Below are 115,343 nucleotides of genomic sequence, written 5' to 3' on the forward strand. Positions count from 1 at the left end.
CCCATCTCGAACTCAGCAGTGAAACGATTCAGCGCCGATGATAGTGTGAGGCTTCCTCATGCGAAAGTAGGACATCGCCAGGGTTTTAATTAAGAGAAATAGAAAAGCAAAAAAGCACAATTTCTCGATAGTATTTTACATAGTGTAAAAGCAAATATGCTGGCGTAGCTCAGTTGGTAGAGCAACTGACTTGTAATCAGTAGGTCCCGGGTTCGATTCCTGGTGCCAGCACCATCTAAATAAAAAATGTGTCAACACAAATTTGTGTTGACAATCTAATCATCTTAAAAGACAATAACGTTCTTTTTGGAGGGGTTCCCGAGCGGTCAAAGGGATCAGACTGTAAATCTGACGGCTCAGCCTTCGAAGGTTCGAATCCTTCCCCCTCCACCAGTTATAAGAGGATTAAAGCGGGTGTAGTTCAATGGTAGAACTTCAGCCTTCCAAGCTGATAGCGTGGGTTCGATTCCCATCACCCGCTCCAAATGTAGTGTAATGTTTGTTTGCTTGCGTAAGTATGATTGTGAGCAAATATGCTTTGCCCACATAGCTCAGGCGGTAGAGCACTTCCTTGGTAAGGAAGAGGTCGTTGGTTCGAGTCCAGTTGTGGGCACCATGTAATATAATTTGAAAACGGGGAGACTTTGCGATGGCGAAGGAAAAATTTGAACGTAAGAAGCCACACGTTAATGTGGGAACCATCGGTCACGTAGATCATGGTAAGACAACATTAACAGCTGCGATTACAACGATTATGGCAAAGAAATTTGGAGGTACAGCGAAAGCGTACGATCAAATTGATGCGGCTCCAGAAGAAAGAGAGCGTGGAATTACGATATCAACAGCACACGTTGAATATGAATCAGCGAATAGACACTACGCACACGTTGATTGCCCTGGACATGCGGACTATGTTAAGAACATGATTACAGGTGCAGCGCAAATGGATGGAGCGATATTAGTAGTATCAGCTGCAGATGGTCCAATGCCACAAACTAGAGAACATATTCTATTGTCACGCCAAGTAGGTGTACCGTACATTGTTGTGTTCATGAACAAAGCGGACATGGTAGATGATCCAGAACTATTAGAATTAGTAGAAATGGAAGTACGTGATTTATTAAGCAGCTACGATTTCCCTGGTGATGATATACCGATTATAGTTGGTTCAGCATTAAAAGCGCTCGAAGGTGAAGACAGTGACATTGGAGTGAAAGCCATTGAGAAATTGGTTGAGACAATGGACTCTTATATCCCTGAACCAGTTAGAAACATTGATAAGGCATTCTTGTTACCGATTGAAGACGTATTCTCAATCTCTGGACGGGGAACAGTAGTTACTGGACGAGTCGAGAGTGGAATCGTAAAAGTTGGTGAAGAAGTAGAAATTGTAGGAATTAGAGACACCCAAAAGACGACCTGTACTGGTGTTGAGATGTTCCGAAAACTTCTTGATGAAGGAAGAGCGGGAGATAACGTAGGTGTGTTACTACGTGGTACAAAGAGAGACGAAGTTGAGCGTGGTCAAGTATTAGCTAAGCCAGGCACAATTAAGCCACATACAAAGTTTGAAGCTGAAGTATATGTGTTGTCTAAAGACGAAGGTGGAAGACATACACCATTCTTTAATGGTTACAGACCACAGTTTTATTTTAGAACAACAGACGTAACAGGTACTTGTGACTTACCAGCTGGAGTAGAGATGGTAATGCCAGGTGATAACGTACAATTAACAGTAAACTTGCATGCACCAATCGCGATGGATGAAGGCTTACGTTTTGCCATTAGAGAAGGCGGACGTACAGTAGGTGCCGGTGTTGTTGCTAAAATAATCGAGTAAATATTATGAGTAATAATCAAAATATTAAAATAAGACTTAAATCGTTTGATCATCGCTTGATTGACTTATCAACTCGAGAGATCGTCGATACAGCAAAGAGAACAGGTGCACAAATACGTGGCCCTATACCTTTGCCTATACGTAAAGAAAAGTTCACTATATTGACTTCTCCTCATGTTAATAAAGACGCAAGAGATCAATATGAGTTACGAACTCACAAACGCCTGGTCGTAATTGTTCATCCAACAGAAAAAACTGTTGATGCCTTGATGAAATTGGATTTGGCTGCCGGGGTTGATGTTCAGATAAGCCTAGATGATTAATATTTAGGTCAAGGATACTAAAGAGGTATTACAATGAAGATCGGTTTATTAGGCCGTAAAATCGGTATGACACGAGTGTTTACACCAGAGGGAAAATCAGTTCCTGTATCAGTTATTGAAGTAGAACCTAATCGCGTGTCACAGTTAAAAACAGCAGATACTGATGGTTATACTGCAATTCAATTAACAGGTGGAAGTAAAAAATCCAGTAAGGTTAACAAACCCTTAACTGGACATTTTGCAAAAGCTGAAATTGAAGCAGGAGACATGCAGGTTGAGTTTCATGTTGAAACAATTGACAGTTTTCAATTAGGACAAGTTATAGCAATTTCCGATGTGTTCACAGCAGGACAATATGTAGACGTTGCTGGAATAACTAAAGGTAAAGGTTTCGCAGGAACCGTTAAGAGATATAACTTCAGAACACAAGATGCTACTCATGGTAACTCAAGATCGCATCGTGTGCCTGGGTCAATAGGTCAAAACCAAACTCCAGGTCGTGTATTCAAAGGGAAGAAGATGGCAGGGCATATGGGTAATGTCCGATGCACCACACAGAATCTTGAATTAGTTCGAGTTGATTCTGAGCGAAATTTACTTCTAATTAAAGGCGCTATTCCTGGAGCTCCCGGAGCAAGAGTTGAAATAAAGCCTGCAGTTAAAAAGCAAGCAAGGGGTGAGTGATGGAAGCTTCTATGATTGATAAAAAATCAAAACTACAATTGAGTGATGAGGTTTTTGGATATACATATAATGAGGGGTTAATCCATCAAGCTGTTGTCACTTTTATGAATAATGCAAGAAGTGGTAATAGCGCCCAAAAAACTCGTGCTGAAGTTAGAGGTGGAGGCAAAAAACCATGGAACCAAAAAGGAACTGGTAGAGCAAGAGCTGGAACAATCAGAAGTCCTATTTGGAGAACCGGTGGAGTAACATTCGCATCTAAAAAGAGAGATTATTCACAAAAAATTAATAAAAAAATGTACAAACGCGCATTACGTAGTATAATCTCCGAACTTTTACGTTCTGGTAATTTGCTAATAGTGAGCAAATTTCAGTGCGACACTCATAAAACGAAAGATTTTATCAGTAAAATGAATCAGCTCGAGATCAAAAACGCGCTGATTATTATGAGTGAAGTAGGTGAAAATGAGTATTTAAGCTCTAGAAATCTGATTGATTTCGATATCTGTGATGTAACAACTATTGATCCTGTAACTTTACTACGATTTGAAAAGGTTGTTGTTACAGAAGAGGCAATTAAAAAAATTGAGGAACAGTTACAATGAATGCTGAGAGATTGATGATGGTTCTTAGAGAACCACATACTTCTGAAAAGGCAACTGTAATGGCAGATAAATTTAAACAGTTCACTTTCAAAGTACTAAAATGCGCTACCAAAAATGAAGTTAAAATGGCTGTAGAGCATATTTTTAATGTAAAAGTAAAGAGCGTATCGATAGTTAATGCAAAAGGTAAATCAAAGCGCTTTAAGCAAACAAGTGGAAAACGTAGTGACTGGAAAAAAGCTTATGTTTCACTTTTTGCTGATCAGGATATTGATTTTACGGTTAGTGAATAAGGCAGATAAAGATGGCATTATTAAAATCAAAACCGACGTCCCCAGGTAGAAGAGGGGAACTTCGTGTAGTTCATCAAAATATACATAAGGGAAAGCCACATGCTGCATTAGTTGAAAAGCTAAATAAGACAGGTGGTAGAAACAATCAAGGCCGTATTACTGTTAGACACATCGGTGGTGGGCAGCGTCAAAAATACAGACTGATTGATTTTAAACGTAATAAAGATGGGATTGTTGGGCGAGTTGAACGTCTAGAGTATGATCCTAACAGAACAGCACTTATTGCTCTAATATCGTATGCAGATGGAGAAAAGAGGTATATTATTGCTCCTTCAAATTTGGAGGTTGGTGCAAGTGTTGTAAGTGGTGCAGATTCACCAATAAGTGTTGGAAATTGCCTACCACTAAAAAACATACCAGTTGGTACAACAATCCACTGCGTTGAAATGAAAGCAGGAAAAGGTGCTCAATTACTACGTAGTGCGGGATGTGGCGGACAGCTAGTCGCTAAAGAGGGCATTTATGCTACGCTAAGATTACGCTCAGGTGAAATGCGTAAAATTCATATTCTTTGTCGAGCTGTAATTGGTGAAGTTAGTAACAGTGAACACAGCTTGAGAGCACTTGGAAAAGCAGGGGCTAAGCGATGGAGAGGTATAAGGCCAACTGTGCGTGGTGTTGCAATGAACCCAGTAGATCATCCACATGGTGGAGGAGAAGGGCGTACATCTGGTGGACGTCATCCTGTATCACCGTGGGGCTTACCTACTAAAGGATACAAGACAAGAAGTAACAAGCGTACTGACAAATTTATTGTCAGAGGACGTAAGAAGAAATAATTAAACAAGAGGATATCAAGTGGCTCGTTCTATTAGAAAAGGTCCATTTATTGACCAACATTTGATCAGCAAAGTGCAAGCTGCAATCGAATCAAAATCAAAAAAACCAATTAAAACTTGGTCTAGACGTTCAACAATCGTTCCTGAAATGATTGATTTAACAATTGCTGTTCATAATGGCAAGGATCATGTTCCTGTGTTTATAACAGACAATATGGTTGGTCATAAGTTAGGTGAGTTTGCCATGACTCGTACATTCAAAGGCCATTCTGGTGACAGAAAGGCTAAAGGCAAGTAAGAGGATATTATGGAAGTAACAGCTAGATTAAAAGGCGCTCCTTTATCCGCTCAAAAGGGTAGATTAGTAGCCGATATGATACGCAATATGAGTGTATCTGGTGCACTTGATGTCCTCAAGTTCACACCAAAAAAGGGTGCACAATTGATGCTAAAATTACTGGAATCAGCTATTGCAAACGCTGAAAACAATAATGGAGCTGATATTGATGATCTAAAAGTTGGTATGGTATGTGTTGATGAAGCAATGACATTAAAACGTATTAGTCCCAGAGCTAAGGGCCGAGCGAACAGAATATGTAAGCGAACCTGCCATATTACTATTAAAGTATCTGATGAGGAATAGCCATGGGTCAAAAAGTTAATCCAATAGGCATACGTCTTGGAATAGTAAAAGATTGGAATTCTAAGTGGTTTGCTGGAAAAAGATATGCTGAATTTTTAATACAGGACATAAAGTTACGTCGTGAGTTGAAAAGTAAGCTAATGGCTGCGGCAGTTAGCAAGATTTTAATCGAAAGACCTGCTAACAATGCGGTTGTTACCATACTTTCTGCTAGACCTGGTGTGATTATCGGAAAGAAGGGGGGTGGTATAGAAACCCTTAGAAAGGAAATTTCTGATAAACTTGGTGTTCCAGTTCATTTAAATATTGAAGAGGTTAAAAAACCAGAACTAGATTCTACCTTAGTAGCTGAAGGTATAGCTCAACAGTTAGAACAACGTGTAATGTTCCGTAGAGCAATGAAAAGAGCGGTTACATCTGCACTTAAAGCCGGCGCAAAAGGTATTAAAATTTGTGTTAGCGGTCGTTTAGGTGGTGCTGAGATTGCTCGTAGCGAATGGTATAGAGAGGGAAGAGTTCCTTTACATACTTTTAGGGCAGATATTGATTATGGTACTGCTGAATCAAAAACAACCTACGGAATTATTGGTGTTAAAGTTTGGATCTTCAAAGGTGAAGTCTTACCTCAAAAGAAAAGATCAACTGAAAGCGCCTAGTGTGTGAGGATTAATAATCATGTTACAACCAAAGCGTACTAAATACCGAAAACAAATGAAAGGTCGAAATAGAGGGCTAGCGCTACGTGGTAGCAAAATTAGTTTCGGTGAGTTTGGTCTAAAAGCTCTTGAGCGTGGTCGCTTGACTGCAAGGCAGATCGAGGCAGCTCGTAGAGCAATGACTAGGCATATAAAAAGAGGCGGTAAAATTTGGATTAGAGTTTTCCCAGATAAGCCAATTACTCAAAAGCCACTGGAAGTAAGACAAGGTAAGGGTAAAGGTAGTGTTGAATATTGGGTTGCTCAAATTCAACCAGGTAAAGTACTTTTTGAAATGGAAGGTGTAAGCAAAGAATTGGCAATGGAAGCTTTTAATCTTGCTAAAGCAAAACTACCATTCAAAGTGATTTTTGAAGAACGGACGGTTATGTAATGAAAAAGATTGATGAATTCCGAAATATGACTGTGGATGAATTGCAAAATGAATTGCTTGTATTGCGTAAAGAGCAATTTAATTTACGTATGAAGAAAGCAAGTGGCTCACTAGATAAAACACATCTCATTACTATGGTGCGTAAATCAGTGGCAAAAGTTAAAACAATTTTGACTGAAAAGGCAGGTAAGTGACATGTCAACTAATAGTGAATCGAATGCCAGAACAATGATAGGCAAAGTAGTTAGTGACAAGATGGATAAGACCATTGTTGTGATGATTGAGCGAAAAGTGAAGCATCCAAAATACGGCAAAATTTTGAAACGAAGAAGTAAGCTACATGCACACGATGAAAATGAAGTTTGTCAAATTGGAAATATAGTGAAAATTCGTGAATCACGACCACTTTCTAAAACAAAATCATGGGTGTTGGTAGAAGTAATATCATAGGTATTATTAATTATACTTTTAAAACCCTAAAAGGCCTGATATAATCAGCAACCTTTTTCTGGTCGAATTTAGTGCTGGAGAAAAAAATGATCCAAATGCAGACAGTGCTCGAAGTTGCTGATAATAGCGGGGCACGAAAAGTAATGTGTATTAAAGTACTTGGTGGATCACACAGACGTTATGCACGTGTTGGTGATGTGATTAAAGTAAGTATTAAAGATGCTATACCACGAAGTAAAGTTAAAAAGGGCGCTGTAATGAAAGCTGTCGTTGTTAGAACGGCACAAGGTGTAAGAAGAGATGATGGTTCATTGATCCGTTTTGATGACAATGCTGCGGTATTGCTAAATAACCAAAATGAACCAATTGGTACACGTATATTTGGCCCAGTTACACGCGAGCTAAGAGAGAAATTTATGAAAATTATTTCTCTAGCTGCAGAAGTATTGTAAGAAGGATTAACTATGAAACGTATTAGAACAGGTGATGATGTAATAATTATTGCCGGGAAAAGTAAAGGTCATAGAGGAAAAGTATTAAGAGTTATCGATGAGAAGGTTGTCGTTGAAGGTGGAAATTTAATTAAAAAACACATGAAACCTAACCCTCATAAGCCTGAAAACAAAGGCGGAATCATTTCGCGCGAGGCTCCAATACATGTGTCCAACGTGGCTCATTTTAATCCAATTACTAAAAAGGCTGATAAAGTTGGCTTTAAGTTAATAGATAGTAATGGGGTAAGCACAAAGGTTAGATATTATAAATCTAACAATGAAATTATTGACCGCGTTTAGTTAGGTGAATGAAATGGCGAGACTTAAAGAGTTTTACAAGAAAGATGTCGTCAATATGATGATGAAGCGCTTTAACTATAAAAGCGTTATGGAAGTGCCTAAGATATTAAAAATTACATTAAACATGGGTGTTGGTGAAGCTGTTGGTGATAAGAAGATAATGAATCACGCAGTTGAAGACATGACTCTTATTGCAGGTCAAAAGCCTGTAGTAACGAAAGCTAGAACATCTATAGCAGGTTTTAAAATTCGTGAAGGCTGGCCGATCGGATGTAAAGTTACACTAAGACGAGAGCGCATGTATGAGTTTCTAGACCGTTTAATATCCATTACGTTACCGCGCGTAAGAGATTTTCGTGGTTTGAATCCAAAGTCATTCGATGGGACTGGTAATTATAGCATGGGAATTCATGAGCAAATCGTGTTTCCTGAGATTGACTATGATAAGACCGATGGAATTAGAGGTTTAGACATTTGTATTACCACTAGTGCTAAGACAAACGAAGAAGCCAAAGCGTTATTAGAAGCGTTTAATCTTCCTCTAAAAGATAAAGATAGAAAATAAAAGGGTGATATTGTGGCAAAAAAATCAATGCTGATGCGAGAATTAAAGCGTGCAAAACTGGTGGAAAAACACAGGAAGCGCAGATCTGAATTAAAAGAGTTGATTAAATCATCTAATGATTTTCAAGTAATAATGGATGCTCAAGCAAAACTAGCTAAATTGCCTATTAATTCAAATCCAGTACGTCATAGTACACGATGCCAGCAATGTGGTAGGCCACATGCAGTATATAGAAAATTTCAGTTATGTAGGATTTGTTTAAGGCAACAGCTGATGTTTGGTAATGTACCTGGCGGTAGAAAATCAAGCTGGTAAAATATTAAGATTGGAGAATAATTGTGAGTATGCATGATCCAGTTGCTGATATGTTGACAAGAATTCGAAATGGTCAACAAGCTAAACATCAGCAAGTAACATTAGTATCTTCTAAATTAAAAGAAGAAATAGCAAGAGTGTTAAAGGAAGAAGGTTATATTGAAGATTTCATGGTAGAAACTTTACCTAATAACCTAAAATCAATAACTCTAAAGCTGAAATATTATCATGGTAGACCAGTTATAGAATTGATAAAAAGAATTAGTCGTCCTGGCTTGCGTGTCTATAAATCATATAGAGATTTATCATCAATTCCAGGCTTTGGTGTGGCTATACTATCTACTTCTAAAGGTATAATGACTCATATATCCGCAAAACTTAAAGGTGTTGGTGGCGAAGTCATTTGTGAAGTGGCTTAATACTTGCGAGGAAAATTATGTCTAGAGTAGCAAAAGCCCCAATAACTCATGCAGCGAATGTTGAAGTTACTTTTGCTGATGGAACAGTTAATGTAAAAGGGCCAAAAGGTACACTAACTCAGAAAATTAATAAGTTAGTTAAAATCAGTAAGAGTAAAGAAGGTAATAAACTGGAATTCTCTCCTGCTTCAAATGACCCTAAAGCTTGGGCACAAGCTGGAACTGCCAGAGCAATAATCAACAATATGATACATGGTGTTACAGAAGGTTTCACTGTAGCCCTTGAGTTGGTTGGAGTTGGTTATAGAGCACAAGGTAAAGATAAGTCTATTACCTTATCATTAGGGTATTCGCACCCTATTGAATATGTTATGCCAAAAGGAGTTAGTGTTGAGACTCCATCAAACACATCAATCATTTTGAAGGGTGTTGATAAACAAATTTTGGGACAAGTAGCCTCTGAGATCAGAGCATTTAGGCCACCAGAACCCTATAAAGGTAAAGGTGTTAAATATGCTGGTGAGCAAATTGCAAGAAAAGAAGCTAAGAAGAAATAAGGCGTAAATTATGAATAAGCATAGTGCACGAAAAAGACGTGGTCTAAAGACAAAAGCGATGATCAGAAAATCAGGTCACCTTAGGCTCGTCGTACACAGAAGTGGTATAAATATTTATTCACAAATCATAAAGCAATGTGATTTGGGTGATAAAGTTTTAGTTGTTTCTTCAACTCTTGATAAAGAACTTAAAGCTAATCTTTCAGGAAAGAATAAAGTCGAACAGGCAAACTTAGTAGGAGAGCTTTTAGCTAAGAGAGCAAAGGCTGAAGGGATTACTAAGGTTGCATTTGATCGAGCTGGTTATAAATATCATGGCCGGGTTAAGGCGCTTGCAGAAGGTGCTCGTGAAGCCGGTTTAGAATTTTAAGGAACAATTATGTCAATTGAAGAACTACCCAAGTCAGATGGGTATCAAGAAAAATTGGTATCTGTTACCCGTACAGCCAAGGTAGTAAAAGGTGGTCGAGTTTTTGGCTTTGCTGTATTAGTAGTTGTGGGTGATGGAAAAGGGAAAGTTGGATTTGGTAGAGGAAAAGCTAGAGAAGTTCCAATTGCTATTCAGAAAGCAATGGATCAAGCTAAGAAGAATATGGTTTATATTCCGCTATCCGGAACTACAATCCATCATGAGATTAGCTGGAACTACGGTGCTTCTAAAGTATTTATGAAACCTGCAAGTGATGGTACAGGCATTATCGCAGGTGGAGCTATGCGTGCAGTTCTAGAGGTACTTGGCGTCCAGAATATACTCGCTAAAAGCATTGGATCCACAAACCCAAGTAATATCGTTCGTGCAACAATTGGTGCATTAACGAACATTGGTACTCCAGATTATGTTGCAGCAAAGCGCGGCAAAACTGTCGAAGAAGTAATGGCGGGCTAATAATGAAAAATAAAATCAAAATTACATTAGTAAAAAGTGTTATTGGCAGAAAACCAAAGCACCGAGATATTATAAAACAATTAGGACTAGGAAAAACAAATTCAAGTGTAGTGCATAATGATAATCCAGCAATTCGAGGATTAGTTAATGCAGTAAACTATCTGGTTCTAGTTGAGGAGTGTGCATAATGAATTTAAATTCTCTGTCTCCAGATCCAGGTTCAAGACCAGCTAAAAGACGTGTTGGTAGAGGTATAGGATCTGGTTTAGGAAAAACATGTGGAAAGGGACATAAAGGTCAAAAATCAAGAGCTGGTGGATACCATAAGATCAACTTTGAAGGTGGACAAATGCCAATTCAAAGAAGATTACCAAAAATGGGCTTTAAATCACGAGTTGGAAGAACAGTAGACCAAGTGTGTTTGAGTGAACTAGCTAACTTGAGTGATGATGTTATTGATCTAGGAGCTTTAAGACGTGCCGGGCTTATAAATAGCGCCATTAAGGATGTCAAAATAATTCTTTCAGGCGAACTCACTAAACCTGTCAAATTAAAAGGATTAAGAGTTACAAAAGGTGCTCGTGCAGCTATTGAAGGTCTAGGCGGTAGTATCGAAGAGTGACTATGAAAAACCAACAGAATAATGGAAGTCAGGCACGAGGCGGTCTTGCAGAGCTTAAGTCAAGGTTGCTGTTTGTTGTACTTGGAATTTTAGTATATCGGTTAGGAGCACATATACCTGTTCCTGGGCTTGATCCAACTAAATTAGCTAATTTTTTCAATGAACAACAAAATACCATATTTGGTTTGTTTAACATGTTCTCAGGTGGAGCCTTATCAAGGGTTACTGTATTTGCAATAGGTATTATGCCTTATATTTCTGCTTCTATCATTATTCAACTTTTTTCAGTTGTATCACCAAAATTAGAACAACTTAAAAAAGAAGGTGAATCAGGACGTAGAAAGATAAATCAGTATACTCGATACCTTACGCTGCTATTGTCTATATTTCAGTCCTTGGGTATGGCGAGATGGTTAGCGGGGCAACAAATTGCAATGCAAGGTGATTTTACTTTCTACTTTACTGCTGTTGTTACATTGGTAACTGGAACGATGTTCTTAATGTGGCTAGGAGAACAAATTACTGAAAAAGGTGTCGGTAATGGAATATCTTTAATTATCTTTTCAGGTATTGTATCAAGCATGCCGAATGCTATAGCATCAGTATTGCAGCAAGTTAAAGAAGGTCAAATGCAAGCTTTAACAGTTGTAGTTATAGCTGCTGTTGTCGTTGTAGTTACCGGTTTTGTAGTGTTTATGGAACGAGCCCAAAGAAGAATCAGGGTTAACTATGCACAGCGAACGCAAGGTCGTAAGGTATATGCTGCACAAACCAGCCATTTACCATTAAAGATAAATATGTCTGGTGTTATACCGCCAATTTTCGCATCAAGCATCATTTTGTTGCCAGCAACATTAGCACAGTTCTTTTCACATACGAAAGGAATGGGTTGGCTGGCAGATGTTGGCATGGCTCTGTCACCTGGGCAACCTTTATACTTAATTGTATATGCCGTGGCTATATTATTCTTTGCATTCTTTTACGCTGCGCTAGTATTTAATCCGAAAGATACTGCCGAGAATTTAAAGAAATCAGGGGCCTATATACCAGGTATTAGACCAGGTGAACAGACAACAAAGTATATCGATTCAGTGATGACTAGATTAACACTCGTTGGATCAATATATTTAGTATTGGTTTGTTTACTACCACAAATATTGATGTATACATGGCATGTTCCTTTTTATTTCGGTGGAACATCTTTACTAATTATCGTTGTTGTTATCATGGATTTTGTAGCGCAGATACAAGCCCACTTAATGACGCAGCAATACGATTCATTACTAAAAAAAGCTAATTTTAAAGGTACAAAATTACCTGGACTACTATGATTTATCGGAGTTAAGAATGAAAGTAAGAGCATCAGTAAAGCGCATATGTCGCAATTGTAAAATAATAAAAAGAAGTGGCACTATACGTGTGATATGTAAAGATGCCAGACATAAGCAGAAGCAAGGTTAAACACTGCTTGATTTTATCTTATTTTAATAGTATTCTTCTGTCCCTTTCGACAGAACAAAATAAAGTTCGGAGAAGCTAATGGCTCGAATAGCGGGAGTAAACATACCTGATCACAAGCATGTAGTGATTGCCTTAACGTCCATATATGGGATAGGTAAAACAACATCGTTGAATCTGTGTAAAGCAACAAATATAGATCCAGCATCAAAAGTATCTCAGTTGTCTGAAGCACAGCTGGAACAATTAAGAACTGAAATTGCCAAAATTACAGTTGAGGGTGATCTACGTCGCGTAGTTACTATGAACATCAAGAGACTTATGGATCTTGGATGTTATAGAGGTTTAAGACATAGAAGAGGATTACCATTGCGTGGTCAACGTACAAAGACAAACGCACGTACAAGAAAGGGCCGTAGAAAAGGCACTAGTAGTTGATTTTATCTAGGAAATTATAACGATGGCTATAACAAAATCAAAGCAACAAAAAACACGTAAAAAGGCTAAACGAGTTGTAACTGATGGTATTGTACATGTTCATGCATCATTTAATAATACCATAGTAACGTTTACCGATAGACAGGGTAACGCATTGTGCTGGGCTACTTCAGGTGGTTCTGGATTTAGAGGTTCCAGAAAAAGCACACCATATGCAGCACAAGTAGCAACTGAACGTGCGGCATTAGTTGCAAAGGAATATGGAATGAAATCTGTAGCTGTTTTTGTTCATGGTCCTGGTCCAGGTAGAGAATCAACTATACGTGAATTGATAACACAAGATTTCAAAATTGTAGAAATAACCGATGTTACAGGCATACCACATAATGGTTGCAAGCCACCTAAAAAACGTCGTGTATAAGGTTCAGGAGTAATTAATGGCTAGATATCTAGGTCCAAAGTGTAAATTATCACGTCGTGAAGGTACTGATTTATTTTTAAAAAGCGGCGTAAGAGATCATAAATCAAAGTGCAAAGCTGAAAAGTTGCCAGGTCAACATGGTGATAAAAAGCCACGTTTAAATGATTATGGTATTCAGCTTAGAGAAAAGCAGAAAATCAGAAGATTGTATGGTATTCTTGAAAAGCAATTTAGAAATTACTACAAAAAAGCTTCTCGATTATCAGGATCTACAGGTGAAAACCTAATGTCCCTTTTGGAAAGAAGACTTGATAATGTCGTTTATAGAATGGGATTTGCAAGTACTCGTGCTGAAGCAAGACAGTTAGTGGCTCATAAAGCCATATTAGTTAATGATAGGATTGCTAATATACCATCATTGCTAGTAAGTCCCGGAGACACTATCTCTATAAGAGAACGTGCAAAAAACCAAGGTCGTATTCAAGCAGCATTAGCTCTTTCTGAACAAAGAGCCCCATGTGATTGGATAACTGTAGATAATGCATCCTTCAAGGGCACGTTTACTACTGCACCTAAGTTGTCTGATTTGTCATCATATTACAACGTAAACTTAGTGGTAGAACTTTACTCTAAGTAAGCTCGGAGAAATAGCTGAATGTATACTGAAATCAATGATATGTTAACGCCCAAAGTTCTTAAGGTTCAAGCTGAATCACCCTATAAAGCTCGAATTGTATTAGAGCCATTGGAGCGGGGTTTTGGTCACACCCTCGGCAATGCTTTGAGACGTATATTATTGTCATCCATGCCTGGTAGTGCAATTACAGAAGCATCTATAGACGGTGTATTGCATGAATACAGCACAATTGAGGGTGTACAAGAGGATGTTGTTGATATACTGCTTAATCTTAAGCTGGTAGCAATGAAGTTGACTGTAGGTAATGAAGCACTAGTGACGCTGAATAAAAGTGGTCCTTGCCAAGTTACTGCAGGAGACATTCAATTGACGCATGGTCAAGAAATTATAAATCCTGAGTTAGTTATAGCGAATCTGAATGAAAAAGGTAAATTGAATATGACTCTTAAAGTTGAAAGAGGCGTAGGATTTTACAGCACTGACTCGTTTATTCACCATGACGATGAAATTGAAAAGAAATCTGTTGGTAAATTGAAAATTGATAATAGTTTCTCTCCTGTTAAAAAGGTTGCCTATTTTGTTGATAGTGCTCGTGTGGAAAATCGTACAGACCTAGATAAACTTACACTTGAATTAGAAACGAATGGAACAATTGATGCAGAGGAAGCCATTAGAATATCTGCCAGTATTCTACAAAGACAGTTACATGCATTTGTTGATCTGAAGTTTGAAGAATCAAGAACAGATAACAAGGAAAGGAATGATTTTGATCCTGTTTTGTTACGATCTGTTGATGATTTGGAGTTAACTGTACGATCTGCTAATTGTTTAAAGGCAGAAAATATACATTATATTGGCGATTTAGTGCAACGAACTGAAAATGAATTGCTAAAGACACCTAATCTTGGAAAAAAATCATTGACTGAGATTAAGGATGTATTAGCATCACGTTCTTTATCGCTAGGTATGAAACTTGAGAATTGGCCGCCAGCTAGTCTAGGCGAGTAATATTTAGGAGTCTTTGTTATGCGACACCGTAATTCAGGCCGTAGTTTTAGCCGAACAAGCAGTCATCGTAAAGCTATGTTTTCTAACATGTGCTGCTCTCTGATTGAACATGAATTAATTAAAACTACTTTACCTAAGGCAAAAGATTTGCGTCGATATATTGAACCGTTGATTACTGTGGGTAAAACTGACTCAGTAGCATCACGACGACGCGCGTTTAATATATTGCGTTCTAAATCAGCAGTAGGTAAGCTATTTTCTGATTTAGGCCCACGTTTTGCAAGTAGACAAGGTGGATATTTGCGTATAATTAAGTGTGGTTACAGAGAAGGTGATAATGCACCTATGGCTATCATTGAACTAATGGATAGACCTGTTTCAGCCGTTGATTCAGAAGAGTAGTTATCTGTAAATAGTAGGATAAACAAGCCCGCTTCAAGCGGGCTTTTTTATTGACTAAAAGGGAATATCATCATCGAGACCATCAAAGGCATTTGTAGTAGCACTAGCCGCTGTTGGTTGACTTCTTGGCGCTGATGAGGTCGTGCTATGGTAGGCTTCGCCTTGTGCCTGTGGCATATCTTCGTAGGCAGTCATGGAACCACTACCCGTACGGCTATCTAGCATTTGAATATCAGATGCTACAATTTCAGTTGTATATCGATCTTGACCCTGTTGGTCTTGCCATTTCCTTGTTCTTAAACTTCCCTCGATATAAAGCTTAGAGCCCTTACGAACATATTCTCCAACGATTTCACCAAGTCGATTAAAGCAGACTATGCGGTGCCATTCGGTTCTATCTTGTTTTTCACCAGTGTTCTTGTCTTTCCAAGATTCGCTTGTTGCTAAAGATATAGTCGCAACAGCACTTCCGTTTGGTAGATAACGAACTTCTGGGTCGACCCCAACGTTACCTATCAGTATTACTTTGTTAATTCCTCTTGCCATTTATTCTATTCTCCTTTGTGCGAAAGTTAGTAGGCTATTATACTTAAATCTACTTATGATTAATACTTTTCGACGTCGTGTTGAATTGCTCAAACACCTTTTCTGCGCTTCCTGGAGTATAGGCCTCATTGTCCACTAAGAGATGTAGAGCATGTTCATTAGAAACAAGCTTTGCTTCTTGAACGCCAGGTAGTAATAACAGCTGTTTCTGTAAATCATGGAAGTCATCGATAGAGTTGCGATAGTCAATTATAATCATGCAGCGGTAGGCAGTAGGGTTCATTAAAAATGAAACAAAAAGCCAGATTATTCCAAAAAGCATATTGATTGTAAAAATGGCTTGATGGCCATGCCATTGGTAAAGAATACCAGCCAACGCTCCCCCAAAAAAAATTCCTAGAAACTGGCTAGTGGAGTATATTCCCATAGCAGTTCCTTTGTTTTGTCTGTTAGCTTGTTTTGAAACAAGGGATGGTAGAGATGCCTCCAATACGTTAAACGCAATAAAATATACAAACATGAGTGCACATAGGCTGTACCAATCTTGACAGGTTAAAGCTAATAATCCTTGTGAAATTGCAGTGAAAAGGACTGCTAGAATAAACACCATTTTCAGGTGATGCTTCTTTTCAGAAAGAATTATGAATGGGATCATTAGAATAAAAGAAAAAAGCATTAGCGGTAGATAAAAATGCCATTGTTGAGTCAAATGCCCCAACTGAATTTGATCATTGAGAAGCATAGGTATCGCAAAAAAGGTAGAGGTAAGGATAAAGTGTTGGGTGAAAATACCATAATTAAGTTTTTGTAAATGACTGTTTTTAAGGACTGGTCTAACTAAAGAAATGTTCGTTTCGGTATCATCATGAAAGACTATTTCTTTGGGGTTGGGTATTACTAAGCAGATAAGAAAAATACCTGAAGTTGCCATAATGATAGTCAGCCAAAAAATACCGGCTAGACCATAAAAAGAAGTGATTATGGGACTTATTACCATCGCCAAGCTGAACGAAATTCCAATAGAAACACCAACAACTGCCATAGCTCTAGTACGCTGATTATCAGGGGTTAAATCAGCAAGAAGAGCTATCAAAACACTGCCTATTGCTCCTGCTCCTTGAAGGGTCCTCGCGAGTATCATGCCGTAAATGGAATCTGTTATAGCACCGACGAGACTTCCTATAATAAACAAGAATAATCCCAGGAGTAGAATAGGTTTCCTTCCGTATTTATCAGAAAGCATTCCAAAGGGGATTTGTAATAATCCTTGAGCTAAACCGTAACCACCTAACGCAAATCCAATTAAAGTAGAGGTTGCGCCGTTAAGGGTTGCAGCATAAACCGAGAAAACAGGTATTAATAAAAAAAGCCCCATAAGGCGGAAAGAAAAAATAGTAGCAATTGGAAATACTGTTTTAAGCCAGGAGTGATTCATTCATCTACTTATAGTTACGGTTAAATTGGTGTTGATGGTACAAAGTTAGTGCTTTAGAGACAAGAATTATATTAAATTTATGCAACAATGCCCAGTTGAAATCATTAAGGATAATTTTAATTGACAGCACCTAATAATATAGGTAGTTTGGTGCCATTTTATACTATTGGGATTTCCATATGACTGGAGTAACTTTTTCAGGAAAGGTAGCGTTAATAACTGGTGGTGCCAGAGGTATTGGTAAGGCAACAGCATTAAAATTAGCTAATGCAGGCTGTGATATTGCTGTAGTGTATTACAATAGTTCTGATGAGGCTCAAGCTCTTGTTGCTGAAATACAAGGTTTAGGTAGGAAAGCAATCGCGCTTCAAGCTGACGTAGCTGATCACCAGTCGATAAAGGACATGTTTGTTCAGTTCAAACAGCATTTTAACCACTTGGATTTTTTGGTTAGTAATGCAGCTAGTGGCGTATTAAAGCCTGCATTAAAGATGTCAACTAAACATTGGCGATGGTGTTTAGAAACGAACGCGCTGGCATTGAATCATCTAGTAAGCGAGGGACATGAACTAATGCCCAAGGGAAGTCGAGTCATCGCTTTATCTAGCTTGGGCGCATCTAGAGCCATACCTAACTATGCATTTATAGGTGCATCAAAAGCCGCTCTAGAAGCATTGGTACGATCATTAAGTCTGGAGTTGGCTCCTTTGGGTATTACAGTAAATACAGTTTCTGCGGGTGTTGTAGATACTGATGCGTTGAAACATTTCCCTAATAGAGAGCAATTACTGGATGAATATCAAGCACATGCTTTAGCAGACAGGCCACTAACTCCCAACGATGTAGCAAATGCGATTTACTTATTATGCTTGCCTGAAGCCGGCATGATTAATGCGCATACTTTGTTTGTGGATGCGGGTTATAGCCAGGTAGGTTAATAGTCTACCTCAGGAATTACGAAAAATACCCAATCTCATCGTTTAAAGTCGTTTTAATTCGGTTTTTGAGTTAATCTAAAATCACTCATTAAAACCATTTTGCCTTGACCTTATGGTTTTTCGTAAGTCCTGTAGATGCTTAAACTATTTTTTATGTTATAATTTTAAGCTTTGCAAGCGTAGCAGCTTTTGAGGAAAAATAATGAATGTTAATGAAGTATACCCTAAGGTTAGTGAAATTATTGCTGATGTACTAGTGATTGATCAGGACGATGTAACTGTAGATAAAAGTTTAATAATGGATTTGGGGGCAGAGTCCATTGATTTCCTTGATTTGGTTTTTCAGCTAGAAAAAGAATTTAAAATTAAAATACCACGTGGCCAATTAGAAAAAAATGCTCGTGGTGATCTCGCTGAAGATGAGTTTGAAAAGGGCGGTGCTTTAACTGAACGTGGTTTGGCTGCCTTGAAAAGCTATTTGAGTGAGGTACCTGCAGAACGATTTAAGACAAACATGAAAGTTAATGAAATTCCTATGCTATTTACTGTTGAAACCTTTTGTAAACTTGTTGTATCAGCGTTACAAGAGCAGCAAGCGGTGGAAGCGCTAGCCTAATGCGTTTTTTATTGGTTGACCGAATTGTTGAGTTGTTACCAGGTGCATGGGTCAAAGGTATAAAACACGTTACTTGGGATGATGCCTATCTTAGTACAGATGATCAAGATAGGCCTTGCTTTATATCATCCTTTATAGGTGAAGCGTTAGGTCAGTTAGCTGCATGGAATGTCATGCAAAAAAATGAGTTTACTGCAAGACCAGTGGCTGGAGTTGTCGCCAAAGCGAGTTTACGTAGACCCGCCTATATTGGTGAGACTATTCTCTTAGAATCTTATATAGACTCTATGGATGAGACTGCTGTTCAATATCATAGTGTAGCTCGGGTTGGAACAGAAGAGGTCTTTACCATCGAAGGAGCACTAGGCCCCTTGCTTCCCATGTCTAATTTTATTGGTTCAGACGAAATACGGCAGCAGTTTTCTGAAATTTATCGACCTGGTGATTGGCAAAGTATTACAACAGCAAATGTAGATTGCTTACAAAATATTGAGCAAGACGCAAAATTTATATCAAATCACATGCATTTTGATCGAATTATTCATAGTGATTCGGGTGTCAGTTTAATTGCAGAAAAAAAAGTCAATAGAGCCGCGACGTATTTTCCTGATCATTTTCCTAAAAAACCGGTTCTCCCATTGACTGTTTTACTTGAGTGCAAGCTAAACCTGGCCAAAGAGTTTATAAAAAGAGCGGATTATGACACGGAATATCAAGTGCTCGAATTGCGTAAGATTAAAATGAGTGATTTTGTTCAACCAGGTGATGTTGTGGTGTCGCAAATTACCGTAAAACAAAAATCATCAGATGAGCTGATTTTAAATTTTCGCAGTGAGGTTGAAGGCAAGCGAGTCTGTGTTGTAGATGTAGTATTTATACCCAAGGGCTAATGAAATGATGAAGCGACGTGTTGCTATTACAGGCTTAGGAGCAGTTTCTCCGCTAGGAAACGATGTTGTTAGTACCTGGAATAATTTAATGGCAGGGCATTCAGGCATAGATAACATAAAGCAGTTTGATGCCAGTGCTTTTCCAACTTATATTGCAGCAGAAGTTAAAAATTTTGTTCCACACCCAAGCTTACAGGGGAAACATACGCGCTTTGCCATGTCGTTCACACATTATGCCTTAGAGGCTGCAAGACAAGCATTTGAAGACGCGAATATAATACCAACTGATCAAACAGCAGGCCAGTGGGGTGTTGTTACTGGAAGCGGAATGATGACTTCGGAGTTTGAGTATTTACAACGTTTTCAGCAATGCGCAGCTGTAGCGGGTGATATTGACTGGCAGAAACTTCAAGCATCTTCAAGGGATTTTTATCAACTAGTTGATTTTGGTAAAACCACATCAAACTCAGGTTTATCCATGCTTATTCAACAATTTGGTATTACTGGTTATGCAAGCTCCGTTCATACAGCGTGTGCCTCAGGTGGGCAGGCTTTAGGGTTGGCTTTGCAAGTCCTAAGAAGAGGCGAGGTTGATTACATGCTAGCAGGTGGCTTTGATTCAATGATTAATCCACTAGGACTCTCTAGCTTTTGTCTTTTAGGTGCTTTGTCTACCTATAATGAAACTCCCAATACTGCAAGCCGGCCTTTTGATCTGACTCGAAATGGTTTTGTACTCGGTGAAGGAGCAGCGTTTTTAATCTTAGAGGATTGGGATAAAGCAAAAGCACGAGGCGCTCGTATTTATGCTGAGCTTGCTGGAGAAGGTAATTCTTTAAGTTCTTATAGAATTACTGATTCCCATCCTAATGGTGATGGAGCAATACAAGCTATTGAAAGAGCGCTTTCCGATGCTGGAGTTCAACCAAGAGATGTGGACTACATTAATGCTCATGGAACTTCTACGAAGATGAATGATCTTAGTGAAACAAATGCTATAAAGGCTGTTTTTTCTGAAAGAATAGCGAATTTACCTGTTAGCTCAACAAAGAGCCAAACTGGACATTTGATTGCGGCAGCAGGGGCACTTGAAGCTGTGCTTTCGGTAAAATCGATAGAACAAGGACAAATACCTAAAACGGCTAATTTAACCACTCCTGATCCCGAATGTGACTTAGACTATGTGATTGATGGACCGAGGGAAAAATCATTAGGTGTAGTGGTATCGAATTCCTTTGGTTTTGGTGGGTCAAATAGTTGCTTGCTATTTAAGCATCCTGAATTTCAGGGAGCAAGGTCATGAATAGAGAAAACAGAGTATTCATAACGGGGCGAAGTGCCTTATCGGCTTCTGGAGCAACTGCAGATGAAACCTGGAATGCAATACTTTCTGGCCATTCTGGCATTGACAAGATTGAATCCCTTGAATCAGCCGAATGGGCTTATTGTTTAGGCGGCGAATTGAAGGATTTTCAACCAGCTAAACTGTTGCCTGATAGAAAATTGATAAAGGTTATTTCACGCCATGATGTAATGGGCATTAATGCTGCTGTTCAAGCCGTTGAGCAAAGTAGAATGATCAACTACCGAGATAATCTTGCAGCAGCTGATGAATTTAATGAGCAAACTGCAATTTATGTTGGGTCACCCGGAAATAAATATTTTCAACAGTATGATTTTTTACAATTAATTAGTAAAACTCAAGGTGACATGCGTACTTTTGCACAACAATTATTTGATGAAGTGCATCCCATGTGGTTGTTAAGAATATTGCCAAACAATGTGCTAGCATATACCGGGATTACGTACGGATTTAAAGGACCTAATCATAATGTGACGAATCATGCTGTAGGTGGAACTCAGGCCTTACTAGAAGCGTATCATGCTATAAAATCTGGACAGGCAGAGAGGGCCATCGTCGTGGCGTATGATATAGCAACTGAACCACAAGCATTTTTTTATTACGAAAAATTAGGCGTATTGAGTAATCGACATCTTAAACCTTTTGATGAACAACATGATGGTACTATTCTAGCTGAAGGCGCTGCTGCAATAGTCTTAGAAAGTGAATCCAGTGTTATGGCAAGAGAAGCAACGTGCTATGGTGAAATTGTTGGAGGTTTATCCGCTACTGAATCATCAGGTCTGTTTTCCATAGAATCAGATGGCAAGCATTTGACGCAATTGCTGGAGCAGGCATTGAATATGGCTCTAATAAAGCCTGAAGATATTGGTCTTGTAGTTGCTCATGGCAATGGGAATACTAAGTCAGATATCAGTGAAGCCCATGCAATTAACTCAATCTTTTCAGGATATAAAACGCCAACCACAGCTTTTAAATGGTCCATGGGACATACTGTATGTGCTTCTGGTGTATTAGATGCAGTGCTCACTAGTTATGCACTAAATGCGAATTGCTCACCTGGGATAGCCAATCTTGAAAAAGTTGCATCAAGTTGTGAGGGCTTATCGGTAAGCAGTGATCATCAAGACTTAAAAGGTAAACAGTATGCCGTGATGATCAACAGGGGATTTGCTAGCATGAATGCTTGTTTGGTGATTAAATCCTGTGATTAACTTGAATGAGCAAATTGATCAATTACCTGTTAGTATTGCAGGACGTTTACTCTATCGTTTACTGCCCTATAGAAAAAAGTTGATTCGCGCGAATATAACTCAAGTTTATGGTGATAAGCTAAATGAAACTCAGAAAACGCACTTAATTAAGTCGTATTATTCCCATTTAGCTAAATCTCTGAAAGAAGCAATACAGCTTCGTTTTATGAGTGAACATCAGCTTAGAAATTGTGTGGAAGTTGTTGGTCATGAGAATATGCTGGCAGTTGTGGCTCAACAAAAGGGTGTATTAGTTGTTACCGGACATTTTGGCAATTGGGAATTCGCGCCGCTGGGCGGTGTAATGAATTTTAAAGAATTTAAAGGCCAATTTCATTTTATAAGAAGAACCCTACGTTTTAAACCCATAGAAAAAATCTTATTCAAACGCTACTATCAATCGGGCTTGAATGTCATACCTAAAAAAAACTCATTAGAACAAGTGTGTCTTGCTTTAGAGAAAAATCATGCTGTTATATTTGTTTTGGACCAGCATGCCTCTTTGGTTAATCGCGATGGAATTGCCGTAGAGTTTTTTGGGAAAAAGGCTGGGACTTATAGAAGTTTAGCAACTTTGTCACGGCATACAGGGATTCCAGTTATACCTGCAGCAAGTTATCGATTACCAAATGGAAAGCATGTTTTGGAGTTTCATGACCCAATTCCATGGAAGGATTATGAAAGTACTCAAGAATCACTTTACCAAAACACGCTAGCTTATAACCAAGCACTTGAGAAGATCATTCTTGCTCATCCTGAGCAGTGGAATTGGATGCATAAACGTTGGAAGTTAGCCTAGAACAATTAGGAGGATTTTCGCGCTTTTCTTTTTCTCTCATCTCTTAAGTGTTTTAGTACAACAAATAGAGCATTAATTTGTTCTTCATTAATGAATACTAAAACCATTGCATCTTTATCTGTTCTTAATATCTCATAATTAACATTGATCGCAAAATTATTAATATGTATTTCAATAACTCCTGCTGATGGTAAATGAACGCTCTTTTTTATAACAAGAGCGCCATTGGAAGAGATTTCTATAACATCAAGGGCTACATGTGAGATGAATGCACGCATTTCTCCATTATTTTTCATTCTGAAATATAGCCTTTTTTCTTCCATATCTACTTCAATTTTATGTGGTTTAACTTTAATTTTGGTGTATTACTGTGATCCCGTCAAGTAAGCAATTATTAGTTATATAGAGGAGCTATTTTATTCTTACTGAACATGAAGATAATTCCTTCGCAATTGAACTTGTTTCAATGTATGAACTTGCGCGAGTATAAAATCTAGAAAGTTTACCCAGAGCCGAGGTAACTGTTTCTGATAGCAAATTAGCTGTTTGATTGAGAAGGGTTTCAGGCGCTGGTTTTTTAACGGAGGGATTAGTGATAACTGGTATTTGTTGTGGCATAGGGCAGTTAAGCTCCTTTTTAAATTCATTTAAAAACATTGAGCTATCGGGAAATTCTCCAGCAAGTTGTTGCGCATCATCGCTTTTATTCTGAGCTAATTTAATTTCTATCAAGCGCAGGGAGTTAAGTTCAAATAAACCCTGATGGGTATTAAGCCAAGCGCTGATTTCTGAATTACTCTCCGATAAAACCAACAGTGACTTATACAACTGTTGTATCTCTTGACGAATAGATTCTTCATTTTTAGTACTCGCCTTCAATGCAAATACCCTATATGATTTTATTAACGCATCTAGGTTTTCAACAGAGCAATCAGATTTGATTTCTTTCAGAATGCCGATTATATCTGCTTGCATGACATCATGTATTGCAGTAGTATTGATGCGCGATTCTGTGTTTTTTTGCACAAGGTTAGCATCTACATTGTCTGTTGCAACAACATACATCGGTGGATTCGGGTAGAAAAAGCCGGTCCAACCATAGTACCAACACCGTTTAAAGCGTCTAAATAGGCGATCAAAGAAACCTGTTTCCTCACTGAATTTAATTTCCAATGTTGCTTCCTTTTGTGCTTGTTTGACCATGTCACATACTTCTTTATGAAGATCTGGATTGAGCTTTTTAAGGGCTAACTCACAAAGATTAACTACGTGGTTGTAATTTTCAACGCCTCCTTGTTGACCATACTGATGAATGGTTTGTTTTGCATTGTGGAGGATTAAGAAATAGGCGATTTGCTCATCAAAAAGTTCAGGGAAATTTAAAAATGCACTATAGATAGTATCTCTAATGGGTTGCGACAGCTCATTACGAGTAATTAGAATAACAATATGATGTAGCGATTGCCTACGAGTCTCAGTAGCTCCTTCTTGGAGGCAATAGTTCAAGTAATCAGTAATCAACTTGTCGAGGTGTTTTGTTTCACCTTTAAAATGCATAATGAAATAATCAAGTGAGGTAATCGTTTTTTTCCTCTGTACCAACTCTGCAACTAGAGGATGTTCTTTAATGTCAGTGGGGATAAGTTCAAGGACATTGTCTGTCGTCGTATCAGTAGCCGAATAAAGAAAACCTAATACACCGGTGTTTTGTTCTTGAGGTTTATTTTTATCTTCAGGGGCGATAGGTTGAATCCTTTGTATAAGGCATTGAGGATTAAGAGCGTTCTCCTCATAGAATAAGCTAATATCACCACTTTCAGCATTTGCTCTAAGGTAATAATTAATGAACAGAGAGATATAGCTATTGATTCGTTTAAATTGCTCGAACTGGCTTAAGCAAATGATTAATTGGATTGTATTTTTGGAAAATGGGCACTTTGAATTTAATAAATTGAATGCATGCAGTGTGATAAACTCAACCATGGATTTGCTTTGGTGACCTTGCATAAAGAGGCGCAGAGCGTGGACTAAAATTCTATCATTGGTGTATTTAAGTTTAGCCAAATGAGCGGGTTGATATAACTGGATATGCTGGAGCATTTTGCTACTAAGAGAATCACGAATCGGTTGCTCTAAAGAGTTCAATTCCGATAGGACTAACGGACTTGCTATTCTCATTAAATGAGCAAGAACAAGATGTGCATTTGGCATGAAATAATAATGTCTAAGCCAATATGAAATGATGTTAGGATGGGGGTTTCTTCCAAGTAGCGCACTTATCTGTTGTTCTGAAAGTAGGTGAAAATGAGGAATTGAGAAAAGAATACTTGTGGCTGCTTCCGGTTCTAGCACTCCAATGCGTTGGGTGGTAAGAGTACTAGGTTGTATCTGATGAACAAAAGTATTCAACCTGGAAGGGATATGTTGATTATTATTTTTAATGGCGTCAAGTATTGAGGGGCCCTTAAGATTTGTTAAATAGTCCTCTTGACTTAACAAATAAATGATTAATAACGATTTGACTTGCTTATCTTCTGCAAGCTGTATGATTTCAAGAACTTGTCGGTGAGAAAATTGACTTACTACCATAGCCTCTATGAATCTATTTTGATTCTCGTCATTGGTATTAATTTCCTTAATGTAGTCGGAATTATTGATCGCGATTTTTAAAAGTTCAAAATTTAAGGGGGAATTTCCTTTCATGCGACGCTCCAGCCATTTGAATGACGTTAATTTTATGATGTAGGGTAAAAGCGTTGCATCATCTGGTGAAAGTAATAAACATTGAGTGCTAAACCAATGCTTTTGGTTTGCTGTTAAAGAGGTTTCTTGAGTTACCGCTATTTTTATTGTCCTCGCTAATTGTCCGTGGGAATGTAATATCTGTAATCGCGTAGCTAATTCTGGAGGAGGTAACTGGGAATCATTGTAGGCACTTAATAGACTAATAAATTGCTGAATGAGTTCCGTAGGATTATCCAGTGATGGCGGGCTGCCTTTAGAATCAGTCATTGGCTCCTCCTTGACCTTAGCTCTATCAAAAGACCTTTTTAAACGTTAGGTTCGAATTCGAATTCGCTTATTAAATTCCAGTGTGTCTTGAGATTAAGTTTCTTGTTGTTCTGTTAATTCCATTTAATGGATACGGTCAGAATAACTGACTGAAAAAAAAATTCAATAGGTGATTTAAAAGTGGTAAATAGGTTATGGAAGCATTTTTCCTTCATAAACGAAGGCAGCAGGGCCGGTAAGAATTATATCTCCATCAATTTTGGGCCAACTGACCTGCAAATCACCTCCGAGTAAAGATATGGAGATTAGATCTGCAAGATTATAAAAAAGTCGGCCAATCGCAGCAGCTGCTACAGCACCACTACCACAAGCAATAGTTTCCCCGCAGCCGCGCTCATACACCCTTAGCTTGATATGATGTTCATTCAAAATTTGCATGAACTCAACATTCGTTTGCTCTGGAAATAGAGGGTGCAAACAGATCTGCTTTCCTAATGCGTGGACAGGTGCCTGATCGACATCTGGAACTGCTAACACTGCATGAGGATTCCCTACACCAATTGAATGAAAGTTAACAATCTGCTCATCGTTGAGGCGAAGGGAGTATTGGTCTAATTGTGTAGGCACATTTAAAGGAATTTGAGCCGGAGATAGTTTTGGTTTACCCATGTTAACACTGACAGAATCATCAGCGTTTATTACCAATTCCATATGAGTGGTTTTTGTTGCAACGGTCAGTTTATTTTTATTGGTAAGTCCATAATGTTTTGCGAATAATGCAATGCACCTGGCTCCATTTCCACATTGTCCAACTTCTTGTCCATCGGCATTAAAAATTCGATATTGAAAATCGATATTTTCATTTTGGCTAGGTTCAATCAGTAAACATTGATCAAAGCCAATTCCTGTACTGCGATTTGCCATTTTTGCAATTTGAAGTGGATTGAGTTTGATCTGTTGATGGATAGCGTCGATGACTATGAAGTCATTCCCTAAGCCATGCATTTTAGTAAAGTGTATCGTCATTTAGTTGCTCATCATTTAGAAGTTGTGCCAGTGATTTTGGAGGTATCTGGTAAGTACAATGGCCCCTTTTGACCACAAGCAGATACACATAGAGACACTAGACATACTATAAAAATGAATTGGGGGAATTTCATCTAATTAAATTATAGGGTGTTTTATCAGAGATTATATTTAAACTGCCCATTGAATTCCATTTTTTTTCTATATTTTGTCTTCTAAACTTGCGCAGTTCTTTCTCATTGAGGATAATTTCAATTTTAGTTGGAGAATCTCTTTTGACCATTTATACGAAAGAACCTCAAGTAAAAGCACAGGCCTGCATTATCTGGATGCATGGATTGGGTGCTGATGCTTCAGACATGATGGGATTGGCTGATCAATTAAATGATCAGGATTTAGGTATAAAGCATGTATTTCTAGATGCTCCTTTAAGATCAGTAACCTTGAATAACGGTATGATTATGCCTGCTTGGTACGATATTATTGGTTTAGATTTAATCCATCGTGAGGATAAGGAAGGAATTGAAGAGTCTGCTGCTATGATAAGAAGCGTTCTTGATTCACAATTACAAAGTGAATTCACATCCCAACAACTATTTTTAGCAGGTTTTTCTCAAGGAGGAGCTATGGCTTTGCATACTGCTCTGAATTATGAGGGTAGTCTTGGTGGAATTATTGCACTATCAGCTTATATCCCTCTGGCTAATCATATAATTCCAAGTTTAGATGGCAGCACGCCAATTTTTATGGGTGCAGGCCAATACGATCCTTTAGTATTACCAAAATGGACACAGCAGAGTAAAAATTGGTTATTGTCTCAAGGATTTAAAGAGATTTCTTATCATGAATATCCTATGGAGCATTCAGTGTGTTTCGAAGAACTAAAAGACCTTGGCTTATGGTTGAATCAACAAATACAAGGAGCTTATTAATGCCTATAGTGAAACGATCGCGAACGGTTTCCTTTACCTGTGAGCAAATGTATCGTTTGGTGAATGAAGTAGAGAATTACGCGGAGTTCTTACCTTATTGTACTGAAAGTAAAGTGAATCATCGAGATGCAGATGAAGTGCAGGCTACTTTAGTTATTGGAGCAGCAGGCATGAGTAAGTCTTTTACCACACGTAACCGATTGCAAGTCAATAAAATGATTGAAATTCGACTTGTAGATGGTCCATTCAGTCATCTTGAGGGATTTTGGAGATTCGACGAAGTGAAAAAAGGTTGTCAAATTTCATTCGATTTGGAGTTTGAGTTTAAAGGAAAAATATTTTCAATGCTGCTAGGCCCTGTTTTTGATCAAGTGACTGATAAGATGGTTGATGCATTTTGTGAAAGAGCCGAGGCAGTGTATGGTTCAAGTTGAGTTGATTTATGTTCCTGGATCGGGTTCGACGGTCCATATGCGGCTGGATTTAAAGGATGGAGCTACCGTTGAGCAAGCTCTCAACCAATCGAATATATACAGCATTTGTCCAGAAACAAATGGTTTAGCTATCGGTATTTATGGCAAATTGGTCTCAAATGAGACCACATTAAAGGAAGGAGACCGGATAGAGCTTTATCGGTCTTTAATCCTCGATCCAAAGGACAAGCGCCGGAAAGTCGCTCAAGTCAAATTGAAAACTAAGCTCGCGAATAAAAAGCGGGATTGACAGAGCGACTACGTTTCTTTTATGGCTTATGCTCAATTTTTGCCAACGAATTATTGGAGAAATACAGAACTACCTTTCGTTTTTCTATAGCTCCTTGACCTCTTCGCCAAGTGTAAGCGTAGTCCCACCGATTGTTATTAAACATAGGACTTAATAAGCTTGTCCCCATTAATAGGGCAACATCATTTTTACTCATTCCAACTTTCAGTCGATTAATTTTTGACTGAGGGAGCAGATTGCCTTGTTGAGTTATTCGTCTTGACAAATCAATGGAAGAGCATTGAGTCAATCCTAAGGTTAATATCACACACATGAAAAGGGTTATTAGTCGCATTTTTTTGCCTACCATGAAAAATTTCGCCATAATAGCATGTCATTTGTTGAAAGGCACCTGTCATCAAGTTGAATTCATTAGTGTAAAGGAGCTCGTGTGGAAGAAAGTCAGCAGCTAAAAGACGCTGGATTGAAAATTACAGTACCTCGATTAAAAGTATTACAAATTTTAGAGCAGTCTCGTCATCATCACTTGAGCGCTGAAGGAGTTTATAAAGCGTTGTTAGAATCAGGGGAAGATGTTGGTTTGGCTACTGTATATCGAGTATTAACTCAATTTGAAGCTGCAGGATTGGTTGCACGTCATAATTTTGAAGGGGGATACTCTGTATTCGAGTTGTCTCAAGGCGAACATCATGATCACTTGGTTTGCGTTAAATGCGGACGAGTTGAAGAATTTTGTGATGAAGAAATTGAAAAAAGACAAAAAATTATTGCCGAACGTGCCCACTTTAAAATGACGGATCATGCTTTGAATATCTATGGTATTTGCCCTAAATGTGCGTGAGTTTGGTTTTGAGTGAGTTCTGAAGTATACAAAAGTCAGGGAGAGATATGGATTTCGATTACATCATTATTGGAGGCGGAAGTGCAGGATGCCTTTTGGCCGCTCGATTAAGCGAAAACCCTGAGAATACTGTATTGTTGTTAGAGTCTGGAGGAAGCAATCAATCTCTATTTATTCAGATACCATTCTTTACTGTGTTTACCATGCCTTTTTGTTTAAAAAATTGGCATTACTACACTGAACCACAACCTGGACTGAATAATAGAAGAGGTTATCAGCCTAGAGGCAAAGTGCTCGGAGGTTCTAGTGGCATCAATGCGATGATTTATATTCGAGGCCAGAAGGAGGATTATGATGAATGGGAAAAATCGACTTCTTCTGATTGGAGTTATAACGCGGTATTGCCTCTGTTTAAACGGTTTGAAAACAATGCGACGATAAACAGTGCATTTCATGGGTATCAAGGGGAGTTGGCTGTCAATGATTTGATTAGTCCCAACCCGGCGTCACAAGTTTTTATTGATGCTGCTGTGGCTTGTGGCTATAGGAGAAATACTGATTTTAATGGAGCCGAGCAGTCGGGAGTTGGTTTTTATCAAGTTACACAAAAGTCTGGAAAAAGACATTCTTCTGCAGATGCTTTTCTGCAATCCATTTTATCCAAACCAAATTTAACCGTTTTATTGAAAGCCCATGCCATGAAGTTAATGTTTAATCATAAACATTGTTCCGGTGTCCGAGTTAGGCACCAGGGAAAACACGTCGAATTTACCGCTAAGAAGAAAGTGATATTAACCGCGGGGGCAATAAATACTCCTCAGCTCCTTTTACTTTCAGGTGTTGGTTCAAAAGAACAGTTGGATAAGTTTGGTATAGCTTGTGTTCATGAATTGCCTGGTGTAGGGGAGAATCTTCATGATCATCCTGATTATGTGCATGTGTACAAATCCAAAAACGCTGAGTTATTAGGCTTCAATCCTTCAGGAATCATTGACATCATTAAAGGCTTAAGGGAATACAGGCGATTTAAATCAGGAATAATCACTTCAAATTTTGCGGAGGCGGGGGGCTTTCTCTCTAGTGATAATCATGTATCCAGACCAGATATCCAATTGCATTTTGTTCCGGGAGTTGTAGACAATCACTGCCATAAATTTCACTTTTTTAAAGGGATGTCTTTGCATTGTTGCGTATTAAGACCTAAGAGCAGAGGGCAAATTAGCTTGAAATCTGCAAACCCATTCCATGCACCAGCAATTCATCCGAATTTTCTTGATCATGAATACGACGTCAATACGATGATTAAAGCGTATCAAATGAGTCAAGAAATTATGGAACATCCTTTATTCGCTTCTTATGGCGCTAAGCCTCTCTATCCCGCCAAATCAGAGGAGGAAATACTTCATCTCATTCGACAACGTACCGATACTGTTTATCATCCTGTTGGTAGCTGCCGAATGGGCAAGGATGAAATGGCCGTAGTTGATCCTAAACTCAATGTTTATGGTGTTGAAGGGTTAATGATAGCAGACGCATCAATCATGCCGGCCGTCATCTCTGGGAATACGAATGCTCCTACGATGATGATAGCAGAGCAAGCAGCTAAGTTTATTTTGGAAAAGGGCTAGAGTTTGTTAATTATTCATTCCAAGGCCTACGTCACGTGGCCAATGTCATAAAGTAAAATTAGTAGCCTGTATTAATCTGGGTTAATACAGGCTACTAATTTAACAGAACTGTGGTGCTTTTCATAAATCCTAATAAGTATTAATTAATCTAAATTAATAGCGTAGGAATAAGTGCCAAATCCATCATAGGTGGTATTGATATAACGCATTCCATTACAAGACGCACTAACCACTGGATGCATCATCAATGGTCCATCTTTGATATCTAGAACGCACCAATGATCATTGTCATAGGCGACAGTTACATGGGCATATCCAGCGCGGCAGTCAAACCCGTCTCTGATAACAAAACTACGAGGTCCTACGAGTTGTAATATCACGTCAGAATCATTAAAACCACTAACAATGTACACTCCTGGATGGGTTGTATCGCTTAGGTGAAAATAGTCTTTATATCCGCAATACGATTCTTTAGCATGAGCATTCATGAACATCATACTAGCAGCAATGACAGCTATCCATTTTTTCATTTGTGTACACCTTTTTTATTGTAATGAGATGCCGATTATAGGGAATGATTGATGATAAAACAACCATTCATTGCCTTTCCTTGATGAAGGTAAAAGCTCCCTTTTTGACTTGCATGAGATAGGGGGTTTTAAATTTAATATTGTTGCCATATCCATCAAAAAGGTAAGTGGAAACCAATCCACGATAGGCATGGTTGTGAAAATAATCAGCAATATCAGAGGTGGCCAGTGATTTTTTTGATGTGGCCGCATTAGCAACCAATAAAATCGAATCATAGCCTAATATCGAAAATTGATCGGGTTCCGATTTGTATTTTTTTAAATAGGCTTCCCTGAATGCAGCTAAGCGTGAATTTTTAAAATAATCCAGCTGAGCGAATGCAACTGCCACTAATCCCTCAGAGTGTTTGCCGCAAAGTTTAATGATTTCGTCATTAGCAAAAGTATCACCAGAAATAATTGGAACATCGATAGGGGCTTCACGGATCTGGTTTAGGATATAAGCACCTTCAGGTAAAGTCCCTATCAGCAAGATGGAGTCAAACTCATAATGTTGGTTCCAAAAATCAAATAAATCGGTGTAGTTTCCAGATTGCTCGTAGTAACTTCGCCGATCAACTATATTAATCCCTAAGCTAGTTGCTCTTTTCTCGAAGTTATTCGCTAAATCTAAGCCATACTCTGTTCTTGGATAAAATACGATTGCCTTTTTATAACCATGATTGACAAAATAGCTGGCTAGACTTCTTCCAATTTCTGTATTTTTGGGGATCATACGAAATATATAATTGCGCTTATTTTCAGTGATGGAGTCACTCGTCGCTGTCGGAGTTATCATTAAGATTTGATTTCGCTCATAGATGCTTGATACCGGTAGAGTCACATCAGAAGACACATGCCCAATTACTGCAATTAGATTAGGTTCTCGCGTAAGCGATTCAGCAACGACCATTCCTTCATTCACATCATCATTTGTTTTGATATGCTTTAAAACAATGTGCCGTCCTAGCAATCCACCTTTGCTATTTAGCTCTTCAACGGCTAAATCTGCTCCGCGAATTAGATTTGCATTACTTTCATTAGGAACTTTAAGTTCTATGATAGCAATTTGGACATTTTTTGATTCATGAAACCAATTGCAAGAAGACAACATTATCAAGGCACAGGCTATAAAAAATCTGGATTTCATCAATACTCCCTAGAGAATTTGTCTTAATGCCATTTTATGGAATACTCCCTTGCGGGCCATTAACTCATGATAATCGCCTACTTCTTCTATTTGGCCATTCACTAAAACAATAATCTTGTCCGCATCAATTATCGTGCTTAAACGATGAGCAACAACAATTCTGGTTGCATTAATTTGAGAAAGACTATCGGTGACTATTTGTTGCGTTTCATTGTCTAATGCACTGGTTGCTTCATCAAAAAACAACAACTGTGGGCGATTTACAAGAGCTCGAGCAATGATTAGACGTTGCTTTTGTCCACCAGACAATCCCCCAGTCCCTTCTGAAATCATTGTATGCATTCCCATTGGCATTCGTTTAATGTCTTTGTCAAACCCAGCTAGTTTTGCAGCAGTCCACGCATCGTCTAAAGTAAGTGGAGCGCTGCCAATAATGTTTTCAAAAATACTTCCAGGAAAAATAGAGGAGTTTTGTAAGACTACGCCTATTTGGCGACGAACCATGTTGATGTCCAGATCGATAAGGGACTGATCTTCAAAAAAGATACTACCAGATAGTGGGTTTTCAAATTGTAACAATAGGCGAAATAGAGTCGACTTACCGCTTCCAGAGGGACCTACAATAGCAACAAATTGACCTTCTTCAATTTTAAACGAAACGTCCTTTAAAATCAGAGGGCCACTTGTATCGTATTTAAAAAATAGATGATCGACCTCAATGTTCCCTTTGATTTTCCCAGGATCCTTTTTTACCGTTTGAACTTCTGGCATAGAATTTAAGATTGGCTTTATTCGCTCGTAGGTAGGTATTAAATTCAATAAGGAACTTAATGACCCAGTCATTTTCATGGAAATTGCAAGTAAACTACCAAAAGCAGCATTAAATGCTAAAAAACCACCGAGGCCCATTTTACTCTCATAAATCAATGGGGCAGCAAAAATGAAAATGATAATGGATGATAGAATTGGGACTACACTTTGCAAGCAAGAAAGCGCACTAAACCAAAGACTAGATCGAAACAGAGTTTTTCTATATTTTACAAATAGATTAGACCAATTATCAAATACATAACTTTGACTGGCTGTGGTCATGATTTTTTGAATGCCGCTGATGTATTCTGCTAACATCGAAGACAGATCTCCAAGCAAGCTTGAGGAAACTCTCGAAATTTTGATTTCTTGTTTGAGAATATAGAACATCAAAGCTGCGGTGAATAACATAATCGCTAAACTCACCAAAGCCAGAATAGAGCTGTAGTAAAACAGTAGTAAAAAGTAAAATAAGAGATAGGTCGAGTCAAAAATTGATTTAGCAGCCACACCAAATAGCTGATTCACAATGAGCTGAAACCCTGAAGCCCTATTTAATAAATCTCCTGCGCCATACTGTTGAAAAAATGAGATAGGCAATTTGATTACCCGATCCCACAAACCAGATACCCCTGAGTTATCAATGAAGGCCATTATTCTTGAAAGGGTATAGCTTCTTGCTACCTCAAATAAAAACAAACCAAAACCAAACGCAATTAATCCCAGTAGCAACTGGGATAATAAAGAATAGGACGAACTTGGAATGACTTCGCTGAATATTTGTCCTGTTGCCCATGGTGTAAACAGCCCAAGGAAACCTGTAATGACTGAAATGGTTAATACAAGCTTTAGTTCCGTTTTATGAGTAAACAAGGACCAACGCATGATGTCTATTAAATTCATGGGTCGATTTGGCAAGCTTCTATAAACAGACAGGGCAAAAGGGGATAAGGTTTGTGCAATGTTACTATCTACAGTTGTTTTAGAACCATTTTTTAAATTGATTATTTGATACCCTAATTTTTTATCAAATTTTAAGAGTACCGCTTGATTGGATTCCTCTAAAAAACCTATCAATAAGCCATGTGGGTTACTCCACCATTCACCAGCCAGAACAACCTGACGTTTAGGAATTTGTGAGTTATTTAAGAGATAATCTACTTTAGCTCGGTCATTCAATAAGGAGGGCATCTCTTGTGGGATGAGCAAATGAATTCCCAAGAGTTTACAGATGTATTGGCAACAGGCTATTGAAGTGCTTGACTGCTCTTCGAATTGAAAATCAGTATCGTCCTTCGTATAAAAATTACTAATTTCCTGTAAGGCATGGTTAAGTGAAGTGGATCGCTCAAATATTCCTCGGTTAAATTGTTGGTTTTCTATCCGCTCTCTTTCTTTAATTTCATTGATTATGACACTCAATAGTTCGTGGTTAAATGAAAGAATAGCAGGCGTGATTTGAGTTTTATGCAGAACTTGTTCAAAAGAGTATACCTCTACTTCAAAACTCTCTTCAGATGAAATCCATGTGTTAGTATCTATAGGTAGGATTGAATCCGTCCTAATAGGATTTCCAAGGTACTTTAGACTTCCTTGATGGAGTCGGAGCCAGACTATCTCTTGGGTTTCATTGGTATAAGCAATATTAGCTTGCAATGCATGAGTCCCTTCCTTGGGCATTGGTTCGATCATTCCTGGTTTTGAATATCCATAGATTGATTTGCTCAACAGAGAAATCCAAGCATTAATTCCTTTTATAAGATCATCCTTAATCTCATTATTTTGAAGAGCTAATTCCAGAGTCCTCAAGGATATTTGAATTAGCTGTGCATTTGGACTGCATTTGGCATGAAAAATCCATCGCGACTCTTTTTCTAATGATGGTTTTGAAAATATAAAATGTCCTCTGTTTAAACTGCACAATGGTTTTAAGGATGTGTTTCTGAGTGTATCGACTGTTTCGGTTAAAAATAGGTCAACTGTGCCTTCAACAACATAAAAGCAACATGGCGTGGTTTCATCATTGAGATCAGTCTCATCAATTTTAGCAATGGATTTTCCTTTTTTATGCAAAAATTGTTCTAAGTTGGTTTTTGTCACGATTGAGGTTCCATGCTGACCAATTTACTGTATGTCCCTCCACATTTAATTAATTCAGCGTGCGTTCCACGCTCAACAATCTCACCACGATCCAATACGATAATTTCATCGCTATCGCGTATTGTGCTTAATCGGTGGGCAATCATAATGCAGGTACATCCTCGATGTCGTATGTTGTTTAAAATCGATTCCTCTGTCACTGGATCGAGGGCGCTTGTTGCTTCGTCCATCACTAGAATCCTAGGGTTTTTAGCTAAAGCTCTAGCAATTTCTATGCGCTGACGTTGGCCACCACTGAAGTTAGCACCGCGCTCACTCACTTCTCCATCATAGTCACCTTCTCTTTGGGTGATGATGTCATGTACACAGGCATCTTTAGCAGCCTGGATAATGTCCTGCTTACTAATTGTAGTATCCCACATGGAAATATTTTCCGTTATGCTGCCACTAAATAGTCGGATTTCTTGATCCACAAGTGCAACTGAACCTACGTACTCCTCCATTGGAATTTCATCAATTGATTCATTGTCTAATTGTATAGAACCTTCCCAGGGGTTATAAAGGCGACAAATTAATTTGGCAATCGTTGACTTACCTGATCCTGAACCACCAACTAGAGCAATCCGTTGCCCTGGTTTAACTTCTAATGAAAAATCATGAATCAGCGGCTTTTGCGTGACATTATACCCAAACGAAAGGTTATTGATGGTTAAATACCCTTCTCGTTTAAGACGATTTGATTCGGTTTGAGGCATTGTTGGTTTTAGACGGCTAGGCGCTTTCATCACGTCGTCCACTTTAGCCATATCACCCGTCAGCTCTTGAATTGCTGAAGTAATTGTTACCAAATCCATGATGGGGTTTAAAAATCCATAAGCCAGACTTTGGAACGCAATCAAGACGCCTATTGTAATCTGTCCGGAAATAATTAGATAACTTCCTAATCCCAAAATAATGGCTGTATTGAGGCTATTAAACAACATGGGCATTGAACCAAAGTAAGTTGTTTTATCAGCCAGTTCCTGCTTAGCATTCACAATTTTAACTTGGATACCCAGTAATTTATTAAAAAAGTCATGCTCTCTGCCAGACGCTTTAAGCGTTTCTATACTATCAATGCCATTGTATGCGGTGCCTTCAAATTGACCTCGTGTAATACCAATTTGTAAGCTTTTATCTCGTCTTACACGCAATATCCTCTTTATGATTATAAAATTAAGTGCTGCGATGATTACTGTAACGCCGGTAAGGATGGGGGAAAAAATGATCATTAGCATCAGATAAAAAAAGGCAACGAAGATGTTTAAAAAGGTTCTTGAAACATGATTCGAAATCGCTTGAGCGACTTTGCTGTTCAACAATATGCGATTGCTTAAATCACCCGCAGTTCGTTGAGAAAAAAAGGAAAAGGGTAAATGCAGGATATGCCAAAAATAACTTGCTGAGTCCCTTAAATCCAGTTTTGATTCAAAACGGGACAAATAATAGTTTTGCATCCAAATTAAAACACAGTTTCCGACAGCTACGAAGGACAGGCCTATTACAATTGGCTTTAACCAATTGTGCATTCCTCCAATTAAAAAATTATCGATGTATATTTTAGTAAACGTAGGTATCAATAATCCAGGGATTACCAATAGAATTCCTATCAATAATAGAAATAAAACGGAATCATAATTGTTGGTCATCCGCTTTTTTAATGCACTGATTATGCTTGGTGGAGAACCTTGCTTAATGAAGTTTGTTGTGGGTTCAAAGGTCAAAACCACACCTGTGTATGCTTGATCAAATTCGTCCAATGTCACCGTTCGCGGACCTGTCCCTGGATCATTCAAATAAACGAGGTTATTCGAAAAACCCTCAACAACCAAAAAATGATTAAAATTCCAAAACACGATAAAAGGCAATTTAATGTCGTTTAATTGCTCCAACTCATAGCAAAACCCTTGGGCATTTAATCCATAATTTGTTGCTGCTATCACTATACTTGATGCTTTTGAACCATCTCTTGAAACACCACAATCTAAGCGTAATTGTTCTAAACTGACATAACAGCCATAATAAGCTAAGACAATCCCTAAAGCAGCAGCACCACATTCTACAGCCTCCATCTGAATGACTGTTGGTGTGCGTACGCGTTGAGTTCTTTTAGCCCATGTTTGGTTGGTCGTTTCAGTCATTTTAGTCTATCCCCACCGTTTTTTTCAAAAAGGGCAATACAAAACTGATGGGGGAGCGCTTCATTAATATGAGTGTTCCACTGCAGAGTGTTCCACTGTTAATTCTAACTGGAGGGCCAGCAGATGATGTCCATTTGTAGCCACTGATTGTTTGGGTGCTGGGCTCAAGATCTATGATGACTTTGTATTTCGGTCCAGTTTCAGTCAATTTTTTAACTAATTCTTCATCTCCTAGCTCATTAACCATGGATTCTATGGTCAGAGGGTATTTAGAAATGGAAGTTACTTTTCCAACCATACTGCCAAACTCCTCCACTTTGACAATATTAGGGATGACCATCGCGTCCATTCCTTTCATGATCTTTTTTCCATCGGTGAAGTTTACGTACAAAATGGCTTCAAGATCTTTAATATTTTTTCCAGTCAATTCCAAGCTAATGATCTTGGTGCCCACGCTGACAAGTTGGTCATTGTTGACTTTGACTTCAATCACTTTTCCAGAGTATGGCGTTACTACTCTGCTCTGTCTAACTAGGTTTCCATGCAAGGTATATAATCTATCGTTTAACTGATCTATTTTATTTTTAGCATCAGTCCGTTGTATTTTTAAATTATCGAGCTCAGCGATTTTAGCCTGAAGCATGCTGCTGGTCTCAAGAACTTTATCTTTAGTTAATAAGCCCTTATCAAATAGAATCTGTCTGTTCTGCAATCGCTCTTTTAAATTGGCAATTGTAAAGTTTGCTTGCTCTTGCAATAAATCAAAGTGTTTTAGTTGGTTATCGTAGTTTACTTTTTCATCGTTGATTTGGTTATTTAAGATATAGATATCATTGAGAATTTCTGGGATGAGAATGCGTGCTACAACATCGCCACGATCAACGTTACTTCCAGGCCTTACAGCGACATCGCTAATGGTGCCATTCACCGTTGAATAGACATTCAAGACACCGCCGGATCGAAGCAGTACTCCTTCAGCATTAATTTTTACTGCGATCTCACCGAAGATACCCCATAAAATGATTGCAAATGCCAAAGCAATGATGAGGCTGAGTACTAGCCATGCTTTGTTGCTCACTACTTGTATGAGTTGATCCAGTTTGTCTGGTGAGCTTAGACGTTCTAGCGCAACCTTTCGAAATGTTTCCTTTTTCTTAACTTCCATCGCTGTCCTAGCTAATTGGCTTTAGATTAATCCGGCAATGCATGTGGTCATGACAAATAAATAAGCCTTGCTCATAATAGAGTTGGGCTAGTGCTTGGGAGTATCCACTTTCCGCTCTTATCTTGTCTAATTGTGATTGCACTAATAAGTCTTTTATTCGTAAGGTATCAATGAGAGAAGCCTCTCCAAGCTTTAGTTTTATGATCTCATTGTTAAGTGTTTCACTGTAATTTCCAATAGCATTTTTACTATACGTGGTCTGATATCCAAATAATTTAACACTATTGAAGGCGGTGATTAAGCTAATCTTAATCGTTCGCAATAAATTATTGTAGTTAATTTTACTCTGTGCATAAACGGCTGATTGGGACATTAAATTTCCCCGTGCAGTGTTGTTTTCAATTGGAAAAGAATACGTTAAACCAACAGAGGCTACAGGCCCTTTTGTGTTTTCTGACAAAGAGCGTGTTGTTTCTGTTCCTTCGTATAAGCCGCGATAACCCACAGAAGCATTGCCATTAAATTGAGGATCCAAGTTTACTCTCTGTACTTTCAATAAGGTAAAATTAGATTTCATCGTCATAAAAGCAGCTTTTAAATCATTTCGATAAAGCATCATATTCTTAAAAAATTGGGCTAAAGCTCCTTGGGTAAAGTTCATGCTTCGCATCTTTGCAAAATTTGTACTGGGTGGTGGAAGCAGATTGATTGCTTCGGTCTTTATCCCCATTAAAGTGGCTAGGCGTTGTTTGTTTATAAAATATTGTTCCCGAAACGTGTAATAGAGCGCTAGACGACCTTCGTAGTTGGCTTTAGCGAGTGTTAAATCACTCTGAGTTTGCTCACCTCTTTTAACCATTTCTTTGATAACCTGGACTAATTGCTTGTCTTGTGCAACGGCTTTAGCCACAACATTAAAACTCTGATAGCTTTCTTCATAGGCCCAGTAGGCTATAATTGAACTCAATGCTTGTTTGCTGATTGTATGAGCATAGGTATATCGCTCAGCCAAATAATTCAAGTAATCTGCTTTTGCGGTTAAGCCAATGGCTGAACCCTGTAGAAATGGGACATTTAAGGTAAAATTGATAAACGATCGGTTCTCGATGGGGACGTTCAATGCCTTGTTCATATTCGTTTGTTGTCTTGTCATATTGACTGAGGTACCTACATTTATCCCATTATAGTAGGTTTTATTGAGTCCAATATTAAACTGACCGCTATCCGTGTTGAGTGAGGTGATTCCTGGGATGGTTTCCTGAGACAGTCCTAGAGGGTTGTATGCCTGTAAAGGATTGTAATCTTGTAATGCACTGATATCCCAGTTAAAAATCGTATCAAATAAACCAAATTCAGTTAAAAAATTGCCAAGAACAACGGCTTGTTGTTCTTCTTCGATTAAAATTTCAGGGGATAATAACAACGTAGATTCGAGAACCTGCCTCAAGGTTAACGTGCGTGTGCTTTTGGGGTGGTTTTTAGAAGGGGTTTGACTTATTGCTGTATCTGGGGCAATTAGAAGCACTATTGCGACATAAATACTGAATAATATTGAAACCGGTCTAATAGTAAGCCCTTTTTTGGGGGCATATAAGCGCATAAAAATCCCTTTCTATTAATTAACATCCTAGAATATCCTCATGCTCTAAGATATTTAAAGGGATAACGTTTATCGTTTCTCCCAGGCTTCAGAGGTGTTATTAAAGGCTTTGAGTTAGCTTTTGAAGTTTCTTAGCTTTAAAGCAACTAGTATCAACGTTGAAGGATAATGGAATTATAATTAGTATTTATAGCAAGCTCAAGTATTGGTTTTACTGGTTCTCTCGCAAAACTATTTTTTGGGTCAGGAACTGAGTTATTTGGGGCGAGATTATGACCCTAGCCCATAGAGCTGTTCAAAAATAGTCTGATTTTCCGATTCAGCATCGCTGATCGTTCCCTTGTAAAAGGACTGAGTCTACTCTGGAAATTATTTTTTTTGCGACAAAACCCGTTGGATAAGAGTGTTTTATCAGATGCTAAAGAGTATGCTATTCATGTTTTTATTATGGTACAACGCCTATAGGATATGAGTGGCGGAGTTGGAACGTTGGGCATCACTTCGTTTCAGCCCAACCCGTATTTGTTATTTCATTATCTGGGTGCATGTATCCAGCATGCAAGATGAAATCATTTCCAAATCATTTTCATCCGTATTTGAAAGTAGTTGTTTACAATTAAATAATGCGAATGCTGCTGTAAGGTGCCATGCGCAATGGAAGAAACTACCATATTTATCCAAATCCTTCCTTCCAACCCACTGATCCAATACACCAAAGATAAAAGTTGCTATGCCAAAAATTAGAGTACTAGGGTATTGGCTTAATAATTGATAATTTGAAAGTACGTTTATGAATGTAGAAACTGCAGCAATTTTATCGAGTTCATTCAACCGCCTTAACGGAATGGCATGACTTAATGTAGAAAATAGAGCTATGGATACTATCAAATAATCCTGATAATAAATTCCTACTGCAAAAAAACCAATATTGGTTAAAGTACAAAAATATTCTGCAATGTAATCAGAATGAATGTAATGTTTTTCGCACATAGAAGATTTATTTTTATATTCGCTTAAATAGATCAGTGCCTTATAGACTTTTGAATGACTTGGCATTTTGTCGATGACCAACAAGATATTATTTATGTTTTCTCCGCTAATATTCAGTTTTTCAAGATTAGTTGAGAGAATATCTCGATCATTACTGTCATGGTTTAATTTAGTTTCTAAAGAATTAGGCGGGTTTTTTAAGTTGCAACTTTCTAGAAGATGCCTTCCATTCTCTGCTAATTTAGAATCATGATCTAACCCATACTCTTTATAAATTGCATGAATGAAAGTTTCATATTGGTCATGATCCTGTTTATTATCATAAGGGTAAAAAGGATGTCTTGAGTTTTTAAGTTTTAGCAAATACACATCATTTTTTCCACGTTGATGTAGATTTTTAGCAATATTTTCAGTGCTTTTGGAGTCAACGGTTCTATCTAATTCAGAAGTAATAAATATAACCGGTACATTTTCTGGAAAGTTATCCAGCATACTAAGTGGTGAGTCAGATTCATCTTTATAACCAAACAATCCATAGCGGGTGAGGAAATTAGCCGAGCGCCGCATGCTTGATACAGCAATATCTGACATTACACCTTTACCAAGGTAATGGTTTGCCATATTTTTTATGACATTTTCCATTGAATCAATTGCCCCTTCCAATATGACTAATTTAACTTCAGGGTATTTATATTTAGCAAAAGCACAAAATGTGGCTGCTGTACCGCGGGATACGCCATATAAAACTAAACCATCATTTTTCATTTGGTTTTTCCAGCTTAAGTATTTTCTATGATGTGATTCAATATCAGATTCTTGGCCATATGAGATTTGTGAAGGGTTGGGTGAATGATAGTACACTGACCCAGAGTTTCGGTTCATGGAGGGAATTGTATTTACACCCGTAAAATAATTTTTAGACCATGAAATAGATGTATATAGCCATTTCATTGGATTAATATAATCATAATAGGTAGAGAAGGGGTGTAAATTTACATCTGCAATTTCAGGTCCAAGATGTACATTATAAATAACGTTGAGAGGCTTCAAACCATTTATCCCAACACCCCACATCCATTCACCAGTAGTTGCATGAATTCGTTTCCCGCCAGTGTAGTGTACAACTTGGGATTGTGTGCAATTAGCACCTTGGTAAAAGATGGTATCAAAGGGCTTGTATCTTTCTGTTTTTTCAAACATAACGGCACTCCGTTTTGTAATGATTTCTAATCACAACAAGTTATTAAATCATGTCCAAAGGACACAAACGAAATAATCAGGATTTTTGTTTGGCAGCTGTGCAAACGAGTTAGAATATTCTGAATTCAAACCAGGTTGTTGTTGGCTGTTTTAGAGACAAAAATTAAGGAAAGAAAAAATCTGGAATAATTTTATGACTTGGGTACCGAGTTGGCTTTAGTCTGCCTATATTGAGGTTGTTGTGAATGTAATTACTCATTTTGACTACTTGGTTTATGACAACCAGGACACTCTATCAAATAAGGTTTACCACAGCTATTAAGTCTTACCGAAAGCTCAGAAATTTCATGCAAGAAGCCACTTTCAATTATAATGAATCAATAGTAACCCAAACTAATAGAAAATGGCTTTATTCGATCTATTTTACCATCTAAAAAAGTTTTTAATCGCTCTTCCGACGGATCTTATTATCTGGCCAGCAGTAACTCCACCTGCTACTGAATCAAGATCATCCATTGATAACTTATCAGACACTAAAAATGGGTAGACATTTGCTGGTAACTGGTCAATCTCACTTTCATTTTTAATGATTTTGAAATCAACCCCGGGCTTTGTAATCACCCCTGCTTTGTGAATAGCTTCAGTTGGATTCTTTAGAAATAGTTCGTGATCTATTTGACTAAAACATTTCATTGCATCCTGTTCTGCCATATCTACATAATCTGATAATCGGTAATCAGACAGTTTTCTTTGAGCGCCCATGTTCTACTCCTATTAAGATAACTTACGCAAGCTAACCGCTTAATTAATTGTAGTACAGTATTTCAATATGATCCAAAATTGATTTGTTTGAGCTTAATTTGTCAAGTTCAATGGAAATTATAGGTATTGAGGTGGTTGAACACAGAAAATAAGTGACAGTTTTAATGAACTAAAACTGTTTGTGAGGTCATCTTATCCTGTTCGGGCTTTGCTTCTTCTGGTTTTGAACGTTTAGCTTTTGTTGAAGAAAAGAAACCAAAGTACGATGGGGTTTCAGTGGTAGGGGGCTTAACACTTTCTTTGAGATTATTGAGTAAGGCTTTTCGTTCTGGAGTATAGAACAATAGTTCTAGTAATTTAAAGAAAAGTTGTTTAATTTGCGCAAAGCTAAAAGCTTCTTTGGAGTCTGTATGTAACATGACTCGTTCAAAACTTGGATCTTTAACAACGTGATCAGCGATTTTGTCAATGCGTTGTTTAACCGTTAGCGTTGTGTCTTTGCAGATCGTCTCAAGCGCGTTAATACGCTTAGTTTTCGTCTCTAGAGTTTCATTGCTTTCAAAAACATCACCGCCATTGTCAATGGCTTTTTGGGATTTGTCAAAATAAGTCCTGAATTGACCAAGGACTCCCTCAATCTTATCTAGACGCTCAAATTGAGCGAAATGCATGTTTTTGAATAGTTTGGTTTTTTCATGAAGTAATTTTTTTACAGTGACGTTAATGTTTTCTGCTGTTTTAGAGTTTTGTACAATCTCATTTTTAAACGTTAACAGATAGGTACGTAGATTTGTATTAAACTCTTTATAAGTGTATTGCAAACCAATGTGTTGGTTACATATTATCTCTAGTTGATCATTAAATACCTCAACAGTGTAATCTTCAACAAACTGAATATTTTCTTGTTCCTGGGTTTTTTGCAGTTGCTCCAAGTATTCCTGCTTTTCTTTGGCTGTAGCAAACTTCATCGCATAAGTGTTTTTTAGCCCGAGGTAGTGGTGATAACTTGAATTCACTAAATCGTGTATATTGCAAAGTTGTGGATCATATTCTTCGAGGTTTGCATTGAGTAATTGGTCTAATTCTTTGTTGTAGATTGGGTCGCCCTTTGCCTGTGGAAGCTTAGATTGTAAGCCATGCAGCTTATACATGGCTTTTTTATATTCTTCAATGATTTCTTGTTCTGTAACTCTTTCTAAAATTGTAGGGACTATGGATGATTTTGCATCAAAATTTGCCTTGTATTTTCGGAGGAGTTCATGAAGTTTGATAATGTGTTTGTAACTGTTATCGAGATCTTTTGAATGTCTAGTAGCAAGTTCCATTTGCTTTTGGGCTTTCTTTATCCTCGTATGAATGGGTGTCATGTCGCAAATCATTTGAATATGAACTTTAGAAGGGAGTCTTAGAGGATGCAGCAAGCCTTTGTAATACTCATCAGTAATTTTTTTCAAAGGTCCTGAAATAAGTCCTGGTTTTAAGCATAGCCTGTTTTCCCACGCATCGGCTTCTAATAGCATAGGTGTAAAGATCTTTTCGTGGAATTGATCCAAGTTATTCATCATTGTGTCATGAGCGGTGCTTAAAAACTCATGCAATTTCTTGTTCATTTCTTGATAGAGAGAGAACATAGCTGGTGATTGCAGGAAAAGCTTGAAGTAGGAATCAGAACTTTTAATGATATTTTCTATCGTAATATTTGCTTTTTTTGCTCTAACATGAAGATTTTCCAGCTCGTCTGTTGTGAGGTAATTGTCATTTCTAAGACTTCTTATGTGCTTTGGTAATATATAAAAGGCATTAAGAGTATACCAGAGAGCGTTATTTTCAACTTCTAGTCCTTGATACTCAATCTCAGTAGGTGCTACTTGATAAGAGTAAGTTTGCTCTTGTGCAGTCGCAATAATCCACTGAATACGTTCTATAATATCTGAACCAATAAGCTTAAAATGGGGATCTTGGCTTAGCTTTATAACCAAGTGCTTTATTTCATTGATATGATCATAAGCTTGTAATAAATGGTATACATAGCGAGTCTCTGTACTCTTGTTGTTCAATTTTTCGAGTTCAGAAATTATTTTCTCAATGTGGTACAGGCTATTCCATATTCGTTTGAACGCCACTACTTGCGACGCTTGAGACAGATCTTTATCCTTATCCATTAATTCTGGATACGGAATCCCTTTGGGTAGCTCTGGTAATTGAATATCACTTAGTGATAGAGCTCCTTGCGGATTCAAATCGGGAAGTCTAAGTTCGGCTCTCATTGTATGATTAAACAAGAGTGAAGCACGAGTTAACTCTTTGCGAAGATCATGGACCATTTTTGAGTAACGAGTGTGCTTGATGACAAAATGAGCTCTGTTTTCAGTATTTACCTCAAGTTTTAGTATTGCAGCGTCATTTTCCTTTTTAAACTTATCATCGGCAATTCTTAAGTATTTATTATTGGATCGCGCCCATGACAGATCGATGTTAGTGAAGTAAACTTGAAAATGTTTGTCTAATTGCTCAAATAAATTGATTACAGGAGCTTTTAGAGCTTCTTGATCATTATTTAGTGCCCGCACAAATTGTTTATCAAATGAAAGTACATCATTTTTAAGATCGGGGTGAACACCATTGATGAAGTAGGGCTGAAATGCATTGTATAAGCGCTTACATTTTTCACGAGTGCCTTCATTCATCCTACTTAAATTTAGGGTAGTAACTTTAGTGTCACCTATTGGTGCTGAAAAAGGCTTTATAAGAGTTATAAATTCAAAGTATGCTTCTCTAGCAACCACGAATTTATTATGTTTATTTTTATACCATTGATGCAATTCAAGGGCTTGATTGGATGTTAAATCTTCAGGATTAGCAAGGACATTGCTTCCATTTTCCAGCTTGAACTTAAGCTGGGATTGAGTAATATCTTCTTTTGATAAGGCAGTAGCTTCATCGATGGTAAAGACATTGGTGGTCGCATTGTACGGGAACAGGGTAAGTTCTGTTTGTCTGTGGACAGAATGAAGCAAATCCTCGTTTAATTGAATATGGAATAGCTGTGTTTCTCTTTTTTTAGTGATTAGATCTTGCAATGTAGAACGCTTAGCCAACACAAAACTAACATGATCATCTGGTTTTTGACCCCTTAGCCAGCGGTAGGGTCTCCCCAAATAGGAGCGGGTCGATTCTCCATTGAGAAAGGTCTTAACTAGTAGCTCATTAAAATCCACATCCACTTCCTGCATGTACGGACTTAATAATTTGTAATGGCTTATCAGTTGTTCTTTTATTCCATTGGGCAAATCATGGATAGCCAGTTTTGAGTATCGTGCATCACTCAATAGATTAAAAAATTCATCAAAAGCAGCTTGAACCTTTTGTATTTTAAACAAAGCTTTATAAGCAACATCAATACGCTTATAAGTATTTTCAAGTCTTAACTCTAGGAATCGCGAGTCTTCTATACTTAAGAGCTCTTCCCCCTTTTCCTGAAAATTAACTGGTTTAGACGCATAATGGATTAACCAGGCATACAAGGGTTTGATCTGTTTCATTAAAGGAATTGAAAAAGTGCCAGGTTGCAGCATGGCATTCACTTCAATTTTATCCACTAATCCAAATAACGTGGGTAAATGTACGTATTTAAGTTGGGCTAATCTATCACGAATGAGATCTTGAGAGGATTTGCTAAAGTGACCCATCTGCTCTAGAGCGCTCGTGGACAAGGTAATTATATTACGAATGATGTGAATATAATTTAATACTTTTAATGAAACAAATAAGCCATTTCCCCTTAAATTTTCTATGTCATTCAAAAGCTTAAGAGCGGCTGTTTGTATCTCTTCTAATTTTGCATTATTTAGTGTCGGCTCTTTTTCTTTAATTTGTGTAGAGTATTTTTCAATGATCGAGGTAAACTCTTGGATGTAGCCAGGTAATAAAGCACTGAATTTAGTAAGTACTTCATAATTCCAATCATTGGGGTCAGGCTGCATCTGATCAAGTACAATGCCGGACACTTCGCCAACGGTATAAGCTATAGGATAGGTTTTTAGAGAGTCAACAATTTCTTTCGTATCTTTCGAATAAGTGCTTGCAAAGGCTTTTAATTTTGTGAATGCAGGGAGGAATAGCGCCAGTTCATCTTTAAATATATCTTGAATATCCACATCTAAATGAGTGATTAGATAACTTGCTTGGTAGGCTTGATGTATAGTGTGTCCATAAACTAGTTTTAAATTATCGTAGGATTTGGCCAGGTTTCTGATGTCTAGTTTCTCAAGATCCAAAAAGGCTAATCTTGCGTAATAAAGCGCATTGATTAATTTTTTAATTTGGGAAACGTTCTCTGGGTCTAGTTCAAAATTAGTAAAGGGCACCCCTTCCTTATTCATTTTTTCTAGGTATGGGGCTAATCTTGGATTAAAATGTTTACTCTTTAAGGTTTCAAGTACTTTAGTATGAATAGTCGCTATCAGAGCAGAAAATTGGTTTTCTTTAAATGATTCTATAAGTTCTATGTATTCTGAAATCATTATTGTACCAATGTTTTATTATCGCAAGAGTATATTCAAAGATCCTTAAGCGAATATTAACACATTATTTTTAATAAGCTAACTGTTAATTTTTTTTTAAAGATGAGTTTAGATTGTTCTTTAAGCTAGGGTTTTAATTTTGAATTATTTTTACGGATAACTCTAGAGTGAACTGTGCGACTTCTTCAGGTTTCTGTGGGTAGTTTGTGTAGGCATGAATATGAATGGGTTTGTTCACGCGTTCACCAGACTGTGTGGCGTCGACCAGCATTTGTTTGACCTGGTCTCCTTCATTACACACAAAATACACGTTAGACTCGGGCCTTTTAAGAAATTGCGCTTGAAAAGATTTGAAGGCGAGCATTACATTGCTCTTATTTTGATCGGCATGATAGAACGCATGCAGGCCACCGGCTAAATCTGCTCCAACAGATAATGCGCCAAAATACATCGAGTTGAGGTGGTTACGGCTTCTTCTGTTTAATCGAATCTTTACAACAAGCTCTTTATCGTTCAGTTTAATTATTTTAGGTCTTAAATAGCCAATCATGGCTACTTTAAAATGGCCAAAATACCATAAAAAGAATTTAAAGCGCTTTAAAGGACTCATCCCTTTTCCTTTGTTTTTAAATGGCTTATGATTTTTTTTACTCCGGAGACAGTTGTAACGCGCTTAATGATATAAGCAACAGATTCTGCGTTTTGAACTTGGCCCGTTAGGGTAACCACTCCATTGGTTGTTTCCGCATTAATTCCCACTAATGGAATTGACTCATCATCCAGTACTTTTGCCTTTAGAACAGCTGTTTCAACTTCAGCGGTGATTAGAGCATCTGTAAATACGGTGTTAACCTGTTTGATGTGTAAATTATTGGCATTAACTGACTGCACTCCTCTGGTATGTTTAGCGATTCTTAAAGCATCTATAAATGCATTTTGGTCTGAAACATAACCTTTTAAAGTAACAACTCCTTTACTGGTTGAAATCGAAACTTTGAGAGGATTAAGATTTTTATTCTCTGTGAATTTTGCAGTGATTTTGGTAGTAATATAAGTATCACTTACTTCCTGCTCAATGTGTTTGAGTTCATTTGCATGCAAGCCACCTAAATGCAATAACGAAGCAACTATCATAAAACACATGAAACGGTTTAACATTCGTATTCCTCTCATCTAACGTAAGAATATTGAAACAGAATTTTTCAAGAGAGTATAGATCCATAGACCTCGGCGTGATAAATCTGCCCCCTTATGGCTGAAATTTCTCTTCAGGAAACTTGAAAAAACAGCGAATTAATGACATTCATTCAAACAGGCACCGGAATATTTGTTTAATTTTTGTTAGAGAGCTATACTCGATGTTTTTTATTTCAAACACCTCATCCCATGCAAAAAATCAGCATTCGTGGTGCTCGCACGCACAATCTTAAAAATTTGGACATTGAGCTACCAAGAGATAAATTAATTGTTATCACGGGATTATCTGGGTCAGGGAAGTCCTCGTTAGCTTTTGATACCTTATATGCTGAAGGGCAAAGACGTTATGTAGAGTCCTTATCCGCCTATGCTAGGCAGTTTTTGTCAATGATGGAAAAACCGGATGTCGACTCTATAGAGGGATTATCACCGGCAATTTCAATTGAACAAAAAGCCACTTCACATAATCCTCGATCGACAGTTGGAACGATCACAGAGATTTATGATTATTTGCGATTACTGTTTGCTCGAGTTGGTGAGCCTCGTTGTCCAGAACATCAAGTAAGTTTGCATGCTCAAACGATAAGCCAAATGGTTGATCAAGTACTTGCTTTACCAGAAGACAGTAAAGCGATGATTTTAGCGCCCGTAGTTCGTGAGCGAAAGGGGGAACACTTGCAGTTGTTGCAACACCTTCAGTCTCAAGGATATGTCCGGGCGCGAATAGACGGGGAGATCTATGAGCTAGACTCTCCTCCAAAATTAGGCTTACGTACCAAACATACTATAGAGGTGGTAGTTGATCGCTTTAAAGTGCGCTCCGATTTGGCGACTCGTTTAAGCGAGTCCTTTGAAAATGCACTTCATTTAGCGGAAGGAATTGTGATCGTAGCTTCTATGGATGATGGTTTCGAAGAAATGTTGTTCTCATCAAAATTTGCTTGCCCTGAGTGTGGCTACAGTTTAAGTGAGTTAGAGCCTAGATTGTTCTCCTTTAATAATCCTGTTGGGGCTTGTCCGTCTTGTGATGGTTTGGGCGTGGATCAATTTTTTGATCCAGAGAAGGTCGTTCATGAGCCTTGTGCCAGCGTTGCGGATGGTGCAATCCGCGGTTGGGATAAAAAAACAACGTATTATTTTAGTATGCTGGAGTCGTTAGCTCGTCATTATGGTTTTGATACTAAAACAGCCTTTTGTGATCTTCCAGACGAAGTGCGTCAGGTTATTTTATACGGTAGTCAAGGAGAGATGGTTGAATTTAACTACCATAGGCCAAATGGTGGTTATATGGTTAAGCGTCACAGCTTTGAAGGCGTTATTCCCAATATGCAGCGTAGATATCGAGAATCAGATTCTGGAATGGTCAGAGAAGAGCTCGCAAAATATTTATCATCACGTCCTTGCCAAGAATGCAGTGGAGCAAGGCTAAGAGAAGAAGCACGGAATGTGTTTGTAGAAAACAAAAATTTACCAGAGATTAGCAGTTATTCTATAGAACAGGCCTATGATTTTTTTAATCAATTGAAGTTAACGGGATACAGAGGGGAAATTGCCGCAAAAATCAACAAAGAAATTGTTGAGCGATTAGGATTCCTAGTGAATGTTGGTTTAGATTATTTGTCTTTAGCACGAAGTGCGGAAACGTTGTCAGGTGGAGAGGCCCAAAGAATACGATTGGCCAGTCAAATTGGTTCTGGATTGGTTGGAGTTATGTATATTCTGGATGAACCTTCCATTGGATTACACCAAAGGGATAATGATCGATTGCTTGCTACATTGGTGCACTTGCGCAATCAAGGCAATACAGTGATTGTCGTTGAACATGACGAAGACGCTATTCGCAGTGCGGATTTTGTTTTGGATATTGGTCCAGGCGCAGGGGTCCATGGTGGGCAAATCGTTGCAAGTGGAACTCCTTATGAAGTGATGGAAAACAAGGACTCCTTGACTGGACAATATTTATCTGGAGTCCAAAGCATCGAAATTCCCACTTCTCGAATTCCAGTAAACCCAGAGCGCATGATTCATTTGCAAGGAGTAAACTGTAACAATCTATCTAACGTGGATGTCAGTATTCCTTTAGGGTTATTCACTTGTATTACTGGCGTGTCAGGTTCAGGGAAATCGAGTTTAATTAACGATACCTTGTTTCCAATTGCTGCGAATACTTTAAATAGAGCTAATTTATTCACACCAGGCGCAATTAAACATCTTTCAGGTTTACACCTATGTGATAAGGTTATTGATATTGATCAAAGCCCGATTGGCCGTACTCCTAGATCGAATCCAGCAACGTATACCGGTTTATTTACTCATATCAGGGATCTCTTTTCAGGGACACCTGAATCCAGAGCTAGAGGTTATCAACCTGGACGATTCAGCTTTAATGTAAAAGGTGGTCGATGCGAGGCCTGTCAAGGTGATGGTTTAATTAAGGTGGAGATGCATTTTCTACCTGATATTTATGTTTCATGTGATGTGTGCACGGGTAAACGTTACAATCGTGAAACCTTGGAAATTCAATATAAGGGCAAGACAATCCATGAGGTATTAGAGCTAACTGTTGAGGATGCCTGTGAGTTTTTCTCAGCAATTCCAGTCATTGCTAGAAAATGTCAAACCTTAATGGATGTCGGTTTGTCTTATATTAAATTAGGTCAAAGTGCTACAACCCTCTCTGGGGGTGAAGCTCAGCGCATTAAACTGGCCAGAGAACTTTCAAAGCGAGATACAGGAAACACGCTCTATATTCTTGATGAACCTACCACGGGTCTGCATTTTCACGATACCAAACAATTATTGAAGGTGTTAAATCGTCTCCGAGATCAAGGGAACACGATTATAATCATCGAACACAATCTTGATGTCATTAAAACAGCAGATTGGATCATTGATCTTGGGCCTGAAGGGGGGAGCAAGGGAGGAACGATTATTGCTACGGGTACTCCTGAAATGGTGGCTCAGCATCCTGGATCTTTTACAGGCCAGTTTTTGAAATCAATTTTGACAAAATCGTGTAGTATTACTGGTTAACCTCATTGAAAAAACTTCCACTCCCTTACGGCCGCAGCTCAGATTAGTTTTGTATTAACAGAGCCGCGACTGTGTGGGAGCGGACTTGTTTAAACCCCTCTGTTAATTTTTATATTTTAGGTCTATAAATAGGATAGGGATTTCAATAGGAAAATAACATGAAAACATTTCTAATAGCTGTTTTAGTGATTATTGTATTGGTTTTTATATGGGCAATTGGAATTTACAATACCCTAATAGGGTTAATTGAGGCTATTAATAACAATAAGAAGCAAATAGATATTCAATTGGACAGACGATTTAAAGTGTTTGAATCGCTCATTGAATCAGTAAAAAAGTACATGGATTATGAAAAGACGACATTAAAAGACGTTGTTGCACTCCGTAATCAAGCTCAGGTGGCTAAAGAAGCTGGTGATGAAAAAGGTCGAATAGCAGCTGAGAATGGTATTTCACAAATTGCCTCTAATTTAAATCTAGTTTTTGAGCAATATCCAGACCTAAAAGCAAACCAAAATGTATTGCAACTGCAGGAAGAAATTGTAAACACTGAAAATAAATTAGCGTATGCTAAACAAGCCTACAATGATGGAATTGAACGTTATAATGCTAAGAAAAAATCGTTTTTTGAAGCCATGGTGGTCTCAGCATTTCCTGATGCTTTGAACAAAGATTTTATCTATTGGGGACTTCCAGAAGAACAAATTCAAGCCAAAGAAGACTATACCGTTAAACTCTGAGATTAAATCATGAGTATCAAAGATTTCCACGCCACCGCAGGGGATTGGCGTGGACAATTAAAACTGAATGAACGCAGAACGCGAAGAGTCATCTATTTGTTTTTTGGGATCTATCTATTAGTAGGGTTGATCGTTGATGCGGTTGTGCTTGAGGGCATGTATCCACAAGCATCGCTGGAGTCTATTATTAGAGCTCTACTTACCTTAAAAGTGGTCCCCTATGCCACTTTGCTGATGCTGGCTATAGCTGCAATTTCCTTGCTTGTTACTTATTCTTTGTACGATCGAATTATGTTGCTTGGAACAGAGTATCATGAGGTAACCCCTTCTACTGCTCAATCATTACAAGAAAAACAATTATACAACGTGGTCGAAGAAATGAAGGTTGCTGCTGGACTCCAATACATGCCTAAGGTATTTATAATTGAAGCCAATTATATGAATGCTTTTGCCAGTGGTTATAGTGAAAAATCAGCTATGGTTGCTATTACTCGAGGGCTTCTTGAGAAATTGGATAGAGCTGAGCTTCAAGCCGTGATGGCTCATGAGTTAAGTCATGTCAGACATCATGACATCAAACTCACTTTAATGGTTGCTGTATTAAGCAACATTTTATTGATAGTGATAGATATTTTATTTTACTCAATGCTTTATAAACGCGATAGAAAGGGAGATAACCGCCTATTGATGGTGATCATCATTTTGAGGTACGTTCTCCCTATTATTACGGTTCTCTTGGCTTTATTTTTAAGCAGGACTAGAGAGTTCATGGCTGATGCTGGAAGCGTTGAGCTTATGAGGGACAATGAGCCTATGGCGAGAGCTTTAATGAAAATAAGTCAAGATCATGCTGAACATGCTGATGAGTATTCGAAAGCATATGGGGAAACTCCTCATGAGCAAGTTAGACAAGCATCCTATTTGTTTGACCCCTCAGCAATTGACCCAGTAAAATCTTTGAGCAGCGCGTTTTCTACCCACCCAAGTCTGGATCAGAGAATGGAAGCATTAGGTTTTAAGCGTAAGGCCTAATTTATTCTCGAAGCCCAACCCCACGTTTTAATAAAATCATATTGATGACAGTCAGCACGACGAGCATTGCAATAATAATGGTCATGGCTAACCCCATGCTTACTTCTTCTTGATCGATCATCGTATGACGCAATGCATTGACCATGTACAAGATGGGATTAAATAGAGAGATGTATTTCCAAACCCCAGGCAGCATATTGACGCTATAAAATACTCCCCCCAAGTAAGTTAAAGGGGTTAGTACGAAAGTAGGGATTATCATAATGTCATCAAAATTTCGGGCAACCATAGCATTCGTAAAGCCTGCCAGTGAAAAAATCGCTGCTACCAACAATACGACTAATAGTGTCATAGGGAGATGATCAAATTGAATCTCCAGGAAAAAGGAGGAAATTATAAACACGAGTACCGCTACAATTAAACCACGTAATACCCCTCCTAGAACATAGCCTAACAACAGCATCCCATCATGCATGGGGCTGACTAACATTTCCTCAATGCTTTTTTGGAATCTTACGCTATAAAGTGAACTGGATACATTGCCATAGGAGTTAATGATCACAGACATCATAATCAATCCTGGTGCTATGAACATGGAATAGGTAACCCCATGAATATCCCCGATGCGGCTTCCAATTAGGCTTCCGAATATCAAGAAGTATAGGGTAGTGGTTATAACGGGAGGTAGGAAGACTTGGCTTGCAATGCGAAACATTCGCACTAATTCCCGTCGAACTAAAGTGTATAAAGCAATAAGCTGTATTTTAGTGGTCATTTTTGATGAGATCCAAAAAGAGTTCTTCTAAGCGATTGGTTTTATTCCGCATGCTGTGGACTTGAATGCCATGTTTATTTAATTCAGAGAACACTTCATTCAAAGACACTTTGTTATCAACTTTTAACTCAAAACTTGTTGGGTCAATAGAGGTCGCCTGAAACTGGGTGAATTCAGGAAGTGTGTCTATCGGTGATGAGGCATTAAAAATAAACGTTTGGTGCCTTAATGTTTGCAATAACGATTTCATGGATGTATTTTTGATGATATTGCCTTTATCAATGATAGCAATGTTTTTACAGAGTTGTTCTGCTTCTTCCAGATAGTGTGTAGTTAAAATTATCGTAGTCCCTTCTGCATTGGTTTGGGTTAAAAAGTCCCACATGCTTCTGCGAATTTCTATGTCCACTCCTGCAGTTGGTTCATCAAGAATAAGTACTTTCGGTTGATGTATTAATGCCCGGGCAATCATGAGCCTGCGCTTCATTCCACCTGATAAATGGCGGACTATGGAGTGTCTTTTTTCCCACAGGCCTAATTGCTCTATCAGCAATTCAGCTCTGGGAAGAGCGTTTTTTCGACTGATCCCATAATATCCAGCCTGGTTTAGTAAAATCTGCTCGCAATTTTCAAAAATATTCAAATTAATTTCTTGAGGAACCAGTCCCAAGCAGGCTTTGGCTTGACTTGTTTCTTTTTCTAAATCAAATCCATAAATCTTAATTTGTCCTGAGGATTTATGAATTAAATCAGTGATTAAGCCTATGGTAGTTGATTTTCCAGCACCATTTGCTCCTAACAGAGCAAAAAAATCCCCAGTTTGGACTTTTAAATCAATCCCTTTTAGAGCCTCAACACCATTGGAGTATGTTTTGGATAATTGTTCAATGTCTAAGGCATACATTATCATCTAATAGTTCTAATCTGAATTTGTATATGATATTGCTAATTCTTTTGGAGTGCTAGCAGGGAAATGCACTAAATAAGGGAAAAAATGCTTAATCACCACTGTCTCTTTTAACGAAAATGATTACCAAGAGTCAAAACTAGCAGAGTCCGATTGATTTATTTCATCGTCAGTCTCGCTCTCCTCAAAGGAACTTCTCATTTTCGTCGACGGTTGAATGATCATTCTTCTTGATTCCATTGCTTGCTGTATGACTAACAAGATAGAGGGAGGGCCTGAGTTAAATCGTGATTTTTTTTTTCTCCTTCTGCAACAAATCGTTCATCTTGAGGTTTCTTGGCTTGTGGTTTTAATTTCTTCTCTTGTTGACTCTTTATTGCTTCTTGTAGCTCACTGAAGAAGCTTTTCTCTGATAAAACTCTTAAAGATTGTTTAGGGAGAGGTGGCATTTCAGGGGGAGTAGGAGGAGGCGGGGTGGTGTTTTGTAGCTTCGACGATTCACCATGAGAGTTTAACTCGGTGGTATGAACCACTGCACTATTTGTTGAAGTGGATACAGTGATTGAAATTTCTGCTTTGGTACTAGCATTCAAAGTATGTTCTGTTTTTACTCTTTGTAGCTCTTGGCTTGGTGAAGTTGGAATGGATTTTTCAACCGGTGTGTTCCCCACCTCTTTGGTTTGAAAAATAGATTGTGGTATTGGTTTTTGTTTGGTGACATCCGTTAGCATTTTTAGCAAGTTGCTTAGAGTAGAAAGTTGAGTTTCTGCCGAAACTATCTGTGGGTGCAATGAAGTAAATAAACGTTGAGAATCGATCTGATCCTTCAAAATATAATTCTCGCTTTTGAGAGCGGTATTTTCTTTTTGCAGTTCTTCAACTTGTCTTTTTAACATTTCGATCTCGCTGCGTGACGATTTTTGCTCAAGCTCTCTTATTTGTTTATTTGTTGAAAGGGCTGTTTCTAAATCTTCAATCATACTTGCAGATAATTTTTCACTTGGGTTTACTTTCAGCTGTGTAAGTCCTCTCTCTAGAGGAGCAAATAGTTTAGTGGACTCATTATATACTTTTATAAAGTCTATCCAGCATACCAGTAGGTAAGGGTTTGTTTGGGTTTTCAGCAAGATGGTATTACTGAGGTATTCTATAATGCTTGCATCATTGAAAGAGGATCTGTTGCCATTCACTAACTCAAGAATGTCAATTAGTTTTCCACAAACAATACCGTGGTTAAATTCTTTTGTCCAATGGTAAAAAGCAGTTTTTCCATTTTGTTTATAGGCTTCAATAAAGTCACTATAATGCTTAATAAATTGATCGCTGATAGCCACTTGCTATTCTCCTACTCCTTGGAACCATTGTGTTTCATTTAATAACAACCCCAATTAAAACTCAATAAGTTTGAGCTTATTTTTTCAATATTAGCCTGTCATTAGTTATTGGACTTTTACTATACTGTGGACGGATTATCAGAGCGAGTTTTCATCCATGTCGTTATGCTGTAACGTGTTTTTAAAGTTGGATTTACTTCATGAGGTAATTCACTATTGAAGCAAATCAATCGGTTTCCAATGGGTAGAACATTTCGTAGAAGATTGTTTTCTTTGTCATACAGTTTTAACTCGCCTTGGTACTCCTCTAACCAGTCATCATTAAGATAATACACACAAGAGATCTTTCGCGATTTGGTTGTTGCAAACTGATCGACATGGCGTTTATAAAAGGAACCTGGGGCGTACACTGCAAAATGCATCTCTAGCTCAGTAAGCCCTAAATAAAGGCTCTCATTCAATAATTGAGCTAATTGGGAAAGTTGATCAATGTAATGGTGGACCTCTACAGAACAGGATTCAGCGTCGATCCACATAATACTATCAGTGCGGATATCTACGTTGTGATGAGTTTGTGATTGCCTACCTATTTTAGCTTTTCTAAACTGATTTTGTTGATTCTTTTCTTGGACATAGGTGCGTAGAGCTTGATAAATTTCAGGGTCTAGAAAATTGTCTATAATGTGAAAGCCTTGATAACAGAGCTCTTCAATTATTACATCGGTTTTAAGCAACGTCCATTACCTTAAGTCTATAGAAGGTTTGTTGTGCAAATTTTACAATAACTTGATGATGATGAAAACCTTTGTTATGCCTTCGGTTACACCAAGGCTATGGGTTAAATCGATTTAAAGGACGGAGATAGTGGGTGGAGCAAGGGGTCGTCCCCATTCTTTTTACCTTAGTTTTTCTGAGACTGAGTGACATTTTCTAAAAGCATTTGATGTGCTTTCCATTCCGGCATAAAGCGACTCATTAAATCATAAAATCGCTTGTTGTGACTTGCCTCTAATAAATGCACCATTTCATGAACGAGGACATATTCAAGACAAACCAAGGGCTTGTGAATTAATTTAAGACTTAGCCAAATTCTTTTATCCCTAGTATTGCAACTGCCCCAACGAGTTTTCATTTGCCTTATACCCCATTGAGCTACTTCTACACTCAATACGGGCTCCCATTTTTGAATGAGTTTAGGAAGTAGATTGCTCATTTCCCTTTTATACCAATTATTAAAAGCGGTGTTGATTTGGAGAGATGAAGCACCAGGTTTTGTGTAGAAGAAAATTAAATGGTCTTTGATTTGAATAACAGAAGGTCCTTCATGCTCTTCAATAATTAATAAAAACGATTGACCAAGAAACTGAATGGTTGAACCCGTAGTTAGAACTGAATCTAAATGATAATCTCGTGAGCGAATAAGCTCTTGTTTTTTCCTGATCCAGATCATTTTATCTTGCAATAATTGATGAATTAAGCGTTCAGGATATCGCAATGGAACACTCAATTTTACTTGGCCACTGGGAGGATAAATGCGTAAATTTACATTTTTAATGGATTTACGAATGATCTCCACAGAAAGATCGTCAATGGTGATGAACATTGAATCAACGTACCTCACCTACACAAGGACTATCGATGTATTCATCATTAACATTTAGAGTCATGTTCACGCTCGCTCGTTGATAGCGGGCTAGAATATCATATTGCTGCTTGGTGATATAGCCATAAGAATCTCCACAACGGACTAGAGATGTAGCATAGGTAACTGGTTTTTTTTGCAAATGGAGATCACAATCCCAGCGGAATTTTGTTAAATCACAATCAGCCATTGCAACGTTTAAAGGTAATAGGAACAAGAACAAACCATTGAGTAATTTATTATTGTTTTTCATAAAAGTCCCCACCTGAATGATTATTTCTTCCATGACTAAAGTATAGATTAGTTTGATTGATTTATTTGAATTTTTTCTTTCAGTAATTCCTTTGTTTACAAGATTTTTAATCATTTTAGTGATATAAGTAGCGTATTGTATCGATAGTTTTCGGACAATCTATGTTGAATTCTAGTAAAGAGTACCTTCAAGCTTTGCGTGATGGAAAATTCGTTCTTTTTTTACAGTGGCCTAAATTTGTTATTCAAAAATACTATAAGGATAAAAGGGATACAGATCCATATGCTGATGCAGATGACACGCTGAGTTTATTAATCTACGAATGGTTAAATAATGGCTTTTGTATGGATGATGTTAAACAGTTTGCCATTTTGTATGCAGTGTATGAGCTAGAGTCTACACCTATTGCTGGTAATTTATTGTATTCCTTAGCATCGGTTTATGGTGCACTCACCCCATGCATGGTTTATTCATCTCAAAATCTGCAAAAAGAGTATTTGAGATCCGAAGTCTTAAACGCTTCTCAAATAAGTACATTGATGAAAAAAAATCTATCCCTTATGGATAATGATGCGTATCAGAAATTTTCTGCAGAAGAAGTAGAAAAATTCCGTAAATTAACTGAGGAAGTAAAAGCATCGGATCTCAAAAAGGCACACCTAGAGATCAGCGCCATAGCTCGAGTCAGATCTGTGATTGATAGGTACCTTACTGCACTTCAGTCTTCAAGTGACTCCTTAGATAAATTAAAATCCACAAGATATAGTTTGGTTGTGAGATTAGCGATTTATTTTCAAGAGCAGACAGAAATAACCTCTGAAGTGACTGCTCAAATTGAGGAGTATGTAAAACAGATTAGACTTTCACAACCCAGTGACGACGAAGAACAGTTTTTGGAACAGTTAGCGCCACTGTCATTTACTGAATCAGCTGCGAGATTTTTTACTTTGTTTAGTATCAACTTTTTTAAGTTGGTAAAACCACAACTATTGAGCATCGATGCTAGCACAGATAAGGATAAACCAACTAATGGTACAGATGCTCGGCCAAAAGCAGATTAAATTTTATTTTGCACAAAATGCCCAACATGTTCTATTTTAAAATTGCCTATTAGAGAGGCTGAAATAGTCATGATGAGCACTTTAGAGTATATCTTAAAGCGATTAAATGAAACTTAATCTTCTTTTCGACCAACTAATTTTTCTTTGATGCGTGCAGCACGTCCAGCTAAATTACGGAGGTAATACAGTTTAGCACGGCGAACATCACCCCGCCTTTTGACAGTAATACTGTCTACGATTGGACTGTAAGTTTGAAAAACACGCTCAACACCAACGTTATGAGATATTTTTCGTACTGTGAAAGCTGAGTTCAAACCACGGTTACGTTTAGCAATAACAACGCCTTCAAAAGCTTGCAAACGCTCACGAGTACCTTCAATTACTTTAACTTGTACAAGTACTGTGTCACCTGGATTAAAATCAGGGACTTCTTTGCCTTGCATTTGCTCAGCATTGATTTGGTCAATAATATTAGTCATGGACTACTCCTCAAATTGGATCTTCCTCACTAGGAATCACCGTGTTCGCACTTAAACTCCGCAAGCAATTGCTTGTCAGTTTCACTTAATTCTATGTTTTCAAGTAAATCCGGTCTTTTAAGCCAAGATTTACCTAAAGATTCTTTTCGTCGCCATCGCTCTATCTCGCGATGATTGCCATTTAATAATACATTTGGCACGTCTAAACCATCGATGCTTGCTGGTCGTGTATAATGGGGGCAATCCAGCAAGCCATTCATAAATGAATCTTGCTCTGCTGAGCCTAGATGCCCAAGGCTACCTGGAATTAAACGTATTAACGCATCCATATAGACCATTGCAGCAAACTCACCACCACTTAATACAAAATCTCCCAGAGACCATTCTTCATCTACATGTTGAGTAATGATCCGTTCATCAATCCCTTCATATCGTCCAGCAATAAACAACAGAGGTTGTTTCCTTTCAGCTACGCAATTCAAATCACGTTGCTTGATCTGTTTTCCTTGCGGACTTAAATATATCGTTTTGCAGTGTTTTTCCATTTGACTGCGTGCATGCATAATAGCAGCGTGTAATGGTTCATACATCATGACCATCCCAGGCCCACCTCCGTAGGGTTTGTCATCGACTTGCCTATAAGGTCTGGAGGCCCAATCTCGGGGATTCCAGTAGTCAATTTTGACTAAGCCTTGTTCTATTGCTCTGCCAGTAACCCCATATTTCATGCTGTCGAATAATTCAGGTAACAGGCTAATTACGCCAAGATGTAAGATCACTTAAAAATCTTTATCCCAATCTACTAAGATGACTTGTTTACTGCTATCTATATTTAATACAAATTGCTCAGGTAAATAAGGAATTAAATATCTCTTTTCACCTTGCACCACAAGCACATCATTGGAACCTGTTGGCATGATTTCTATAACCTTGCCTAAAGAGTCCTGTTGTTTATTTATTACACTCATTCCTACTAGTTGGAACCAGTAATACTCCCCTGATTTCAGTTCTTCAAGCTGCTCTTCTTGTACAGCAATATTGGCATTGGTTAGCAATGCCACTGATTCCCTTTCAGGATAACCTTCTATTTTCACAACGATGCTATTATTACGTGCTTCCATTGTGACAAGCTTAATAGGCTTCCATTGCTTATCTAAATAGACATGCCAATCAGAGTAGCGAACAATATTATCTTTAGGGTCTGTAAAAGAATGAACTGTTACAAAGCCTTTAATGCCATGTGGTCTGCCAAATCGACCAATTACTACCCAGTTAGTCATACTCACTTGAATTAAGCAGCAGAGCTCTCGGCTTTATTGTATTCTTTAATTAATGCAGCTACTCGATCAGATAAACGAGCACCTACTTTTTGCCATTGGCTTAATTTTTCCATATCCACATGTAGTCTTACTTCTTGACCGCGTGCTATAGGATTAAAATACCCAATTCGCTCAATGTAATTACCATCACGACGCTTACGGCTGTCAGTTACAACCATGTGGTAAAATGGACGCTTTTTGGCGCCGCCTCTTGATAAACGTATAACGACCATTGTCTTCCTCTAGTTAGAGTGGTTACATAAAAATGTCGTGTATTGTACGAAAATTACATCGACATGTGAAGCAGATTTAAGAATTATTTTAGATCATCAGGAAACATGCCCTTTAGTCCAGTCATACCACCGAGCCCACGCATCATTTTCTGCATTCCACCGGGCTTGGTGAATTTTTTCATCATTTTTTGCATTTGTTCAAATTGCTTTAAAAGTCGATTTACATCTTGAATTTGTGTTCCAGAGCCTAATGCAATACGTTTTTTTCGCGAACCTACTATAATTTTGGGAATTCGGCGCTCTTTAGGAGTCATTGAGTTGATAATTGCAATGGTTTGAGCCATTGCTTTGTCATTCACTTGTTGCATGGCTTGTTGAGGTAATTGACTCATTCCGGGTAGTTTAGTCATCATGCCAGAAATTCCACCCATACTATTCATTTGCAGTAATTGCAGTTTAAAGTCTTCCAGATCAAAGCTTTTACCTTTTTTTAATTTTTTAGCTAGCTTTTCACTGGCTTGTTTATCTGCTTTTCGCTCAACTTCTTCAATTAAGGTGAGAATATCACCCATTCCTAAAATTCTTGAGGCTATTCGCTCAGGATGAAATGGTTCGAGAGCCTCTATTTTTTCACCACTACCGATGAATTTAATAGCTTGACCAGTAATTTGGCGAACAGATAATGCAGCTCCACCTCGTGCATCACCGTCCGTTTTAGTAAGAATCACACCCGTCAGTGGGAGAGCATCATGAAAAGCTTTAGCAGTATTTGCAGCATCCTGCCCTGTCATGCTATCCACAACAAATAGGGTTTCAATTGGGCTGATTGCCTTGTGCAAACCTTTAATTTCGGTCATCATTTCTTCATCGACATGCAGACGACCTGCAGTATCAATGATCAGAACATCCATGTACTGTTTTTTTGCACTATCTAATGCTTTTTGTGCGATAGTAATTGGATTTTCATTGGCATCAGATTGAAAAAATGCCACGTCAACTTGCTCAGCAAGCACTTTTAATTGTTGAATAGCTGCAGGTCTATAGACGTCAACACTAGCAAGCATGACTTTTTTGTTTTCAGTCTCTTTTAAGTAACGAGCAAGCTTAGCGGTACTGGTTGTTTTACCAGAGCCTTGAAGACCCGCCATTAGAAATATTGCTGGGGGCTGTGTTTTTAAATTAAGTTCTGAGCGTTCATCGCCCATCACATGAATTAACTCATCATGCACTATTTTTATGAATGCTTGATCTGGATCTAAGCTAGTTAGTACTTCTTGCCCAAGCGCTTTTTGTTTAACTTGTTCAATAAACTCTTTAATAACTGGCAACGCAACATCAGCTTCAATCAATGAAAGCCTTACTTCACGCAAAGCATGTTGGATGTTGTCTTCACTGATTCGACCTTGACCCCTGAGGTTTTTAAAGGTACGAGTTAAACGTTCGCTTAGATTCTCAAACATAAAAAGTACTCAAAAAAACAGCTACTATAGCATACAGAATCAAAAGTATTCTACTTCCATTACTTGGTATTATGCTCCTAGAATAGATTCCAAGAGGGTTTCATTGTTGTTTCTAGAGGAGCGGAATTAAAATGCCCTCTCTCTTTGCTGGAATACTTATGTCCAAATTTCGCGTATTTTTTACAATCAAGCAAAAATAAGATTTTGTTACATTTACCCTGAATACTAATTTCGTTACTATTAAGGCACTTTAATGGATATCAACTTTTGATCCAAAAAAGTTAATTAACACGGAGTTGTATGCAAAAAGAAAAAGTAATCATCATTATCCCTACTTATAACGAAGAGGAAAATATAGCTCAAACAATACATCAAATCTTGGAGTGTACTGATCAAGTGCAAGATTTCCAAATTGAGGTGTTGGTTTTTGATAGCAATTCAAAGGATTCTACAGCGGGTATTGTGAAATCTATAGCTGAGCATTGTTCTAGGGTGCATTTTGCGCAAGAACCTTTTAAAACGGGATTAGGTTCTGCCTATTTACAAGCCATGAACATTGCTATGAGTACTTTAAATGCTGATATTGTCTTTGAATTTGATGCAGATGGTTCTCACCAACCTCAGTATATTGTTCCCATGTTAGAAACAATGAAAACTCATGATGTTGTTGTCGGAAGCCGCTACGTTCCTGGAGGTTCTATACCTAAGAATTGGGGCTGGCATCGTAAATTTTTATCAGTAGTTGGCAACTGGATTGCTCGTTTGGTACTGACAAGAAAATACAAAGACCTTACCTCAGGATTACGGGCTGTACGCACGAATGTTTTAAAAAAAGTCCTGCCTTCTCAATTTTTATCCAGTCAATATGCTTATAAAGTTGAACTTTTTTGGTTGTTAGTCCAATCAAAGGCCACAGTTTCCGAATATCCAATCGAGTTTATCGATAGAGAAAAGGGCAATAGTAAATTACCGAGGAATAGCATCGTTGACACTCTACGCGTGCTGTTTCGTCTCCGACAACAAGACGTTCAACAATATGTGAAGATGTGTAGTGTTGGCTTGCTGGGCGCAATCATTCAATTTAGCTTATATAATTATCTGCGAAGCATTCATTTTTCTGCTTTTTTTGCTAGCCAAATTGCAATCAGTGCTGCAATCGTATCGAATTTTACCCTGAATAATGCATTCACTTTCCAAGAGAAGCTTCTATTTAAATGGACTAAGCCTTATTTTTTAATACGGTTATTTCAATTTATTGTTTACTCTGTTGCAATGATTTTTCTGCAGAGCTCCTTTGTCCATATGGCTGTAGAATTCATGGGTTCTGGAGTTTTAAAAGAGAATTTAATGGTTGCTGTTGGGATTGGAATAGGGTCCATTATCAATTACTTATTTTATTCGAATGTGATATGGTCTAAGCAACTGCCAGATCAGCCATTAGAACAGCGGTAGGCATGTAAAGGCGCCCTGATTAGTATTGGTTGACACTGTTTAAAATAGTTTTTCATACAAGTGCTTCTGTCGTAAGCATCAATGTATAAAACCTCAGATATTTCTCCTCTTTGAATGGATTTGAGCAAATGTTGGCTCCATAATTTATACTGATTTTGTTCGGAGCCACAATCAATCGTATAAATTTCAGGTTTATCCTTTAGAAAAAACAACATTCTGGCTTCAAACCATCCCGGTGTGATTATCGTTCGAGGGAGTAGTGTATGCTCTTGGTTGAATTGCTGCAAAGCGCGGTAATGTGCCATTTTTTTTCCGTGAAAGAGATCAAAATAGACAGTATTGGATAATAAAATTCCCACGCTACTTACTGCGTAACCTATGATTAGGAAATGGAATAATTTTTTAATTTTGAGCTCTTGGTAACAAAATCCCCCTAAAATTGAACTGGTAATTAAAAATTGAGTTAACCAATAGTACCGAATGGCAGTGTCGCTGGATTTGAAGAGAAAGAAAATAAGATAGGTCATTGATACAACGAAACAAAACTGCAAAGCGTATGATTTTCGATCTTTATCTAGGCGGAAATAAAACCATAAAGGCATTACCATAAAATTTAGAATAGGCAGAAAAACACTGACTATGGATTTGAGTACATTTATTATCCCTGATTGGGAATTAACCAATTGATGAGCCTTTAATTGATAGATAAACGATTGCCAATCATGGAGATAATTCCAATAAATGACTGGAATGAAAAGCACAAAAGCAATAAATATGGCTAAATAGAAATGGATTGATTTGAACAAGACTCGGTAGGGTGATCCCATCAGAAATAACATAATACCAAGCACTAGAACAACTCCAGTGTATTTTGATAATAGCATCAGTCCTATGCAAACACCGACAGCATATAAGGATGTTACCCTGTTTGTTTTGATGTATTTACAAACATAATAAACTGTCATGGCCCAAAATAAGGTCAAGGGTGTGTCATAGGTGGTTTGATTTAATAGATCCAAGGTAATCAGAGGAGCAAATAGCCATAGTAAAACAGCAATATAGCTCGCTTCTTTGCTCATTAGGAGTTGGGCTGTTTTGAAGATAAATAAGCAAGTAAATCCCACTACAATAATGCCAACAAGGCTAAGAGCAAACAATGAGTCTCCAAATAGCCAAGTGGATACCTTAATAAAGTAGGCGATCATTGGTGAGCCATCATAGTAAGATAAATCCAAATGGCGACTCCAGTCCCAATAATAATAGGTATCGAATGCAAGTAAATGTATAGGGGCTATTATCAGGGCTATTAAAAAATAAAGGACGATGTACAAGTGAAAAGGTAATATTTTACTGGCTGGGAGTGATTCTAAAACTTCAATCGACCTTATTCCGTCTGGCACTTCGCTAACCCTATTTTTATCAGGACTTACGAAAAACGCGCGATCTCTTCGTTAACAATAACTGTCAATTCAGTCACTAGGTACCTCTACACTTCTTCTTTGACTTTGATTGTTGTCTCGACCTTGGGGTTTTTCGTAAGTCCTGTCTATGAATCTTCGATGAATGGATTTGTAGATAACTATACCGATTTATTGAGAGCATATCCAGAAGGAAGAGCGTCTAATTGATCTCGACTATTGCTATTAATTCAATTTATACTCAATTGACTAAGGATAGTACGAGGCTTTATCAATGGAATTTGTGTATATTTTTTTCATTCTTACGCTTGCTTTTGTGGCTTTATGTGTTCTCTATAAATTAAAACCTAAACCATTAGATCCTGATTCTCTGACTCATGAAGAAATTAAAAAAGTGCGATCTAAATTCAACCATCCCGATGTGGATGGCGTTTGTTATGGATTTACCTTAAATTGGGCTCAAGACGTAGCTCAAGGGAACGAGGAACAATTTTATCAAAAGCTAAGTGCTATGAGGTTACATCGAGCTGATTTACCCAGCGCTCTAAAAGGCATAGGGTATAAAGAAGCATCAAATCAGGAATTAACTTCAGAAGAAGAGGTTACTAAAACTCTACCAGATCTGTTTGAAAAAATTTCAATTGCTCAAGATCCGGATGATTACAGAGAAAAATATGGCGCATTAATCAGGCAGCCAGATATCAGCACTATATTAAGTAAAATAAATACGGAGTCCACACCGGCAAAACATGTATTTTACAAAACTCATACCTTCGCAAATAAATCAGAAGCCATCAAGTATTTTGATTTTCTAAGAAGTTTAGGTTTGAAAGAGCATGTGGCTGTAGTTATTAGCACAGCAGACCATGCTATGGGATTTAAGAGATTAGGCGACCAATGGCTTTTTATTGATATCAACAAGCTCTATAAGCAAAATAAAGAGATACCTTACTTTAAAGTATCTGCGAGTGAGCTGGTTGATATTTTGTACGACAGTAGTTTTGATGACAATATTCAAAGTCGACTCACAGTGAATACTGACTTTATTTCAGCACAAGATGAGCCTTATTTGCTTGCTGGATTAAAAAATGCGTTCCCAGTATTTCCTCTCGGTTCAAAAATTTCTTATAAAGACAAAATAGACCTGTTTAAATTAGCTGCAATTCAGGGAGACATGGTTACGGTAAAAAAATGCCTTAATGCTGGACTGTCCGTTTTTTCTAAAAAACCACTGGATGATAACTCCCCAATTCTGAAAGCAATTGACCAAGGAAGGCGCGACGTATTTGCTGCAATGATTCGTTCATCACCTAATCGCCTTAATCAAAAGCGTAAAAGCGATGGAGCAACATTGTTGCATTTGGCCTGTAAAAAAGGGGGGAATGGAATCGTTGAAGAATTAGTGCAATTTAAGCGCTTAAATGTCGATGCCCAGGATTTCAATGGGATGACTCCTTTGATGTATGCTTGTAGATTATCGATCTATACGAACGATGCTCAATTAATCCAGCTGATGTTAGACAGAGGCGCTTCTTTAACAATAAAAGATAAAAAAGGACTGACTGCACTGGATCATGCACAAGAGACGGGACATAAGATTGCTGAAGGTTTGTTGGTTGAGAAATTGAACGAACATAAAACGCACGATCTTGGGGAGCGAGGGAAACATACTTCAGGTAGGCATTTCACCTTTTTTAATGCAAAGATCAACGAGCAGAGTATTCCCTCATCACCGCTCAATGCAGGGCCTGCCAATAGTTAATTTGGGTTCATAAAACGGTTAATTATCACATTAATATGGTTTTCAAAGATTGAAAACCATATTATGCTTGGCACAATATGTAAGAATAAGTGATTTTTGTTTAAAATTTGGGCTATTATTAAGCTTTTCTTAAGTTTATTTTATTATAATAGTCATTTAGCTCCCATTAGTTCTCACTCAAGGAATACGATGAGCAATAGAAAGCATTCATTAACTGTCTTTAGTTTGACGATGATTACTGTAGGATCTGTGGACAGTATACGTAATTTGCCAGCAACGGCCTTGTTTGGAAGCCAGCTCATTTTTTATTTCATCCTTGGTGCATTGTTTTTTCTTATTCCGACTGCATTAGTATCTGCTGAATTAGCTTCAGGATGGGCTAAGCAAGGTGGTGTATATGTTTGGGTTAAAGAAGCATTTGGGAAAAAAACAGGTTTCTTAGCCATTTGGTTGCAATGGATTGAAAACGTGATTTGGTATCCTACTATCCTTTCTTTTGTTGCAGGAACTATAGGGTACTTAATCAATCCCAGTTTGACCTCAAATCCTTATTTCTTATGGTTTGTTATTGTCACCTGCTTTTGGGGGGCAACGATTATTAATTTGCGAGGTATGAAATCATCAGCCAAGTTCAGCAATCTATGTTCATTAGCAGGACTTTTATTGCCTATGTCACTAATTATTGGTCTAGGCGCTGCTTGGATATTCCAAGGAAATCCATTGCAGATTCAATTTAATGCTTCAAGTATCGTTCCCCATCTCTCTGATAAAGGCATGTGGGTCTCCTTAACAGCGATTATCTTATCATTTTGCGGTATTGAAATTGCGACTGTGCATGCAAATGATGTGAAAAATCCCCAGCATGCTTTTCCTAAAGTCTTGGTGTATTCAGTAGGGATAATATTAAGTACTTTAATCCTAGGCTCTTTAGCTATAGCAGTGGTATTGCCTCAAAAAGACATCAACTTAGTAGCAGGTATCATGCAAGCATTTTCAGCATTCTTTACTTCCTATAATATGGGATGGATGATGCCGGTTGTCGCAGTTATGTTGGTTCTTGGTGGTTTAGGTGGCGTTAGTAACTGGATTATTGCTCCGACTAAAGGTTTATTGGTAGCCGCTGAAGAAGGTAATTTACCTGAAATCTTCAGTCGCACTAATGCTAAAGAAGCTCCCGCAGCGATGTTATACACGCAAGCAACAATAGTAACCGTATTGTCAGGATTGTTTTTATTTATGCCTTCAGTGAATGGCTCATATTGGTTATTAACAGCATTGGCAGCTCAATTGTATATGCTTATGTATTTCATTATGTTTTTAGCGGCTATTAAGTTGCGCTTAAGCCAACCCAATCAGCCTAGACCATTTGCAATTCCAGGAGGCCTATTTGGAATGTGTTTTGTGGCAGGGATTGGAATTATTGGCGTATTGACTACTTTAGCAGTCAGTTTTATTCCGCCAGAGGGAATTAATGTTGGTAGTACAATGCGTTATGAGTTGACCTTGGTGATTGGCTTGATTTTAATGTGTGCCCCTCCCTTTGTGAGCAATTGGCTGCAGCCGAAAGATGCTGATCTTGAGCCAGCGGTTTAATCCAAAAATTGAGTTTCATGCGAATTAGCTCAGGTTAGAAGATGAGAGAGATTGATCAAGTTCTTGATGAATTAAGTTCACGCTTACCAGAGCTAGAATGGAAGCTCAATAAATTGAAATCTGGGATCACTACTCAACATTTACCTCGAGGGTTATTTTCTATAGGTAGAGAGTTCACAGGAAAAGCCTGTATCGATGAAATTAGAACAGATATTCATTCACTCCAAACACGTAAGAGCGATCAAGGTTCCTATTTTTTAGCTGAACGCATCAAACAAAAAATTAATGTATTAGTCCTTCTATGTCAGATTCATCATGATCATAAAAAACAGGAGGAGGTCAATTCATTCAAATTACAGGCTCTCAGCACCAGAAGGCAATGGATTGAATCTATGGAGCTTGAAATTCAAAGTTTAGAAATACAATACAAAGCCATGTTAAAGACATTGGGTCAAAAGAAAGAGGAAAAAAACTCCCTTGCTATTTTACCTTTAAAGGCAGAACTGGGAGAGCTTGAAAAAAAGTTAACGTTAGCAAGAGAAACGCTTAACCGGGCTTTAATTATGATGTAAATTAAGACCAGATAACATTTAATAAAAATAAAGGAGTTAATTTCATGTCAGATAAATTTACCCATATTACTAAGGACATTAGTACTCAATTAGCAAAGATCCGCAAAGAAATGCCCGAGGTGATGGCCGGTTTTTCAGCTTTGTCACAAGCAGCTACAAAAGATGGTGCTTTGAATAAAAAGACCAAAGAGTTAATCGCTATGGCATTAGCAGTATCAAAACAATGTCCTGGTTGTATAGGCTTTCACTCGCAAGCGCTAGTCAAGTTGCAAACCACCAGGGAAGAGCTGCTCGAGACTCTAAGTATGGCAGTATACATGGGGGGCGGTCCATCTTTAATGTATGCTGCTGAAGCATTAGAGGCATTTGAGGAGTTTAGTCAGTAATTTCTTATTGCGACAGCAATGAAGCAACATGCTCTATTTGCTTGTCGCGGAGATTTGCTTCACAAGGGTATTTTTTACTAACACCCAGTAAAGCCACTTGCGAAACAGACATTTTGTCCTTATCGCTTTGTTGGCTGCTAATTTCTTTGTAGGTTTGTTGGATTAATTCATTCATTGTAATTGAATTAAGCTGAACGCCTTGAGGTAAACAAAATAAAGGTTTGCCTTGAGTTTTTGCAACTTCATTCGTTTGAAGCAGAGTTTCCGCAATACTTTCGCAGGTGATGGTAAGCACATGCCTAGCCGATCTTGCCCAAGATTGTGATTGCGGATCAGCTTTCATTTCCATCTGAGGAATATTACTTGCTATGCTCATGTAGTTGTTTATCGTGTCAGCATTCAAGCATCCACTTACCAATGTCAGTACAATTACTAGGTAGCGCATTTTATACCTCAAGACTCATTTCGAATTATAGATGATAGTAACATTCTAACTTACAGTAAAGCCAAACTCTATGCTAGGACTTATTAGACACCATGTGGTTTTATAAGTCCAAATTTAAACGCAAGAAGTAGAAAAATGAATAAAGACAAAGAGATAGCAATTCTGATTGTGAGCGCTTTTACTGTTCTTTTTGAGTTTTCAGTGTCTTTGACTAAGAAAAACAAACCACTGCCTAAAGAGACAACGATAAGAATCATGATAAAAATAATGAAGATTTTAGTGAACATTTGTTATACTCCTGAAACCTCAGTGATTAGCTGAATATTTACCAATCTTTTAATCAGTAAAATATCCATGCCAAGTGTAACCTTTTTTAAATTTCGTTTCACCCCAAGTTGGCCAATGATAGCGCTAACGACACTATTTATTTTAGCTTTTAGTGAGCTAGGATTTTGGCAGATACATCGTGCCCATGAAAAACAACAGATGATTATCACCCAGGAAAACATGCTGCAACAAAAACCTGTAGTCTGGGGAAGTGACCGAGATCTGCCGAAACAGTATCAATCGGTTCAAATTACAGGGAGTTACTTGCCGCAACTATTTTTATTGGATAATCAACACCATCAGCATCAATTTGGATACCAAGTTATTTCTCCATTGCTGCTTCAAAATGGGGGGGTGGTTTTAATTGACAGGGGTTGGGTGCCTGGTGATGTATCAAGAAAAAATTTCCCTCAAGTAGAGATACCTAAGGACAGTCAGCGGGTAGAAGGAATTGCCTATTTTCCAAGTAAAAAACAATGGGTCTTAGGGGCAGGAATAGAAAACAAAGGAAGTCATTTGTATATTTTAGAGCTTTTAGATGCAAAAATAGTAAAGCAAGTTTTGCAAAAAAAAGTCTACCCGTTTATTATTCGCCTCAATAGAAATGCTCCCTATGGTTTTATTAGGGAGTGGAAAATAGTATCTATGCCACCAGAGAGGCATATTGCCTATGCGGTGCAATGGTTTGCTATGGCATTGGTTATTTTAATTCTTTTTATAGCCTTAAATTTGAAGAAATATGCAAAGACAACATTTTAAATACCTTACATTATTGATATTAGCCATGACGTTTGCTGCTCCTGGAATTATGGCTTATTTATTTTACCAGCATCCTACTTGGTTAGGATCGGCTAAAACGAATAGAGGCAGATTGCTCGCTTCTCCTATTCAATTAGAGGTGTTTAATGGGAATCCTAAATGGAAATTGGTGTATTGGAAACCAGAGGGCTGTGATAAGACCTGCTTGAATCAGTTAAACTCTATAGGGCGAGTGCGCTTAGCTTTAGGGAGGAAATTGTACCAAGTCGATGAGTGGTTACTATTGGATCATGCTAATAAACTCGAAGCAAGCGAATTGAGGCCCATCTTTAAGGAACAGGATATTCATGTTACTACTATCAAGAAATTAGAAGCAGCAAAACTTGCAGAGCTTCCTAAAAAGGAGACTATTTTTATAGTCAATCCCGATAACTTCATTGTATTAACTTATAAAGAAGGTGGAAATCCGGATGATATTTACAAAGACATGAAGTTATTACTGAACACCAGTGAATTGAAGGGTGCATAAATTCATGTCCAGATCTCCTATTAAGCATATAGTCCTTGTTTCCACTGTGTTGGCTTTAATCGTTGTGATGCTAGGTGCCTACACGCGATTAACTAATGCTGGTTTAGGATGTCCTGATTGGCCTGGATGTTACGGGCATATGGTACTCCCAGGAGCAGATTTAGGTTTGCAAAATGCTCAAGTTAAATTTCCTGATATGCCAATAGAGAAATCAAAGGCTTGGACTGAAATGGTACACCGATACCTTGCAGGGACCTTAGGACTATTCATTGTTATTATTGGTATTTTTACCCTCCATAATCGAGTAAAGGCTGGGGACATGCCTTGGCATATCCCGGCGCTGTTATTTCTTTTGGTTATATTCCAAGCAGCACTGGGGATGTGGACAGTTACTTTAAAATTACTACCAGTTGTGGTGATGAGTCATCTACTCGGTGGTGTACTTATTTTTTCTTTTTTAAGCCGGTACAATTTTCAGCTGAGTAAGATAAAGGGGGCTGATTTACCTTATTGGCGACCTTGGTTGCGATTAGGGTTTTTTATTGTTTTATCTCAGATAGCCCTTGGGGGTTGGGTAAGTGCCAATTATGCTGGAATTTCTTGCATTGGGTTTCCAACATGTAATGGGGTTTGGGTTCCAGAATTACACTTTGCTAAAGGATTTAATTTATTTTCAGAAGTTGGAGCTAATTATCAAGGTGGTTTGTTAGAAAGTGAGGTACGAGTAAGTATTCAATTTATGCATCGCTTAGGGGCCCTCATAACAGCCAGTTATTTATTGATATTGTCTGTATTACTTATGAAATTCAGCAGCTATCGCCCATTAAAAATAATGGGTATTGTCATTGCTGCATTAGTCCTATTGCAATTTACCCTAGGTGTCTTGAATGTGATGTATTTACTGCCCTTGGCAGTTGCTGTAGCCCACAATGGAGTTGCTGCTTTATTGTTAGCAGCAGTCTTTAGTTCACTGCACTTTACTAGAGGAATGTTGAAACATGTCCATTGAGATTAATGCTATCCGATCAGTGAATTGGCGGGATTACCTGGAATTATGTAAACCTCGTGTCGTACTATTGATGCTCTTAACGGTTGTCGTTGGTATGTATCTTTCTACACCAAGTTGGATACAGTTGTCTTTGATTTTTTACACGCTGCTAGGAGTAGGTTTATGTGCTGGCAGTGCAGCTGCGATTAATCATTTAGTCGATAGGCATATAGACTCTATTATGGCTAGAACAAGAAGAAGACCTGTGGCCCATGGTCGGGTTTCAGTAAATCAAGCACTTTGGTTTGCAATGATTCTAGGGGTTTTAGGGGTAGCCATTTTGATTGGGTTTGTAAATCAACTGACAGCATTACTGACTTTTATTACCGTAATTGGTTACGCGGGAGTTTATACGGGTTACTTAAAACGAGCCACATCACAGAATATTGTTATTGGTGGATTGGCAGGTGCTGCTCCGCCATTATTAGGATGGACTGCAGTTACCAATCAGCTGGACCCACAAGCATTACTGCTAGTATTAATTATTTTTACATGGACTCCTCCTCATTTTTGGGCTCTAGCTATTTATCGTTACGAAGAATATCAACATGCCGAAATTCCTATGCTTCCAGTTACCCATGGCATACAATTTACCAAGCTAAATGTGTACCTATATACGGTTTTGTTGCTTGTTGTCAGCGTTTTACCTTTCGTTGTGGGTATGAGCGGATGGGCTTATTTATTAGGGGCAATAGTACTCGGTTTTCGATTTTTATACTGGTCTCATAAACTTTATTTTTCAGAAAAACCAGTCGTTGCTATGCAAACATTCCGATTTTCTGTCGTGTATCTAATGGTGCTATTTGTAGTTCTTTTAGTAGATCACTATTTATAAGGGGGTAGATATGGGTTTAAAACTTAAAGGAATCAATTTAACGGTTGTTTTGTTGTTAGTGTTTGCAGGATTCTTTTCTGGTATTTTTGTTTATCAACATATGAGTGTTAATAAGAAGATCGATCCCAGTGAATTTCATGGAACTTTTCTCAAAAATCCAAGAACAATCAATCAATTTAGTTTGATGGGAACTGACGAGAAACAGTTTGATAATGAAAGCTTAAAAGGGCAGTGGACTTTAGTTTTCTTCGGTTTTACTAATTGTGGGTATCTATGTCCAACAACTATGGCAGAACTAGGGAAAATGTATAAGATTTTAGAAGAAAAAGGGATAAAAAAATTACCCAAAGTAGTGATGATTTCCATTGATCCTGACAGGGATAGTCTAGAAAAGCTTGGACACTATGTAACCTCGTTTAATAAATCTTTCTATGGCGCAAGAGGTAATGAGGAGTTAATAAAATCAATGACTCGTGAAATGGGGATAGCCTACTCCAAAGTAAAAAATAATGGGGATGATTCACCAGATAACTATGATATGCAGCATAGTGGGGCTGTTATTTTATTCAATCCTCAGGGGGAATTAAATGCATTTTTTACAACGCCACATAATGCTGAATTACTGGCTAAAGACTATCTATTATTGGTCGCGTAATTTTTTTGTTTTTTACGTTGGTTTTAGAGGAGAAATGAGCAATTGTATTCTAGTCTTAAAATAAGAAGGAAAGTTCATATTTTGAAACCCAGTATGAAAGTTTATATAAGGGATTTTTAATTCATGAAAATTGCAATATTGGCAACCAATCCTCAACTGTATTCCCACAAGCGCTTAAAAGCTGAGGCAGAATTAGCTGGACATGAAGTTAAATTCATTAATCCTCTATATTGTTATATGAATGTAGCGGCATCTTCGCCTAAGGTTCATTATCGCGGGGGCGCCCCTTTACCTCATTTCGACGCAGTCATTCCAAGAATTGGTGCATCGAATACCTACTATGGCACTGCTGTTTTGCGACATATGGAAACGATGGGTATCTATACTGTCAATGAGTCCATTGCGATATCAAGATCTAGGGATAAATTTCGATCTTTACAGTTACTTGCTCGCAAAGGAATCCCCATGCCTCTGACAAGCTTTGCACAATCTCCAGATGACACCGAAGATTTAGTGCGCATGGTAGGTGGAGCTCCTTTAGTGATTAAGTTATTAGAGGGTACACAAGGAAAAGGGGTTATTCTTGCGGACAGCCATCAATCAGCGGTTAGCATCATTAATGCATTTAAAGAAATGCACGCGAATATTTTAGTTCAAGAGTTCATTGAGGAGTCCCGTGGAACGGATATAAGGTGTTTTGTTGTTGGTGATAAAGTCGTTGCAGCGATGAAAAGACAAGCTAAAGAAGGGGAGTTTCGTGCGAATGTCCATCAGGGCGGAAAAGCAATGAAAGTAAAATTGTCACCACAAGAGAGAGCAATTGCAGTAAGCGCTGCTAAAACAATGGGATTAAAGGTAGCTGGAGTGGATTTGATTCGCTCTAATCATGGTCCTTTGGTATTAGAAATTAACTCGTCTCCTGGACTCGAAGGCATAGAAATAGCTACGGGTATCAATATTGCTGGGAAAATTATTGACTATATCCAGAAAAAGGCAAAACCGATTACTTCCAATCATCGATTTCATGGATAATAGAATTAATGTGCCCCAGATTTTGAATCACTTTTACCGATTAGCCAATCAGCATTGACCTCAAGCTCCTCCGCTAATGTTTTTAATAAAGGTTCATCTGGTTTGGCTATCCCATTAAGCAGTGCTTCTGCTTTGAACCTAGGAATTTTCATTATCTTGGACAACGCTTCTATACGCTCAGACGTAGCCTCTGGAACCCCTATGTTATCTAGTTCTTTATTAAGTCGCTCTGAAAGTCTTTTGTTAAGCATCAGTTGCTCCCTATTCTATTGATTCAATATGCTGCAAATAGTTCATGAAATAATACTCTTTTAATTCATATAGCATAAATATTCAGATTTGCAATTGACGCTGAAGTTGTCTGATGTAAAATCGTTGCAATTTCAGCATCATATTAGAGTCAGGACTTACAAATAACTCTATGGTCTGGTGTTGCTATGCATGATGCGCCTGTCGCTTAGGATGAATTATGACTTCAACTGAAGAATCAAAGAAAGCTTGTGTTCTCATTGTATTTGGCGCTTCTGGGGACCTGTCATTTCGAAAAATTTTACCTGCTTTATACGAGCTTGAAAGAGCCAATTTATTGCACAGCCATACAAAAATTATCGCTTGTGATCGTCAGCAAATTGGACGCGAAGAATACATTGATTTAATTAAAGGAAAAATTCAACAACTTTCTAACCTAGAGATTTATGATGATGTTTGGAGAAAGTTCGTTGATAGAATTCACTATTGTTCCATAGAGTTAAATCAGTTTGAAGAATACTCCAAGCTGAGCAAATTTTTTACTTCAAGTGAATACCCTGCTATTTTTTACATGGCAGTTCCTTCAACCTTGTATTCTATGATATGCAAAAGCTTAGTCGCCGCAGATCTAGTTAATCCTTCATCACGTGTGGTATTGGAAAAACCAATCGGTCATGATACCAACTCTTCTGTAGCGATTAGTGATCAACTGGCGCAATTCTTTTCAGAAGAACAGATCTATCGCATTGATCATTATTTAGGTAAAGAGACTGTGCTGAACGTTTTAGCGTTACGCTTTGCAAATGCACTGTTTTCTGAGAATTGGAACAATCACTTCATTGAAAAAGTGCAAATTACTGTAGCAGAAGAGATTGGAGTGGCGGATCGCTGGGGTTACTATGATAAATACGGTCAAATAAGAGACATGTTGCAAAATCATGTATTACAGCTATTGTCTTTAATTGCGATGGAGCCTCCAATTAGTTTATCGGCTAAAGACATTCGTCATGAAAAATTACAGGTACTCCGATCCTTACGTTTGATGAATAAAAACAATATTCATCAGTACGTCTTAAGGGGGCAATATGAAAGTGGGAAACTGGACAGTGGTGAGAAGATAGTGGCTTATACACAAGAACATGGAGCCGATAGAAATTCTCAAACTGAAACCTTGGTGGCGTTGAAAGTGTATGTGGATAATGAGCGTTGGTCAGGGGTTCCTTTTTACCTATTAACTGGCAAGAGATTACCCAAAAAATGCAGCGAAGTAGTGATTTATTTTAAATCACAAGCAAATTCCATTTTTACTAAAACCCAAAGGACAGGTTTTTCAAATCAATTGATCATTCGTTTGCAACCTGATGAAGGCGTTGCTCTTTCAATCATGAGTAAGACTCCGGGATTTAGTGGTTTGGATCAACTGCAAAAAAACCATCTGGATTTAAATTTTTATTCTGATTTAAAAAACAAGCGAATTGATGATGCATATGAACGATTATTGTTGGAAATTATGTCAGGCAATCAAAGCTTATTTGTAAGTCGACAAGAAATAGAGCAGGCATGGCTGTGGATTGACAACATTCAATCCTCTTTGAAAGAAGCTCAATTGCCTTTGCTAAAGTACCCTAGTGGGACTTGGGGGCCAAATGAACTTAAGAATTTCTTTGGTGATCAAGCACGTATTTGGGATGAAGATGCAGTTTCATAGTTTCAAGACAACAGAACAGCTTACACAAGAGCTGTCTGATTCCATATCCACCATACTGTTATCAGCAATCCGTGAGAGAGGCAACGCTTTTATGGTGGTTTCAGGTGGGAAAACACCCATTGATTTGTTTAATGCCTTGTCACAAAAAGAGCTGCCATGGGAGCGAGTGATAATTACTCTGGCTGATGAGCGTTGTGTTGATGTGCAAAGCCCCGAGAGTAATGAGCACTTGGTAAGAAACTATTTACTGCAGAATAAAGCTAAGAATGCAAACTTCATTAGTCTGTTTCATGCGGATTTTGTACTAAGCGACCACCTTCAACAATTAGAAAGAACTATTTCTCAACTCCCTTCTTTTGATGTTGTTGTTTTAGGAATGGGAGAAGATGGTCATACTGCCTCACTTTTCCCATGCAGCAATGAATTGCTGGAAGGTCTAACGAATGATAGGCAATCGGTACTCTTAGTTCATCCCCAAAAAGCACCATTTCAAAGGATTAGCTTAACTAAAAAACGGTTGCTCAACAGCCAGAATGTATTTTTACATTTGGTCGGTCAGAAAAAGAAGCTTGCTTTGCAGGAATTTTTATTAACAAACAATCCCTTTGAGAGACCTATTGTTTCTTTTTTAAACGACAAGATGGCCAATGTGAATATCATGTATGCACCTTCACTAGGGGAAAATGAATGCATCCAGTAATTAAGGAAGTCACAGCCAGGATAGAGGCGAGAAGTGCAAAAAAAAGAGCCGACTATTTAGAATTTATCACTCAAGCTAAAGTGCAGGGTGTGCAAAGGGCAACTTTGCATTGTGGAAACTTGGCGCATGGTTTTGCGGCTTGTTCATTGAAGGACAAAGGGATTTTGAAGGAAAAGAGCCAAGCCAATATAGCCATAATTTCCTCGTACAATGACTTGCTCTCGGCCCATCAACCCTATGTTTCTTATCCCGATGTGTTAAAAGAAACGGTTTCAAAAGCGGGTGGTGTAGCACAATTCGCAGGTGGTGTTCCGGCAATGTGCGATGGAATCACTCAAGGCCAGCCTGGTATGGACCTTAGCTTGTTAAGCCGTGATGTTATTGCTATGTCAGCTGCTATTGCCTTGTCCCATAATCTCTTTGATGGGGGGCTTCTTCTAGGAATTTGCGATAAAATCGTTCCAGGATTATTTATGGCTGCGTTGACCTTTGGTCATTTACCCTTTATTTTTGTTCCAGCTGGACCTATGCCTTCAGGAATATCTAATCAGGAAAAAGCGCGAATTCGGCAGCAGTATGCTGAAGGTATTGTAGACAAGTCTGTCTTGCTAGAAGCTGAAGCAGCATCTTATCATTCTCCGGGTACCTGTACTTTTTATGGGACGGCTAACTCCAACCAATTGGTTATCGAAGTAATGGGCTTGCAATTACCAGGCTCCTCTTTTGTGAATCCTAAGTCACCATTGAGAGAATCATTAACTCAATACGCTGCCAAACAAGTCGTTTCCTTAACGGCATTGAATACTAACTACATGCCCATAGGAAAACTAGTGAGTGCGAAAACCATTGTTAATGGAATAGTTGCTTTGCTTGCGTCTGGTGGCTCGACGAATCATACTATGCACCTGATAGCTATGGCTGAAAGAGCAGGACACCTTGTAAACTGGAATGATTTTTCCCAACTTTCGTCGATTACGCCATTAATCGCTCGAATTTATCCAAATGGTTATGCTGACATAAACCAGTTTCAACAAGCAGGAGGCATGGCTTATTTTATATCAACATTACTCGAAGCCAATCTATTGCATCCAGATGTTGATACCGTGCTTGGATTTGGTCTTGAACGGTACACGAAACAACCCAAAATCATTGATAATGAACTTTGCTGGGTTGATGGCCCTGTGCAATCAGGCAATTTCGACGTACTAAGTTCAGCTTGCAAACCCTTTAAACCACAAGGGGGGATTCAAGTTTTAAAGGGAAATTTGGGAAGAGCTGTCATTAAAACATCAAGTTTGAAAGCTGAACATCTATATCTTGAAGCTCCTGCAGTCGTTTGCTCAAGTCAAGAGGAGTTTTCGCAGCTTTTTGATAAAGGAGAGCTCAATAAAGATTGTATTGTTGTTGTCAGATTTCAGGGGCCGAAAGCCTGTGGAATGCCTGAGTTACACCAATTAACTCCAAAATTGGGCGCTTTAATGGATAGAGGATTTCGCATTGGTTTGGTCACCGACGGACGAATGTCAGGTGCTTCTGGAAAGATACCTGCTGCCATTCATGTAACCCCTGAAGCAACAGAGGGGGGAGTTCTATCGAAAATTCGAACTGGGGATACGATTAGGATGGACTGTGAGACTGGTCTTTTGGAGCTCCTTGTTTCGAATGAGGAATTAGCGGAGAGAGTACCAACCTTAATAGAAAACAATGGGCAATATCAGGGCTCAGGGAGAGAGCTCTTTAACGTATTAAGAATGAATTTTAGCGGGGCTGAGTATGGAGCATGTAGTTTATTCCAAGGAACAGGGATAGCGAATGAAGAAAGTTGATTTTAATCACTATGTTATAGTTGCTGATATCGGGGGAACTTTTGCCCGCTTTGCTCGTGTTGATCTAACTGACTTGCGGATAGACCATCTTCAAGTGTATCCCTGTGTCGATTTCATCAGTCTTCAATCAGCTTTTCTAACTTATCAAGCACAATACTCCATGCAAACTATAAAGCAGTTGGCTGTTGCTATTGCTTGTCCGGTTCTTAGCGATCAGGTGACTATGACGAATGGTCAATGGTCATTCTCAATCAGCAAAACAAAAGAAGAACTCGGCTTAAGCCATTTTATGGTTATGAATGATTTCTCAGCGATTGCTAGAAGTTTACCAATTCTTGGAGAAAATGAGGCTATTCAGATAGGCCAGGGAAAGCCAAAGACTGGAGGTGCAAAAGTAATACTGGGAGCTGGAACTGGTCTTGGTGTGTCAGTACTTATTTCCAGCACGAAACAGGTTATTCCTATTGAAGGGGAAGGAGGGCATGCGAGCTGGGGCGCTACCAGTGAGATAGAGTGGTTTATTTACAGCTACTTAAAGAAACGCTTTAATCATGTTTCTTTTGAGCGCCTATTGTCTGGGCAAGGTCTGGAAAACATTTACGCTGCTTTGGCCGAGTATCATCAACAAAAGACAGTAATCAGAACTGCGGCTGAAATCATTGATCAAGTTAACTCTGGAAATAATGAATTGGCTAATTTGGCTGTAGAGCAATTCTTCTCTTGTTTAGGTTCTTATGCTGGAAACTTAGCATTAACCCTAAGTGCTTTTGGTGGAATCTATATTGCTGGGGGCATTGTGCCAAGATTGCTGTCGGTTATGAAACACAGTAGCTTTAGGTCTCAATTTGAAGCGAAGGGGCGATTTCGTGAGTTCAATGAGGCTATCCCAACATACGTGATTACGGCGGCGCAACCTGGAATTTTGGGGGCGGCCTTTTGTTTAAAGGAGTTGCAGTTAGGAGTATCCGATGTCCTTTTCTAATTGGAAAATACAAGCAAATACAATATTTAACGCGTCTCTAGTTATCCCTGTTATTGTTATAGAGGATATAGAACAGGCTCTTCCTCTTGCAGAAGCCATATTTGCAAGTGGGATTTCGATTTTAGAGATTACACTGAGAACCAGTATCGCTGTGGAAGCAATTCGATTGCTGGCAAAAAAATTCCCACAAGCTTTAATTGGAGCTGGCACCGTCATCAATCCTGATCAACTACAAGAAATAGAAGAGGCTGGAGCTAAATTTGCGATTAGCCCTGGGTTAACGAATGATTTATTGGCGGCCGGAAAAACCATGACCATACCACTAATTCCCGGAGTCGCAAGCCTATCGGAGTTAATGCAAGGAATGCAGTTTGGCTATCAATATTTTAAATTTTTTCCAGCTTCTTTAGCAGGTGGTCCAACTATGTTAAGGACTATAGGGAATTTATTTCCCGACCTGCGATTTTGTCCAACTGGTGGGATTAATGAAGTCAATTATATGGATTATTTACAACTAGCAAATGTTTCATGTGTGGGAGGCTCCTGGATCGTGCCTCAGAAGGATATTGGTTCGCATAATTGGTCTTTAATCACGCAATTATGCAGTTCATTCGGAAGTGTATAGAGCAAGGAGTAGATATGGCTTGGCTAGTGGCAATTATTGGATCAATAGCTGGTTTTTTGTTCGGTTATGATGAAGGAATCATCGCCGGATCCCTGGATTTAGTAAAAAATTATTTTGGTTTAAATCCAACCCACATAGGAGTTATGGCTTCTGCACTACCCTTCGGCGCTCTGTTAGGTTCCATGATTATCGGTGTATTTTTAGCTTCTAAAGGAATGAAGCGCTTTGGTCGTCGTTCTTTGTTGTCTTTCTCTGGAGCATTGTTTCTAATTGGTGCGCTTGGGGCTGGCTTTGCCGAATCAATATCTGTACTTATCTTGTCACGTTTTATTTTAGGGCTTGCGATTGGAGTAGCTTCAGTAATGACTCCTTTGTACTTAGCTGAAACAGCCACACCAAAAGCAAGGGGAGCTGTTGTCGCTATTTATCAACTTGCCATGACAGTGGGTATCGTTTGCTCGTATGCGATCAACTATCTCCTCATTGAACAACAAGCTTGGCGTGCAATGTTTGCATCGAGTGCAATTCCTGCTCTAATTTTAACCTTGGGGATTTTAGTCTTGCCGGAGTCTCCTCGATGGTTATGCAGTATGGGTAACCGCGCAGCAGCACATAAAGCCTTAAAACGGCTTCGACAAACAGAGTCATTTGAATCTGAGCTTTTGGAGATTGAAACTACTTTAGCTCATGAGCCTCAAAAGGGAAATTGGTTCTTGTTATTTAGAAGACCATTATTGCCAGTACTCTTATTAGGAACTGTTTTATTTTGTTTACAACAACTCAGTGGAATTAATGTTGTTATTTATTTTGCTCCAGAGATTTTTAAGAATTTAGGCTTGGGAAGTACTACAGGACAGATATTAGCGACAATGGGGATAGGCCTTGTTAATTTATTAGTTACCATTGTTGCTGTATTGTGCGTGGATAAATTAGGGCGTCGTAAATTATTATTGTTGGGTTTTGCAGGAACTTGTTTAAGTCTTTCAGCGCTATGCATTTTCTCTCTTAACCAGGTGGCTTGGTTATCTTATGTGTCTGTAATTTGCTTAATGGTTTATATTTTTTCCTTCGCTATCAGTGTTGGACCGATACCCCATATAGCCATGGCTGAAATATTTCCTTTGCACGTCCGAGGAGCAGGTATGGGTCTATCTGCAATGAGCAACTGGTCGTTTAATACCTTGGTCATATTTAGTTTCCCACTCTTGCAAAAATCATTTGGAATTGAAGTAACTTTTGCAATATATGCAGCGATTTGTTTTATGGGTTTAATTTATACCTATTTTTTCATGCCTGAAACCAAAAGCATCAGTTTGGAACAGATTGAGAATTACATCATGTCGGGTAAGCCTCTTCGATTCTTAGGGAGGGAGAACGATCAACAGGCACAGGCTAACTCAAAAGCACACTGGGTCCCCTCAACGAATTGAAAAAAGGGTGTTTACACGTTTTACAGGAGTTTGTTTTGAAAAAGATATTCATATTAATGACTTTTTGGGTTTCTCAGTCCATTGCAGCCGTGTTTACAACAAACGAAGTGGAGACTTTGAAAAAGAATTTCTTTGCTAATTTTCAACCCAATGGGGCCATTGTAGCTTCTCCTTCACAGCATGATCCCAATTATTATTTTGACTGGGTTAGAGATTCTGCAATAGCCATGGGCTTGATTGAGACTTGGTTTGAGGCTGAGCATAGCAACAAGTTAATGAAGCATTTATTAAACTATGTTGCATGGACCGAAGATATTCAAAATAAAGCCCCTGCATTTCCAGAGCAGGATATTCTTGGTGAGCCAAAGTTTTACATCAGTGGAATGCCTTTTGATGGTGAGTGGGGGCGGCCTCAAAATGATGGCCCGGCTTTAAGAGCCACAGTTCTTATTCGTTTTGCACATCAGCTTTTGAATAGAAATGAAACGAACTACGTTCAAAAGCATTTGTACAATAGCACCATGGATCCCCAAACAATGGGTATCATTAAAAAGGATCTGGAGTATGTTGCTCATCATTGGCAAGATGCAAATTTTGATCTTTGGGAGGAGGTTCTGGGGCATCATTTTTACACTGCGATGGCTCAAAAAATTGCTTTAGAAAATGGTGCTATATTAGCTCATCGACTCGATGATGATCAGGCTGCATTTTTTTATCTTAAACAGGCAAGAGGCATTAACGATAGATTGGCTTTGCATATTGATAATAAATTTAACCTTATACAGGCTACTTTAACACCTCATCCAGGTCCGCAGAAAACAATGGAGTTGGATTCTGCTGTAGTACTGGCTGTATTACTGGCTCCAGGACAAGCAGGGGATTATGCTCTGCAAGGTGTGTATGTTAAAAATACTATAAAAGCTTTGCGAAAGCAGTTCTCTTCTATTTTTCCAATTAATAAAAATCATTCAGAAGCGATACTTTTTGGTCGTTATCCAGGAGATACCTACGACGGTCATAGTACTAATAGTGTTGGTAATCCATGGATAATTCTGACCGCAACCATGGCTGAATATTATTATGCTTCTGCTTCCCTCGCTCTGGCTGAACAACAAAATTCATCAGTAGCAGAAAGCTATTTAAAAAAGGGTGATGGTTATCTTATGCTGATAAAAAATTACGCAAGTAATCTGTATTTAAGTGAGCAAATTAATTTGCACACAGGCATACAGCAAGGAGCTCGATCATTAACTTGGAGTTATGTCTCAGTGTTGCGGGCGATTGAGATGCGTGAAAAGGTGGCGAGTAAGTTGTAGATCACTAATGTAATACGAATCATTAAATCAAATTTATAGCTATCCACTCCCTGACGGTCGCGGTTCAGATTCACATTACCGAGCCGCGACCATCAGGGCTGAGGGATCGACACATTTTTTAAATGGGGTATTTATACCCAAAGTCGGGTTCTTCGCCTAATGGCGCTGCCTTAAGCGGTTTCATTAGGTTCTTCTATACGCCCCGCATCGCTCCGCTTGCTGACGCGCGCGGCTCGGTTTCTTCTTTGCTGTCTGAATCAAATCCTAGTCACAGCAGGGAGTGAACCGAGCCGCGCGCGTCAGCAAGCGGATATGGAACTATCCGCTTTCACGAATAACGCAGCTTAAGGCAGCGATATTGGGCGAAGCGCCGGACCTACGCTTACTGACCATCAGAGAAGAGATTAGCCGAGGGACTATAAAATGAGTCGATACCTCAGCCGTCAGGGAGTGGATAGCTAAATGATATTAACCAGTGCATCTATCCAATCACTACTTTCATTCAAACAAGGAACCAATACAAATTCTTCACCACCTAATGAGAGCCATAATTCTTTTGCTCGAATGCCTATTTCTTCGATAGTCTCTAAGCAGTCGGTTACAAATGAAGGGCAAGCAACTACAAGTTTTTTAACCCCTCGTTTTGCAAGCTCTTTCATTAGCTCATCAGTATAGGGTTTTATCCAAGGGGTTTTTCCAAGCCTTGATTGGAACGAACTGCTGTATTGGGATATATCTAATTGTAAGGCTTGTGCTAACAAAAAACTGGTTTGGTGGCATTGTGCCTTATAGCACTTGTGGTTTGCATCAGTTATAGGAGGGCACCTATCTGTACAAACCTGTGAGCACCCACTTTTTATGATTTGTCGCTCAGGAATCCCATGATAACTGAATAACAGATGTCTCTCTTTACTAAGATAAGGTTCTATCGCTTTTGCTTGGGCTTTGATGTAGGCAGGATGTTGGTAAAAATGTTGAATTATTTTAATGGAGGGTATTACTTCAAATTGACTAAGTTGATGCAAGGCCTCTTCTATTGCAGAACCAGTTGCTGCTGAGGAGTATTGAGGAAATAATGGCAATACAGTAATGGAGGAACACCCTCTGAGTTCATTGATTGCGCTTTTAATCGAAGGCACTCCATAACGCATACCTAACGCTACAATATATTCATGATTTAATGATTCTTGTAATAAACGACAAATAGTTTGCGAATGCAACAGAAGAGGTGACCCTTTATCAGTCCAGATTGATTGATATGCATGCGTAGATTGCTTCGTTCTAAAGGGTAAAATGAGAAAAAAAACCAACGCATAACGGATAATAAAAGGTAGATCAATGACTCTTTTATCCGTTAAAAATTCAAGCAAATAGCTAGCAACATCGCTGTATTTGGCGTTGTTAGGGGTACCAAGATTGATAAGCAATAAACCCTGTCGCATCAGAAATATATGGTGTTATACTCAAAGTCGATATAATACCTTAATTTGATGGACGCAGCAGCATAAATATCAAATACACTACTGCGCTAAACAGGTTACTGTATCATTTTGATTAAGCCATTTCTTGCACAGAAGTTTCATTTAGCGCAACCACGTTTGCAGCATGTAATCCTCTTTCACCATTGACTACATCGTACGTGACGGCTTGACCAGGAACGAGTGTTTTATACCCAGTTCCATTAATGGATGAGAAATGCACAAAAATATCCTCACCACCACCCTCTGGTATTATAAAACCCCAACCCTTGGCGTTATTAAACCATTTGACTTCGCCTCTAGCCATAACTCCTCCTTTTGCTAAAGCTTATCAATCGACGACTGACTAATCTTGGTCAGCTGTTCAATTGCATTCATCCATAAATGACAATTGTAATACGCCTATTTTACAATAGGTTAATTCAACATATCTCAAAACAGGAGTGTGACTCAATAGGTTTAGAAAAATTTATTTATAAAAAACGATCATTCTGGGGAACAGACTCCACTGCTGTCCGTCCCCTAAGTAACGATACCTTGGTATACTGGTCTTCGAAATCAGTTGAGGAGAAAGAGTTGTTCACTATAGACGATAGAATTTTGGCCACATCCGTGGTGCTTGGAGAATGGCAATTATCAACGGTTCTACTAAAAAATGATGCGAGTTACCCTTGGTTGATTTTGTTACCAAAGCGAAAAAGCATTAAAGAGTTATATCAACTCGATCAGGGGGACCGAGTATTATTAACGGAAGAAATATACAGAGCATCCATGATCATGAAAGATTTTTTTAATCCATACAAATTAAATGTAGGATCTCTAGGGAATGTTGTTGAACAACTCCACATTCACATTGTGGGTAGAAATCAGACTGATCCTCTTTGGCCTCAAGGGATTTGGCAAGCTTCTTCAGTCTCAGTTCCTTATCAGGAAAATGAATTATTTGATCTAACAAATGCATTGCGAAAACTAGTCTGTAGATAGTTCGGATTGAATTAATTTTTTCACGTATTTATTTGACTAACTGTATAGATTTTTTATAAAAAAAGGAGCATTCTTAATCTTATCTTAAGATCTTTGTGTTATCTTAATACTTATAGTTGTTAGAGAGGTTTTTAGATGAGTACGCACAGCACTTCTAAAATGTTAGCAAGAATGCATAAAAATCCTCAGTCTGAGAAACTTATTGATATTGATAGTAAACATCCTCAACTTGATGATTTAGACTCACCACAATTAAAACCAGAAGCAAATATGGAAAATGTGCTGACCAACATCTTGGGTGCTTCGTTTACTAACAAACCTTCTCCAATGGACTAGAATTTTAAAATTACTGATTGCATCTCGTAGATGCTTAATATCTTTTTTAAGTATATACTTTTTACATAGAGTATAACCTTTAAGGAAGAACTATGGCGGGTGGATTTTCTGCAACAAGCCATTGGCGTGATTCAGCACGTAGCGCACGGTTTTTTATGGTAGATGCAAGAGCTGCATTTCCCATTTTTTTGTTTCTTATGCATATAAGGGTTTGGACAGGGGTTCTAGTTTTAGTATCGGCTGTTTTTTTTGGGGTACTGGAGCATTACGGTTTTACAGTCCCTGTGTTTTTACGCTGGTCAAGGAACTTTTTAGCTGGTTCAATTAAATCAGTTAAACCATGGTGGAAATGAATGGATCAAGATATCAGCAAATGCATGTCAAAAATTGCTGCAAGCATGAATGCTAAGTTTTATTTAAACGACCGATTTGTTAGTTTTGATGAAGTATTTTCAATAACAGGGTTGTTACCTGCAATTTCAAAACGAGCAGATCAATTATGTTCATTGTGTTTAGGATATGGCTTAGGAGCGACTTATGACGAAGCTGAAGGAGCGTTATTAGGCATTCAAGTTGTATTCGATGAAGTCACGCCCAATGTTATTCGTTTATTGTGCATGACTGACGTAGTGAATGAGCTTATTCAAGGTGGGCCTAGTCGAGATTATACCCCTTTGGATGAGCTAATGTATGATTAAATTAAGGGATTGTAAAAATTTAGTAATTTTTGCTAGTTAAATTCCCAAAAAGCCATATAATTATAGATATACTGAAATCTTAGAAACATTGAGGATTTGTTTCAGAAACAAGGGGTACTTAAAGTGACTTTTTCAAAACTGTCTACACAACAAGCAATAACAACTTTAAAAGGCGCTGCAGAAGAAGTATTTAATGCCCTTGATAAAAATATCGAAGGTCTAAATAAAATGGCCAGATTTATGCAAAATTCTGGAAGGGATCAAGATGGATCCATGGATTTGTCTCTGGCTAAAGAGTTGATAGCAGAAGTTGAAAAAATCATTAAAGAACCACCTGCATTGGAACAAAGATCTGATGCTCAAAGAGATGCGATTACTTTATTTAGAAGAGCAGCACAGGCTGTAACGGATACTTCACCTACTCGTGAAACTAACGAGCAAACATCAACCTCCACAAAAGGTTTTTAAATAATTATACAAACGGATTTGTATAATTCTACTCAGCGATTTAAAGAAATCCTGTTATACTTCAGGTTAAAGTTCAAATTATCGTCTATTTCAGAATCTTAACATTACATATATGAACGATGACTTATCAGATGAAAAAGCAGAAGCGATTCTAAAAGCCTTGAATGACGCTATAGAAAAAGGGCCGTGGGAAAAGTCTAACTTTCTTAAAGTAATTGGTAAAAATTTAGTCGAAGTACGCGATCGATTTGTTAGCCGGATAGGATCTATCAATCAAGCGAAGCTACAAGGAGACTCAAATTTAGCCAACCGAGTTGCCTTAAGAGCCGGCCAACAAGAAATATTTATTTCGTTATACTCTTCAGATGGATCAAACATTCAATCCTGGGAAAGGATCGTAGCCAATTTACCAAACCAAATCATTTCAAGGCCAATATATCCTGATGAAGAAGGTGTCAAAGACATCATTAAAACAAAAGATAACAAGCTGAATGAGGCTTATGTGGCAATATACATTAATCAACTTGATATTTTAGCTTTACATCCCGATAAAGCACCGGCTGATAAATTAGGTAAGCCTTTATTGAGCTTAAAAGACAAGTCTATCAATTTAGAGAATATAAGCCGTTTTGTGCATGTTTCTGGAGTCTATCGATATGCTGGCGGTCGATTAATTAAAACCTAAATAATCGTTCACAGAACCAACTATTTTTTATCATTCTCAAAGAGTTTTCTGATGAAATTCTCGCAAAAAGCGTCAACTGCGGTATATACTAGAAATACATCAGTTAAATTTTTATCATTAGGCAATGGCACAACAACAGCAGCAATCAGGTTCAGACAACTCAATGGCACCCATATGGATAATGGTGCTGTTATTTATTACTGCATATATACTTTGGGCAGCAGGCCATGCCTATATCGTTAAATTTGTATTCACAATTAATATTTGGCAAGCCAAACTAGTTAATTTGTTCATCAATAACCAAGGATTGGCCAATCAAATATATCTCATGCAAACGTTGGATCCGAATGTAGTCTCTTGGGAGCAAATGGTCGATTTGGCTGGAGATGTTGGCAATTACATGCGATATCCAGTCGTGCTCATTTTAGGTGTCATGGCCATCATTCTGTACAATTCTAACATTAAGCTCAAATATCGAAGAGCTCATGATATGAAAACGCTACGAGCACAAGAGCAATTCAATTGGCCTGCAATCATGCCTATCGTTAAGGAAGACTTAGTAAGCCAAGATGTCAATCAAGGACCTTGGGCTATGGCTCAAACTCCTATGGAATTCGCACGAAAGAATAAATTGTTAAGAAAGGATGATGCATTGCTGGATAACCCTTTACCCGGCGAAGAAATGACTGCCGGAATACGTAAAGGAGATGCAAAAAGGGTATTTACCCTACAGTTAGGTCCATATTGGGATGGATTTGAACGTTGCCCACCACAGGCTTATGCTTTGGCAGCCGTATTTATTGCTAGGATTAATAGAGACAGAGATTCAGCAAATCACATTCTATCCGTTTTGGATAAAACTTTTGTGGACGGCAAACCCGATTTTTCGGTGGCAAGACCTGTTCTTAAAAAATATCAAAATTCGGAAATAGTTCAAGAAATAGTCTCTAAACATGCTTATATGTTAACTGTACTCGCTTCATTACTTGAGGGAGCTAGGGACGATGGGGTTGTTCCAAGTGCCGAATTTTTATGGTTGAAACCTATAGATAGACGATTATGGTATATGTTGAACTGTGTAGGACGTCAAACTCCTTACTCAGAAGTCGCAGGTCCTTTTGCCCATTGGAAAGCAGAAAAATCATTAGGAAGACGTTCGCTCGTTCCAATGATCGATGAAGCAATTCGTGCCCTAGAAATTGCTGTAAAAGAGGTTAAATTATCACCACGTCAGATGCAGGAGTTAGAGCCATGATGCGGGGTATTGATACACGACATGAGTTAGATCCTACCCTTCTGCTTAGGGATACGAGGACTATGGGACAACGTGTTGGCGATTTTTTTGCTGACCCGACAAATATTTCAATCGTATTAATCTCATTAGCAGCAATTTCGTATTATTTCTCCCAAGGAGCTACTCTACTCATGGCGTTGGGAGCGGGTTGTTTCGCATTTACCTATACACGAAAACAAAAGCTACCATTCCGATTACCACAAATATCAAAAGTAAAAGATTATAATGATTTAAAACCAGGAATTAACAAACCCAATATTGCTAGGGGAATAACCTTTTTTGGAAACGATAGAAAAACGGGAGAAGAGTTATGGTTTGCCAATGATGACATGAGAACTCATGCCTTGATATTTGGCTCAACGGGTAGCGGTAAAACAGAATGTTTAGTGTCTCTTTCTTATAACGCCTTAGTTCAGGGAAGTGGTTTTATCTACGTGGATGGAAAAGGAGATAACTCCTTATACGCTAAAGTCTTCTCCATGGTCAGAAGCATGGGGCGTGAAGATGATTTGTTGCTCATTAATTTCATGACTGGGGCCCGAGATATTGTAGGTCCTCAAGAAAAAAGACTATCGAATACACTCAATCCATTTTGTCAGGGTTCATCAAGTATGTTAACTCAATTGGTCGTTAGCTTGATGGGATCATCAGGTCAGTCGTCAGATGGTGACATGTGGAAAGGACGTGCAATAGCCTTCGTAGAGGCATTGATGCGATTATTAGTGTACATGCGTGATGATGGGGCAATATTATTGGATGCTAACTCCATTCGTAATTACTTTGATCTACAAAGATTGGAGTCCATTGTTATAGATAAAGTATTTCCACGCGATGACCAAGAAAGTGTAAACATTGAAAATGTTCCTAAGTTAGTCACCGACCCTCTGCGCAACTATTTGAACACTCTACCGGGTTACAATAAAGAGAAAAAAGGTAAGCAAGTGTCTCAGGTATTGGAGCAACATGGATTTATTACCATGCAGCTAGTAAGAAGCTTTTCTTCATTGGCGGATACTTATGGGCATATTATTCGTACAAACTTAGCGGAAGTGGACTTCAAAGACGTTGTGTTGAACAGGCGCATTTTAGTTGTATTATTACCCGCACTGGAAAAGTCTCCTGATGAATTATCAAACTTGGGTAAGATCATTGTTTCCTCCTTAAAAGCAATGATGGCTGCGGGTTTAGGAGAAGAAGTAGAAGGGGATTATCGGGATGTGATTTTAAGGAAGCCTACTAATGCGCCAACGCCATATATGTGTATTCTTGACGAGTATGGATATTATGCAGTGCAGGGTTTTGCTGTAGTGCCCGCACAAGCCCGTTCATTAGGTTTCTCCGCTATCTTTGCAGGACAAGATTTACCCGCATTCCAAAAGGCTTCGAAAGAAGAGGCTGCATCAATCGGTGCAAACACGAACATTAAAATCTGTATGAAGTTAGAGGATCCTACTGAAACATGGGATTTTTTCACTAAAACAGCTGGTGAGGCCTATGTCACAAAGGTGGATTCCTTCCAGACCAAAGAAAGCAGCATTGCAAACAGTTATATGGACACCAAAAGTTCATCTTTTGAAAAGAGAGCACGCGTTGACCTCTTGGATTTAAAAGAGCAAACGGAAGGTGAGGCACATATATTTTTCAAATCCAAAATTGTTCGTGCGCGCATGTTCTACGCAAACCCAAAGCCAGTTAAGCAATTGAAAATAAATCAATTTTTGAAGGTTGAGCCTCCACCAGATGAATATATTGTTAAATTGCAAAAACAGCTTGGAGATTTTCAAAAAATTCTTGAATCCGGAGATTTGAGTATTAATGTACAAGTAGAAACGGAAGAAATTACTGCAATTGCTAAAGCGTTAAGAGACGCAAATATCGAAGAACCTATTGAGCGTGGCGTGGCTGCACTAATCGCCTATCATGGGCTAAATGAGCCAGAACCAGTTGAAGAAATCATTGAAGAAGAAGTTGAGGGTGCTTTAACTATCTTTAGCAAACTACGCATAGATCCAAATGCACCACCTATATTAGTTGCTGATAAAGAAGCATTTTCCGAATCATTGTTGCCAATTAATGAAACTAGAAACCAGATGATGAATATAGAGCGTTTATCCGGTGCCAAGGATAAATATGCTGGAACAGTGGCCAATGAGTTGATAAAAGATTTTCAAGTGGCTACAACTTATCCTCCAGAAGAGAGAGACATGATTGATCCTCATGAGTTAGCTCAAGTTGCAATCCAATTATGTAATGCGTTTTCAGAAGAAAGGATAAGAGTGAGCAGTACTACCACAACAGAAGAGTCGTAAATCAAACCCACAAACCACAAGGGTTTATTTTTAGTCAAGCCCATGATGTGTAAATAAATATTTTAAAAAAATAGCATTTTTTAAAATTTCATTGTAACGTAATAATTGGAATGACCACATTATCGAGGTTATGTTAGATATCTTTTTAACATTTTAATCCTATGAATTTTTATGAATGGGGATAACAGGTGATATCAGTTCGTATTAACTATACTTTTGTAATTTACAGAACTATATGGTTGTTTACCCTTTTACTAATAAGTGCATGTCACCGCACAGGCTATATTCCAGATAAAGTAGATCCAAAACTACCCTGCAGAGTCCAAGGGGCATGCGATGCCACTATTATTAAGTTGATGAACAGCCTAAATAAGAGGGGAATTAAAGTAGTTACTGTAGGTCAAAACTACATGATTAGCATTCCTGCTAGCGCCATTTTTGCTGATCAATCACCGAAAATTAATTGGGGTTCTTACCCCTTGTTAAACCAGATAGCAAAATTCCTATTGCAATTCCGCAAGGTAGCTATCACTATAACTAGTTATAGTAGTAAATATGTTTCAGTACAACGCGAGAGAGCCCTGACCTTAGCTCGCTCAAGAGTGGTTGCAGATTATTTATGGTCCCAAGGGGTAGATAGCAGGTTTATCTTTACAGAAGGCTTAGGTAGTGATAAACCTATAACTGCATACACCGAGGGCGGTGACCAATCCCCAAATGCTCGAATTGAGATTACTTTTAGGCGTGCAGTGGAATAAAACGAGGGAAAAATGAGCCGAGAAGAATGGACTTTGACAAAGGAGCATAAGAACTTTAACGTTCATATTTACAGACGTGGCATCAAATTTTTGTTGATTTCTCTGCTTATCAGCACGTCGTTTATTGCATTTATATTTTACATCTATTTGAATATACCGGAGCGAGATTACTATGCCACAAATGGGGTAACTCCTCCTGTTAAGCTTACAGCGATGATGACCCCCAATATGTCATCAAACGCATTACTAGAACCCGATCCACCAACGGATAATGTTCAATTGGTTATACCGCAATAAATTTAGAGGATATTATGGCTGAAGATGCCTTAACAGCAGTTGCACTAAGAAATAAATTCTACAAAGATAGCCAAAGGCGAATTATCTTGGCGTTGATGATTGCCATTATCGTCAATTTGATGATGGGGGTTCTCATAGTGTATATGATGACACATCCGCCCGCTCCTAAATATTTTGCCACCAGTATCAATGGTCGAATAACTCCTTTATTTCCATTAGATGAGCCAAACCAATCTGATTCAGCGGTGTTGCAATGGGCAAACCAAGCTGCTATAGCAGCTTTTACGTACAATTTTGTAAACTATAGAGATGAACTACAGTCTGCATCAGGATTTTTTACAGCCGATGGTTGGGACCAATTTCTAGGAGCGTTACAACAATCCAACAACTTAGATGCAGTCAAAGCAAAAAAATTAGTCGTGTCAGCAGTGGCAACTAGAGCTCCTATTATTCTTCAAAAAGGTGTTCTGAATGGCCAATATTCGTGGCGAGTACAAATGCCAATTTTAGTGACCTATCAAAGTGCTAGTGAATTTACCCAACAAAACAATGTGGTGACAATGCTTATAAATAGAGTATCCACCTTGAACTCTCCAAGAGGCATAGGTATATCACAGTTTGTTGTTGGACCTGCGAGCGGTGGGATTAGCTAATTATGAAAAAGAACTATAAATTAATAGCTATACAATTACTTTTGATTTCGAGTATAACTGCATCTATTTCGTATGAACTATTTGCAGCAAATGAATCCAATGATGCACAACAGGCTTTACAACAACTACGTATGTTACAACAGAAGCTATCTAAGAATTCTTCCAATGATTATCAATTACAAGTCGATCAAGGTGGGGCACCTAAAACTTCAGGAAACAATCAAAATCAAAATTCGAGCAATCAAACAGGAAATAATCCTCAGCAACAACAATCTCAAGCACCACAGCAAGTGAAGCCTTCAGCTGATACTGGCCAGGTAGTATCTGAATCAGATGCAGAAACAATCAATAATAAATCATTTAAGGACATGGCTCAGAGTTTGTATCCCTTAAGCCCAGATCAAATTGTACGGCTAAAGCAAATCTATCAAACCTCTGAGTATGCTCAGGCTTCTCCTGCAGGAACTCCTCCTAAGCCTACAGCGACTTCACAATTTGTTAATTTATCACCTGGCTCTACTCCCCCTGTTATCCGATTATCACAAGGATTTGTATCGTCCTTAGTATTTTTAGATTCTACGGGTGCCCCATGGCCGATAGCAGCATACGATTTAGGAGATCCATCCTCTTTTAGTATCCAGTGGGATAAAACGGGTAATACACTGATGATTCAGGCAACAAAGTTATACAATTACGGAAATCTAGCGGTACGCTTGAAAGGATTAAATACCCCAGTGATGCTCACATTAATACCTGGACAAAAAGCAGTAGATTACAGAGTTGATCTAAGAATACAGGGTCTTGGGCCGAATGCACAAACTGCTTCGAATGAGCAGGGACTTCCTTCCGCAGCAAATGATGTATTGCTTCATGTTCTTGAGGGAGTTCCTCCTGCAGGAAGCTCTCGTTTGGTAGTTAGTGGGGGAGATGCTAGAGCTTGGTTGTCCAATGATAAGATGTATGTACGAACCAATCTCACTGTGTTATCACCGGGCTGGTTGGCAAGCATGACTAGTGCAGATGGCATGCATGCCTATGAGATGCAAAAGTCTCCGGTTTTATTAGTGTCCTGGCATGGGAAGGTCATGCAGCTTAAGGTAGAAGGGTTATAATTAAATGGCTGGAAAAAAAGAGAATTTAAAATCACTGTTTAGTAATACTCGTACTCGAGTGATCATCCTGTTCACCGCAGTTGTCTTGATCCTTGCAGTGTTAATTGGGTTTTTAAAGTTTAAAGCTATAAATTCTAATCAATCTGCGACAGCGCAGGTCTCTGTTGCACCTGGTGGAATTCAATCCATTCCAGGGGTTATGGATCCTACTGCTCAGTATGCAAAACTCCAAGAAGAGCAAAATGTCAATCAGGCACAAACAGCAGAGCAAACTGGAGGTAGTGCTATTCCTACCATCATCAGAACCCAAGCTCTAGGTCAAGGCGTTGGGGTGATTGGATCACAAACTGGCGTTGGGTTTTCTGCTCTTGCACAAGAAGAACAAGGCGGTCCACAGCGAAGCTTGTGGATACAGGAGCTTAAAGACGGAAGTTGCAGTAAATCAATATTGAATAAAGTGATAAATGAAGGAGCACAACTATCCGATCTTAAAGCGGGATGTAGTTGTATTCAACTCAAAGACAATGGCTACAATTTAAAAGATTTGGAGCAAGTTTGTGAGTGTAAGGAACTAAGAGCTGCAGGATATAATGCGAGACAATTGAAAGACGCGGGTTACAATGCAAGTAGATTAAGAAGTTGTGGTTTTGATGCTTGCGAACTTCGCAATGCAGGGTTTTCAGCCCAAGAATTGAAAGATGCAGGTTTCTCTGATGGGGAACTTAAGGGAGCAGGCTATCCTGAAAATGAAATTCTGAAAGCCAGTGGATTACCTAACGGTATCACTGCAGATGATGTTCGTAAAGCGGGTTGTGGTGTTGATGCTTTAAAGAAATTACGAGAAGCAGGAGTTAGTGCATCAGCAATAAGAAAAATTAGTGGCTGTAGTGCGGAACAGTTAAGGGCTGCTGGTTATACAGCACAAGAGCTCAAAGATGCCGGTTTTAGTGCAGCTGATTTATTGAAGGCAGGTTTTTCACCCGAAGAACTAAAAGCTGCTGGGTTTACGGCAAGAGATCTATTAAATGCAGGCCTCACTCCTGAAGATCTAGCAAAAGCAGGGTACAGCGCAGCTGAAATAAAATCTGCACAAGCGGAATTACCTCCAGGATTTACCCCTGAAGACATTAAAAATGCGGGTTGTGATGTAGATGTGCTTAAAAAAGAGCGAGCAGCTGGAGTCAGTGCGGAATTAATTAGACGATATGCTGGATGTAGTGCAGATGCATTGAAAGCGGCAGGATTTACTGATGCTGAGCTTGCAAATGCTGGTTTCAATCCGCAAGAAATTAGCGCAGCAGGGACTGGAGTAAGTGACAGTGATGTTAAAGCGGCAGGATGTGACCCTCAAAAATTAAAGAAATTATTGGCAGCAGGTGTTTCAGCTAAACGAATTAAAACCTTAAATGGATGCAGCGCGCAGGCGCTGAAAGAAGCAGGTTTTGATGCACAATCTCTTGCTGATGCTGGATATACTCCACAGGAACTACTGGCGGCTGGATTTACACCTAAGCAGCTAGAGGATGCAGGGTTAAATCCTGCAAGTGTAATTGCTAATGGTCGAGTTGCAGATTGCAGCATAGAGTCTTTGAAGAAAGCGAGAGCAGCTGGAGTGAGTGCAGCAACGATAAAACAAACTCTTGGGTGTTCTGCCGCCGCATTAAAGGCCGCCGGATATACTGCTAAGGAATTGAAGGATGCTGGATTCACTGCAGCAGAACTAAGAGCTGCTGGATTCTCAGCCAAGGAATTAAAGGATGCTGGATTCTCCGCCAAAGAATTAAAAGACGCTGGATTCTCCGCTAAGGAACTAAAAGATGCTGGATTTTCAGCCAAAGAATTAAAAGATGCGGGGTTCTCGGCTAAGGATCTAAAAGATGCGGGATTCAGCGCTGCAGAGTTGAAAGCCGCTGGATTCTCTGCCAAGGATTTAAAAGATGCGGGTTTTTCGGCGAAAGAGCTTAAGGATGCGGGTTTTAGTGCTAAAGATTTGAAAGATGCTGGGTTTAGTCCTGAAGATTTGAAAGCAGCTGGATTTTCAGCAAACGATCTTAAAGATGCTGGTTTTACTGCAGATGAACTGAAAAAGGCTGGCTTTTCTGCCGCAGATTTGCAAAATGCAGGATTTTCGGTAGATCAATCTACAGTGGCAGGCTTAGGTAATGTCAATTTACAGCAACAGTCATCAACTCTAGCGAGTATGCCATCCATTTCAGGTGGTAGTGATGCTACTAAGGGTCAAGCTGCATCTAGCACCGAACAATTGCAAGCCATTTTACAAAAACAAAATGAACAAATGGCAGAGCAAAAATACCAACAAGTTATACAACAGAAAAAATCGGATATGATGTCCGCTGCTAATCAGTTAATTCAAGGATGGAAGACTGTTAATACGCAGGAATACACTGAAGGCGAAAAAGATGAGAAAGGAGCCTCACCTGGCATTGTCGCAGGTCAAATTCCAAACGCTGGAATGACTAATGCGCCACAACAAGCTCAAGCACAGGGCGCTCCAGCAGTACAGCAGTCAGCAATAATCAAGACTGGAGATATCGTATTTGCTGTCCTGGACACTGCTGTAAATAGTGATGAGCCAGGTCCAATTTTAGCGACGATTGTGTCCGGTAAATTAAAAGGAACAAAACTTATTGGAAGCTTTAATTTACCAGCAAACGCTGACAAAATGGTGATTCAATTCAATACAATGTCTGTACCAGGCGCAGCTAAAACAACCTCAATCTCTGCCTATGCTATCGATCCCAATACGGCTAGAACAGCACTAGGTAGTACTTCAAATCACCACTATTTGATGAGATATGGATCTCTATTTGCCTCATCGTTCCTCCAGGGGTTTGGTAACGCGTTTCAATCGGCTAATACGACTATAACTATTGGTGGTACAGGCGGAGGAAATAACATCACTGTAGCTAATGGAGTAGGTCGATCAACGCTTGAAAATGCGGTAATTGCTTTGTCAGCTGTAGGTAAAGCGTGGGGACAGCAAGCCCAGCAGCTCTTTAACACACCCACTACAGTTGAAGTATATTCTGGCACAGGAATGGGGATCTTATTTACCCAGGATGTTTCAACAATTTAATCGGATGGCAGATAAACATGGCTGAAAATGATCAAAATAATGATGAATATAAATTTGCTGAATTAGATTCCTACGATACTGATCTAATGGGAGAGACCAACAAAGAATCTCCCGGTTCATTTGATACTCAGCAAGACAAAGAACCAAAACAGAACGATGTAATGCGTAAGGCGCTGATAGTCATTGGTATCGTAGTGTTTATCATGGTTGCGTATAAGATTATTGTTTCGTTTTATTTTACAGGAAAAAAAGAGGTAGCGCAGACCAAAGCAACTATCCCGCCAGTAACTCAGGTAACCCCACAACCTGTTCAACAAACAACAACGGTTACTCCAATTACAACACCAGTACAACAAACGGTGATTGAGTCTGATCCAGACTTGAAGAAAAAGGTATCTGCAATTGAGCTTATGCAACAGAGTGTGCGCAGTGAAGTGACAACAGTGAGTAATCAAGTTAACTCTGTAAGTAACAACATCAATGCACTGAATGCGCAAATTAGCAAAATGAATCAAATCATTGAAAGCCTATCCATGCAAGTGACTAAGCAATCTGAAGTAATCAATGCATTGATAGTCAAATCACAACCAAAAAAGGTCGTTAAAGTTGTAAAGCCAATGGTTCAAAGGATATTTTATTATATCCAAGCAGTAATTCCAGGTAGGGCTTGGCTAATTGGCACAAATGGTTCTACACTTACAGTAAGAGAAGGATCAAAAATTCCCGGATATGGAGTAGTTAAACTAATAGATTCTATTCAGGGTCGAGTTTTAACAAGTTCTGGACAAGTTATAAGGTTTAGTCAAGACGATAGTTGAGGAATCTATGGCTACTTGTACTAGTGGTGATTTAACTTGCTGGATTATAGCTCAGGCTAATATATTAACGAATGTTGCAAATAATTTAATTCCAGTACAACGACTAATTACTGGTTCAGCATACCTCATAGGATGCGCCTTTCTTTTTAAAGCGATTTATTCTTTAAAAATATATGGTGAAGCCAGAACCATGATGTCGAGCAATACAAGTATTAAAGAGCCAGTTATCTATTTAATGGTTGGGGCTTTATTAATTTATTTCCCATCCGCGGTGAACATGATCATGATGACATCGTTTGGTACAACAAACATTTTACAGTACGCTCCAGTAAATAGCAGTAACCAAACGATTAATTCCTTGTTTGGAAGTGGTAGCATGGTGGGTGCACCTTTAACAATGATTATACGAGTCATAGGATTAGTTGCATTCGTTAGAGGATGGGTTTTAATAGCGAGATCAGCGTCCCAAGGACAACCTCCTGGGGGAACTGGTAAAGGTTTGGTTCACGTTTTTGGTGGTATTTTAGCGATTAATATTGTGGGAACCCTCAATATGATTAATACTACTCTTTATGGCAGTTAAACTCATTTAATATTAGGAGAGAATTGTGAAAACTAAAGTAATCAATAAATCAGGATTTAAGTACTGGTTTTTAAGTGCCGCCTGTATGGCTTTAGTAGTGCTTATTTGCCAAGATGCTTCTGCAGGTGGAAGTCTAAGTATTGGTGGTATGGCATCGCAAATCACAAAATCTTTCGTTAACTTAACAAAACTGATAACAGCAGGATCTTATCTAGCTGGATTGGGATTCTCAATCGGTGCGATTATGAAATTTAAACAGCATAAAGATAACCCAACTCAAATACCAATTGGTACACCCATTGCGTTAATTTTTATTGCAGCAGCGTTATTATTCCTTCCATCTATTTTAGGTGTGGCTGGAGTGACAATGTTTGGATCCGGTGGTGCAAAAACAGCTGGACCTTCTGGTTCTGTATATACTGGAAGTTAATCAAATATTCTATGTAACTGGGCAAGACACTTATGTTTTGCCCATACTATTTTTGAGATATGAGTTTTTTAGCTGTAGAGATAACAATTAAATTACCATGTATTTCACTTAATCTCATGTGCAAAATTTAAAAACGGTAATATTGGATTATAGTGAGTAGATAAGATGGCTGAAAACATACAAGGTTGTGAGTTAAAACTAATCGCGTCACCAGGAGCTTGGCGTTTATATTCCGCTAGGAAAGTGGATGAACGATTTAAATCTTATGAGCAAAAAATATTTAATAGAGATAGATACACTTGCCAATTTTGCGGTTTTCAAGCTCGCTTATACCAAGACATTATTAACTTGGATAACGATTACACCAATAACAGACTATCAAACTTAGTTACTGCATGTTGTTTTTGCGCCCAATGCTTTTTTATTGAATCGGTTGGAGTAGGTGGATATGGCGGAGGAACCCTTATTTATCTTCCTGAGCTATCTCAAGCAGAGGTAAATAGTCTATGTCATGTGCTATTTTGTGCGATTACAAATGATACTGGCTTCAAATCAAGTGCGCAAAATATATACAGGAGCTTTAAATTTAGATCGCAAATTGTGGAAGAAAAATATGGAGAAGGGACAAGTGACCCTGCAATATTTGGTCAGTTGATAATAGATTCCGCGATTAGTGGTGATAAAATGACACAGCTATTTAAAGACATTAAACTGTTACCCTCTCGGGCAAAATTTCGTATGCAGATCGAAAAATGGGCCGCTAGTGCTCTGGAAGAAATTGCAGACTAATAAAAATTAAGGACAAGGAATGGCAAATTGGGCAGAATCATTTTTTGAAGGTGTTGATACATTTTTTGCTTGGCTAAGTACATCCTTAAAACAAACCACTGAATCGTATATTGATTTGGAAACAGCGGATAGTCCCACTGTTTTAGTGAATCATGATGGTACACTATTATCAATCATTGAAATACAAGGTATCACTGCACTTGCTGGTACTGAGGAGTTCGTCCGTCTAGTTGAAGGACTTGCTAACGCATTCCAGGCTGCTATGGGGCGTCCAGGTCACGCTCTTCAAGTGTATTTTAGTCATGATAAACAAAATATCGTTAAAGTAATAAGAGATATCTATGAGCCTGCCGAGTCTACTGCAAACCGTTTAGAGCTTAATTTAACCGATCTATTTGAGGAACGAGTTAATTATTTAGCCCAATACTGTGCTGAAGAGAAGGTTTACTTTGTATTGTATACAAGACCCTTCAATTTAAGTTCCGATCAGTTAAAAACGGCCGGTAAGGCCAAAATGAAAATGATCAAAGACTCAAAAAGTCCACCATTTAAAAACACACAAACCATTTACGCAGCCATCCCTGAGTTAAGAGATACGCATGATGCTTATGTGCGTTCAATTGTGAATGACTTGGATGGATTAAAAATCATCAGCAAATTACTTGAGGTGCATGAGGCCATTTTTGCAATCAGAATGACGGCTGATCCTGATTACACCGCGGATGATTGGAGAGCAACTTTGCCAGGCGATAAAATACCTGTCAGAGAATTGAACTCCTTTGAAGGTGATGCCTCTGATTTGCTTTGGCCACCACTCGCAAAACAAGTATTACCAAGGGATGCAGAGATACTCGATTTAAGAACTGTACGTGTAGGGGATAAAATCTATGCATCAAGCTATATTGATTTATTCCCAAAGGATGCAAGACCCTTTATTGCACTGTTTTCGAGAATATTGCCTTCTCATATTCCATGGAAAATTTCATTCTTACTGGAAAGTGAAGGTTTGAGCACCATCAAATTAAAAGGATTACTATCGGCAATTTTGAGCTTTAGCTCCGCCCAGAACCGCTTAATTAGTGACTCAGTTAATTTATTAAAATATCTACAACTTAATACGGATGAATCCATAATACGTCTACGGGTTGTAGCAACAACATGGGCACCAGAAGGTAATATTCCACTATTGAGACGAAGGAGCTCTGAGCTAGTAAAAGCGATTGAAGGTTGGGGCTCAACGGACGTGTCAGAAGTCTGTGGTGATCCTTTCGCTGGATTTGTCGCAAATATGCTAGCAACCACATTAAATAGTCCTGCAGTTTCAGCCGTTGCACCTTTGTCAGATATTATTGGTATGCTTCCTATTACACGCCCAGCCTCTCCATGGAAGCATGGTGCTTTGCTATTTAGATCACCCGATGGCAAACCATGGCCTTTCCAGCCAGGGTCCACGGAGCAAACAACGTGGATTGATTTAGTGTATGCAAGACCAGGTTCTGGTAAATCTGTGCTCTCTAATGCTTTGAATTTAGCGTTGTGTTTATCCGGTGGACTCATGCGTCTGCCGCGCATAGCAATTATTGATATTGGCCCTTCTAGTAGTGGATTGATTTCACTTCTTAAAGAAGCCCTACCTGTATCGAAGCGACATTTAGTGGCTTATCATCGCTTAAGAATGACGCCAGAATATTCAATTAATCCCTTTGATACTCAATTAGGATGCAGATATCCAACAGCCTTAGAAAGATCGTTCTTAGTTAACTTTATCACTTTATTAACGACACCCTTAGGGGCAGCAAAACCATACGATGGTATGGCGGACCTATCCGGTATGGTTGTGGATGAACTCTATAAGAGCCTAGCGGATGAATTTAACCCAACACCCTATGCTCCAGGTGTTGAGGAGTTTATTGACAGTATCTTGGAAGAAATAGGATTTGTTAGAGACTCGAAATCAACTTGGTGGGAAGTCACCGATTCTTTGTATTCCGCAGGGTTTGTTCATGAGGCGATGTTGGCTCAACGCTATGCAATGCCGCTACTAGCAGATGCAGCATCGATTTGTAGAACTCCATCCATTGAGGATTTGTATGAAAAAATTACAGCCCCTACAGGTGAGTCTCTAATTAATGCATTCTCACGTATGATTTCGTCAGCAGTACGTGAATACCCCATATTATCAAGAGTAACTAGTTTTGATATCGGGGATGCGCGAGTTGTGTCACTCGATCTTGATGAAGTAGCAAAAAGTGGTGGAGATGCAGCAGATCGACAAACAGCAGTCATGTATATGTTAGCTCGCTATGTGTTAGCAAGGCACTACTATCTAACCGATGAAAGTTTGAATAATATTCCAAACCAATATAAAGAATATCATAAGCAAAGGGTTCTAGAGATTCGAGAAGATCATAAACGAATTGTCTATGACGAGTTTCACCGCACTTCAAAATCTGCGGCCGTTAGGGAGCAAGTGATTATCGATATGCGTGAGGGACGTAAGTGGAAAGTACAAATATCATTGCTTTCTCAATCCGTCGATGACTTTGATCCTGTAATGATAGATTTTGCTACGGCAATTTATGTTATGGATGCAGGGCCATCACAAGCCATTGAAAAAACCTCTGAAATTTTTGGACTGACTGAAACAGCAAAGGCAGCGTTACGCACTAGGGTACATGGACCACGCTTAGGGGGAGCCACTTTCTTAGCGCAATTTGCGACAAAAAGTGGCGTGAATGTCCAGCTACTTACTCTTACTTTAGGTCCCGTTGAGCTATGGGCATTCAGTACGACTGCAGAAGACGCTTCAGTTCGAAATCATTTATACAGACACCTAGGTCCTGGAGAGGCAAGAAGAGTTCTCGCAGCTCTTTTTCCAAATGGTACTGTTACAAAAGAGATCGAGGCTCGGCTTGCTAGCATGAAAGAAAAAGGTGGTCTGATTGAAGATGAAGAAAGACAGGGTGTAATTGCCCAATTAGTTAATGATATTCTTGAGGCCTATTCGAAGGATCCTAATGTAAAAAGTCTGCCAGCAAAAGTATAAGAGGGCGTTCGAAAGGTCTATCATCACTCCGCTTGCTGATGCGCGGCTCGGTTCCTTCTTTGCTCTCTGAATCAAATCCTTGTCACAGCAGGGAGTGAACCGAGCCGCGCGCGTAAGCAAGCGGATACGAAACTATTCGCTTTCAAGAATGACGTTGCTTAAGGCAGCGCCATTAGGCGAAGCGACAGACCTATGCTTACTGATCATCAGAGAAGAGATGAGTGGGGGCACTGTAATAAGCGTCGATTCCTCAACTTTAAGGGTAGATAAGTCCTGTAATGGTTAGTGAATACAAAAATAAGACATTCCTAATTAAGAATAGGTTATAAATATCACTAAAGTTGATTTCTATAACTTTCTTTCAGTTTAAATGATGCTGAAAGTACAAAAATACACCAGATAAACACATACCAAGCAGGGGCATAATTGTTACCAGTAAGGTTTATCAGTGTAAATGACAGTAAGGGCATCGTTCCGCCAAAAATAGCCTGAGCAATGTTGTAAGAGATGGATATTCCACTTGCCCTTACTTGGGTTGGAAACATTTCAGCAATAATAGTAGGAACTGTAGCATTAATTGGGGCTAAGATCATGGCTAATAATAGTTCGCTAAAGAAAATATTCCACCAATTATCACTCAAGAGAAGATAAAAAATAGGAAAAATAAAGACAAATAATAATGCTAATGCGGTTAAGAAAATAGGTTTCCTACCTACTAAATCAGAGAGATATCCCATGGGTGGTATTAGGCATGTAAGTAAAGCAAGTGCTAATAGGTTGATTAACAAAGCGTCCTTTAATAAAAAGCTCTCAGAATTCACTAGGTATGTATTTAGATAGGCAATCAAAACGTAATTACTGAGAGCCATAATACTTGTTATTAGAATGGATATAATAAGTGGCTTTTTGAATTTGGTAAAAACTACTTTTGCAGGTATTTCATGACTACGTTCAGCGTTGAGAAAAGAAGGGGATTCAACACTGTGTATTCGTAAATAGATGCCAACTATTCCGAGTGTACCTCCTAATAAATAAGGTATTCTCCAACCCCAAATGTATAATGTATGATCTTTAAATAAATAACTCATTAGGGACGCAATAAGCGCTCCAAGAAAAATTCCTAAAAATGCACTGCTGAGTACCAAGCTTCCTGCTAAGCCACGTCGATTATGAAACATATGTTCAATGAGATACGTTGTAGAGCCTGGTAGTTCCCCACCAACTGCTAATCCTTGTACAAGCCTAAGTACAGAAAATAAAATAGGAGCAAAGATTCCCAAGGAATTAAAATCAGGCAACAAAGCAATTAAGCTTGTAGAAATAGTCATTATACTCATAGAAACAATCAGGGCTTTACGTCTACCAACCTTGTCAGCATAATGACCAAATAGAAGACCTCCAATAGGTCTCATGATGAATCCAATTGCAAATAAGCTAAAAGTGGCGATCAGTGAGACGAAATGAACTTTAGATGGAAAAAATACATCAGCAAAAATTGGAGCAAAGCTAGCATAAAGCAGAAAATCGTACCACTCTAATGCATTACCATATAGGCCTGCTATGACACTGCGCATTTCATTTGGGGGCATGATTCGTTGATTTCCTATCTCTTCTGTTTAAACTTGAGGGACGCAGTCAAACAGTAGTCTATGAACTTGTTCAAAGATCAATAGCAACAGATTAAGCGATATGCTCCGTCAATGTAAACCCATTTAATATCCCAGGTGTGAATGGATTGATCTGATTGTTTGTTTTCATCAGGTAACGTCCCGAGTTGCTGTTAACCTCAAACAGTATTTGTAAATTTGAGCTGTCTTGGTCATCGATTAAGACATTCACTTTTTCCAATAACTTAAATAACGCCCAAGTACCTTCCTCTGCAAGTTCGTAGTGGTTCCCTTCTATAGAGTCAAGAGTTAATTTTGCATTGTCTTGTGGCCATGAAAAACGCATGATGGATTCGCTGTTTTGATTGTCAGTTAATTGAGTGTCTCCAATTTCTAGAACTAATTTGGACACTACAGGATCCAAACTAATCTTTTGCAAACTGAAAAGAATTTTACTTTCGTCACCATGATCGGGGAAAAACATATTGGTGATTATGTTTGCCCGAATCATCTCATCGATCGCCTCGGAACTAAGGGGAAATACGAAATCATTAACAGGCTTCGGTTTCCATTCTGGGCTTGATGTATCTAGAAAAGGTTTAATGTATTGTTCTGAAAACGTATTTAAGATTCCATTGGTTGAGAAAAATCGATTAAAATCATCAATAGCAATCTCCTGACCGTGTGTATTCTCGAAGGGATAACGCTGCGCAATGCTATGTTGAAACTCTTTATAAACAGTTTGCCGCCACTGATAATTGACATATTGTCGACTGTCTCTAATCAGTAATACCCATGTATCGCCAGCTATTTGCTGCGTCCAACCTTTAATTGGCTCAGGCAATTGACGTGCTTGTATATAGAGTAAGCTAACTGGATCGGAGGAGTTTTCATTGATAAAGCGCGAGCGGGTAACAGTGAATGCCGTTTTACCTTTATCATTGACAACAGAAATGGTGCTTATAAAGTGCTCTAGTTCGGTAATGCGCATATTTAATTCTTTGATTACCGATAAACTCATTAAATTGAGATCTGTAAAACGATTAGCAATGTTCTGATTGAACGTTGGATCGCTTTCGCTCAAATCGGGTTTAGTTTCTTGTTGTATCAACTGGACAAACTTATAAAATGCATTCGACTGTTTTAATGTCTTCGTAACTACACGGCCTTCTTGATAGTCATTATATCTCAATGGATGAGATTTTTTCATGAAAGTTTGCCACCAAGTGACATAATCAAAGCAATAAGCTTGTAGAAGCATGGGCTGCAGTTGGGATAAATCTTGACGCGCAAGTACCCAGTTTTCTGCTTGTAAAGTAGCGCTAATTTTAGGCAATTCACTGACAATTTTTGAAAAACCGTGTTTAGTAAAGTAAACAGGGACTGCATTTGTAGGTAAATTAAATCCTTCAATGTCAACTTTTTGCTTCTCTGATGGGAAATATTCTTTGGCTATGGAGTAAAATAAATAGCCAGTGGGCAAAGCATTCAAATAATTACGTGCATCGCTGATTACTTGTGGCTTAACAACAAGCGAATCTAGTGGTTTAGTCAACGTTTGTTCTAGCAGAGCAATTTGTTTTTGAGTTGCATTTCCTGGCTGGTTTTGCCATTGATTTTTAAACCATTCAACGATAGGTGCGGCAGAAAAGTGATCGGGTTGGGTAAGCATAATATAAATTTTTAATGCTTTATAGCGAGTAATTGGGGTATTAGTGGGACTAATAATGACTTGCTCTAGCTCATTGGTAAGTGAGGGTAAGAACTCCCCATGCAATCTTGCATTTGTATTATTATGTAAACTTAATTTCAGCCTATGGACTGTTGGCAATGATATAGCGTTTGAAGAGATTAGATCCATTTCTTTAGTGGCTTTGGATAAATGATACAAGGCTTGGGCACGGTTGCCGCTTTGTTGTGCAGCCAGAGCATCATAGGCAAGTAGTTCTTTGCTTGCTTCATCAAGAAGGTTGGAGGTTTTATAGTGGCTGTACATCAAAAGCATTAAACTAATTCCGGCTAAGCCCGCAGTAATCGCCATGATAGGTTTTTGGGACCAGCGGGTAACTTGAGGAACTTGACTGGATTGATCTTGTGCAGCTTTTATTGCACCTTCTATAAAATAGGCTCTGAAATTAGTGGCCTGGGGAAAAGTATCTTGGACTACTAGAGCGTACTCATGCTCAATTTTCTTATTTAAGCGGTCGACACTAACACCACCTTGTTCGGCACTTGTGAAAAAAATCGAATGTAAGTGAAATATCTTCGGTGAAATGGCTTGAATCAATGACTGTATTGGGGTTCGAAGGCTAGCTACTTGCAATGGGAATTCACGTATTAAGCTTCTCTTTATGGTGGAACGAGCAGGGTGCATTTTTTGAATGACTTGATGCCCTAAGGTTTCTATCAGATGGTTGAATTGCTGTGTGTAAGTTTCTGCTTTCTTTTTAGGTTGGTTAATGCATTCTAAAGAGAAACCCAATGGTTTTGATAAATCACTAGCATGATCTGTTTGATAGAACTCAGAAAAACCCGCAAGGGTATCCATTTTTGTGAAAAATAGGGCTAGCTCAGTTTGATATCCAAGATTTAAACCTAAACGATGTAATAATTGCAGATGCGATTTTTTTTGTTCTGCAAATTGGTTGCTGTCTCCGATTAATAAGTCATTGACATCAATACACAGTACAAGACCTGAAATTTTTAAGTGTCTATGACATTTATTTAATTGTTTAAAGGTATTTTGGAGTATGTTTTTACTGTTTGTTAGCCAGCTCTCCCCTAACTCAACAACAATACCTCGTGCATTATAGTATATTTTTGCATGTTCTTCGCTTAGAACAGGCACTTCTTCCATTTTGCTTTGCTTTAATAAAGCGGTCTTTCCTTGTTTACTTTTCCCAGTTAAAACTAAGAAAGACATAGGATTGCCTTGAGGTTTTAGTTGAGAAACCACTTTTTTTATCGCGTCGCATAAAGCATTTAAAGAGTTGTCCATTAGTCTTCCAGCATAGCAAGTTGGGTATGTCCAAATAATACAGTTTTAGCTTTATTTTCTAGTACCATTTGACTAGCTAAAAAGGCTAAGACCAAAATTCCTATAGCAGCAAAGGCAGAGATCAGCGCAGGCTTATAGCTATTTTTGATGGTCCTAGGAATAGGGGTTTCTTGAAAGAATTTGTGCGGTTTGTTAAATCGATGTTGTTGGATGATTTGGTACAGATCTTCTATAGTATTGTCCAAAACTTGTCGTCCGTCCGGTTTAAGATGGTACTTTCCTTCAAACCCAGCAATTAAACAAAAATAAATTAATTCAATTAAATCCAGATATTGGTTTGGGCGTTCCTTGACATAGTCCAATATTTCAAAAAAACGTACTTGTGGTTCAGATCCTTCATTCGTCAATGGTGTAAATGATTTAAATTCTATTGCAACGTTATGCACCCGTAAGTAACTCTTTCCTAGAATTTCATCGATAGTCGCGGATAGAATGTACTGGGCAACCCCAATAAGTTCAATCGTGTACTTAGACGCATGCAATTTGCTGTGAAATGCGCGCAATTCATGTTCTATGTTGTCTCTTATGTTTTCAATGGGGGGTAGCGAAGGGCTTAGGCATAAACGCTCAAGGAGAGATAACAGGGGGCCAGCAGCTGCGACCAAAATATTGCTTGAAAATGGTGCAATAAATAATTTTGAGCGATAGTAACCTTGAGGTGCTATTCCTGTTGATTCTGTCATTAAAAGACGGCTGACAAGTGAGGCCGGGTACTGCTCAGTTGTCATGGTTCTACTCCATAGGACCTTTGCTATGCTATTAAGCATAATAAAAATCACAGATTAAAAAGAAGATAATACGTTATCTAGCGTATTGAATTCAAGCTAGTAAAATCTTCATCAGCTCCTAATGTTTAAAATGCCGAATACCTGTAAACACCATGGCTATGTTATGTTGATCAGCACAAGCAATAATCTGCTCGTCTCTAATAGAGCCACCAGGCTGAATGATTGCTGAAATTCCTGCTTTGGCTGCAATCTCTATTGTATCTGGAAATGGAATAAATGCATCTGAGGCCATCACTGAGCCAATTGGGCTTAACTCCATTTGTTCTGCTTGCCATAGGCCAATTCTCGCACTCATCACACGACTTGTTTGGCCTCCACCAATACCTATTGTTGTTCGATTTTTTGCATAGACAATGGCATTTGATTTGACGTGTTTTACGGCAGTCCAAGCAAATAACAAATCATGAAGTTGATCTTTACTTGGTTTTTGCTTAGTGACTGCTTTAATCTCACACGAGCCTAGAGAGATTGAATCATGTTCCTGAACGAGAAGTCCACCATCAATTTTTTTCATGCTTAATCTAAATTCATTATCCAATGGCCAAAATCCAGTGACTAGCACTCGAATGTTTTCTTTTGTAGCTAATATAGATTTTGCAGCTTGACTTACCTCTGGGGCAATGATTACCTCTACAAACTGCTTGTCTATAATAGATTGGGCCGTCTCGGCATCTAAACTATGATTAAACGCAATTATTCCACCATAAGCTGAAACTGGGTCCGCTTGAAATGCTCTTAAATAAGCAGTTAAGGAGTTTTCAGCCAAGGCAATACCACAAGGATTTGCATGCTTCACAATAACGCAAGCAGTACTATCTAGTGTAAAAGATTTCACACAATCTAATGCGGCGTCAGCATCTAAAAGATTATTATAGGATAATTGCTTCCCTTGAAGCAGACTTGCACCACCTAAAGAGCCTTGAGCCGAGTTTTTATCCGCGTAAAAAGCGGCTTGTTGGTGTGGATTTTCCCCATATCTTAAATCACTTATTTTACTAAATTGACAGGTTAGAACGTCTGGGAACCCGCTGGGTGTAAAGTCAGAATCTAATGTGGTTAAATAATTTGCGATGGCAGCATCGTAAGATGCAGTATGAGCAAAAGCTCTTTTTGCCAGTTGAAAACTCCAGTCTATGGGTGTCTGCTTAGCTTCTAAGTACTGAATGAGTTCAGCGTAGTCCTCTGGTTGAACTATAACATAGGTATGAGCATGATTTTTTGCTGCTGCTCGTACCATCGTTGGACCACCAATATCTATGTTTTCAACGGCTTTATTAAAATCGCAATCGGGTTTGCTGATAACTTGTTCAAATGGATACAAATTAACAATTACGAGATCAATAGGTTTCAACCCATGTTGCTGTAATAACTGTGTATCTTGCTCGCCTCTTGCCAAGAGACCTGCATGTATTGCTGGGTGTAATGTTTTTACGCGGCCATCCATCATTTCAGGAAAACCCGTATAGTCACTAACATCAGTAACTGGAATTCCAATTTCTCTTAATTGAATGGCTGTATTACCCGTTGCGATAATTTCGACCCCATGTTTATGCAGGGCTTGGCCAAGTTCTTGCAATCCTCTTTTATCAGAAACACTAATCAGTGCTCTTTGTGGTGCAAAGGGGGTATTTGATTCTTTTGTTGCCATAATTATCATGCCTTCTAAAATCGGGATTAGTTTTTAACAAATACCAACAGTGCCCAACCATCTGAGTTCTCTCTAGATATTAGACTAAATACCCCTTGGTAAGCTTCAATAAGTACAGAAGATTGTTCATCCAAAATACCAGAAACGACCAGTTGTCCATTTTTGGAGAGTAATTGCTGAAATCTTTCTTTTAAACTGATCAAAGGAGCCAGCAAAATATTTGCAATGATCAGATCAACAGGATTTTGTAGTGCTTCTGGTATGCTGACTGAGAGTTGTTGTTCATTAATTTCATTTGCTAGAGCATTATTATGGGTAGCTTGTAGTGCTTGATTATCTATATCAACTGCATAAACATGTTGTGCTCCCAATTTAATTGCAGCTAAAGACAGAATGCCTGAGCCGCATCCGTAATCAATGATGGATTTACTGGATAAGTTAGCTTGCTCCAACCAGGTGAGACACAACGATGTTGTTGCATGTGAACCTGTTCCAAACGCTAATCCTGGATCCAATATCAAATTGATTGCATCAGGTTCTGGGGGGGTGAGCCAGGAAGGGCAAACCCACAAATGCTTACCAAATCGATGTGGTTTGAAATCATCCATGCATACTCTTTCCCAATCCTTATCGGCTAAGGTGTCTAAGCTGCATGAGAATTTAGGTCGCTTGTCTTTGAGTAATTGGCGTACTCGATGAGCCTCTTCAGCTTGAGAAAATAATGCATGAATGATGACCTCAGGCCATAATGGCGTGGTTCCAGGTTCAGGCTCAAGAACGGGATTGTCGTTTTTGTCAGTGAGCATGATGGACAATGCACCTTGCTCCTGCAATTCATCAGTAATTTGTTCAATTTCTTCTGTAGGACAGTTTTCTATTTTTAGTTGGAACCACACAGGCTTAGTCCTTGAGCATTTTTTCTAGATAATGAATATTTGTTCCACCCTCCATAAAGGCTTTGTCATGCATAATGCGATGGTGTAACTCAACATTGGTTTTTATTCCATCAATAACGATTTCATCCAATGCATTACGCATTCTGGCCATAGCCTCAGCTCTAGTAGACCCATAACTGATTAGCTTACCAATCATCGAATCGTAATTGGGGGGAACTGTGTAACTGGAATAAATATGGGAATCAAAGCGAATTCCAGGTCCTCCGGGTTGATGTAATATTTTGATTTTACCTGGAGAGGGCATAAATGTTTTGGGATCTTCGGCATTTATTCGGCATTCAATGGCATGGCCACGAAGGGTTATATCTTCTTGCTTTAATGTTAAAGGAATATCACTGGCAATTTTGATTTGTTCTTTGATTAAATCAATGCCAGTTATCATTTCAGTAACAGGGTGCTCCACCTGGATGCGAGTATTCATTTCGATAAAATAAAAGCAACCGTCTTGAAATAGAAACTCGAAAGTTCCAGCTCCTCTGTATTTTAGATCTTTACATGCTTGAACGACCGATGCACCAATTTTGTTTCTAAGTTCAGGGTTAATTCCTGGAGCGGGTGCTTCTTCCACCACTTTTTGATGTCGTCTTTGCATTGAGCAATCGCGTTCTCCTAGATGGATGGCATGACCTTTTCCATCACCAAGAACTTGAAATTCAACATGGCGTGGATTTTCTAGGAATTTCTCCATGTACACGATTGGATTATTAAAGGCCGCTTTGGCTTCACTGCTTGTTAGAGCAATAGCACTTAATAAATTCGATTCACTATGAACGACACGCATTCCTCGACCACCACCTCCGCCAGCTGCTTTGATGATGATGGGATATCCAATTTTACGAGCTAGTTGTAGATTATGATTCTCATCCTCTCCCAGTGGGCCATCAGAACCAGGCACACAAGGAACACCTGCTGCCTTCATGGCAGCAATTGCGGATACTTTATCTCCCATTAGGCGTATGGAGTCTCCTCTTGGGCCAATGAATCGAAAACCGCTTTGCTCAACTACGTCTGCAAAATCAGCGTTTTCAGATAAGAATCCATAACCAGGGTGAATTGCCACTGCGTCAGTGATTTCAGCCGCTGAAATAATGGCAGGTATATTCAGATAACTCTTTTGGGATGGTGCTGGACCTATACAAACCGTTTCGTCTGCTAAGCGAACATGCAATAGATCTTTATCCACATCGGAGTGAACAGCAACAGTTTGAATTCCGAGTTCTTTACAAGCACGTAATATACGTAAGGCAATTTCGCCTCTATTAGCGATTACAATTTTACTGAGCATAGACAGGTCTCACTATTCTATAATAAACAAGGCCTGATCATATTCCACAGGATCGCCGTTGTTCACTAGTATTTCAACAATTTTACCTGTTCGATCCGCTTCAATTTCGTTAAACATTTTCATGGCTTCAATAATACACAAAGTATCACCAGCTTTGACAGATTGTCCCACAGCTACAAATGGAGGGCTATCTGGAGATGGCGATGTGTACATTGTTCCAACCATCGGTGAACGAATTTTGTGGCCTTGGGCTGTTGTAGCAACTGGCTTGTTGTCAATGGGCGCATGCGCTTGATCAGAACTTGGGTTCGCTGCTGGTACAGCAATATGTTGGGTCGGTGGCGCAACATAGTGTATTGGATGAGTATCCATAGGCACACTGCTGTGACGGCTTAGTCTTAGGGATTCTTCGCCTTCTTTGATTTCAATTTCTGAAATACCAGTTTCTTCAAGAAGTTCAATGAGCTTTCTAATTTTTCTAATATCCATTGGTGTAATCTCTCTACTGTAATTCTTTGATAATTGCTTGCACGGCAAGTAAGTAACCAGTTGCCCCTAATCCACTAATAACGCCTTTAGCGAGATCAGAGAAATAGGAGTGGTGACGAAATGATTCACGTGCATAAATATTACTAAGATGCACTTCTATAAAGGGTATAGATACCGCGCTTAAGGCATCTCTCATAGCAATGCTTGTGTGAGTATAAGCGGCG

At 38.6% G+C, this 115,343-nt stretch carries 123 protein-coding genes, 4 tRNA genes and 1 rRNA gene (1 of these 128 running past the window's edge); 85 read left to right on the forward strand and 43 right to left on the reverse strand.

What is annotated here, in order from left to right:
• The 34 genes from rrf to rplQ form a co-directional block, all read left to right on the forward strand.
• Positions 1–83: ribosomal RNA gene (gene rrf / locus Lwal_RS18260) — 5S ribosomal RNA — on the forward strand; the annotation flags it as partial.
• Positions 84–158: 75 nt separating this feature from the next.
• Positions 159–234, forward strand: a tRNA-Thr gene (locus Lwal_RS11830).
• A gap of 74 nt (positions 235–308) precedes the next feature.
• A tRNA-Tyr gene (locus Lwal_RS11835) sits at positions 309–393 on the forward strand.
• A 17-nt stretch (positions 394–410) separates the two neighbouring features.
• Positions 411–484 (forward strand) — tRNA-Gly (locus tag Lwal_RS11840).
• Between the two features lie 56 nt (positions 485–540).
• A tRNA-Thr gene (locus tag Lwal_RS11845) sits at positions 541–616 on the forward strand.
• A gap of 33 nt (positions 617–649) precedes the next feature.
• A complete protein-coding gene (gene tuf / locus Lwal_RS11850; RefSeq protein ID WP_058481016.1) occupies positions 650–1,840 on the forward strand; it encodes an elongation factor Tu in 1,191 nt (396 codons plus the stop codon).
• A 5-nt stretch (positions 1,841–1,845) separates the two neighbouring features.
• The gene (gene rpsJ, locus Lwal_RS11855; RefSeq protein WP_058481017.1) at positions 1,846–2,163 is read left to right on the forward strand and encodes a 30S ribosomal protein S10; all 318 of its coding nucleotides are present in this window, start codon (positions 1,846–1,848) and stop codon (positions 2,161–2,163) included.
• 33 nt (positions 2,164–2,196) lie between these two features.
• Positions 2,197–2,847 carry a 50S ribosomal protein L3 gene (gene rplC / locus Lwal_RS11860; protein ID WP_058481018.1) on the forward strand — a complete coding sequence of 217 codons (651 nt, stop codon included), beginning with the start codon at positions 2,197–2,199 and terminating at the stop codon, positions 2,845–2,847.
• Positions 2,847–3,452, forward strand: coding sequence for a 50S ribosomal protein L4 (gene rplD / locus Lwal_RS11865; protein ID WP_058481019.1), 606 nt, complete (start codon positions 2,847–2,849; stop codon positions 3,450–3,452). Before rplC ends, rplD begins: the two co-directional genes overlap by 1 nt.
• Positions 3,449–3,745 carry a 50S ribosomal protein L23 gene (gene rplW, locus Lwal_RS11870; protein WP_058481020.1) on the forward strand — a complete coding sequence of 99 codons (297 nt, stop codon included), beginning with the start codon at positions 3,449–3,451 and terminating at the stop codon, positions 3,743–3,745. Before rplD ends, rplW begins: the two co-directional genes overlap by 4 nt.
• An 11-nt stretch (positions 3,746–3,756) precedes the next feature.
• The gene (rplB, locus tag Lwal_RS11875; protein ID WP_058481021.1) at positions 3,757–4,584 is read left to right on the forward strand and encodes a 50S ribosomal protein L2; all 828 of its coding nucleotides are present in this window, start codon (positions 3,757–3,759) and stop codon (positions 4,582–4,584) included.
• Between the two features lie 19 nt (positions 4,585–4,603).
• Entirely contained in the window at positions 4,604–4,882 is a 279-nt protein-coding gene (rpsS, locus tag Lwal_RS11880; RefSeq protein ID WP_058481022.1) for a 30S ribosomal protein S19, read from the forward strand.
• Positions 4,883–4,891: 9 nt separating this feature from the next.
• Complete coding sequence (rplV, locus tag Lwal_RS11885; RefSeq protein ID WP_058481023.1) at positions 4,892–5,227, forward strand: 50S ribosomal protein L22; 336 nt, start codon at positions 4,892–4,894, stop codon at positions 5,225–5,227.
• 2 nt (positions 5,228–5,229) lie between these two features.
• A complete protein-coding gene (gene rpsC, locus Lwal_RS11890) occupies positions 5,230–5,883 on the forward strand; it encodes a 30S ribosomal protein S3 (RefSeq protein ID WP_058481024.1) in 654 nt (217 codons plus the stop codon).
• 19 nt (positions 5,884–5,902) lie between these two features.
• A complete protein-coding gene (gene rplP / locus Lwal_RS11895; protein ID WP_058481025.1) occupies positions 5,903–6,316 on the forward strand; it encodes a 50S ribosomal protein L16 in 414 nt (137 codons plus the stop codon).
• Entirely contained in the window at positions 6,316–6,510 is a 195-nt protein-coding gene (rpmC, locus tag Lwal_RS11900; RefSeq protein WP_058481026.1) for a 50S ribosomal protein L29, read from the forward strand. Before rplP ends, rpmC begins: the two co-directional genes overlap by 1 nt.
• A 1-nt stretch (position 6,511) precedes the next feature.
• Positions 6,512–6,766 (forward strand): 30S ribosomal protein S17, encoded by a 255-nt coding sequence (gene rpsQ / locus Lwal_RS11905; protein ID WP_058481027.1) that lies wholly within the window; start codon positions 6,512–6,514, stop codon positions 6,764–6,766.
• Between the two features lie 86 nt (positions 6,767–6,852).
• Positions 6,853–7,218 (forward strand): 50S ribosomal protein L14, encoded by a 366-nt coding sequence (gene rplN, locus Lwal_RS11910; protein ID WP_058481028.1) that lies wholly within the window; start codon positions 6,853–6,855, stop codon positions 7,216–7,218.
• Positions 7,219–7,230: 12 nt separating this feature from the next.
• Entirely contained in the window at positions 7,231–7,560 is a 330-nt protein-coding gene (gene rplX, locus Lwal_RS11915; protein WP_058481029.1) for a 50S ribosomal protein L24, read from the forward strand.
• A gap of 13 nt (positions 7,561–7,573) precedes the next feature.
• A complete protein-coding gene (rplE, locus tag Lwal_RS11920; RefSeq protein WP_058481030.1) occupies positions 7,574–8,125 on the forward strand; it encodes a 50S ribosomal protein L5 in 552 nt (183 codons plus the stop codon).
• 12 nt (positions 8,126–8,137) lie between these two features.
• Complete coding sequence (gene rpsN, locus Lwal_RS11925) at positions 8,138–8,440, forward strand: 30S ribosomal protein S14 (RefSeq protein WP_058481031.1); 303 nt, start codon at positions 8,138–8,140, stop codon at positions 8,438–8,440.
• Positions 8,441–8,469: 29 nt separating this feature from the next.
• A complete protein-coding gene (gene rpsH, locus Lwal_RS11930) occupies positions 8,470–8,859 on the forward strand; it encodes a 30S ribosomal protein S8 (RefSeq protein WP_197697720.1) in 390 nt (129 codons plus the stop codon).
• 17 nt (positions 8,860–8,876) lie between these two features.
• Positions 8,877–9,416 carry a 50S ribosomal protein L6 gene (rplF, locus tag Lwal_RS11935; RefSeq protein ID WP_058481033.1) on the forward strand — a complete coding sequence of 180 codons (540 nt, stop codon included), beginning with the start codon at positions 8,877–8,879 and terminating at the stop codon, positions 9,414–9,416.
• A 10-nt stretch (positions 9,417–9,426) separates the two neighbouring features.
• A complete protein-coding gene (gene rplR / locus Lwal_RS11940) occupies positions 9,427–9,786 on the forward strand; it encodes a 50S ribosomal protein L18 (RefSeq protein ID WP_058481034.1) in 360 nt (119 codons plus the stop codon).
• 9 nt (positions 9,787–9,795) lie between these two features.
• Positions 9,796–10,302: a 30S ribosomal protein S5 gene (gene rpsE, locus Lwal_RS11945; protein ID WP_058481035.1), complete on the forward strand. Its 507-nt coding sequence runs from the start codon at positions 9,796–9,798 to the stop codon at positions 10,300–10,302.
• 2 nt (positions 10,303–10,304) lie between these two features.
• Positions 10,305–10,490: a 50S ribosomal protein L30 gene (gene rpmD / locus Lwal_RS11950; protein ID WP_058481036.1), complete on the forward strand. Its 186-nt coding sequence runs from the start codon at positions 10,305–10,307 to the stop codon at positions 10,488–10,490.
• Entirely contained in the window at positions 10,490–10,924 is a 435-nt protein-coding gene (rplO, locus tag Lwal_RS11955; protein ID WP_058481037.1) for a 50S ribosomal protein L15, read from the forward strand. Before rpmD ends, rplO begins: the two co-directional genes overlap by 1 nt.
• A gap of 2 nt (positions 10,925–10,926) precedes the next feature.
• Positions 10,927–12,255 carry a preprotein translocase subunit SecY gene (gene secY, locus Lwal_RS11960; protein WP_058481038.1) on the forward strand — a complete coding sequence of 443 codons (1,329 nt, stop codon included), beginning with the start codon at positions 10,927–10,929 and terminating at the stop codon, positions 12,253–12,255.
• A gap of 16 nt (positions 12,256–12,271) precedes the next feature.
• Entirely contained in the window at positions 12,272–12,385 is a 114-nt protein-coding gene (rpmJ, locus tag Lwal_RS17115; protein ID WP_010946099.1) for a 50S ribosomal protein L36, read from the forward strand.
• Positions 12,386–12,463: 78 nt separating this feature from the next.
• On the forward strand, positions 12,464–12,820 hold the full coding sequence (rpsM, locus tag Lwal_RS11965; protein ID WP_058481039.1) for a 30S ribosomal protein S13: 357 nt from the start codon (positions 12,464–12,466) through the stop codon (positions 12,818–12,820).
• Between the two features lie 22 nt (positions 12,821–12,842).
• The gene (rpsK, locus tag Lwal_RS11970; protein ID WP_058481040.1) at positions 12,843–13,241 is read left to right on the forward strand and encodes a 30S ribosomal protein S11; all 399 of its coding nucleotides are present in this window, start codon (positions 12,843–12,845) and stop codon (positions 13,239–13,241) included.
• A 16-nt stretch (positions 13,242–13,257) separates the two neighbouring features.
• On the forward strand, positions 13,258–13,878 hold the full coding sequence (gene rpsD, locus Lwal_RS11975; protein WP_058481041.1) for a 30S ribosomal protein S4: 621 nt from the start codon (positions 13,258–13,260) through the stop codon (positions 13,876–13,878).
• An 18-nt stretch (positions 13,879–13,896) separates the two neighbouring features.
• A complete protein-coding gene (locus Lwal_RS11980; protein WP_058481042.1) occupies positions 13,897–14,886 on the forward strand; it encodes a DNA-directed RNA polymerase subunit alpha in 990 nt (329 codons plus the stop codon).
• Positions 14,887–14,904: 18 nt separating this feature from the next.
• Positions 14,905–15,288: a 50S ribosomal protein L17 gene (gene rplQ / locus Lwal_RS11985; RefSeq protein ID WP_058481043.1), complete on the forward strand. Its 384-nt coding sequence runs from the start codon at positions 14,905–14,907 to the stop codon at positions 15,286–15,288.
• Between the two features lie 54 nt (positions 15,289–15,342).
• On the opposite strand, the gene ssb is transcribed toward rplQ, so the two are convergent.
• Entirely contained in the window at positions 15,343–15,834 is a 492-nt protein-coding gene (gene ssb / locus Lwal_RS11990; RefSeq protein ID WP_058481044.1) for a single-stranded DNA-binding protein, read from the reverse strand.
• A gap of 49 nt (positions 15,835–15,883) precedes the next feature.
• Positions 15,884–17,269 (reverse strand): MFS transporter, encoded by a 1,386-nt coding sequence (locus tag Lwal_RS11995; protein ID WP_058481045.1) that lies wholly within the window; start codon positions 17,267–17,269, stop codon positions 15,884–15,886.
• Between the two features lie 179 nt (positions 17,270–17,448).
• On the opposite strand from Lwal_RS11995, the gene fabL reads away from it, so the two are divergent.
• The 6 genes from fabL (at position 17,449) to Lwal_RS12025 (ending at position 23,128) form a co-directional block, all read left to right on the forward strand.
• Entirely contained in the window at positions 17,449–18,207 is a 759-nt protein-coding gene (gene fabL, locus Lwal_RS12000) for an enoyl-[acyl-carrier-protein] reductase FabL (RefSeq protein WP_058481046.1), read from the forward strand.
• Positions 18,208–18,409: 202 nt separating this feature from the next.
• Positions 18,410–18,823 carry an acyl carrier protein gene (locus Lwal_RS12005; protein WP_058481047.1) on the forward strand — a complete coding sequence of 138 codons (414 nt, stop codon included), beginning with the start codon at positions 18,410–18,412 and terminating at the stop codon, positions 18,821–18,823.
• On the forward strand, positions 18,823–19,713 hold the full coding sequence (locus Lwal_RS12010; protein WP_058481048.1) for an ApeI family dehydratase: 891 nt from the start codon (positions 18,823–18,825) through the stop codon (positions 19,711–19,713). Before Lwal_RS12005 ends, Lwal_RS12010 begins: the two co-directional genes overlap by 1 nt.
• Before the next feature lie 7 nt (positions 19,714–19,720).
• Positions 19,721–21,016: a beta-ketoacyl-[acyl-carrier-protein] synthase family protein gene (locus Lwal_RS12015; protein ID WP_083500105.1), complete on the forward strand. Its 1,296-nt coding sequence runs from the start codon at positions 19,721–19,723 to the stop codon at positions 21,014–21,016.
• A complete protein-coding gene (locus tag Lwal_RS12020; protein ID WP_058481050.1) occupies positions 21,013–22,290 on the forward strand; it encodes a beta-ketoacyl-[acyl-carrier-protein] synthase family protein in 1,278 nt (425 codons plus the stop codon). Before Lwal_RS12015 ends, Lwal_RS12020 begins: the two co-directional genes overlap by 4 nt.
• Complete coding sequence (locus Lwal_RS12025; protein WP_058481051.1) at positions 22,283–23,128, forward strand: lysophospholipid acyltransferase family protein; 846 nt, start codon at positions 22,283–22,285, stop codon at positions 23,126–23,128. The genes Lwal_RS12020 and Lwal_RS12025 overlap by 8 nt, the downstream gene beginning before the upstream one ends.
• A gap of 5 nt (positions 23,129–23,133) precedes the next feature.
• On the opposite strand, the gene Lwal_RS12030 is transcribed toward Lwal_RS12025, so the two are convergent.
• From Lwal_RS12030 to lptM, 4 genes are all read right to left on the reverse strand, one after another.
• On the reverse strand, positions 23,134–23,451 hold the full coding sequence (locus Lwal_RS12030; protein ID WP_058481052.1) for a PilZ-like domain-containing protein: 318 nt from the start codon (positions 23,449–23,451) through the stop codon (positions 23,134–23,136).
• Positions 23,452–23,539: 88 nt separating this feature from the next.
• Entirely contained in the window at positions 23,540–26,140 is a 2,601-nt protein-coding gene (locus Lwal_RS12035) for a hypothetical protein (RefSeq protein WP_058481053.1), read from the reverse strand.
• Positions 26,141–26,332: 192 nt separating this feature from the next.
• Positions 26,333–27,166 (reverse strand): diaminopimelate epimerase, encoded by an 834-nt coding sequence (gene dapF / locus Lwal_RS12040; protein ID WP_058481054.1) that lies wholly within the window; start codon positions 27,164–27,166, stop codon positions 26,333–26,335.
• An 11-nt stretch (positions 27,167–27,177) separates the two neighbouring features.
• Complete coding sequence (gene lptM, locus Lwal_RS17435; RefSeq protein ID WP_133141216.1) at positions 27,178–27,300, reverse strand: LPS translocon maturation chaperone LptM; 123 nt, start codon at positions 27,298–27,300, stop codon at positions 27,178–27,180.
• Between the two features lie 141 nt (positions 27,301–27,441).
• Here lptM and Lwal_RS12045 point away from each other — a divergent pair, with 141 nt between their 5' ends.
• From Lwal_RS12045 to Lwal_RS12055, 3 genes are read left to right on the forward strand one after another with little or no spacing between them, the layout of a single operon-like run.
• Positions 27,442–28,098, forward strand: a complete 657-nt coding sequence (locus tag Lwal_RS12045) for an alpha/beta hydrolase (protein ID WP_083500097.1) — start codon at positions 27,442–27,444, stop codon at positions 28,096–28,098.
• Positions 28,098–28,532, forward strand: a complete 435-nt coding sequence (locus Lwal_RS12050; RefSeq protein ID WP_058481055.1) for a type II toxin-antitoxin system RatA family toxin — start codon at positions 28,098–28,100, stop codon at positions 28,530–28,532. Before Lwal_RS12045 ends, Lwal_RS12050 begins: the two co-directional genes overlap by 1 nt.
• Positions 28,519–28,821, forward strand: coding sequence for an RnfH family protein (locus Lwal_RS12055; RefSeq protein ID WP_058481056.1), 303 nt, complete (start codon positions 28,519–28,521; stop codon positions 28,819–28,821). Before Lwal_RS12050 ends, Lwal_RS12055 begins: the two co-directional genes overlap by 14 nt.
• 19 nt (positions 28,822–28,840) lie before the next feature.
• Here the strand turns inward: Lwal_RS12055 and Lwal_RS12060 are convergent, their stop codons facing one another.
• Complete coding sequence (locus Lwal_RS12060) at positions 28,841–29,185, reverse strand: outer membrane protein assembly factor BamE (RefSeq protein WP_058481057.1); 345 nt, start codon at positions 29,183–29,185, stop codon at positions 28,841–28,843.
• A 66-nt stretch (positions 29,186–29,251) separates the two neighbouring features.
• Here Lwal_RS12060 and fur point away from each other — a divergent pair, with 66 nt between their 5' ends.
• Positions 29,252–29,662, forward strand: a complete 411-nt coding sequence (gene fur, locus Lwal_RS12065; RefSeq protein ID WP_058481058.1) for a ferric iron uptake transcriptional regulator — start codon at positions 29,252–29,254, stop codon at positions 29,660–29,662.
• 47 nt (positions 29,663–29,709) lie between these two features.
• Positions 29,710–31,290: a GMC family oxidoreductase gene (locus Lwal_RS12070; protein ID WP_058481059.1), complete on the forward strand. Its 1,581-nt coding sequence runs from the start codon at positions 29,710–29,712 to the stop codon at positions 31,288–31,290.
• Between the two features lie 143 nt (positions 31,291–31,433).
• On the opposite strand, the gene Lwal_RS12075 is transcribed toward Lwal_RS12070, so the two are convergent.
• The 11 genes from Lwal_RS12075 to Lwal_RS12125 all read right to left on the reverse strand — a co-directional run bounded on the left by Lwal_RS12075 (position 31,434) and on the right by Lwal_RS12125 (position 49,497).
• The gene (locus Lwal_RS12075; protein WP_058481060.1) at positions 31,434–31,820 is read right to left on the reverse strand and encodes a hypothetical protein; all 387 of its coding nucleotides are present in this window, start codon (positions 31,818–31,820) and stop codon (positions 31,434–31,436) included.
• 67 nt (positions 31,821–31,887) lie between these two features.
• Positions 31,888–33,009, reverse strand: a complete 1,122-nt coding sequence (locus tag Lwal_RS12080; RefSeq protein ID WP_058481061.1) for an ABC transporter substrate-binding protein — start codon at positions 33,007–33,009, stop codon at positions 31,888–31,890.
• Positions 33,010–33,018: 9 nt separating this feature from the next.
• On the reverse strand, positions 33,019–35,919 hold the full coding sequence (locus Lwal_RS12085) for an NHLP bacteriocin export ABC transporter permease/ATPase subunit (protein WP_058481062.1): 2,901 nt from the start codon (positions 35,917–35,919) through the stop codon (positions 33,019–33,021).
• Entirely contained in the window at positions 35,916–38,099 is a 2,184-nt protein-coding gene (locus Lwal_RS12090; RefSeq protein ID WP_058481063.1) for an NHLP family bacteriocin export ABC transporter peptidase/permease/ATPase subunit, read from the reverse strand. The genes Lwal_RS12085 and Lwal_RS12090 overlap by 4 nt, the downstream gene beginning before the upstream one ends.
• A gap of 1 nt (position 38,100) precedes the next feature.
• On the reverse strand, positions 38,101–39,264 hold the full coding sequence (locus Lwal_RS12095) for an NHLP bacteriocin system secretion protein (protein ID WP_058481064.1): 1,164 nt from the start codon (positions 39,262–39,264) through the stop codon (positions 38,101–38,103).
• A 7-nt stretch (positions 39,265–39,271) separates the two neighbouring features.
• Entirely contained in the window at positions 39,272–40,864 is a 1,593-nt protein-coding gene (locus Lwal_RS12100) for a TolC family protein (protein WP_058481065.1), read from the reverse strand.
• Positions 40,865–41,389: 525 nt separating this feature from the next.
• Positions 41,390–43,054 (reverse strand): prolyl oligopeptidase family serine peptidase, encoded by a 1,665-nt coding sequence (locus tag Lwal_RS12105; RefSeq protein ID WP_058481066.1) that lies wholly within the window; start codon positions 43,052–43,054, stop codon positions 41,390–41,392.
• Positions 43,055–43,477: 423 nt separating this feature from the next.
• A complete protein-coding gene (locus tag Lwal_RS12110) occupies positions 43,478–43,816 on the reverse strand; it encodes a hypothetical protein (protein WP_058481067.1) in 339 nt (112 codons plus the stop codon).
• 161 nt (positions 43,817–43,977) lie between these two features.
• The gene (locus Lwal_RS12115; protein WP_058481068.1) at positions 43,978–48,339 is read right to left on the reverse strand and encodes a hypothetical protein; all 4,362 of its coding nucleotides are present in this window, start codon (positions 48,337–48,339) and stop codon (positions 43,978–43,980) included.
• Between the two features lie 133 nt (positions 48,340–48,472).
• Positions 48,473–48,949, reverse strand: coding sequence for a DUF4442 domain-containing protein (locus Lwal_RS12120; RefSeq protein WP_058481069.1), 477 nt, complete (start codon positions 48,947–48,949; stop codon positions 48,473–48,475).
• Positions 48,946–49,497, reverse strand: coding sequence for a BON domain-containing protein (locus Lwal_RS12125; protein WP_095197482.1), 552 nt, complete (start codon positions 49,495–49,497; stop codon positions 48,946–48,948). Before Lwal_RS12125 ends, Lwal_RS12120 begins: the two co-directional genes overlap by 4 nt.
• A 228-nt stretch (positions 49,498–49,725) precedes the next feature.
• Between Lwal_RS12125 and uvrA the strand changes: the two genes are divergently transcribed.
• From uvrA to htpX, 3 genes are all read left to right on the forward strand, one after another.
• Complete coding sequence (gene uvrA, locus Lwal_RS12130; RefSeq protein WP_058481269.1) at positions 49,726–52,569, forward strand: excinuclease ABC subunit UvrA; 2,844 nt, start codon at positions 49,726–49,728, stop codon at positions 52,567–52,569.
• 158 nt (positions 52,570–52,727) lie between these two features.
• A complete protein-coding gene (locus Lwal_RS12135; RefSeq protein WP_058481071.1) occupies positions 52,728–53,309 on the forward strand; it encodes a LemA family protein in 582 nt (193 codons plus the stop codon).
• A gap of 9 nt (positions 53,310–53,318) precedes the next feature.
• Positions 53,319–54,341: a zinc metalloprotease HtpX gene (gene htpX / locus Lwal_RS12140; protein WP_058481072.1), complete on the forward strand. Its 1,023-nt coding sequence runs from the start codon at positions 53,319–53,321 to the stop codon at positions 54,339–54,341.
• A gap of 1 nt (position 54,342) precedes the next feature.
• Here htpX and Lwal_RS12145 read toward each other — a convergent pair whose 3' ends face one another.
• The 6 genes from Lwal_RS12145 to Lwal_RS12170 form a co-directional block, all read right to left on the reverse strand.
• Entirely contained in the window at positions 54,343–55,116 is a 774-nt protein-coding gene (locus Lwal_RS12145; protein ID WP_058481073.1) for an ABC transporter permease, read from the reverse strand.
• The gene (locus Lwal_RS12150) at positions 55,106–56,020 is read right to left on the reverse strand and encodes an ABC transporter ATP-binding protein (protein WP_058481270.1); all 915 of its coding nucleotides are present in this window, start codon (positions 56,018–56,020) and stop codon (positions 55,106–55,108) included. The genes Lwal_RS12145 and Lwal_RS12150 overlap by 11 nt, the downstream gene beginning before the upstream one ends.
• Before the next feature lie 257 nt (positions 56,021–56,277).
• Complete coding sequence (locus Lwal_RS12155) at positions 56,278–57,357, reverse strand: hypothetical protein (RefSeq protein ID WP_058481074.1); 1,080 nt, start codon at positions 57,355–57,357, stop codon at positions 56,278–56,280.
• A gap of 119 nt (positions 57,358–57,476) precedes the next feature.
• Entirely contained in the window at positions 57,477–58,091 is a 615-nt protein-coding gene (locus Lwal_RS12160) for a 2OG-Fe(II) oxygenase (protein ID WP_058481075.1), read from the reverse strand.
• Positions 58,092–58,258: 167 nt separating this feature from the next.
• Complete coding sequence (locus tag Lwal_RS12165) at positions 58,259–58,960, reverse strand: M48 family metallopeptidase (protein WP_058481076.1); 702 nt, start codon at positions 58,958–58,960, stop codon at positions 58,259–58,261.
• Positions 58,961–58,964: 4 nt separating this feature from the next.
• The gene (locus tag Lwal_RS12170; protein WP_058481271.1) at positions 58,965–59,252 is read right to left on the reverse strand and encodes a hypothetical protein; all 288 of its coding nucleotides are present in this window, start codon (positions 59,250–59,252) and stop codon (positions 58,965–58,967) included.
• 161 nt (positions 59,253–59,413) lie between these two features.
• Between Lwal_RS12170 and Lwal_RS12175 the strand changes: the two genes are divergently transcribed.
• Positions 59,414–60,313 carry a helical bundle domain-containing protein gene (locus Lwal_RS12175; RefSeq protein WP_058481077.1) on the forward strand — a complete coding sequence of 300 codons (900 nt, stop codon included), beginning with the start codon at positions 59,414–59,416 and terminating at the stop codon, positions 60,311–60,313.
• A 113-nt stretch (positions 60,314–60,426) separates the two neighbouring features.
• Here the strand turns inward: Lwal_RS12175 and rplS are convergent, their stop codons facing one another.
• The 5 genes from rplS to ffh form a co-directional block, all read right to left on the reverse strand.
• On the reverse strand, positions 60,427–60,792 hold the full coding sequence (gene rplS / locus Lwal_RS12180) for a 50S ribosomal protein L19 (RefSeq protein WP_058481078.1): 366 nt from the start codon (positions 60,790–60,792) through the stop codon (positions 60,427–60,429).
• 29 nt (positions 60,793–60,821) lie between these two features.
• Positions 60,822–61,571: a tRNA (guanosine(37)-N1)-methyltransferase TrmD gene (gene trmD, locus Lwal_RS17725; RefSeq protein ID WP_058481079.1), complete on the reverse strand. Its 750-nt coding sequence runs from the start codon at positions 61,569–61,571 to the stop codon at positions 60,822–60,824.
• Positions 61,572–62,072, reverse strand: coding sequence for a ribosome maturation factor RimM (gene rimM / locus Lwal_RS17730; RefSeq protein WP_058481080.1), 501 nt, complete (start codon positions 62,070–62,072; stop codon positions 61,572–61,574).
• Between the two features lie 11 nt (positions 62,073–62,083).
• Positions 62,084–62,344, reverse strand: a complete 261-nt coding sequence (gene rpsP, locus Lwal_RS12195) for a 30S ribosomal protein S16 (RefSeq protein ID WP_058481081.1) — start codon at positions 62,342–62,344, stop codon at positions 62,084–62,086.
• A gap of 83 nt (positions 62,345–62,427) precedes the next feature.
• Positions 62,428–63,804, reverse strand: coding sequence for a signal recognition particle protein (ffh, locus tag Lwal_RS12200; protein ID WP_058481082.1), 1,377 nt, complete (start codon positions 63,802–63,804; stop codon positions 62,428–62,430).
• A 300-nt stretch (positions 63,805–64,104) separates the two neighbouring features.
• On the opposite strand from ffh, the gene Lwal_RS12205 reads away from it, so the two are divergent.
• Positions 64,105–65,256 carry a glycosyltransferase family 2 protein gene (locus Lwal_RS12205; RefSeq protein ID WP_058481083.1) on the forward strand — a complete coding sequence of 384 codons (1,152 nt, stop codon included), beginning with the start codon at positions 64,105–64,107 and terminating at the stop codon, positions 65,254–65,256.
• Here Lwal_RS12205 and Lwal_RS12210 read toward each other — a convergent pair.
• Positions 65,235–66,656: a glycosyltransferase family 39 protein gene (locus Lwal_RS12210; protein ID WP_095197483.1), complete on the reverse strand. Its 1,422-nt coding sequence runs from the start codon at positions 66,654–66,656 to the stop codon at positions 65,235–65,237. The two genes, Lwal_RS12205 and Lwal_RS12210, sit on opposite strands and share 22 nt — an antisense overlap.
• A gap of 292 nt (positions 66,657–66,948) precedes the next feature.
• Between Lwal_RS12210 and ankG the strand changes: the two genes are divergently transcribed.
• The 4 genes from ankG to Lwal_RS12230 all read left to right on the forward strand — a co-directional run bounded on the left by ankG (position 66,949) and on the right by Lwal_RS12230 (position 70,987).
• Complete coding sequence (gene ankG / locus Lwal_RS12215; protein WP_058481084.1) at positions 66,949–68,436, forward strand: Dot/Icm T4SS effector AnkG/AnkZ/LegA7; 1,488 nt, start codon at positions 66,949–66,951, stop codon at positions 68,434–68,436.
• Between the two features lie 189 nt (positions 68,437–68,625).
• Positions 68,626–70,029: an amino acid permease gene (locus Lwal_RS12220; RefSeq protein WP_058481085.1), complete on the forward strand. Its 1,404-nt coding sequence runs from the start codon at positions 68,626–68,628 to the stop codon at positions 70,027–70,029.
• Positions 70,030–70,070: 41 nt separating this feature from the next.
• Positions 70,071–70,601, forward strand: coding sequence for a hypothetical protein (locus Lwal_RS12225; protein ID WP_058481086.1), 531 nt, complete (start codon positions 70,071–70,073; stop codon positions 70,599–70,601).
• A 44-nt stretch (positions 70,602–70,645) separates the two neighbouring features.
• Positions 70,646–70,987 carry a carboxymuconolactone decarboxylase family protein gene (locus Lwal_RS12230; RefSeq protein WP_058481087.1) on the forward strand — a complete coding sequence of 114 codons (342 nt, stop codon included), beginning with the start codon at positions 70,646–70,648 and terminating at the stop codon, positions 70,985–70,987.
• Between the two features lie 4 nt (positions 70,988–70,991).
• Here Lwal_RS12230 and Lwal_RS12235 read toward each other — a convergent pair whose 3' ends face one another.
• Together Lwal_RS12235 and Lwal_RS12240 are read right to left on the reverse strand one after the other, a co-directional pair.
• Positions 70,992–71,432 carry a hypothetical protein gene (locus Lwal_RS12235; RefSeq protein ID WP_058481088.1) on the reverse strand — a complete coding sequence of 147 codons (441 nt, stop codon included), beginning with the start codon at positions 71,430–71,432 and terminating at the stop codon, positions 70,992–70,994.
• An 83-nt stretch (positions 71,433–71,515) separates the two neighbouring features.
• Entirely contained in the window at positions 71,516–71,719 is a 204-nt protein-coding gene (locus Lwal_RS12240) for a twin transmembrane helix small protein (RefSeq protein ID WP_058481089.1), read from the reverse strand.
• A 67-nt stretch (positions 71,720–71,786) separates the two neighbouring features.
• Between Lwal_RS12240 and Lwal_RS12245 the strand changes: the two genes are divergently transcribed.
• From Lwal_RS12245 to rimK, 6 genes are all read left to right on the forward strand, one after another.
• Entirely contained in the window at positions 71,787–72,518 is a 732-nt protein-coding gene (locus tag Lwal_RS12245) for an SURF1 family protein (protein ID WP_058481090.1), read from the forward strand.
• Positions 72,499–73,047, forward strand: coding sequence for a hypothetical protein (locus Lwal_RS12250; RefSeq protein ID WP_058481091.1), 549 nt, complete (start codon positions 72,499–72,501; stop codon positions 73,045–73,047). The genes Lwal_RS12245 and Lwal_RS12250 overlap by 20 nt, the downstream gene beginning before the upstream one ends.
• Before the next feature lie 4 nt (positions 73,048–73,051).
• Complete coding sequence (locus Lwal_RS12255; protein ID WP_058481092.1) at positions 73,052–74,056, forward strand: COX15/CtaA family protein; 1,005 nt, start codon at positions 73,052–73,054, stop codon at positions 74,054–74,056.
• Entirely contained in the window at positions 74,046–74,930 is an 885-nt protein-coding gene (gene cyoE / locus Lwal_RS12260) for a heme o synthase (protein ID WP_058481093.1), read from the forward strand. Before Lwal_RS12255 ends, cyoE begins: the two co-directional genes overlap by 11 nt.
• A gap of 10 nt (positions 74,931–74,940) precedes the next feature.
• On the forward strand, positions 74,941–75,585 hold the full coding sequence (locus tag Lwal_RS12265; protein ID WP_058481094.1) for an SCO family protein: 645 nt from the start codon (positions 74,941–74,943) through the stop codon (positions 75,583–75,585).
• A gap of 123 nt (positions 75,586–75,708) precedes the next feature.
• A complete protein-coding gene (gene rimK, locus Lwal_RS12270) occupies positions 75,709–76,617 on the forward strand; it encodes a 30S ribosomal protein S6--L-glutamate ligase (protein ID WP_058481095.1) in 909 nt (302 codons plus the stop codon).
• A 5-nt stretch (positions 76,618–76,622) separates the two neighbouring features.
• On the opposite strand, the gene Lwal_RS12275 is transcribed toward rimK, so the two are convergent.
• The gene (locus Lwal_RS12275; protein ID WP_058481096.1) at positions 76,623–76,868 is read right to left on the reverse strand and encodes a hypothetical protein; all 246 of its coding nucleotides are present in this window, start codon (positions 76,866–76,868) and stop codon (positions 76,623–76,625) included.
• A 218-nt stretch (positions 76,869–77,086) separates the two neighbouring features.
• Between Lwal_RS12275 and zwf the strand changes: the two genes are divergently transcribed.
• From zwf to Lwal_RS12310, 7 genes are read left to right on the forward strand one after another with little or no spacing between them, the layout of a single operon-like run.
• A complete protein-coding gene (zwf, locus tag Lwal_RS12280) occupies positions 77,087–78,574 on the forward strand; it encodes a glucose-6-phosphate dehydrogenase (RefSeq protein WP_058481097.1) in 1,488 nt (495 codons plus the stop codon).
• Entirely contained in the window at positions 78,561–79,274 is a 714-nt protein-coding gene (gene pgl / locus Lwal_RS12285) for a 6-phosphogluconolactonase (protein WP_058481098.1), read from the forward strand. Before zwf ends, pgl begins: the two co-directional genes overlap by 14 nt.
• A complete protein-coding gene (gene edd, locus Lwal_RS12290) occupies positions 79,262–81,100 on the forward strand; it encodes a phosphogluconate dehydratase (protein ID WP_058481099.1) in 1,839 nt (612 codons plus the stop codon). Before pgl ends, edd begins: the two co-directional genes overlap by 13 nt.
• The gene (gene glk, locus Lwal_RS12295) at positions 81,087–82,082 is read left to right on the forward strand and encodes a glucokinase (RefSeq protein ID WP_058481100.1); all 996 of its coding nucleotides are present in this window, start codon (positions 81,087–81,089) and stop codon (positions 82,080–82,082) included. Before edd ends, glk begins: the two co-directional genes overlap by 14 nt.
• Positions 82,069–82,707 carry a bifunctional 4-hydroxy-2-oxoglutarate aldolase/2-dehydro-3-deoxy-phosphogluconate aldolase gene (locus tag Lwal_RS12300; RefSeq protein WP_058481101.1) on the forward strand — a complete coding sequence of 213 codons (639 nt, stop codon included), beginning with the start codon at positions 82,069–82,071 and terminating at the stop codon, positions 82,705–82,707. The genes glk and Lwal_RS12300 overlap by 14 nt, the downstream gene beginning before the upstream one ends.
• Before the next feature lie 14 nt (positions 82,708–82,721).
• A complete protein-coding gene (locus Lwal_RS12305) occupies positions 82,722–84,137 on the forward strand; it encodes a sugar porter family MFS transporter (protein ID WP_058481102.1) in 1,416 nt (471 codons plus the stop codon).
• Between the two features lie 56 nt (positions 84,138–84,193).
• Positions 84,194–85,453 (forward strand): glycoside hydrolase family 15 protein, encoded by a 1,260-nt coding sequence (locus Lwal_RS12310; RefSeq protein WP_058481103.1) that lies wholly within the window; start codon positions 84,194–84,196, stop codon positions 85,451–85,453.
• A gap of 458 nt (positions 85,454–85,911) precedes the next feature.
• Here Lwal_RS12310 and hemH read toward each other — a convergent pair whose 3' ends face one another.
• Together hemH and Lwal_RS12320 are read right to left on the reverse strand one after the other, a co-directional pair.
• On the reverse strand, positions 85,912–86,895 hold the full coding sequence (hemH, locus tag Lwal_RS12315; RefSeq protein WP_058481104.1) for a ferrochelatase: 984 nt from the start codon (positions 86,893–86,895) through the stop codon (positions 85,912–85,914).
• 112 nt (positions 86,896–87,007) lie between these two features.
• Positions 87,008–87,238, reverse strand: a complete 231-nt coding sequence (locus Lwal_RS12320; protein WP_058481105.1) for a cold-shock protein — start codon at positions 87,236–87,238, stop codon at positions 87,008–87,010.
• A 77-nt stretch (positions 87,239–87,315) separates the two neighbouring features.
• On the opposite strand from Lwal_RS12320, the gene Lwal_RS12325 reads away from it, so the two are divergent.
• From Lwal_RS12325 to Lwal_RS12410, 18 genes are all read left to right on the forward strand, one after another.
• Entirely contained in the window at positions 87,316–87,915 is a 600-nt protein-coding gene (locus Lwal_RS12325) for an HIT domain-containing protein (protein ID WP_231951012.1), read from the forward strand.
• A gap of 135 nt (positions 87,916–88,050) precedes the next feature.
• Positions 88,051–88,251, forward strand: a complete 201-nt coding sequence (locus Lwal_RS12330; RefSeq protein WP_058481106.1) for a hypothetical protein — start codon at positions 88,051–88,053, stop codon at positions 88,249–88,251.
• A gap of 92 nt (positions 88,252–88,343) precedes the next feature.
• The gene (gene icmT / locus Lwal_RS12335; RefSeq protein ID WP_058481107.1) at positions 88,344–88,604 is read left to right on the forward strand and encodes an IcmT/TraK family protein; all 261 of its coding nucleotides are present in this window, start codon (positions 88,344–88,346) and stop codon (positions 88,602–88,604) included.
• Positions 88,605–88,949, forward strand: a complete 345-nt coding sequence (locus Lwal_RS12340) for a type IV secretion IcmS family protein (protein WP_058481108.1) — start codon at positions 88,605–88,607, stop codon at positions 88,947–88,949.
• A gap of 123 nt (positions 88,950–89,072) precedes the next feature.
• Complete coding sequence (locus tag Lwal_RS12345) at positions 89,073–89,417, forward strand: hypothetical protein (protein WP_058481109.1); 345 nt, start codon at positions 89,073–89,075, stop codon at positions 89,415–89,417.
• Positions 89,418–89,529: 112 nt separating this feature from the next.
• The gene (icmQ, locus tag Lwal_RS12350) at positions 89,530–90,102 is read left to right on the forward strand and encodes a Dot/Icm secretion system protein IcmQ (RefSeq protein WP_058481110.1); all 573 of its coding nucleotides are present in this window, start codon (positions 89,530–89,532) and stop codon (positions 90,100–90,102) included.
• A 124-nt stretch (positions 90,103–90,226) separates the two neighbouring features.
• Positions 90,227–91,357, forward strand: a complete 1,131-nt coding sequence (icmP, locus tag Lwal_RS12355; protein WP_058481111.1) for a type IVB secretion system coupling complex protein DotM/IcmP — start codon at positions 90,227–90,229, stop codon at positions 91,355–91,357.
• Positions 91,354–93,705 (forward strand): TraM recognition domain-containing protein, encoded by a 2,352-nt coding sequence (locus Lwal_RS12360; protein WP_058481112.1) that lies wholly within the window; start codon positions 91,354–91,356, stop codon positions 93,703–93,705. The genes icmP and Lwal_RS12360 overlap by 4 nt, the downstream gene beginning before the upstream one ends.
• A 188-nt stretch (positions 93,706–93,893) precedes the next feature.
• Positions 93,894–94,463, forward strand: coding sequence for a type IVB secretion system protein IcmN/DotK (gene icmN / locus Lwal_RS12365; RefSeq protein ID WP_058481113.1), 570 nt, complete (start codon positions 93,894–93,896; stop codon positions 94,461–94,463).
• Positions 94,464–94,475: 12 nt separating this feature from the next.
• A complete protein-coding gene (icmM, locus tag Lwal_RS12370; protein ID WP_058481114.1) occupies positions 94,476–94,760 on the forward strand; it encodes a type IVB secretion system protein IcmM/DotJ in 285 nt (94 codons plus the stop codon).
• A 14-nt stretch (positions 94,761–94,774) separates the two neighbouring features.
• Complete coding sequence (locus Lwal_RS12375) at positions 94,775–95,413, forward strand: type IVB secretion system apparatus protein IcmL/DotI (protein WP_058481115.1); 639 nt, start codon at positions 94,775–94,777, stop codon at positions 95,411–95,413.
• A gap of 2 nt (positions 95,414–95,415) precedes the next feature.
• Entirely contained in the window at positions 95,416–96,525 is a 1,110-nt protein-coding gene (locus Lwal_RS12380; protein WP_058481116.1) for a DotH/IcmK family type IV secretion protein, read from the forward strand.
• Between the two features lie 4 nt (positions 96,526–96,529).
• Entirely contained in the window at positions 96,530–99,622 is a 3,093-nt protein-coding gene (dotG, locus tag Lwal_RS12385; RefSeq protein ID WP_058481117.1) for a type IVB secretion system protein DotG/IcmE, read from the forward strand.
• Positions 99,623–99,639: 17 nt separating this feature from the next.
• The gene (gene icmG / locus Lwal_RS12390) at positions 99,640–100,440 is read left to right on the forward strand and encodes a type IVB secretion system protein IcmG/DotF (RefSeq protein ID WP_058481118.1); all 801 of its coding nucleotides are present in this window, start codon (positions 99,640–99,642) and stop codon (positions 100,438–100,440) included.
• Between the two features lie 7 nt (positions 100,441–100,447).
• Positions 100,448–101,023, forward strand: a complete 576-nt coding sequence (locus Lwal_RS12395; RefSeq protein ID WP_058481119.1) for a hypothetical protein — start codon at positions 100,448–100,450, stop codon at positions 101,021–101,023.
• Between the two features lie 25 nt (positions 101,024–101,048).
• Positions 101,049–101,453: a type IV secretion protein IcmD gene (locus tag Lwal_RS12400; RefSeq protein WP_095197484.1), complete on the forward strand. Its 405-nt coding sequence runs from the start codon at positions 101,049–101,051 to the stop codon at positions 101,451–101,453.
• A 165-nt stretch (positions 101,454–101,618) separates the two neighbouring features.
• A complete protein-coding gene (gene icmJ, locus Lwal_RS12405; RefSeq protein WP_058481120.1) occupies positions 101,619–102,242 on the forward strand; it encodes a type IVB secretion system protein IcmJDotN in 624 nt (207 codons plus the stop codon).
• A gap of 19 nt (positions 102,243–102,261) precedes the next feature.
• Positions 102,262–105,288: a type IV secretion protein IcmB gene (locus Lwal_RS12410; protein ID WP_058481121.1), complete on the forward strand. Its 3,027-nt coding sequence runs from the start codon at positions 102,262–102,264 to the stop codon at positions 105,286–105,288.
• A 335-nt stretch (positions 105,289–105,623) separates the two neighbouring features.
• On the opposite strand, the gene Lwal_RS12415 is transcribed toward Lwal_RS12410, so the two are convergent.
• The 8 genes from Lwal_RS12415 to aroQ form a co-directional block, all read right to left on the reverse strand.
• Entirely contained in the window at positions 105,624–106,877 is a 1,254-nt protein-coding gene (locus tag Lwal_RS12415) for an MFS transporter (RefSeq protein WP_058481122.1), read from the reverse strand.
• 91 nt (positions 106,878–106,968) lie between these two features.
• Entirely contained in the window at positions 106,969–109,893 is a 2,925-nt protein-coding gene (gene icmF, locus Lwal_RS12420) for a type IVB secretion system protein IcmF (protein ID WP_058481123.1), read from the reverse strand.
• Entirely contained in the window at positions 109,893–110,681 is a 789-nt protein-coding gene (icmH, locus tag Lwal_RS12425; protein WP_058481124.1) for a type IVB secretion system protein IcmH/DotU, read from the reverse strand. Before icmH ends, icmF begins: the two co-directional genes overlap by 1 nt.
• A 118-nt stretch (positions 110,682–110,799) precedes the next feature.
• Complete coding sequence (purH, locus tag Lwal_RS12430; RefSeq protein ID WP_058481125.1) at positions 110,800–112,389, reverse strand: bifunctional phosphoribosylaminoimidazolecarboxamide formyltransferase/IMP cyclohydrolase; 1,590 nt, start codon at positions 112,387–112,389, stop codon at positions 110,800–110,802.
• A 26-nt stretch (positions 112,390–112,415) separates the two neighbouring features.
• Positions 112,416–113,285 (reverse strand): 50S ribosomal protein L11 methyltransferase, encoded by an 870-nt coding sequence (gene prmA, locus Lwal_RS12435; RefSeq protein WP_058481126.1) that lies wholly within the window; start codon positions 113,283–113,285, stop codon positions 112,416–112,418.
• Between the two features lie 4 nt (positions 113,286–113,289).
• Positions 113,290–114,630 (reverse strand): acetyl-CoA carboxylase biotin carboxylase subunit, encoded by a 1,341-nt coding sequence (gene accC, locus Lwal_RS12440; RefSeq protein WP_058481127.1) that lies wholly within the window; start codon positions 114,628–114,630, stop codon positions 113,290–113,292.
• Positions 114,631–114,642: 12 nt separating this feature from the next.
• Positions 114,643–115,119 (reverse strand): acetyl-CoA carboxylase biotin carboxyl carrier protein, encoded by a 477-nt coding sequence (gene accB, locus Lwal_RS12445; RefSeq protein ID WP_058481128.1) that lies wholly within the window; start codon positions 115,117–115,119, stop codon positions 114,643–114,645.
• Between the two features lie 13 nt (positions 115,120–115,132).
• Positions 115,133–115,343, reverse strand: partial view of a type II 3-dehydroquinate dehydratase gene (aroQ, locus tag Lwal_RS12450; protein ID WP_058481129.1) — the end only. The gene runs 227 nt beyond the window's last position; only the last 211 of its 438 coding nucleotides appear in the window; its start codon lies off the right edge, out of view — the gene reads right to left on this strand; it ends in the stop codon at positions 115,133–115,135.

Source organism: Legionella waltersii (genome assembly GCF_001468085.1).
Lineage (GTDB): Bacteria > Pseudomonadota > Gammaproteobacteria > Legionellales > Legionellaceae > Legionella > Legionella waltersii.

What these genes read in the sequence shown, in the direction of transcription:
- Lwal_RS12300 (WP_058481101.1), top strand. Translation starts at nt 82,069, where the DNA reads ATGTCCTTTTCTAATTGGAAAATACAAGCAAATACAATATTTAACGCG.
- Lwal_RS12375 (WP_058481115.1), top strand. Translation starts at nt 94,775, where the DNA reads ATGGCTGAAGATGCCTTAACAGCAGTTGCACTAAGAAATAAATTCTAC.
- icmH (WP_058481124.1), bottom strand. Translation starts at nt 110,681, where the DNA reads ATGACAACTGAGCAGTACCCGGCCTCACTTGTCAGCCGTCTTTTAATG.
- Lwal_RS12340 (WP_058481108.1), top strand. Translation starts at nt 88,605, where the DNA reads ATGGATCAAGATATCAGCAAATGCATGTCAAAAATTGCTGCAAGCATG.
- Lwal_RS12305 (WP_058481102.1), top strand. Translation starts at nt 82,722, where the DNA reads ATGGCTTGGCTAGTGGCAATTATTGGATCAATAGCTGGTTTTTTGTTC.
- rpsD (WP_058481041.1), top strand. Translation starts at nt 13,258, where the DNA reads ATGGCTAGATATCTAGGTCCAAAGTGTAAATTATCACGTCGTGAAGGT.
- rpsQ (WP_058481027.1), top strand. Translation starts at nt 6,512, where the DNA reads ATGTCAACTAATAGTGAATCGAATGCCAGAACAATGATAGGCAAAGTA.
- secY (WP_058481038.1), top strand. Translation starts at nt 10,927, where the DNA reads ATGAAAAACCAACAGAATAATGGAAGTCAGGCACGAGGCGGTCTTGCA.
- Lwal_RS12050 (WP_058481055.1), top strand. Translation starts at nt 28,098, where the DNA reads ATGCCTATAGTGAAACGATCGCGAACGGTTTCCTTTACCTGTGAGCAA.
- rplN (WP_058481028.1), top strand. Translation starts at nt 6,853, where the DNA reads ATGATCCAAATGCAGACAGTGCTCGAAGTTGCTGATAATAGCGGGGCA.
- rpmJ (WP_010946099.1), top strand. Translation starts at nt 12,272, where the DNA reads ATGAAAGTAAGAGCATCAGTAAAGCGCATATGTCGCAATTGTAAAATA.
- icmJ (WP_058481120.1), top strand. Translation starts at nt 101,619, where the DNA reads ATGGCTGAAAACATACAAGGTTGTGAGTTAAAACTAATCGCGTCACCA.
- zwf (WP_058481097.1), top strand. Translation starts at nt 77,087, where the DNA reads ATGACTTCAACTGAAGAATCAAAGAAAGCTTGTGTTCTCATTGTATTT.
- hemH (WP_058481104.1), bottom strand. Translation starts at nt 86,895, where the DNA reads ATGCGACAGGGTTTATTGCTTATCAATCTTGGTACCCCTAACAACGCC.
- lptM (WP_133141216.1), bottom strand. Translation starts at nt 27,300, where the DNA reads ATGAAATTCCCCCAATTCATTTTTATAGTATGTCTAGTGTCTCTATGT.
- ssb (WP_058481044.1), bottom strand. Translation starts at nt 15,834, where the DNA reads ATGGCAAGAGGAATTAACAAAGTAATACTGATAGGTAACGTTGGGGTC.
- icmP (WP_058481111.1), top strand. Translation starts at nt 90,227, where the DNA reads ATGGCACAACAACAGCAGCAATCAGGTTCAGACAACTCAATGGCACCC.
- icmQ (WP_058481110.1), top strand. Translation starts at nt 89,530, where the DNA reads ATGAACGATGACTTATCAGATGAAAAAGCAGAAGCGATTCTAAAAGCC.
- dotG (WP_058481117.1), top strand. Translation starts at nt 96,530, where the DNA reads ATGGCTGGAAAAAAAGAGAATTTAAAATCACTGTTTAGTAATACTCGT.
- Lwal_RS12165 (WP_058481076.1), bottom strand. Translation starts at nt 58,960, where the DNA reads ATGTTCATCACCATTGACGATCTTTCTGTGGAGATCATTCGTAAATCC.
- Lwal_RS12275 (WP_058481096.1), bottom strand. Translation starts at nt 76,868, where the DNA reads ATGCTTAACAAAAGACTTTCAGAGCGACTTAATAAAGAACTAGATAAC.
- accC (WP_058481127.1), bottom strand. Translation starts at nt 114,630, where the DNA reads ATGCTCAGTAAAATTGTAATCGCTAATAGAGGCGAAATTGCCTTACGT.
- Lwal_RS12320 (WP_058481105.1), bottom strand. Translation starts at nt 87,238, where the DNA reads ATGGCTAGAGGCGAAGTCAAATGGTTTAATAACGCCAAGGGTTGGGGT.
- dapF (WP_058481054.1), bottom strand. Translation starts at nt 27,166, where the DNA reads ATGACGATACACTTTACTAAAATGCATGGCTTAGGGAATGACTTCATA.
- Lwal_RS12205 (WP_058481083.1), top strand. Translation starts at nt 64,105, where the DNA reads ATGCAAAAAGAAAAAGTAATCATCATTATCCCTACTTATAACGAAGAG.
- Lwal_RS12020 (WP_058481050.1), top strand. Translation starts at nt 21,013, where the DNA reads ATGAATAGAGAAAACAGAGTATTCATAACGGGGCGAAGTGCCTTATCG.
- Lwal_RS12110 (WP_058481067.1), bottom strand. Translation starts at nt 43,816, where the DNA reads ATGGGCGCTCAAAGAAAACTGTCTGATTACCGATTATCAGATTATGTA.
- fabL (WP_058481046.1), top strand. Translation starts at nt 17,449, where the DNA reads ATGACTGGAGTAACTTTTTCAGGAAAGGTAGCGTTAATAACTGGTGGT.
- Lwal_RS11980 (WP_058481042.1), top strand. Translation starts at nt 13,897, where the DNA reads ATGTATACTGAAATCAATGATATGTTAACGCCCAAAGTTCTTAAGGTT.
- Lwal_RS12265 (WP_058481094.1), top strand. Translation starts at nt 74,941, where the DNA reads ATGGGTTTAAAACTTAAAGGAATCAATTTAACGGTTGTTTTGTTGTTA.
- rpmD (WP_058481036.1), top strand. Translation starts at nt 10,305, where the DNA reads ATGAAAAATAAAATCAAAATTACATTAGTAAAAAGTGTTATTGGCAGA.
- Lwal_RS12170 (WP_058481271.1), bottom strand. Translation starts at nt 59,252, where the DNA reads ATGAAAAACAATAATAAATTACTCAATGGTTTGTTCTTGTTCCTATTA.
- rpsE (WP_058481035.1), top strand. Translation starts at nt 9,796, where the DNA reads ATGTCAATTGAAGAACTACCCAAGTCAGATGGGTATCAAGAAAAATTG.
- tuf (WP_058481016.1), top strand. Translation starts at nt 650, where the DNA reads ATGGCGAAGGAAAAATTTGAACGTAAGAAGCCACACGTTAATGTGGGA.
- Lwal_RS12090 (WP_058481063.1), bottom strand. Translation starts at nt 38,099, where the DNA reads ATGACTGAAACGACCAACCAAACATGGGCTAAAAGAACTCAACGCGTA.
- rplX (WP_058481029.1), top strand. Translation starts at nt 7,231, where the DNA reads ATGAAACGTATTAGAACAGGTGATGATGTAATAATTATTGCCGGGAAA.
- glk (WP_058481100.1), top strand. Translation starts at nt 81,087, where the DNA reads ATGAAGAAAGTTGATTTTAATCACTATGTTATAGTTGCTGATATCGGG.
- Lwal_RS12145 (WP_058481073.1), bottom strand. Translation starts at nt 55,116, where the DNA reads ATGACCACTAAAATACAGCTTATTGCTTTATACACTTTAGTTCGACGG.
- Lwal_RS12220 (WP_058481085.1), top strand. Translation starts at nt 68,626, where the DNA reads ATGAGCAATAGAAAGCATTCATTAACTGTCTTTAGTTTGACGATGATT.
- rpmC (WP_058481026.1), top strand. Translation starts at nt 6,316, where the DNA reads ATGAAAAAGATTGATGAATTCCGAAATATGACTGTGGATGAATTGCAA.
- rpsC (WP_058481024.1), top strand. Translation starts at nt 5,230, where the DNA reads ATGGGTCAAAAAGTTAATCCAATAGGCATACGTCTTGGAATAGTAAAA.
- pgl (WP_058481098.1), top strand. Translation starts at nt 78,561, where the DNA reads ATGCAGTTTCATAGTTTCAAGACAACAGAACAGCTTACACAAGAGCTG.
- Lwal_RS12175 (WP_058481077.1), top strand. Translation starts at nt 59,414, where the DNA reads ATGTTGAATTCTAGTAAAGAGTACCTTCAAGCTTTGCGTGATGGAAAA.
- rplF (WP_058481033.1), top strand. Translation starts at nt 8,877, where the DNA reads ATGTCTAGAGTAGCAAAAGCCCCAATAACTCATGCAGCGAATGTTGAA.
- Lwal_RS12120 (WP_058481069.1), bottom strand. Translation starts at nt 48,949, where the DNA reads ATGAGTCCTTTAAAGCGCTTTAAATTCTTTTTATGGTATTTTGGCCAT.
- rplC (WP_058481018.1), top strand. Translation starts at nt 2,197, where the DNA reads ATGAAGATCGGTTTATTAGGCCGTAAAATCGGTATGACACGAGTGTTT.
- rpsJ (WP_058481017.1), top strand. Translation starts at nt 1,846, where the DNA reads ATGAGTAATAATCAAAATATTAAAATAAGACTTAAATCGTTTGATCAT.
- Lwal_RS12415 (WP_058481122.1), bottom strand. Translation starts at nt 106,877, where the DNA reads ATGCCCCCAAATGAAATGCGCAGTGTCATAGCAGGCCTATATGGTAAT.
- rpsH (WP_197697720.1), top strand. Translation starts at nt 8,470, where the DNA reads ATGCATGATCCAGTTGCTGATATGTTGACAAGAATTCGAAATGGTCAA.
- rplP (WP_058481025.1), top strand. Translation starts at nt 5,903, where the DNA reads ATGTTACAACCAAAGCGTACTAAATACCGAAAACAAATGAAAGGTCGA.
- Lwal_RS12055 (WP_058481056.1), top strand. Translation starts at nt 28,519, where the DNA reads ATGGTTCAAGTTGAGTTGATTTATGTTCCTGGATCGGGTTCGACGGTC.
- rplW (WP_058481020.1), top strand. Translation starts at nt 3,449, where the DNA reads ATGAATGCTGAGAGATTGATGATGGTTCTTAGAGAACCACATACTTCT.
- Lwal_RS12230 (WP_058481087.1), top strand. Translation starts at nt 70,646, where the DNA reads ATGTCAGATAAATTTACCCATATTACTAAGGACATTAGTACTCAATTA.
- Lwal_RS12075 (WP_058481060.1), bottom strand. Translation starts at nt 31,820, where the DNA reads ATGAAAAAATGGATAGCTGTCATTGCTGCTAGTATGATGTTCATGAAT.
- Lwal_RS12245 (WP_058481090.1), top strand. Translation starts at nt 71,787, where the DNA reads ATGCCAAGTGTAACCTTTTTTAAATTTCGTTTCACCCCAAGTTGGCCA.
- Lwal_RS12135 (WP_058481071.1), top strand. Translation starts at nt 52,728, where the DNA reads ATGAAAACATTTCTAATAGCTGTTTTAGTGATTATTGTATTGGTTTTT.
- icmM (WP_058481114.1), top strand. Translation starts at nt 94,476, where the DNA reads ATGAGCCGAGAAGAATGGACTTTGACAAAGGAGCATAAGAACTTTAAC.
- Lwal_RS12095 (WP_058481064.1), bottom strand. Translation starts at nt 39,264, where the DNA reads ATGGAAGTTAAGAAAAAGGAAACATTTCGAAAGGTTGCGCTAGAACGT.
- rplE (WP_058481030.1), top strand. Translation starts at nt 7,574, where the DNA reads ATGGCGAGACTTAAAGAGTTTTACAAGAAAGATGTCGTCAATATGATG.
- rplO (WP_058481037.1), top strand. Translation starts at nt 10,490, where the DNA reads ATGAATTTAAATTCTCTGTCTCCAGATCCAGGTTCAAGACCAGCTAAA.
- purH (WP_058481125.1), bottom strand. Translation starts at nt 112,389, where the DNA reads ATGGCAACAAAAGAATCAAATACCCCCTTTGCACCACAAAGAGCACTG.
- rplV (WP_058481023.1), top strand. Translation starts at nt 4,892, where the DNA reads ATGGAAGTAACAGCTAGATTAAAAGGCGCTCCTTTATCCGCTCAAAAG.
- htpX (WP_058481072.1), top strand. Translation starts at nt 53,319, where the DNA reads ATGAGTATCAAAGATTTCCACGCCACCGCAGGGGATTGGCGTGGACAA.
- edd (WP_058481099.1), top strand. Translation starts at nt 79,262, where the DNA reads ATGCATCCAGTAATTAAGGAAGTCACAGCCAGGATAGAGGCGAGAAGT.
- rpsK (WP_058481040.1), top strand. Translation starts at nt 12,843, where the DNA reads ATGGCTATAACAAAATCAAAGCAACAAAAAACACGTAAAAAGGCTAAA.
- Lwal_RS12225 (WP_058481086.1), top strand. Translation starts at nt 70,071, where the DNA reads ATGAGAGAGATTGATCAAGTTCTTGATGAATTAAGTTCACGCTTACCA.
- Lwal_RS12115 (WP_058481068.1), bottom strand. Translation starts at nt 48,339, where the DNA reads ATGATTTCAGAATACATAGAACTTATAGAATCATTTAAAGAAAACCAA.
- rimM (WP_058481080.1), bottom strand. Translation starts at nt 62,072, where the DNA reads ATGACTAACTGGGTAGTAATTGGTCGATTTGGCAGACCACATGGCATT.
- uvrA (WP_058481269.1), top strand. Translation starts at nt 49,726, where the DNA reads ATGCAAAAAATCAGCATTCGTGGTGCTCGCACGCACAATCTTAAAAAT.
- ffh (WP_058481082.1), bottom strand. Translation starts at nt 63,804, where the DNA reads ATGTTTGAGAATCTAAGCGAACGTTTAACTCGTACCTTTAAAAACCTC.
- Lwal_RS12015 (WP_083500105.1), top strand. Translation starts at nt 19,721, where the DNA reads ATGAAGCGACGTGTTGCTATTACAGGCTTAGGAGCAGTTTCTCCGCTA.
- rplR (WP_058481034.1), top strand. Translation starts at nt 9,427, where the DNA reads ATGAATAAGCATAGTGCACGAAAAAGACGTGGTCTAAAGACAAAAGCG.
- rplS (WP_058481078.1), bottom strand. Translation starts at nt 60,792, where the DNA reads ATGACTAATATTATTGACCAAATCAATGCTGAGCAAATGCAAGGCAAA.
- Lwal_RS12325 (WP_231951012.1), top strand. Translation starts at nt 87,316, where the DNA reads ATGACAATTGTAATACGCCTATTTTACAATAGGTTAATTCAACATATC.
- cyoE (WP_058481093.1), top strand. Translation starts at nt 74,046, where the DNA reads ATGTCCATTGAGATTAATGCTATCCGATCAGTGAATTGGCGGGATTAC.
- Lwal_RS12005 (WP_058481047.1), top strand. Translation starts at nt 18,410, where the DNA reads ATGAATGTTAATGAAGTATACCCTAAGGTTAGTGAAATTATTGCTGAT.
- Lwal_RS12330 (WP_058481106.1), top strand. Translation starts at nt 88,051, where the DNA reads ATGAGTACGCACAGCACTTCTAAAATGTTAGCAAGAATGCATAAAAAT.
- accB (WP_058481128.1), bottom strand. Translation starts at nt 115,119, where the DNA reads ATGGATATTAGAAAAATTAGAAAGCTCATTGAACTTCTTGAAGAAACT.
- rpsM (WP_058481039.1), top strand. Translation starts at nt 12,464, where the DNA reads ATGGCTCGAATAGCGGGAGTAAACATACCTGATCACAAGCATGTAGTG.
- Lwal_RS12360 (WP_058481112.1), top strand. Translation starts at nt 91,354, where the DNA reads ATGATGCGGGGTATTGATACACGACATGAGTTAGATCCTACCCTTCTG.
- Lwal_RS12100 (WP_058481065.1), bottom strand. Translation starts at nt 40,864, where the DNA reads ATGCGCTTATATGCCCCCAAAAAAGGGCTTACTATTAGACCGGTTTCA.
- Lwal_RS12250 (WP_058481091.1), top strand. Translation starts at nt 72,499, where the DNA reads ATGCAAAGACAACATTTTAAATACCTTACATTATTGATATTAGCCATG.
- icmG (WP_058481118.1), top strand. Translation starts at nt 99,640, where the DNA reads ATGGCTGAAAATGATCAAAATAATGATGAATATAAATTTGCTGAATTA.
- Lwal_RS12395 (WP_058481119.1), top strand. Translation starts at nt 100,448, where the DNA reads ATGGCTACTTGTACTAGTGGTGATTTAACTTGCTGGATTATAGCTCAG.
- Lwal_RS12240 (WP_058481089.1), bottom strand. Translation starts at nt 71,719, where the DNA reads ATGTTCACTAAAATCTTCATTATTTTTATCATGATTCTTATCGTTGTC.
- rplQ (WP_058481043.1), top strand. Translation starts at nt 14,905, where the DNA reads ATGCGACACCGTAATTCAGGCCGTAGTTTTAGCCGAACAAGCAGTCAT.
- Lwal_RS12380 (WP_058481116.1), top strand. Translation starts at nt 95,416, where the DNA reads ATGAAAAAGAACTATAAATTAATAGCTATACAATTACTTTTGATTTCG.
- Lwal_RS12235 (WP_058481088.1), bottom strand. Translation starts at nt 71,432, where the DNA reads ATGCGCTACCTAGTAATTGTACTGACATTGGTAAGTGGATGCTTGAAT.
- Lwal_RS12030 (WP_058481052.1), bottom strand. Translation starts at nt 23,451, where the DNA reads ATGGAAGAAAAAAGGCTATATTTCAGAATGAAAAATAATGGAGAAATG.
- Lwal_RS12060 (WP_058481057.1), bottom strand. Translation starts at nt 29,185, where the DNA reads ATGGCGAAATTTTTCATGGTAGGCAAAAAAATGCGACTAATAACCCTT.
- Lwal_RS12035 (WP_058481053.1), bottom strand. Translation starts at nt 26,140, where the DNA reads ATGACTGATTCTAAAGGCAGCCCGCCATCACTGGATAATCCTACGGAA.
- rimK (WP_058481095.1), top strand. Translation starts at nt 75,709, where the DNA reads ATGAAAATTGCAATATTGGCAACCAATCCTCAACTGTATTCCCACAAG.
- ankG (WP_058481084.1), top strand. Translation starts at nt 66,949, where the DNA reads ATGGAATTTGTGTATATTTTTTTCATTCTTACGCTTGCTTTTGTGGCT.
- rplD (WP_058481019.1), top strand. Translation starts at nt 2,847, where the DNA reads ATGGAAGCTTCTATGATTGATAAAAAATCAAAACTACAATTGAGTGAT.
- Lwal_RS12310 (WP_058481103.1), top strand. Translation starts at nt 84,194, where the DNA reads ATGACTTTTTGGGTTTCTCAGTCCATTGCAGCCGTGTTTACAACAAAC.
- Lwal_RS12010 (WP_058481048.1), top strand. Translation starts at nt 18,823, where the DNA reads ATGCGTTTTTTATTGGTTGACCGAATTGTTGAGTTGTTACCAGGTGCA.
- Lwal_RS12105 (WP_058481066.1), bottom strand. Translation starts at nt 43,054, where the DNA reads ATGTTTGAAAAAACAGAAAGATACAAGCCCTTTGATACCATCTTTTAC.
- Lwal_RS12070 (WP_058481059.1), top strand. Translation starts at nt 29,710, where the DNA reads ATGGATTTCGATTACATCATTATTGGAGGCGGAAGTGCAGGATGCCTT.
- Lwal_RS12410 (WP_058481121.1), top strand. Translation starts at nt 102,262, where the DNA reads ATGGCAAATTGGGCAGAATCATTTTTTGAAGGTGTTGATACATTTTTT.
- rplB (WP_058481021.1), top strand. Translation starts at nt 3,757, where the DNA reads ATGGCATTATTAAAATCAAAACCGACGTCCCCAGGTAGAAGAGGGGAA.
- icmF (WP_058481123.1), bottom strand. Translation starts at nt 109,893, where the DNA reads ATGGACAACTCTTTAAATGCTTTATGCGACGCGATAAAAAAAGTGGTT.
- Lwal_RS12125 (WP_095197482.1), bottom strand. Translation starts at nt 49,497, where the DNA reads ATGTTAAACCGTTTCATGTGTTTTATGATAGTTGCTTCGTTATTGCAT.
- icmT (WP_058481107.1), top strand. Translation starts at nt 88,344, where the DNA reads ATGGCGGGTGGATTTTCTGCAACAAGCCATTGGCGTGATTCAGCACGT.
- Lwal_RS12255 (WP_058481092.1), top strand. Translation starts at nt 73,052, where the DNA reads ATGTCCAGATCTCCTATTAAGCATATAGTCCTTGTTTCCACTGTGTTG.
- Lwal_RS11995 (WP_058481045.1), bottom strand. Translation starts at nt 17,269, where the DNA reads ATGAATCACTCCTGGCTTAAAACAGTATTTCCAATTGCTACTATTTTT.
- rpsP (WP_058481081.1), bottom strand. Translation starts at nt 62,344, where the DNA reads ATGGTCGTTATACGTTTATCAAGAGGCGGCGCCAAAAAGCGTCCATTT.
- Lwal_RS12080 (WP_058481061.1), bottom strand. Translation starts at nt 33,009, where the DNA reads ATGAAATCCAGATTTTTTATAGCCTGTGCCTTGATAATGTTGTCTTCT.
- Lwal_RS12150 (WP_058481270.1), bottom strand. Translation starts at nt 56,020, where the DNA reads ATGTATGCCTTAGACATTGAACAATTATCCAAAACATACTCCAATGGT.